This is a genomic window from Streptomyces sp. NPDC001594 (assembly GCF_042893675.1).
GTDB lineage: Bacteria > Actinomycetota > Actinomycetes > Streptomycetales > Streptomycetaceae > Streptomyces.
The window spans coordinates 170451-284472 of the sequence record NZ_JBIAVB010000011.1; the positions used below are offsets into that span (position 1 = coordinate 170451).

102 protein-coding genes, 1 pseudogene and 2 riboswitches (2 of these 105 only partly in view) are annotated in these 114022 nt (G+C 72.1%); of the genes and pseudogenes, 41 read left to right on the plus strand and 62 right to left on the minus strand.

Annotation, left to right across the window (positions count from 1 at the left end; translation table 11 throughout):
- The 8 genes from ACFY0O_RS22700 to ACFY0O_RS22735 form a co-directional block, all read left to right on the plus strand.
- Positions 1-10, plus strand: partial view of a nitrate- and nitrite sensing domain-containing protein gene (locus ACFY0O_RS22700; protein WP_388949194.1) — the final stretch only. It extends 3767 nt beyond the left edge of the window; only the last 10 of its 3777 coding nucleotides appear in the window; its start codon lies off the left edge, out of view; the stop codon is at positions 8-10.
- A 9-nt stretch (positions 11-19) separates the two neighbouring features.
- The gene (locus tag ACFY0O_RS22705; protein WP_042820501.1) at positions 20-433 is read left to right on the plus strand and encodes a roadblock/LC7 domain-containing protein; all 414 of its coding nucleotides are present in this window, start codon (positions 20-22) and stop codon (positions 431-433) included.
- 152 nt (positions 434-585) lie between these two features.
- On the plus strand, positions 586-978 hold the full coding sequence (locus tag ACFY0O_RS22710) for a DUF742 domain-containing protein (protein ID WP_344170373.1): 393 nt from the start codon (positions 586-588) through the stop codon (positions 976-978).
- Positions 959-1552 (plus strand): ATP/GTP-binding protein, encoded by a 594-nt coding sequence (locus ACFY0O_RS22715; RefSeq protein ID WP_358892740.1) that lies wholly within the window; start codon positions 959-961, stop codon positions 1550-1552. Before ACFY0O_RS22710 ends, ACFY0O_RS22715 begins: the two co-directional genes overlap by 20 nt.
- 315 nt (positions 1553-1867) lie before the next feature.
- Complete coding sequence (locus ACFY0O_RS22720; protein ID WP_388949197.1) at positions 1868-5071, plus strand: nitrate- and nitrite sensing domain-containing protein; 3204 nt, start codon at positions 1868-1870, stop codon at positions 5069-5071.
- Between the two features lie 10 nt (positions 5072-5081).
- A complete protein-coding gene (locus ACFY0O_RS22725; RefSeq protein ID WP_030037347.1) occupies positions 5082-5495 on the plus strand; it encodes a roadblock/LC7 domain-containing protein in 414 nt (137 codons plus the stop codon).
- Between the two features lie 93 nt (positions 5496-5588).
- On the plus strand, positions 5589-6143 hold the full coding sequence (locus ACFY0O_RS22730; RefSeq protein WP_358892742.1) for a DUF742 domain-containing protein: 555 nt from the start codon (positions 5589-5591) through the stop codon (positions 6141-6143).
- The gene (locus ACFY0O_RS22735; protein WP_079429940.1) at positions 6124-6705 is read left to right on the plus strand and encodes an ATP/GTP-binding protein; all 582 of its coding nucleotides are present in this window, start codon (positions 6124-6126) and stop codon (positions 6703-6705) included. The genes ACFY0O_RS22730 and ACFY0O_RS22735 overlap by 20 nt, the downstream gene beginning before the upstream one ends.
- A gap of 135 nt (positions 6706-6840) precedes the next feature.
- On the opposite strand, the gene ACFY0O_RS22740 is transcribed toward ACFY0O_RS22735, so the two are convergent.
- The gene (locus tag ACFY0O_RS22740; protein WP_358892743.1) at positions 6841-7029 is read right to left on the minus strand and encodes an acyl-CoA carboxylase subunit epsilon; all 189 of its coding nucleotides are present in this window, start codon (positions 7027-7029) and stop codon (positions 6841-6843) included.
- A gap of 24 nt (positions 7030-7053) precedes the next feature.
- On the minus strand, positions 7054-8637 hold the full coding sequence (locus ACFY0O_RS22745; RefSeq protein WP_358892744.1) for an acyl-CoA carboxylase subunit beta: 1584 nt from the start codon (positions 8635-8637) through the stop codon (positions 7054-7056).
- Between the two features lie 252 nt (positions 8638-8889).
- On the opposite strand from ACFY0O_RS22745, the gene ACFY0O_RS22750 reads away from it, so the two are divergent.
- Positions 8890-9528, plus strand: a complete 639-nt coding sequence (locus ACFY0O_RS22750) for a YceI family protein (protein WP_388949200.1) — start codon at positions 8890-8892, stop codon at positions 9526-9528.
- Between the two features lie 19 nt (positions 9529-9547).
- On the opposite strand, the gene ACFY0O_RS22755 is transcribed toward ACFY0O_RS22750, so the two are convergent.
- The 6 genes from ACFY0O_RS22755 to ureA all read right to left on the minus strand — a co-directional run bounded on the left by ACFY0O_RS22755 (position 9548) and on the right by ureA (position 17150).
- The gene (locus ACFY0O_RS22755) at positions 9548-10909 is read right to left on the minus strand and encodes a hypothetical protein (RefSeq protein ID WP_388949203.1); all 1362 of its coding nucleotides are present in this window, start codon (positions 10907-10909) and stop codon (positions 9548-9550) included.
- Between the two features lie 66 nt (positions 10910-10975).
- The gene (gene cimA / locus ACFY0O_RS22760) at positions 10976-12598 is read right to left on the minus strand and encodes a citramalate synthase (RefSeq protein WP_388949206.1); all 1623 of its coding nucleotides are present in this window, start codon (positions 12596-12598) and stop codon (positions 10976-10978) included.
- 347 nt (positions 12599-12945) lie between these two features.
- A complete protein-coding gene (locus ACFY0O_RS22765) occupies positions 12946-13560 on the minus strand; it encodes a TetR/AcrR family transcriptional regulator (RefSeq protein ID WP_358892748.1) in 615 nt (204 codons plus the stop codon).
- A gap of 39 nt (positions 13561-13599) precedes the next feature.
- Positions 13600-14655, minus strand: coding sequence for an agmatine/peptidylarginine deiminase (locus ACFY0O_RS22770; protein ID WP_388949208.1), 1056 nt, complete (start codon positions 14653-14655; stop codon positions 13600-13602).
- 36 nt (positions 14656-14691) lie between these two features.
- On the minus strand, positions 14692-16374 hold the full coding sequence (locus ACFY0O_RS22775; RefSeq protein ID WP_388949465.1) for an urease subunit alpha: 1683 nt from the start codon (positions 16372-16374) through the stop codon (positions 14692-14694).
- A 56-nt stretch (positions 16375-16430) separates the two neighbouring features.
- Positions 16431-17150, minus strand: a complete 720-nt coding sequence (gene ureA, locus ACFY0O_RS22780) for an urease subunit gamma (protein ID WP_358897109.1) — start codon at positions 17148-17150, stop codon at positions 16431-16433.
- A 157-nt stretch (positions 17151-17307) separates the two neighbouring features.
- Between ureA and ACFY0O_RS22785 the strand changes: the two genes are divergently transcribed.
- Positions 17308-18747, plus strand: a complete 1440-nt coding sequence (locus ACFY0O_RS22785) for a cytosine permease (RefSeq protein WP_388949211.1) — start codon at positions 17308-17310, stop codon at positions 18745-18747.
- A gap of 100 nt (positions 18748-18847) precedes the next feature.
- Here the strand turns inward: ACFY0O_RS22785 and ACFY0O_RS22790 are convergent, their stop codons facing one another.
- The 4 genes from ACFY0O_RS22790 to ACFY0O_RS22805 form a co-directional block, all read right to left on the minus strand.
- Positions 18848-19933 (minus strand): branched-chain amino acid aminotransferase, encoded by a 1086-nt coding sequence (locus ACFY0O_RS22790; RefSeq protein WP_388949214.1) that lies wholly within the window; start codon positions 19931-19933, stop codon positions 18848-18850.
- Positions 19934-20158: 225 nt separating this feature from the next.
- Positions 20159-21199 (minus strand): 3-isopropylmalate dehydrogenase, encoded by a 1041-nt coding sequence (locus ACFY0O_RS22795; protein WP_388949217.1) that lies wholly within the window; start codon positions 21197-21199, stop codon positions 20159-20161.
- 123 nt (positions 21200-21322) lie between these two features.
- A complete protein-coding gene (locus tag ACFY0O_RS22800; RefSeq protein WP_358897117.1) occupies positions 21323-21454 on the minus strand; it encodes a hypothetical protein in 132 nt (43 codons plus the stop codon).
- 261 nt (positions 21455-21715) lie between these two features.
- Positions 21716-22612, minus strand: coding sequence for a LysR family transcriptional regulator (locus tag ACFY0O_RS22805; RefSeq protein WP_388949220.1), 897 nt, complete (start codon positions 22610-22612; stop codon positions 21716-21718).
- 100 nt (positions 22613-22712) lie between these two features.
- On the opposite strand from ACFY0O_RS22805, the gene ACFY0O_RS22810 reads away from it, so the two are divergent.
- The 3 genes from ACFY0O_RS22810 (at position 22713) to ACFY0O_RS22820 (ending at position 26994) form a co-directional block, all read left to right on the plus strand.
- The gene (locus ACFY0O_RS22810; RefSeq protein WP_388949223.1) at positions 22713-23726 is read left to right on the plus strand and encodes an NADP-dependent oxidoreductase; all 1014 of its coding nucleotides are present in this window, start codon (positions 22713-22715) and stop codon (positions 23724-23726) included.
- Between the two features lie 117 nt (positions 23727-23843).
- On the plus strand, positions 23844-25874 hold the full coding sequence (locus ACFY0O_RS22815) for a phosphocholine-specific phospholipase C (RefSeq protein ID WP_388949226.1): 2031 nt from the start codon (positions 23844-23846) through the stop codon (positions 25872-25874).
- A gap of 418 nt (positions 25875-26292) precedes the next feature.
- A complete protein-coding gene (locus tag ACFY0O_RS22820; protein ID WP_388949228.1) occupies positions 26293-26994 on the plus strand; it encodes a nitroreductase family protein in 702 nt (233 codons plus the stop codon).
- Positions 26995-27207: 213 nt separating this feature from the next.
- On the opposite strand, the gene pruA is transcribed toward ACFY0O_RS22820, so the two are convergent.
- Both pruA and ACFY0O_RS22830 read right to left on the minus strand, forming a co-directional pair.
- A complete protein-coding gene (gene pruA / locus ACFY0O_RS22825) occupies positions 27208-28848 on the minus strand; it encodes an L-glutamate gamma-semialdehyde dehydrogenase (RefSeq protein ID WP_388949230.1) in 1641 nt (546 codons plus the stop codon).
- Between the two features lie 30 nt (positions 28849-28878).
- Complete coding sequence (locus ACFY0O_RS22830) at positions 28879-29805, minus strand: proline dehydrogenase family protein (protein WP_388949233.1); 927 nt, start codon at positions 29803-29805, stop codon at positions 28879-28881.
- Positions 29806-30004: 199 nt separating this feature from the next.
- On the opposite strand from ACFY0O_RS22830, the gene ACFY0O_RS22835 reads away from it, so the two are divergent.
- Positions 30005-31426 carry a helix-turn-helix domain-containing protein gene (locus ACFY0O_RS22835; RefSeq protein WP_388949236.1) on the plus strand — a complete coding sequence of 474 codons (1422 nt, stop codon included), beginning with the start codon at positions 30005-30007 and terminating at the stop codon, positions 31424-31426.
- A gap of 162 nt (positions 31427-31588) precedes the next feature.
- Here the strand turns inward: ACFY0O_RS22835 and ACFY0O_RS22840 are convergent, their stop codons facing one another.
- From ACFY0O_RS22840 to ACFY0O_RS22870, 7 genes are all read right to left on the minus strand, one after another.
- Complete coding sequence (locus tag ACFY0O_RS22840; RefSeq protein ID WP_388949239.1) at positions 31589-32176, minus strand: TetR/AcrR family transcriptional regulator; 588 nt, start codon at positions 32174-32176, stop codon at positions 31589-31591.
- A 111-nt stretch (positions 32177-32287) separates the two neighbouring features.
- Complete coding sequence (gene serA / locus ACFY0O_RS22845) at positions 32288-33877, minus strand: phosphoglycerate dehydrogenase (RefSeq protein ID WP_388949242.1); 1590 nt, start codon at positions 33875-33877, stop codon at positions 32288-32290.
- Positions 33878-34184: 307 nt separating this feature from the next.
- Entirely contained in the window at positions 34185-35186 is a 1002-nt protein-coding gene (gene ilvC, locus ACFY0O_RS22850; protein WP_358897136.1) for a ketol-acid reductoisomerase, read from the minus strand.
- A gap of 135 nt (positions 35187-35321) precedes the next feature.
- Positions 35322-35846 carry an acetolactate synthase small subunit gene (gene ilvN, locus ACFY0O_RS22855; RefSeq protein WP_358897137.1) on the minus strand — a complete coding sequence of 175 codons (525 nt, stop codon included), beginning with the start codon at positions 35844-35846 and terminating at the stop codon, positions 35322-35324.
- A gap of 32 nt (positions 35847-35878) precedes the next feature.
- Complete coding sequence (locus tag ACFY0O_RS22860; protein ID WP_388949245.1) at positions 35879-37765, minus strand: acetolactate synthase large subunit; 1887 nt, start codon at positions 37763-37765, stop codon at positions 35879-35881.
- Between the two features lie 227 nt (positions 37766-37992).
- Positions 37993-40872, minus strand: coding sequence for a putative bifunctional diguanylate cyclase/phosphodiesterase (locus ACFY0O_RS22865; protein ID WP_388949248.1), 2880 nt, complete (start codon positions 40870-40872; stop codon positions 37993-37995).
- A 282-nt stretch (positions 40873-41154) separates the two neighbouring features.
- Positions 41155-42102: a 2-hydroxyacid dehydrogenase gene (locus tag ACFY0O_RS22870; protein WP_388949251.1), complete on the minus strand. Its 948-nt coding sequence runs from the start codon at positions 42100-42102 to the stop codon at positions 41155-41157.
- An 85-nt stretch (positions 42103-42187) separates the two neighbouring features.
- Between ACFY0O_RS22870 and ACFY0O_RS22875 the strand changes: the two genes are divergently transcribed.
- The 3 genes from ACFY0O_RS22875 to ACFY0O_RS22885 all read left to right on the plus strand — a co-directional run bounded on the left by ACFY0O_RS22875 (position 42188) and on the right by ACFY0O_RS22885 (position 44807).
- Complete coding sequence (locus ACFY0O_RS22875) at positions 42188-43195, plus strand: aldo/keto reductase (protein ID WP_388949254.1); 1008 nt, start codon at positions 42188-42190, stop codon at positions 43193-43195.
- 133 nt (positions 43196-43328) lie between these two features.
- Positions 43329-44561, plus strand: coding sequence for a PQQ-dependent sugar dehydrogenase (locus tag ACFY0O_RS22880; RefSeq protein WP_388949256.1), 1233 nt, complete (start codon positions 43329-43331; stop codon positions 44559-44561).
- Between the two features lie 15 nt (positions 44562-44576).
- Positions 44577-44807, plus strand: coding sequence for a DUF6191 domain-containing protein (locus tag ACFY0O_RS22885; RefSeq protein WP_388949259.1), 231 nt, complete (start codon positions 44577-44579; stop codon positions 44805-44807).
- On the opposite strand, the gene ACFY0O_RS22890 is transcribed toward ACFY0O_RS22885, so the two are convergent.
- From ACFY0O_RS22890 to ACFY0O_RS22915, 6 genes are all read right to left on the minus strand, one after another.
- Positions 44804-47842, minus strand: a complete 3039-nt coding sequence (locus tag ACFY0O_RS22890; protein WP_388949262.1) for an AAA family ATPase — start codon at positions 47840-47842, stop codon at positions 44804-44806. The genes ACFY0O_RS22885 and ACFY0O_RS22890 overlap by 4 nt on opposite strands.
- A gap of 80 nt (positions 47843-47922) precedes the next feature.
- Positions 47923-48090, minus strand: a complete 168-nt coding sequence (locus ACFY0O_RS22895) for a hypothetical protein (RefSeq protein ID WP_388949264.1) — start codon at positions 48088-48090, stop codon at positions 47923-47925.
- 189 nt (positions 48091-48279) lie between these two features.
- A complete protein-coding gene (locus ACFY0O_RS22900) occupies positions 48280-48891 on the minus strand; it encodes a hypothetical protein (protein ID WP_388949267.1) in 612 nt (203 codons plus the stop codon).
- Between the two features lie 103 nt (positions 48892-48994).
- The gene (locus tag ACFY0O_RS22905; RefSeq protein WP_388949269.1) at positions 48995-49549 is read right to left on the minus strand and encodes a GNAT family N-acetyltransferase; all 555 of its coding nucleotides are present in this window, start codon (positions 49547-49549) and stop codon (positions 48995-48997) included.
- A 27-nt stretch (positions 49550-49576) separates the two neighbouring features.
- Positions 49577-51808 (minus strand): MMPL family transporter, encoded by a 2232-nt coding sequence (locus tag ACFY0O_RS22910; protein ID WP_388949270.1) that lies wholly within the window; start codon positions 51806-51808, stop codon positions 49577-49579.
- A gap of 139 nt (positions 51809-51947) precedes the next feature.
- Positions 51948-52400: a signal peptidase I gene (locus ACFY0O_RS22915; protein WP_388949273.1), complete on the minus strand. Its 453-nt coding sequence runs from the start codon at positions 52398-52400 to the stop codon at positions 51948-51950.
- Between the two features lie 60 nt (positions 52401-52460).
- On the opposite strand from ACFY0O_RS22915, the gene ACFY0O_RS22920 reads away from it, so the two are divergent.
- The 4 genes from ACFY0O_RS22920 to ACFY0O_RS22935 all read left to right on the plus strand — a co-directional run bounded on the left by ACFY0O_RS22920 (position 52461) and on the right by ACFY0O_RS22935 (position 56545).
- Entirely contained in the window at positions 52461-53246 is a 786-nt protein-coding gene (locus tag ACFY0O_RS22920) for a GNAT family N-acetyltransferase (protein WP_388949467.1), read from the plus strand.
- Between the two features lie 71 nt (positions 53247-53317).
- The gene (locus tag ACFY0O_RS22925) at positions 53318-53830 is read left to right on the plus strand and encodes a DinB family protein (protein WP_388949276.1); all 513 of its coding nucleotides are present in this window, start codon (positions 53318-53320) and stop codon (positions 53828-53830) included.
- A gap of 76 nt (positions 53831-53906) precedes the next feature.
- Positions 53907-55964 carry a penicillin acylase family protein gene (locus ACFY0O_RS22930; RefSeq protein ID WP_388949278.1) on the plus strand — a complete coding sequence of 686 codons (2058 nt, stop codon included), beginning with the start codon at positions 53907-53909 and terminating at the stop codon, positions 55962-55964.
- Positions 55961-56545, plus strand: a complete 585-nt coding sequence (locus tag ACFY0O_RS22935; RefSeq protein WP_388949281.1) for a GNAT family N-acetyltransferase — start codon at positions 55961-55963, stop codon at positions 56543-56545. The genes ACFY0O_RS22930 and ACFY0O_RS22935 overlap by 4 nt, the downstream gene beginning before the upstream one ends.
- Here ACFY0O_RS22935 and ACFY0O_RS22940 read toward each other — a convergent pair.
- The gene (locus tag ACFY0O_RS22940) at positions 56523-57317 is read right to left on the minus strand and encodes an alpha/beta fold hydrolase (protein WP_388949284.1); all 795 of its coding nucleotides are present in this window, start codon (positions 57315-57317) and stop codon (positions 56523-56525) included. The genes ACFY0O_RS22935 and ACFY0O_RS22940 overlap by 23 nt on opposite strands.
- 158 nt (positions 57318-57475) lie before the next feature.
- Here ACFY0O_RS22940 and ACFY0O_RS22945 point away from each other — a divergent pair.
- Positions 57476-58299, plus strand: a pseudogene (locus ACFY0O_RS22945) (helix-turn-helix domain-containing protein).
- Positions 58296-58535, plus strand: a complete 240-nt coding sequence (locus ACFY0O_RS22950; RefSeq protein WP_388949287.1) for a DUF397 domain-containing protein — start codon at positions 58296-58298, stop codon at positions 58533-58535. Before ACFY0O_RS22945 ends, ACFY0O_RS22950 begins: the two are co-directional and overlap by 4 nt.
- 13 nt (positions 58536-58548) lie before the next feature.
- On the opposite strand, the gene ACFY0O_RS22955 is transcribed toward ACFY0O_RS22950, so the two are convergent.
- The 11 genes from ACFY0O_RS22955 to ACFY0O_RS23005 all read right to left on the minus strand — a co-directional run bounded on the left by ACFY0O_RS22955 (position 58549) and on the right by ACFY0O_RS23005 (position 70943).
- A complete protein-coding gene (locus ACFY0O_RS22955; RefSeq protein ID WP_388949290.1) occupies positions 58549-59073 on the minus strand; it encodes a hypothetical protein in 525 nt (174 codons plus the stop codon).
- A gap of 86 nt (positions 59074-59159) precedes the next feature.
- A complete protein-coding gene (gene gatB, locus ACFY0O_RS22960) occupies positions 59160-60671 on the minus strand; it encodes an Asp-tRNA(Asn)/Glu-tRNA(Gln) amidotransferase subunit GatB (RefSeq protein WP_388949293.1) in 1512 nt (503 codons plus the stop codon).
- A gap of 16 nt (positions 60672-60687) precedes the next feature.
- The gene (locus tag ACFY0O_RS22965) at positions 60688-60867 is read right to left on the minus strand and encodes a hypothetical protein (RefSeq protein ID WP_237293363.1); all 180 of its coding nucleotides are present in this window, start codon (positions 60865-60867) and stop codon (positions 60688-60690) included.
- Between the two features lie 62 nt (positions 60868-60929).
- The gene (gene gatA / locus ACFY0O_RS22970) at positions 60930-62429 is read right to left on the minus strand and encodes an Asp-tRNA(Asn)/Glu-tRNA(Gln) amidotransferase subunit GatA (RefSeq protein ID WP_388949296.1); all 1500 of its coding nucleotides are present in this window, start codon (positions 62427-62429) and stop codon (positions 60930-60932) included.
- 5 nt (positions 62430-62434) lie between these two features.
- Positions 62435-62731, minus strand: a complete 297-nt coding sequence (gatC, locus tag ACFY0O_RS22975) for an Asp-tRNA(Asn)/Glu-tRNA(Gln) amidotransferase subunit GatC (RefSeq protein ID WP_007266718.1) — start codon at positions 62729-62731, stop codon at positions 62435-62437.
- A 232-nt stretch (positions 62732-62963) separates the two neighbouring features.
- On the minus strand, positions 62964-65144 hold the full coding sequence (locus ACFY0O_RS22980) for a putative bifunctional diguanylate cyclase/phosphodiesterase (RefSeq protein ID WP_388949298.1): 2181 nt from the start codon (positions 65142-65144) through the stop codon (positions 62964-62966).
- 358 nt (positions 65145-65502) lie between these two features.
- On the minus strand, positions 65503-67704 hold the full coding sequence (gene ligA / locus ACFY0O_RS22985) for an NAD-dependent DNA ligase LigA (protein WP_388949300.1): 2202 nt from the start codon (positions 67702-67704) through the stop codon (positions 65503-65505).
- A 31-nt stretch (positions 67705-67735) separates the two neighbouring features.
- On the minus strand, positions 67736-68719 hold the full coding sequence (locus ACFY0O_RS22990; RefSeq protein WP_388949301.1) for a methionine synthase: 984 nt from the start codon (positions 68717-68719) through the stop codon (positions 67736-67738).
- Complete coding sequence (locus ACFY0O_RS22995) at positions 68716-69405, minus strand: SDR family oxidoreductase (RefSeq protein WP_358897178.1); 690 nt, start codon at positions 69403-69405, stop codon at positions 68716-68718. The genes ACFY0O_RS22990 and ACFY0O_RS22995 overlap by 4 nt, the downstream gene beginning before the upstream one ends.
- Before the next feature lie 67 nt (positions 69406-69472).
- Positions 69473-69817, minus strand: coding sequence for a DUF1330 domain-containing protein (locus tag ACFY0O_RS23000; RefSeq protein WP_388949303.1), 345 nt, complete (start codon positions 69815-69817; stop codon positions 69473-69475).
- Positions 69818-69908: 91 nt separating this feature from the next.
- Entirely contained in the window at positions 69909-70943 is a 1035-nt protein-coding gene (locus tag ACFY0O_RS23005) for a GlxA family transcriptional regulator (protein ID WP_388949306.1), read from the minus strand.
- A gap of 127 nt (positions 70944-71070) precedes the next feature.
- On the opposite strand from ACFY0O_RS23005, the gene ACFY0O_RS23010 reads away from it, so the two are divergent.
- Positions 71071-71994 (plus strand): NADP-dependent oxidoreductase, encoded by a 924-nt coding sequence (locus ACFY0O_RS23010; protein ID WP_388949470.1) that lies wholly within the window; start codon positions 71071-71073, stop codon positions 71992-71994.
- A gap of 15 nt (positions 71995-72009) precedes the next feature.
- Here ACFY0O_RS23010 and mnmA read toward each other — a convergent pair whose 3' ends face one another.
- A complete protein-coding gene (mnmA, locus tag ACFY0O_RS23015) occupies positions 72010-73146 on the minus strand; it encodes a tRNA 2-thiouridine(34) synthase MnmA (RefSeq protein ID WP_388949308.1) in 1137 nt (378 codons plus the stop codon).
- A 68-nt stretch (positions 73147-73214) separates the two neighbouring features.
- Between mnmA and ACFY0O_RS23020 the strand changes: the two genes are divergently transcribed.
- Entirely contained in the window at positions 73215-73892 is a 678-nt protein-coding gene (locus ACFY0O_RS23020) for an N-acetylmuramoyl-L-alanine amidase (protein ID WP_388949311.1), read from the plus strand.
- Here ACFY0O_RS23020 and ACFY0O_RS23025 read toward each other — a convergent pair.
- The 11 genes from ACFY0O_RS23025 to ACFY0O_RS23075 all read right to left on the minus strand — a co-directional run bounded on the left by ACFY0O_RS23025 (position 73889) and on the right by ACFY0O_RS23075 (position 86079).
- The gene (locus ACFY0O_RS23025; protein ID WP_388949313.1) at positions 73889-75052 is read right to left on the minus strand and encodes a cysteine desulfurase family protein; all 1164 of its coding nucleotides are present in this window, start codon (positions 75050-75052) and stop codon (positions 73889-73891) included. The two genes, ACFY0O_RS23020 and ACFY0O_RS23025, sit on opposite strands and share 4 nt — an antisense overlap.
- Positions 75053-75180: 128 nt before the next feature.
- On the minus strand, positions 75181-76032 hold the full coding sequence (locus ACFY0O_RS23030) for a thioesterase family protein (RefSeq protein WP_388949316.1): 852 nt from the start codon (positions 76030-76032) through the stop codon (positions 75181-75183).
- 60 nt (positions 76033-76092) lie between these two features.
- Positions 76093-76749 (minus strand): trimeric intracellular cation channel family protein, encoded by a 657-nt coding sequence (locus ACFY0O_RS23035; RefSeq protein ID WP_388949318.1) that lies wholly within the window; start codon positions 76747-76749, stop codon positions 76093-76095.
- 169 nt (positions 76750-76918) lie between these two features.
- Complete coding sequence (locus ACFY0O_RS23040; protein ID WP_388949472.1) at positions 76919-77995, minus strand: ABC transporter ATP-binding protein; 1077 nt, start codon at positions 77993-77995, stop codon at positions 76919-76921.
- 5 nt (positions 77996-78000) lie between these two features.
- Positions 78001-79098 carry an ABC transporter ATP-binding protein gene (locus ACFY0O_RS23045; RefSeq protein WP_388949320.1) on the minus strand — a complete coding sequence of 366 codons (1098 nt, stop codon included), beginning with the start codon at positions 79096-79098 and terminating at the stop codon, positions 78001-78003.
- Positions 79095-80096, minus strand: coding sequence for an ABC transporter permease (locus ACFY0O_RS23050; RefSeq protein WP_358892283.1), 1002 nt, complete (start codon positions 80094-80096; stop codon positions 79095-79097). Before ACFY0O_RS23050 ends, ACFY0O_RS23045 begins: the two co-directional genes overlap by 4 nt.
- A 165-nt stretch (positions 80097-80261) precedes the next feature.
- On the minus strand, positions 80262-81971 hold the full coding sequence (locus ACFY0O_RS23055; protein ID WP_388949475.1) for an ABC transporter substrate-binding protein: 1710 nt from the start codon (positions 81969-81971) through the stop codon (positions 80262-80264).
- A gap of 94 nt (positions 81972-82065) precedes the next feature.
- Entirely contained in the window at positions 82066-83058 is a 993-nt protein-coding gene (locus tag ACFY0O_RS23060; protein WP_388949324.1) for an ABC transporter permease, read from the minus strand.
- A 608-nt stretch (positions 83059-83666) separates the two neighbouring features.
- A complete protein-coding gene (locus ACFY0O_RS23065; RefSeq protein ID WP_388949326.1) occupies positions 83667-84407 on the minus strand; it encodes an enhanced serine sensitivity protein SseB C-terminal domain-containing protein in 741 nt (246 codons plus the stop codon).
- A 63-nt stretch (positions 84408-84470) separates the two neighbouring features.
- On the minus strand, positions 84471-85205 hold the full coding sequence (locus ACFY0O_RS23070; RefSeq protein WP_388949327.1) for an enhanced serine sensitivity protein SseB: 735 nt from the start codon (positions 85203-85205) through the stop codon (positions 84471-84473).
- Between the two features lie 232 nt (positions 85206-85437).
- A complete protein-coding gene (locus tag ACFY0O_RS23075) occupies positions 85438-86079 on the minus strand; it encodes an AAA family ATPase (protein WP_388949329.1) in 642 nt (213 codons plus the stop codon).
- 243 nt (positions 86080-86322) lie between these two features.
- A riboswitch (glycine riboswitch) is annotated at positions 86323-86426 on the plus strand.
- 158 nt (positions 86427-86584) lie between these two features.
- Here ACFY0O_RS23075 and gcvT point away from each other — a divergent pair.
- The 6 genes from gcvT (at position 86585) to ACFY0O_RS23105 (ending at position 92289) form a co-directional block, all read left to right on the plus strand.
- Positions 86585-87700 carry a glycine cleavage system aminomethyltransferase GcvT gene (gcvT, locus tag ACFY0O_RS23080; protein WP_358892287.1) on the plus strand — a complete coding sequence of 372 codons (1116 nt, stop codon included), beginning with the start codon at positions 86585-86587 and terminating at the stop codon, positions 87698-87700.
- 95 nt (positions 87701-87795) lie between these two features.
- Complete coding sequence (gene gcvH, locus ACFY0O_RS23085; RefSeq protein WP_388949331.1) at positions 87796-88176, plus strand: glycine cleavage system protein GcvH; 381 nt, start codon at positions 87796-87798, stop codon at positions 88174-88176.
- A 17-nt stretch (positions 88177-88193) separates the two neighbouring features.
- A complete protein-coding gene (gene glyA, locus ACFY0O_RS23090; protein WP_388949333.1) occupies positions 88194-89450 on the plus strand; it encodes a serine hydroxymethyltransferase in 1257 nt (418 codons plus the stop codon).
- 256 nt (positions 89451-89706) lie between these two features.
- On the plus strand, positions 89707-91089 hold the full coding sequence (locus tag ACFY0O_RS23095) for an L-serine ammonia-lyase (protein WP_388949335.1): 1383 nt from the start codon (positions 89707-89709) through the stop codon (positions 91087-91089).
- A 186-nt stretch (positions 91090-91275) separates the two neighbouring features.
- Positions 91276-91683, plus strand: a complete 408-nt coding sequence (locus ACFY0O_RS23100) for an SsgA family sporulation/cell division regulator (protein WP_358892290.1) — start codon at positions 91276-91278, stop codon at positions 91681-91683.
- A 90-nt stretch (positions 91684-91773) separates the two neighbouring features.
- A complete protein-coding gene (locus ACFY0O_RS23105) occupies positions 91774-92289 on the plus strand; it encodes a hypothetical protein (protein WP_388949338.1) in 516 nt (171 codons plus the stop codon).
- 9 nt (positions 92290-92298) lie between these two features.
- On the opposite strand, the gene ACFY0O_RS23110 is transcribed toward ACFY0O_RS23105, so the two are convergent.
- Positions 92299-93009, minus strand: coding sequence for a flavodoxin family protein (locus ACFY0O_RS23110; RefSeq protein WP_388949340.1), 711 nt, complete (start codon positions 93007-93009; stop codon positions 92299-92301).
- Between the two features lie 123 nt (positions 93010-93132).
- Positions 93133-93328: riboswitch (cobalamin riboswitch) on the plus strand.
- A gap of 29 nt (positions 93329-93357) precedes the next feature.
- On the opposite strand from ACFY0O_RS23110, the gene ACFY0O_RS23115 reads away from it, so the two are divergent.
- The 5 genes from ACFY0O_RS23115 (at position 93358) to ACFY0O_RS23135 (ending at position 96699) form a co-directional block, all read left to right on the plus strand.
- The gene (locus tag ACFY0O_RS23115; RefSeq protein WP_388949342.1) at positions 93358-94056 is read left to right on the plus strand and encodes an energy-coupling factor ABC transporter permease; all 699 of its coding nucleotides are present in this window, start codon (positions 93358-93360) and stop codon (positions 94054-94056) included.
- Entirely contained in the window at positions 94053-94418 is a 366-nt protein-coding gene (locus ACFY0O_RS23120; RefSeq protein WP_388949345.1) for an energy-coupling factor ABC transporter substrate-binding protein, read from the plus strand. The genes ACFY0O_RS23115 and ACFY0O_RS23120 overlap by 4 nt, the downstream gene beginning before the upstream one ends.
- A 3-nt stretch (positions 94419-94421) precedes the next feature.
- Positions 94422-95171, plus strand: coding sequence for a cobalt ECF transporter T component CbiQ (gene cbiQ / locus ACFY0O_RS23125; protein WP_388949348.1), 750 nt, complete (start codon positions 94422-94424; stop codon positions 95169-95171).
- Positions 95168-95989, plus strand: a complete 822-nt coding sequence (locus ACFY0O_RS23130; RefSeq protein ID WP_388949350.1) for an ATP-binding cassette domain-containing protein — start codon at positions 95168-95170, stop codon at positions 95987-95989. Before cbiQ ends, ACFY0O_RS23130 begins: the two co-directional genes overlap by 4 nt.
- A 158-nt stretch (positions 95990-96147) precedes the next feature.
- Positions 96148-96699 carry a PadR family transcriptional regulator gene (locus ACFY0O_RS23135; protein ID WP_388949352.1) on the plus strand — a complete coding sequence of 184 codons (552 nt, stop codon included), beginning with the start codon at positions 96148-96150 and terminating at the stop codon, positions 96697-96699.
- Positions 96700-96757: 58 nt separating this feature from the next.
- Here the strand turns inward: ACFY0O_RS23135 and ACFY0O_RS23140 are convergent, their stop codons facing one another.
- From ACFY0O_RS23140 to ACFY0O_RS23175, 8 genes are all read right to left on the minus strand, one after another.
- Positions 96758-96970, minus strand: coding sequence for an EF-hand domain-containing protein (locus ACFY0O_RS23140; RefSeq protein ID WP_388949355.1), 213 nt, complete (start codon positions 96968-96970; stop codon positions 96758-96760).
- Positions 96971-97089: 119 nt separating this feature from the next.
- Entirely contained in the window at positions 97090-98277 is a 1188-nt protein-coding gene (locus ACFY0O_RS23145; protein WP_388949357.1) for a YncE family protein, read from the minus strand.
- The gene (locus tag ACFY0O_RS23150) at positions 98274-99080 is read right to left on the minus strand and encodes a polysaccharide deacetylase family protein (RefSeq protein WP_388949360.1); all 807 of its coding nucleotides are present in this window, start codon (positions 99078-99080) and stop codon (positions 98274-98276) included. Before ACFY0O_RS23150 ends, ACFY0O_RS23145 begins: the two co-directional genes overlap by 4 nt.
- Before the next feature lie 380 nt (positions 99081-99460).
- Positions 99461-99964, minus strand: coding sequence for an ATP-binding protein (locus tag ACFY0O_RS23155; protein WP_388949363.1), 504 nt, complete (start codon positions 99962-99964; stop codon positions 99461-99463).
- Positions 99965-100212: 248 nt separating this feature from the next.
- Positions 100213-100980 (minus strand): enoyl-CoA hydratase/isomerase family protein, encoded by a 768-nt coding sequence (locus tag ACFY0O_RS23160; RefSeq protein WP_388949365.1) that lies wholly within the window; start codon positions 100978-100980, stop codon positions 100213-100215.
- A 115-nt stretch (positions 100981-101095) separates the two neighbouring features.
- On the minus strand, positions 101096-102346 hold the full coding sequence (locus ACFY0O_RS23165) for an Ig-like domain-containing protein (protein ID WP_388949368.1): 1251 nt from the start codon (positions 102344-102346) through the stop codon (positions 101096-101098).
- Between the two features lie 175 nt (positions 102347-102521).
- On the minus strand, positions 102522-104783 hold the full coding sequence (locus ACFY0O_RS23170) for a choice-of-anchor A family protein (protein WP_388949370.1): 2262 nt from the start codon (positions 104781-104783) through the stop codon (positions 102522-102524).
- A gap of 134 nt (positions 104784-104917) precedes the next feature.
- Positions 104918-106153 carry an Ig-like domain-containing protein gene (locus tag ACFY0O_RS23175; protein WP_388949478.1) on the minus strand — a complete coding sequence of 412 codons (1236 nt, stop codon included), beginning with the start codon at positions 106151-106153 and terminating at the stop codon, positions 104918-104920.
- Between the two features lie 175 nt (positions 106154-106328).
- Here ACFY0O_RS23175 and glgX point away from each other — a divergent pair, with 175 nt between their 5' ends.
- Positions 106329-108614, plus strand: coding sequence for a glycogen debranching protein GlgX (glgX, locus tag ACFY0O_RS23180; RefSeq protein ID WP_388949373.1), 2286 nt, complete (start codon positions 106329-106331; stop codon positions 108612-108614).
- Here the strand turns inward: glgX and ACFY0O_RS23185 are convergent.
- A complete protein-coding gene (locus ACFY0O_RS23185) occupies positions 108611-109153 on the minus strand; it encodes a MarR family winged helix-turn-helix transcriptional regulator (protein WP_388949376.1) in 543 nt (180 codons plus the stop codon). The genes glgX and ACFY0O_RS23185 overlap by 4 nt on opposite strands.
- Positions 109154-109230: 77 nt before the next feature.
- Between ACFY0O_RS23185 and ACFY0O_RS23190 the strand changes: the two genes are divergently transcribed.
- Positions 109231-110433, plus strand: coding sequence for an MFS transporter (locus tag ACFY0O_RS23190; RefSeq protein ID WP_388949379.1), 1203 nt, complete (start codon positions 109231-109233; stop codon positions 110431-110433).
- 51 nt (positions 110434-110484) lie between these two features.
- Positions 110485-111207 carry a CDP-alcohol phosphatidyltransferase family protein gene (locus ACFY0O_RS23195; RefSeq protein ID WP_388949382.1) on the plus strand — a complete coding sequence of 241 codons (723 nt, stop codon included), beginning with the start codon at positions 110485-110487 and terminating at the stop codon, positions 111205-111207.
- Here the strand turns inward: ACFY0O_RS23195 and ACFY0O_RS23200 are convergent.
- Positions 111188-111709 carry an adenylyltransferase/cytidyltransferase family protein gene (locus ACFY0O_RS23200; RefSeq protein WP_388949384.1) on the minus strand — a complete coding sequence of 174 codons (522 nt, stop codon included), beginning with the start codon at positions 111707-111709 and terminating at the stop codon, positions 111188-111190. The genes ACFY0O_RS23195 and ACFY0O_RS23200 overlap by 20 nt on opposite strands.
- 157 nt (positions 111710-111866) lie before the next feature.
- On the opposite strand from ACFY0O_RS23200, the gene ACFY0O_RS23205 reads away from it, so the two are divergent.
- Both ACFY0O_RS23205 and ACFY0O_RS23210 read left to right on the plus strand, forming a co-directional pair.
- A complete protein-coding gene (locus tag ACFY0O_RS23205) occupies positions 111867-113072 on the plus strand; it encodes a glycosyltransferase family 4 protein (protein ID WP_388949481.1) in 1206 nt (401 codons plus the stop codon).
- On the plus strand, positions 113069-114022 hold the 5' portion of the coding sequence (locus ACFY0O_RS23210) for a lipopolysaccharide biosynthesis protein (RefSeq protein WP_388949386.1). The gene runs 798 nt beyond the window's last position; the window shows 954 of its 1752 coding nt (coding positions 1-954); it begins with the start codon at positions 113069-113071; its stop codon lies off the right edge, out of view. The genes ACFY0O_RS23205 and ACFY0O_RS23210 overlap by 4 nt, the downstream gene beginning before the upstream one ends.

Sequence of the window (114022 nt, forward strand, 5' to 3'; positions counted from 1 at the left end):
GGAGCGATAGTTGAGCTCGATGAGCCAGGCGGCACAGAACCTGAACTGGTTGATCACCAACTTCGTGGACAACACCCCCGGGGTGTCCCACACCGTGGTGGTCTCCGCCGACGGACTCCTTCTGGCCATGTCCGAAGGTTTCCCCCGTGACCGCGCCGACCAGCTGGCGGCCGTGGCCTCCGGTCTGACCTCGCTGACCGCCGGAGCCTCCCGGATCTTCGAGGGCGGGGCCGTCAACCAGACCGTGGTGGAGATGGACCGTGGGTTCCTCTTCCTCATGTCCGTCTCCGACGGGTCCTCCCTGGCCGTCCTGGCGCACCCCGAGTGCGACATCGGCCTCGTGGGCTACGAGATGGCCCTCCTCGTGGACCGCGCCGGCAACGTCCTCACCCCGGACCTGCGCGCGGAGCTCCAGGGAAGCCTGCTCACCTGACACCCCCTCCCCCGGCCGGACGGTACTTCCGGCCGGGAGGACCGGGACCGCGTCCCGGAACCCCAGTACCCCCGAAGGCCGTCATCAAGTCCCCCCCACCGGCCGCCCCGTCAGACGGCACGCTGACCACTGCTGTCCAGCCCGGAGGATCAATGACCCCGCCCCCCGCCTACTCCGATGCGTACGAAGACTCGTACTCGGAAGGCGACCAGCCGCTGGTGCGTCCGTACGCGATGACCGGTGGCCGGACCCGGCCGCGCTACCAGCTCGCCATCGAGGCGCTGGTCAGCACGACGGCCGACCCGATGCACCTGTCCGGCCTGCTGCCGGAGCACCAGCGCATCTGCACCCTGTGCCGCGAGGTGAAGTCGGTCGCCGAGGTCTCCGCGCTGCTGTCGATGCCGCTCGGTGTGGCCCGCATCCTCGTCGCCGACCTGGCGGAGGCCGGCATGGTGGCGATCCACCAGCCGGGCAATGGAGAGGCCGGCGGAACGCCGGACGTAACGCTGCTCGAAAGGGTGCTCAGTGGACTTCGCAAGCTCTAACGGCAGTTCCCACGCCGGGGCGACGCGCTCCACCACCTCCGCGAAGATCGTGGTGGCGGGCGGCTTCGGCGTGGGCAAGACCACGTTCGTCGGCGCGGTCTCCGAGATCAACCCGCTGCGCACCGAAGCCGTCATGACCAGCGCCTCGGCCGGCATCGACGACCTCACCCACACCGGTGACAAGACGACCACCACGGTCGCCATGGACTTCGGCCGCATCACCCTGGACCAGGACCTGATCCTGTACCTCTTCGGTACCCCCGGACAGGACCGCTTCTGGTTCATGTGGGACGACCTCGTCCGCGGCGCCATCGGCGCCGTCGTCCTCGTCGACACCCGACGCCTCGCCGACTGCTTCCCCGCCGTCGACTACTTCGAAAACAGCGGCCTCCCCTTCGTCATCGCCCTCAACGGCTTCGACGGACACCAGCCCTACACCCCCGAAGAAGTCCGCGAGGCCCTCCAGATCGGCCCCGACGCCCCCATCATCACCACCGACGCCCGCCACCGCGGCGACGCCAAGAGCGCACTCATCACCCTCGTCGAACACGCCCTCATGGCACGTCTGAAGTAGTCCGGAAGAAAATCAGGGCATTCGGTGAAGGCCGGAAGCACAACTGCGCGGCGGGCTGTGTCCTTTGACACGGCCCGCCGCGGCGTTCATAACGTTTCGACAGAGAATTGGCCCGAGTCGGCCACCCGGTGCAGCCGTTCGGTATCGCTGCGCGCACGACCGGGCCGCCTTTTGGTGAAACTCGCTCCTTATGTCCGACTTACACCGGACGGATCAGCCGAAGAACGGCCGGATTCAACTGTTTGGAACACGGCCGTTACCCATGCTGGAATTCAACGAACTAGCTAGTAGCACCGCCGAGAGGTTGTTGGTCGAGTGAGGCGAAGCAATGCGAGCCCCGCGGATGAATCCGCGCGGGGTAACTTCACCCCGCCGCAGCGCGCGGCCGCGTCGTCCGTCGACGTGCCCGTGGAACCACAGGCGGGCGGCGGCAGCACCAGCAAGCTCTCCCCACGCAACTGGCGCGTGCCGACGCGTCTGAACGCCATCCTGCTCGTCCCCGTCCTCGTCGGACTGGTCATGGGCGGCTTCCAGGTGAAGGGCTCGATCGACACCTGGAACGAGGCGAAGGACGCGGAGAAGACGGTCCGCATAGTCCAGGCGGCCGCCGAATACGGCCAGGCCCTCCTCAACGAGCGTGACCTCAGCGCCGAGCCGCTGCTGAAGAACGACCGCGGCAACGAGGCGGTGACGAAGGCCTACGCGGCCACCGACGCCGCCAAGGCCAAGTTCGCCGCGACCGTGAAGGACATGCCCAAGAAGCAGGGCCTCGAGCGCCGCCTCGAACTCTTCCGCCAGGAGGAGCCGAAGCTGGAGCAGGTCCGCAAGACGGCCTACGCCGTCCCGGAGACCGCCAAGAAGAACCTCCCCGCCGCGGCCGGCCCCGTGCCGACCGAAGAGGGCTACGTGCTGGTCCAGCACTACCTGATGCAGTTCTCCAACGAACTGGGCCTGGGCACCGGGAACGTCACCAGCTACGGCCGCATGGTCTACGCGGTCGAGCTGGCCAAGGCGGCCAACTCGCTCCAGCGCTCCATCGGCACGCACCTGCTGGTCCGCCCGAACGAGGACGAGAACGTCCGCAAGGCCCAGCTCGTCGCCTTCTCCTCCTACGCCTACCTCGAGGAGATCGCCGCCGGCGAGTACGTCGCCGCCGGTACCGAGGAGGACACCAAGCGCCTCCAGGAGGTCATGGGCAAGAAGTCCCAGGAGGGCGCCGCCAAGCTCGCCCAGGCCAAGCAGGCCGCCGAGCAGGCCGGTACGCCCTTCAAGGCCCCGCCCGTGGTCAACGGCTCCGCCCTCACCGGCATGACCGAGGCGATAGCCGGCGGCGAGAAGCCCTCCAAGCTCGCCCTGATCGGCGTCACCCCGCAGGCCTGGCAGGCCGCCGCCACCGCCAAGTTCGACGGCTACGCCCAGGTCGAGCAGGAGCTCCTCGAGAAGGCCGTCAAGGACACCGTCGCGGTCTCCGACAAGGCCCAGAAGGACGCCATCCTGACCGGCGCCGTCGTGGTCGTCGCCCTCCTCGCCGCCTTCATCCTGGCCGCGATGATGGCCCGCCAGATGAGCCGCTCGATGCTGCGCCTGCGCACCTCCGCCTTCGAGGTCGCCGAGCAGCGCCTGCCGATGCTCGTCGACCAGCTCTCGCGCACCGACCCGGGGAAGGTCGACACGCGTGTCCAGCCGATCCCGATCAACTCCCAGGACGAGATCGGCGAGGTCGCCCGCGCCTTCGACCAGGTCCACCGGGAAGCGGTCCGGCTCGCCGCCGAGCAGGCCCTCCTGCGGGGCAACGTCAACGCGATCTTCACGAACCTCTCCATGCGCAACCAGTCGCTGATCGAGGGCCAGCTGACCCTCATCACCGACCTGGAGAACAACGAGGCCGACCCGGACCAGCTGGAGAACCTCTTCCGCCTGGACCACCTGGCCACCCGTATGCGCCGCAACGGCGAGAACCTCCTCATCCTCGCGGGTGAGAACCCGGGCCGCCGCTGGGACCAGCCGGTGCCCCTCGTGGACGTCCTGCGCGCCGCCTCCTCCGAGGTGGAGCAGTACGAGCGCATCGAGCTCTCGGGCGTCTCCGAGGCCGAGATCCACGGCCAGGCCGTGACCGACCTCGTGCACCTGCTCGCCGAGCTCCTGGAGAACGCCACCACGTTCTCCTCCCCCCAGACCAAGGTCCGGGTCAACGCCACGCGTCTGCCCGACGGCCGCGTCATGATCGAGATCCACGACAAGGGCATCGGCCTCACCGCCGAGGACTTCGCGGACATCAACCACAAGCTGGCCAACCCGCCGACCGTGGACGCCGCGATCTCGCAGCGCATGGGTCTGTTCGTGGTCGGCCGGCTGGCGGACCGCCACAGCATCCGCGTCCAGCTGCGCCCCTCGGGCGAGCAGGCCGGCACCACCTCGCTGGTCATGCTCCCCGACGCCATCACCCACGGTGGCGGTGGCGAGGGCATCCCGGACGACGACTTCACCGTCTCCTCGATCATCCCCGAGCAGCAGGCCCAGCAGGCCGCCCCGCTGCGCACGGCCGCCGAGCTCGGCTTCGACGACTCCCGCTACGAGGCCCAGGGCGGCCCGGGCGGCGAGCAGAAGCCGGTCGACCCGGTCGTGCGGTCCCTGGGCCGCGAGGAGCGCCGGGCGGCGCTGGAGGCGCAGCTCAACTTCGGGCAGGACCAGGACCCGCAGCCGGAGCAGCAGTACTCCGCCGAGGGCTATCCGGAACCCCAGCCCGAGCACGCGTACCAGCCGTACCAGGAGTACGAGCAGCCGTCCGCGCAGGGCTACGAGGCCCCGTACGAGGAGCAGGCCCAGCAGCCGTCCTACGAGGCGTTCCCGGACCAGGGCTACGCCTATCCGGAAGTCGGCTACCAGGACGGCCAGCAGGCCGCCCAGGCGTACGACGGCGGCTACGCAGAGCAGTCCTCGCAGGCCGCATGGCCCGAGCAGAACACCTACGCGGAGCCCTACCAGCAGGACTACGGGACCGAATCGGAACCCCCGGCCGCTCCCGAACCGGCCGTGGACCGCGTAGGCTTCGACCGTCCGGGCGCCGCTGCCGACACCGGTCACGCGTTGACCGGAGCGGGCCTGCCGCGACGCGGCAGCCAGCAGCAGTGGGGTTCGGGCCAGAAGGAAGCGGAGCCCACCGGTTCCCTCTTCGAGCAGCGGCCGCAGCGACAGCAGCAGCCGGCGGCACCGAAGGAGGCCCCGGCGGACCAGCCGGCCGGCGGGGGCTGGCGTTCGACGAACGACGAACGCTGGCAGCAGGCCGGCAAGCTCCGTGAGCCGAAGGCGGGCGGGGTCACCTCGTCCGGTCTCCCTCGGCGGGTGCCCAAGGCCAACCTGGTCGAGGGCGCTGCGGAGACGACCCCGCAGGGCGGCCCCCAGGTCTCCCGCGCCCCGGAGGACGTGCGCGGCAGGTTGAGCAACCTGCGCCGTGGTGTCCAGCAGGGACGCAGCGCGGGTTCCGAGCAGTCAAGTAACAGCTATGACCAGGAGCGTTAGTGTGAGCGCGATGAGCCAGGCGGCGCAGAACCTGAACTGGTTGATCACCAACTTCGTGGACAACACCCCCGGGGTGTCCCACACGGTGGTGGTCTCCGCCGACGGCCTTCTGCTGGCGATGTCCGACGGATTCCCGCGCGACCGCGCCGATCAGCTGGCGGCCGTGGCCTCCGGTCTGACCTCGCTGACCGCCGGAGCCTCCCGCATCTTCGAGGGCGGGGCCGTCAACCAGACCGTGGTGGAGATGGACCGTGGGTTCCTCTTCCTCATGTCGGTCTCCGACGGGTCCTCGCTCGCGGTGCTGGCGCACCCCGAGTGCGACATCGGCCTCGTGGGCTACGAGATGGCCCTCCTCGTGGACCGCGCGGGCAGCGTCCTCACCCCGGACCTGCGCGCGGAGCTGCAGGGAAGCCTTCTCAACTAGTAATCAGGCAGTGCGTTTCGCGTCATCGCACCGTAGGGTGCGGTGGCGCGGTTCCACAGGGAGTACTGCGTTCTTGGAGTCGGAGGAGGAAACGTGACAACACCCGGAGGACATCCTTATGGCGGCCAGCAGCCGCAGGGTGGGCACGACCAGAACCGCTTCAACTTCCCCTCCGCTCCCAGCCGGCCCGTGCCGGAGCAGAACCCCTACGCGCAGCAGCCGTACGGCCAGCCCCAGCAGCCGCAGGCGCCCCACCGGCTTCCCCAGCAGCCCCCTCGGGCCGCGCAGCCGCAGGCTCCCAAGGCGCACAACCCCCTGGTGCGTCCGTACGCGATGACCGGCGGCCGGACCCGGCCGCGCTACCAGCTCGCCATCGAGGCGCTGGTCAGTACCACGGCGGATCCCGCCCGGCTGCAAGGGCAGTTGCCCGAGCACCAGCGCATCTGCCGCCTGTGCCAGGAGATCAAATCCGTCGCGGAGATCTCGGCACTTCTCTCCATTCCTCTTGGTGTCGCCCGCATCCTCGTAGCCGACCTGGCGGAGGCGGGCCTTGTCGCCATTCACCAGCCCGGCGGCGACGAGTCTGCCGGCGGCCAGCCAGATGTGACACTGCTCGAAAGGGTGCTCAGTGGACTTCGCAAGCTCTAACGGCGGAGCGGCTCGCTCCACCACCTCCGCGAAGATCGTGGTGGCGGGCGGCTTCGGCGTGGGCAAGACCACGTTCGTCGGCGCGGTCTCCGAGATCAACCCGCTGCGCACCGAAGCCGTCATGACCAGCGCCTCGGCCGGCATCGACGACCTCACCCACACCGGTGACAAGACGACCACCACGGTCGCCATGGACTTCGGCCGCATCACCCTGGACCAGGACCTGATCCTGTACCTCTTCGGTACCCCCGGACAGGACCGCTTCTGGTTCATGTGGGACGACCTCGTCCGCGGCGCCATCGGCGCCGTCGTCCTCGTCGACACCCGACGCCTCGCCGACTGCTTCCCCGCCGTCGACTACTTCGAAAACAGCGGCCTCCCCTTCGTCATCGCCCTCAACGGCTTCGACGGACACCAGCCCTACACCCCCGAAGAAGTCCGCGAGGCCCTCCAGATCGGCCCCGACGCCCCCATCATCACCACCGACGCCCGCCACCGCGGCGACGCCAAGAGCGCACTGATCACCCTCGTCGAACACGCCCTCATGGCACGCCTCCGGTAAGCGGAGCGCACCTGCGAAAGGCCCCCGTGCCCTGGGCACGGGGGCCTTTGCCGTACCCCCCGTAACCTACGGCGGGTACGGCGAAGGCCCCGCACCGTGGACGGTGCGGGGCCTTCGTACGCCGGGCGCTGCTGCTCAGCCCTGCCAGCTGTGCGGGGCCTGGAAGCCGCGGCTGCGCTCCAGCCGGCGCCAGCCGGCGGTGGAACGGCGGGTGGGGGCGGCCTCGTCAGGGGTGGCGGCGGCGCGGGCGAGCAGGATCGCGGTGATCGCGGCCAGCTCCTCGGGCGCGGCGTTGCCCTTCTCTACCTTCAGCAGGGTGCTCATCGGTGGCAGGTCTCCTCAGCTCGTTTACTGCGGCGGGTTGCCGTGCTTGCGAGACGGCAGATCGGCGTGCTTGGTGCGGAGCATCGCGAGGGCGCTGACGAGCACTGCGCGGGTCTCGGCGGGGTCGATGACGTCGTCCACGAGGCCGCGCTCGGCCGCGTAGTAGGGGTGCATCAGCTCGGCCTTGTACTCCTTGACCATCCGGGCCCGCATGGCCTCGGGGTCCTCGGCGTCCGCGATCTGCTTGCGGAAGATCACGTTGGCCGCGCCCTCCGCGCCCATGACGGCGATCTCGTTGGTGGGCCAGGCGTAGGTCAGGTCGGCGCCGATGGACTGGGAGTCCATGACGATGTACGCGCCGCCGTAGGCCTTGCGCAGGATCAGCGAGATCCGCGGGACCGTGGCGTTGCAGTACGCGTACAGCAGCTTGGCGCCGTGGCGGATGATGCCGCCGTGCTCCTGGTCGACGCCCGGCAGGAAGCCGGGGACGTCCAGCAGCGTGATGATCGGGATGTTGAAGGCGTCGCACATCTGGACGAAGCGCGCGGCCTTCTCGGACGCGTGGATGTCCAGGACGCCGGCGAGGTGGCCGGGCTGGTTGGCGATGATGCCGACGACCTGGCCGTCCATCCGCGCCATGGCGCAGATGATGTTGCGGGCCCAGCGCTCGTGGATCTCCAGGACGTCGCCGTCGTCGACGAGCTCCTCGATGACCTTGAGCATGTCGTACGGGCGGTTGCCGTCCGCGGGGACGAGGTCCAGCAGGACGTCCGAGCGCCGGTCGACCGGGTCGGTGTTCTCGTGGACCGGGGGGTTCTCGCGGTTGTTCGAGGGGAGCATCGTGATGAGGTAGCGGACCTCGGCGATGCAGGTTTCCTCGTCGTCGTACGCGAAGTGCGCGACGCCGGAGGTCTCGGCGTGCACGTCGGCGCCGCCGAGGCCGTTCTGGCTGATCTCCTCGCCGGTGACGGCGCGGACGACGTCGGGGCCGGTGATGAACATCTGCGAGGTGTCCCGGACCATGAACACGAAGTCCGTCAGGGCCGGGGAGTAGGCCGCGCCGCCGGCGCAGGGGCCCAGCATGACCGAGATCTGGGGGATGACGCCCGAGGCCTTGGTGTTGCGCTGGAAGATGCCGCCGTAGCCGGCGAGGGCGGAGACGCCCTCCTGGATCCGGGCGCCGGCGCCGTCGTTGAGGGAGACCAGCGGGGCACCGGCCGCGATGGCCATGTCCATGATCTTGTGGATCTTGGTGGCGTGGGCCTCACCCAGGGCGCCGCCGAAGATGCGGAAGTCGTGCGCGTAGACGAAGACCGTGCGGCCCTCGACCGTGCCCCAGCCGGTGATGACACCGTCGGTGTAAGGCTTCTTCGCCTCCAGCCCGAAACCGGTCGCCCGGTGCCGGCGGAGCTGCTCGACCTCCCGGAAGGAACCTTCGTCGAGCAGGAGCGCGATGCGCTCGCGGGCGGTCAGCTTGCCCTTGGCGTGCTGCGCCTCGGTCGCGCGGTCGCTGGGGCCGCGCCGGGCCTCCTCGCGGAGGGAGTGCAGCTCGGCCACGCGCCCGCGGGCGTCCGTCGGCTCGCTCGGAGTCTGGTCCACAAGGGTCATGTACCGACCTTACGAAGCCGGGCCCGTAAAACCCTCCGTTGGTTCCGCACAGTCTCGGGCCCTTTCGGCTGTGCGGGCCGGACAGAACCTCCGACGCATGCATGGACTCCCCCAGTGGGGACCTCCGTCCTTTGTGGGGGTTCTACAAATCCTCCCCGGAACGGGTGATGTAGTTGAAATTTGAACGGAATGGCTCTAGCGTGGCTCTTGTTGAACTTTGAACCAAACCGCAGGACTCCCCAGGAGGACGTCATGGCTCTCTTCTCCCGCCGCAACCGCACCGAAGCCCCCGCGGCCCCCGCCGCCGACGTCGCGCAGAGCGCGGTCGCCACGCTCGACGTCGACCCCGCGCTCGCCGCGCTCACCGGTGACTACGTCATCGACCCGAGCCACAGCAGCATCGGCTTCACCGTGCGCCACGCGATGGTGACCAACGTCCGCGGCAGCTTCGCGGAGCACGAGGGCACGCTGCACCTGGACGGCCGCGACCCCGCCCGCTCCACCGCCTCGATCGACGTCAAGATCGCCTCGGTGGGCACCGGCATCGCCGACCGCGACGCCCACCTGCGCAGCGGCGACTTCTTCGACGCCGAGGCCTTCCCGCTGATGACGTTCCGCTCCACCTCGGCGGCCCACGTCGGCGGTGACACCTACCGCATCAGCGGCGACCTGACCATCAAGGACGTCACCCGCCCGCTCTCCATCGACCTGGAGTTCGCCGGCTCGGCCACCGACGTGTACGGCAACGAGCGCGTCGGCTTCGAGGGGTCGGCGGAGATCCTGCGCTCCGACTGGGGCCTGACCTGGAACGCAGCGCTGGAGGCCGGCGGTGTGATGGTCAGCGACAAGGTGAAGCTGACCTTCGACATCTCGGCGATCAAGCAGGCCTGACCGGCGCCCCCGGGGGCGGCTACCAGCCGCCCCCGCCGTCGAATCCCCCGCCTCCCCCGTCGAAGCCGCCCCCGCCGCCGAAGTCACCGCCGCCGAAGTCGGACGGGTCGAAGTCGGCCCCGGAGACGTCTCCGCCCTCGAAACCTCCCCCGTCCATGCCGCCGCCGAAGTCGGAGGCGTAGGCCGGGGTGGACATCATCGACCCGAGCAGCGTGCCCACCAGCAGGCCGGGCAGCATGCCGCCGCCGAAGTAGCCGCCCGCCCAGGGGCCGTACGCCGGGCCGGCGTCGTAGTAGGGACGCGGCCCGTACTCGGTGTCCACGGTGCGCACCGCCGGGTCCAGGCCGTCCCGCAGCCGCACGGCGTCCGCAGCGCAGACCGGCACCGTACGCGCCGCCCCGCCGGGTGGGGCCCACTCGGCGTCCTCGGTGCTCGGACCGTGGCGCGGGTCGAAGAAGCAGGGCGCCCGCCGCTCCGGCACGGGCTCGCCGCGCCGCCGCGCGTCGAGGCACGCGAGGGCGTACCGGCCGTCCTCCAGCGCCCGGGTCACGCCCTGGACCTCCTCGGGCCGCTGGACCGAGGCCATGATCTGCTTGGCCCGTTCGTAGGAGTCGAGCCCCCGCTCGTAGTCCGCGCGCATGGCGTCGTCCGCGCCGGGCTCGCCGGGGTGGAAGTCGAGCCGTTCGAGCTCCTCGCCGAAGGCGGTGATGTCCTCGTCGACGACCACGCTCAGCCGTGCGACGGCCTCCCGCCTGGCCTCTTCCTTCCTCTTGCGGTTCCGCTTGACCAGCAGGTACCCGCCCCCGCCGCCGAGCACGGCCACCGCGCCGAGGGCGATCAGCGTCCCGGCGCCGCCGCTGCTGCCGCCGCCCCAGGAGGCCGGGGCATGGCCCTTCATCTGTGGGAGGGCCTGGTCGACGAAGGCGTTCAGTTCGGTCGCGGCGTCCACGGCCCCGCCCGCCTTCACCGCGTCGGTGAGGTTGCGGACGGCGTTGCGCGGCATGACGGCCGGGTCGGCCCCGGCGTTGAAGCCGTCGCCGAGCCGGATGGCGTAGAGCCCGGTGACACCCGTCTCGGTGCGGACCGTGCGCAGCACGCTGTCGGCGGGGAAGGCGGGGGTGGCGGGCAGCACGGCGACGAACAGCGGCTTCCCCGCGGCCTTGATCTTCGCGGCCAGGGCGTCCGCCTGCGTCTGCGACAGCTGCGCGGCGGCCCCGGGGTCCACGTAGACCGGGCCCTTCTTGAGCGCCTCCGCGACCGCGCCGGTCCCGCCGTCGGCCGCGACCGCCGCGGGGGCGCCGCCGAGCACCCCGACGGACAGGGCCAGCAGCAGACCGGACAGCACCGATCCCATACGTACGGATGTCAGCCTGGTCCTCATACCGACGACGCTACCCGAACCGCCCTTTTCCCGTGTGAGCCGGACATAAGCGCCCGCCTCCCGGGACTACTCCGCCGGTTCCACGCCCGCGTGCAGGAGGCCGTAGGTGTAGGCGTCCTCCAGGGCCTGCCAGGAGGCGGCGATGACGTTCGGGGCGACGCCCACCGTGTTCCACTCGCGGGTGCCGTCCGTCGTGGAGATCAGGACGCGGGTCGTGGACTCCGTGCCGTGCTTGCCCTCCAGGATGCGGACCTTGTAGTCGATCAGCTCGAACTTGGCCAGCTGGGGGTAGAACCGCTCCAGCGCGACCCGCAGGGCCCGGTCCAGGGCGTTGACCGGGCCGTTGCCCTCGGCCGTGGCGACGATGCGCTCGCCCTTGGCCCACAGCTTGACCGTGGCCTCGTTGGCGTGGGTGCCGTCCGGGCGGTCCTCGACGATCGCGCGCCAGGACTCCACGCGGAAGTACTTGCGGGCCCGGCCCTCGGCCTCGGCGCGCAGCAGCAGCTCGAAGGAGGCGTCGGCGGCCTCGTACGTGTAGCCCGCCAGCTCCCGCTCCTTGACGCGCTCGACCACGCGGGAGATCAGCGCGCGGTCCCCGCCGAGGTCGACGCCGAGCTCCTTGCCCTTGAGCTCGATGGAGGCGCGGCCGGCCATGTCGGAGACCAGCATCCGCATGGTGTTGCCGACCCGCTCGGGGTCGATGTGCTGGTACAGGTCCGGGTCGACCTTGATCGCCGAGGCGTGCAGGCCCGCCTTGTGCGCGAAGGCGGAGACCCCGACGTACGGCTGGTGGGTGGAGGGGGTGAGGTTGACGACCTCGGCGATGGCGTGCGAGGTGCGGGTCATCTCGGCGAGCGCGCCCTCGGGGAGGACCTTGCGGCCGTACTTGATCTCCAGGGCGGCGACCACCGGGAAGAGGTTGGCGTTGCCGACGCGCTCGCCGTAGCCGTTGGCGGTGCACTGGACGTGCGTGGCGCCGGCGTCGACGGCGGCGAGGGTGTTGGCGACGGCGCAGCCGGTGTCGTCCTGGGCGTGGATGCCCAGGCGGGCGCCGGTGTCGGCCAGGACGGTGGAGACGACCGCGGTGATCTGCGCGGGCAGCATGCCGCCGTTGGTGTCGCAGAGGACGACCACGTCGGCGCCGGCCTCGTGGGCGGTGCGCACGACGGACTTGGCGTACTCGGCGTTCGCGCGGTAGCCGTCGAAGAAGTGCTCGCAGTCGACGAAGACGCGGCGGCCCTGGGCGACCAGGTGGGAGACGGTGTCGCGGACCATCTCCAGGTTCTCGTCCAGGGTGGTGCGCAGGGCGAGCTCGACGTGCCGGTCGTGGGACTTGGCGACCAGGGTGATCACCGGTGCCCCGGACTCCAGGAGGGCGCGGACCTGCGGGTCCTCGGCCGCGGAGCCGCCGGCGCGGCGGGTGGCGCCGAAGGCGACCAGCTGGGCGTTCTTGAAGTCGATCTCGGCCCGCGCGCGGGCGAAGAACTCGGTGTCGCGGGGGTTGGCGCCGGGCCAGCCGCCCTCGATGAACCCGACGCCGAACTCGTCCAGGTGTCGGGCGATGGCCAGCTTGTCCGCGACCGTGAGGTTGATGCCCTCACGCTGGGCACCGTCGCGCAGGGTGGTGTCGAAGACGTGGAAGGCGTCGTCGAGTGCCTCTGCCGGCGCAGTCGCCTCTGTCGTCGTCATGCTGATCTGACTCCTGTCGGATGAGTGGTTCCGGAAGCCCGGGCTCCACTGCCCCCATCATCGCGCGCTGCCCGTTTCCGGCATGATTTCGGGCCTGGAAACGAAAAAACCTCTCGCGGGTGCGAGAGGTCTGCGCGCGGGTCTGGGGCACGGTGGCCGCTGCCGCGGAGGTCGTCCACGGTTCAGCGGTCACAGAGGACCGGCGCGCTGCTGTCCATAATCATGAGCCGAGCAGACACGCTCGCAGTCTGTCACACGCTCCAGCGTCCCTGGACGCCGGTCTCAGCATGCGGGCAACCACCGTCCGGCAGGCGGCCCGCGGCCCGGAACCCCTAGGGGGTGTCCCCCTAGGCCGCGAGGGTCTGGGCGAGGAATTCGCGGACGTGTTCCAGGATGTCCTCGCGCCCTATGCCGGGCAGGCCGACGGCCACCTGGATGCTGAACCCGTCGAGCAGGGCCCGCAGCCGGGCCGCGAAGCGGTCGGGGTCCACGGCGCGGAACTCCCCGCGCGAAATGCCCTCGGCGAGGAGGGCGACCAGGTCGCGGTGCCAGGCGCCCTCGATGGCGGCCTGCCGGTCGCGTTCGGCCGGGCCCGCGTTCTGGGAGCGGTTCCAGACCTCCAGCCACAGGGTCCAGTGCGGGTCCCGGGCGCCGTCCGGCACGTAGAGGTCCACGTACGCGCGCAGCCGCTCGGCCGCCGGCTCGCGGCGCGAGAGCAGGGAGCGGCGCCGGGCGCCCAGTTCCGCCTCGCTCCACTCCAGGGTCTGCAGCAGGAGCTCGTCCTTGCTGCGGAAGTAGTAGAGGAGGTGGCCGCTGCTCATGCCGACCTGCCGGCCGAGGCCCGCCATGGTCAGCCCGTCGAGGCCGCGCTCGGCGATCGTGGCCATGGCGGCGACGAGTACGTCCTCGCGCGGGGGCGCGTTCTTGCGCGCCGCCCGTACCGGTACTCCGCCCGCCGCCATGGTCACTCCTTCGTCAGGTCACGAGAGCCGCCGCGGGTGTCAGACCTTCGGCTGCTGCTGGGTGATGCAGTGGATACCGCCACCCCCGGCGAAAATCGTACGTGCGTCAACGAGGGTCACGGTCCGCTCGGGGAACAGTCCGCGGAAGATCTCGGCGGCCTCCTCGTCGCGCGGGTCGTCGAAGGCGCACAGCACCACGCCGCCGTTGCAGAGGTAGTGGTTGATGTACGAGTAGTCCACCCACTCGCCGTCCTCCTCCAGCACGGTCGGCGCCGGGATCTCCACGACCTCCAGCCGGCGGCCCTGCGCGTCGGTGGAGGCGCGCAGGATGGCGGCGATGGTCTTGCAGCGCTCGTGGTCCGGGTGGGCCGGGTCGGGCTGGGTGTGGACCATGACCACGCCGGGGCGGGCGAAGGCGGCGACGATGTCGACGTGGCCCTGGGTGCCGTAGGTGCCGTAGTCGCCGGCCAGGCCGTAGGGCAGCCAGATGGCCTTGGTGGTGCCGAGGTGGGCGTGGATCTCGCGCTCGACCTGCTCGCGGGTCCAGTCGGGGTTGCGGCCCTTGCCCAGCTGCACGGTGTCGGTGAGGAGCACGGTGCCCTCGCCGTCGACGTGGATGGCGCCGCCCTCGTTGACGAGCGGGGTGCTGAAGGTGCGGGTGCCGACGAGGTCGGAGATGTGCCGGGCGATCTTGGCGTCGTGGTCCCAGCGGGCCCATTCCTGGGCGCCCCAGCCGTTGAAGGTCCAGTCGACGGCGGCCAGCTCGCCGGCGTCGTTGGTGACGAAGGTGGGGCCGATGTCGCGCATCCAGGCGTCGTCGAGGTCGCGCTCGACCAGTTCGACGTCCTCGCCGACGACGGCACGGGCGCTGTCGGCGTCGCCCGGGGAGACGACGAGGGTCACCGGCTCGTACGCGCGCACCGCGCGGGCGACGGCGCCCCAGGCCTGGCGGGCCTCGGCGAGCTCCTGCTCGTTGGTGAAGGTGGGGTTGGGGCTGGGCCAGGCCATCCAGGTGCGCTCGTGGGGGGTCCACTCGGCGGGCATCCGGAAACCGTGGTCGGCGGGCGTGGCGGGGTTCGCGGGCTGTGCAGTCATGGCGGAGGTCCTAACGAGCTCTACAGGCGGTGCCGTTTACAAGAAGTACAGGCGGTTGAGGGAGACCGATTCGACCGCTTCGGAGCGCAGCGGTTCCCCGTCGAGGGAGACGAGTCCGCTGCGCGCGTCGACGTCGACCGCGCCCACCCGGGAGTTGAGGAGCATGTCCTTGGGGCCGATGCCGCGGGTGCCGCGTACGGCGACGCGGCGGCGGCGGGTCGGCATCTCGTCGGAGCCGAGGGCGGCGGCGGCCGCCGACACGAAGGCGACGGAGATGTCGGCGGCGGTGGCCCCGTAGGAGCCGAACTGCGGGCCGAGGACCAGCGGTTCGCAGGTGTCGGTGGCGGCGTTGGGGTCGCCGGTGACGCCGTAGGCCGGGAAGCCGGACTTCAGGACGAGCTGCGGCTTGGCGCCGAAGAACTGGGGGCGCCACAGGACGATGTCGGCGAGCTTGCCGATCTCGATGGAGCCGATCTCGTGGGCCAGGCCGTGGGCGATGGCCGGGTTGATGGTCAGCTTGGCCATGTAGCGCAGGACGCGGGCGTTGTCGTCGCCCTCGCCGTCGCCGTCCAGGGGGCCCAGCTCGCCCTTCATCTTGGCGGCCATGGCGAAGGTGCGGCGGATCGTCTCGCCCGCGCGGCCCATGCCCTGGGCGTCGGAGGAGGTGATGCCGATGGCGCCCAGGTCGTGCAGGACGTCCTCGGCCCCCATCGTGCCGGCGCGGATCCGGTCGCGGGCCATGGCGGCGTCGCCGGGCAGGTCCGGCTTGAGGTCGTGGACGGAGACGATCATGCCGTAGTGCTCGGCGACGGCGTCCCGGCCGAAGGGCAGGGTGGGGTTGGTGGAGGAGCCGATCACGTTCGGCACGCCCGCCATCTTCAGGACGTTGGGGACGTGTCCGCCGCCGCAGCCCTCGATGTGGAAGGCGTGGATGGTGCGGCCCTCCAGGACACGGAGGGTGTCCTCGACGGAGAGGCACTCGTTGAGGCCGTCGCTGTGCAGGGCCACCTGCACGTCGTGCTCCTCGGCCACGCGCAGGGCGGTGTCCAGGGCGCGGGTGTGGGCGCCCATGTCCTCGTGCACCTTGAAGCCGGAGGCGCCGCCCTCGGCGAGGGCCTCGACCAGGGGCGCGGCGTCCGAGGAGGAGCCGCGGGCGAGGAAGCCGATGTTCACGGGCCAGGCGTCGAAGGCGTTGAAGGCGTGCTTGAGCGCCCAGGGGGAGTTGACGCCGACGCCCCAGACGGGGCCGAACTCCTGGCCGATGACGGTGGTGACGCCCGCGGCGAGCGAGGCCTCCATGATCCGGGGGGAGAGCAGGTGGACGTGGGTGTCCACGGCTCCGGCGGTGGCGATCAGGCCCTCGCCGGAGACGATGCTGGTGCCGGTGCCGACGACGACGTCCACCCCGTCGAGGGTGTCCGGGTTGCCGGCCCGGCCGATCGCGTGGATCCGGCCCTCGCGGATGCCGATGGAGACCTTCTTGATGCCGAGGACGGCATCGATGACCAGGACGTTGCTGATCACCACGTCGCAGGTCTCGCGGACGGCCGCGCCCTTGAGGTGCAGGCCGTCGCGGGCCGTCTTGCCGAAACCGGCCAGGAACTCGTCGCCGGGCTTCTGGGCGTCGTACTCGACGCGGACGGTCAGCCCGGAGTCGCCGAGGCGGACCCGGTCCCCGGCGCGGGGGCCGAAGACGGAGGCGTATTCGTGCGGGTCGATGTGCCGGCTGCCGGGGGCGCAGTGCGCGCTGTGGTCGGTGTGGGGGGTCTGACGGCTCACGCCTGGTGTCCTTCCGGGGCGTCTGCGGTGGGGGCGGCCGCGCCCAGGTAGCCGCAGGCGGCGGCGCGGGCCAGGGCCTCCGCCTTGGCGCCGGGGGCGTCGAGGGGGCCGTCGACCAGTCCGGCGAAGCCGATCGCGATCCGCGCGCCGCCGATCGGGACCAGGCCGACCTCGCCCTCGCCGTGCGGGTCGAAGCGCACGGAGGAGCCGGCGGGGACGCACAGCCGCATGCCGTAGGCCGCGGCCCGGTCGAAGTCGAGGCGCGGGTTGGCCTCGAAGAAGTGGAAGTGCGAGGTGACGCTCACCGGCACGGAGGCGGTGTTGCGCACCCGCAGGTGGACGACCGGCTCCGGCTGGGGGGCGCCGGGGCCCGGTACGACCGCGCCCGGGGCGTCGTCGCCGAGCGAGTCCGCGCCCTGGATCGGGGAGGAGACCACCGCGAGACGGGAGCCGTCGTCGAAGACGGCCTCCACGTGCACCTCGGTGACCACGTCGGCCACGCCGGGCAGCACGTCGCCGGGGCCGAGGACGCTGCGGGCCTCCTCGATGGCCTCGGCCAGGCGCTTGCCGTCACGCGCCGCCTCGCAGACCGTGTCGGCGATCAGCGCCGTGGCCTCGGGGACGTTGAGCCGCAGGCCCCGGGCCCGCCGGGCCCTGGCCAGTTCCGCGGCGCTGCGCAGCAGCAGCCGGTCGCGCTCCGTAGGGGTCAGCCGCACGCCGATCCACCACCTTTTGAGTCGATGGGTTAGAGCATCACTCTAACTCTTCATTTCTTCGCCGGGAAGCATTGACCTGGGAGCAGGGCTTGGGTCACATTGAGTGTCGCTCAAACGAATAGGCCCCCACCCCCCGCCGTGCCAAGGGAGTCCCCCCATGCCCATCGAACAGCGCGGAGTCGACACCATCCCGGAGGAAGAGCGGACGAGCGGTCCCCGTGACCTGATGTCGATCCTGCTCGGCTCCAACCTCTGCCTCGGCGTGATCGTCTTCGGCTGGCTGCCCCCGTCCTTCGGACTGGGCCTGGTTCCCTCGGTCACCGCCATCGTGACCGGCACCCTGGCCGGCATCGCCTTCACCGCGCCGCTCGCGCTGGTCTCCCTGCGCACCGCGACGAACCTGTCCACCTCCAGCGGAGCCCAGTTCGGCGTACGGGGGCGGCTCGTGGGCTCGGTCGTGGGCCTGCTGCTGGCGCTCGGCTACACGGCGCTGGCCCTGTGGATCGGCGGCGACGTGATGGTCGGCACCCTGGCCCGGCTCACCGGCCTGCCGGACACCGGCCTCACCCACTCCCTGATGTACGGGGTGCTGGCGGCGTTCACCGTGGTCGGGGCCGTCTTCGGCTACCGGCTGCTGCTGCGCATGAGCAAGGCGCTCTCGATCGTCATGGTGCTCCTGCTCGCCGTCGGCATATACGCCTACGCCCCCGGCTTCACCACCGCGGCCCCGCCGGACACCGCGTACCTGCTGGGCTCCTTCTGGCCGACCTGGATCCTCGCCGTCGTCGCCGCCGGGCTCAGCGGCCCGGTCGCCTTCATCACCCTGCTCGGCGACTACACCCGCTACGTCTCCCCCCGCCGGCACAGCTCCCGCAAGGTCTACTGGGCCACCTGTACCGGCCTGTTCTTCGGCCTGCTGGTCCCGCAGCTGTTCGGCACCTACACCGCGCTGGCCGCCCGGGCCGGGGCCGACTACGCCGGGCCGCTCGTGGCCGCCGCGCCCTTCTGGTACCTGGTGCCGCTGCTGTTCGCCGCCGCGGCCGGCTCGGTGGGCAACGCCGGGCTGATGCTGTACTCCATGGGCCTGGACCTGGACGCCATCGTGCCCAAGGCCACCCGTACGAAGGCCACCGTGATCGCCGCGGCCGTCGCGACCGCCTTCGTCTTCTTCGGCTCCTTCGAGTGGAACGTCCAGTCGGCGATGACCTCGTTCGTCCTGCTGCTGACCGCGATCGGCACCCCGTGGGCCGTGATCACCCTGATCGGCTACGTGCGCTGCCGCGGCGAGTACGACGCCGACGCGCTCCAGGTGTTCAACCGGCGGGCCCGTGGCGGCGTCTACTGGTACCGCGGGGGCTGGAACCTGCCCGCCACCGCCTCCTGGGCGGCCGGCGCGGTGGTGGGACTGACCGCCGTGTCCACGCCGGTGTACGAGGGCCCGCTGCTGTCCCTCACCGGCGGGGTGGACTGCAGCTTCATCCTGTCGGGGCTGGTCGGCGGCGCGGTCTACCTGGCACTGACGCTCCGCCCGAGGGCGGCCGCCGCCGCAGAGCCGGCGGAGCAGGCGGAACAGGCCGCGGTGGCGGTCGAAGCGTAAGGGGAGCGGGAGCACCGACCCGCTCCTCCCCCGCCCGGGAACGGCCGAAGGCCCCCGCGCCCAGTGCGCGGGGGCCTTCGGCCGTTCGGGGGGACGCGCTCTAGCCGAGCGGGTGCATCCAGCCGTGGGTGTCGGCGCGGTGGCCGGTCTGGAGGTCGAGGAGCGCCTTGCGGAGCTTCATGGTGACCTCGCCGGGCTCACCGTCGCCCTGGGTCCAGCCGGCGCGCTCGGACTTGACCGAGCCGACCGGGGTGATGACGGCGGCCGTACCGCAGGCGAACACCTCGGTGAGGGTGCCGTTCTCGTTGTCGCGCTTCCAGTCCTCGGTGGAGATGCGCCCCTCCTCGGCGGTGTAGCCGAGGTCGCGGGCGATGGTGAGGAGGGAGTCGCGGGTGATGCCGGGGAGGAGCGAGCCGGTGAGCTCCGGGGTGACAATGCGGTCGCCGTACACGAAGTACAGGTTCATGCCGCCCATCTCCTCGATCCAGCGGTGCTCGACGGCGTCCAGCCAGACGACCTGGTCGCAGCCGTGCGAGGCGGCCTGGGCCTGGGCGACGAGGGAGGCCGCGTAGTTGCCGCCGGTCTTGGCGGCGCCGGTGCCGCCCTTGACGGCGCGGACGTACTCCTCCGACAGCCAGACGGAGACGGGCTTGACGCCACCGGGGAAGTAGGCGCCGGCGGGCGAGGCGATGACCATGAACAGGAACTCGTTGGCCGGGCGGACGCCCAGGCCGACCTCGGACGCGAACATGAACGGCCGCAGGTACAGGGAGGCCTCGCCGGAGTTCGGGACCCAGGCGCTGTCCTGCTTGATCAGCGCGTCGCAGGCCTCGATGAACAGCTCGGTCGGCAGCTCCGGCATGGCCATGCGGCGGGCGGAGGCCTGGAAGCGCTCGGCGTTGGCCTGGGGGCGGAAGGTGGCGACGGTGCCGTCGGGCTGGCGGTAGGCCTTGAGCCCCTCGAAGATCGTCTGCGCGTAGTGCAGGGTCATGTTGGCCGGGTCGATCGACAGCGGCGCGTACGGGACCAGCTCGGCGTCGTGCCAGCCGCGGCCCTCGGTCCACTTGATGGTCACCATGTGATCGGTGAAGTGGCGGCCGAAGCCGGGGCTGGCCAGGATCGCCTCTCGCTCCGCGTCGGACAGCGGGTTCGAGGAGGGCTTGAGCTCGATCGTGGGCGTCGTCATGAGTGCGTGTCCTTCACGGTGTGTGTATGGCGGACCGCGCTCATGCGTACTAGGACGTCCGAGCTTTCCCGTATACCGCGGCCTCGCGTTCGATTATCGCGCGCGGGGGGTCTTCGGTGAAACGGGGTGATGCGGCCCACGGGAGATGGTGGCACCCGGGGCCGTGCAGGAGAAGCCGCCGGGTGGTGGTGCGTACCCGGCGGCTTCCTCGGTGGAGCTGCCGGGTCAACCGGCTACTCGCGCGGCGAGGGCGTCGCCGATCGCGTCGGTGGAGCGGAAGGTGCCGTCGCGCTCGGCGAGGTCGGCCGAGACGGCTTCCTCGATGCGCACGGCCTGCTCCTCGTAGCCGAGGTGGCGCAGCAGGAGGGCGACGGAGAGGATCGTCGCGGTCGGGTCGGCCTTGCCGGTGCCCGCGATGTCCGGGGCCGAACCGTGGACGGGCTCGAACATCGAGGGGAAGGCGCCGGTCGGGTTGATGTTCCCGGAGGCGGCCAGGCCGATTCCGCCGGTGACGGCGGCGGCCAGGTCGGTGAGGATGTCACCGAAGAGGTTGTCCGTGACGATGACGTCGAAGCGCTCGGGCTGGGTGACGAAGAAGATCGTCGCGGCGTCGACGTGCAGGTAGTCGGTGGTGACCTCGGGGTACTCCTGGCCGACCTTGTCGAAGATGTTCTTCCACATGTGGCCCGCGTACACGAGGACGTTGTTCTTGTGGACCAGCGTCAGCTTCTTGCGCGGACGGGAGTCGGCCCGCTCGTACGCGTCCCGCACCACGCGCTCCACACCGTAGGCGGTGTTGACGCTGACCTCCGTGGCGACCTCGGCCGGGGTGCCGGTGCGCAGGCTGCCGCCGTTGCCGGTGTACGGGCCCTCGGTGCCCTCGCGGACGACGACGAAGTCGATGTCCGGGCGGCCGGCCAGCGGGGTGGCCGTGTTCGGGAAGAGCTTCGAGGGGCGCAGGTTGATGAAGTGGTCGAAGGCGAAGCGGAGCTTCAGCAGCAGACCGCGCTCCAGGACGCCCGAGGGGACCGACGGGTCGCCGATGGCGCCCAGGAGGATCGCGTCGTGGTGCTTGAGCGCTTCGAGCTCGGCGTCCGGGAGGGTCTCGCCGGTGCGGTGCCACCGCTGGGCGCCGAGGTCGTACTCCTTGGTCTCCAGCTTCACATCCTGGGGCAGGACCGCGGTAAGGACCTTGAGGCCCTGAGCCACGACTTCCTGGCCGATGCCATCACCGGGGATCACTGCGAGATTGATGCTGGTCGACATGTCGGAACCGTACTCCGTGTCCCAGCCCTCAGACATATCGCGTCCATCATGTGGACCAATCCGAACGCGACATGTCGCGGCCCGGCCGGGAGGTGCCGGGGGGCTGGGCCTCGGAGGCGCCGGTCAGTGGCCGGTGGAGCCGCCGTTGTCCCGGCGGTCGAGGGCGCGCTGCAGGGCGGCCGCGGCGTTCTTGCGGTCGTCCTCGGCCGGGGAGGAGTGGCGGACGCGGCGGGAGGCGGCGGTGGTGGGGGTCATGGTGATCGACTCCTTGAGATCACGGCGTGGCGGGGCCACGGATGAGGGGTTCCTTCAAGGCGCCGGAAGAGGCGGGGAGCCGTGCGCCGCAGGGGTTGCCTGCCAAGGGGCGCGCGCTCACGACCGCCATTCGCTGATGTGCGAGACGTTCGGCTCCTACAAAGCTAGGGCAGCCGCGGCTGTATGTCTCCGCAATTACTCGGACTTCCTAGTATCTGAGATGCGGAACCCCTCGGAAGGCCCCTCCAAAGGGCTCCGGTTTCAGGCCGATTCGGTCCGGAGTTCCCTGATCAGAGCCCTGACGGCGAGGGTGGCCGCGGATTCCGGTGTGGTGACGTATCCCACCTTCCTCACCGGCCCCTGGGGTCCCAGGGTGGCGATCTCGACCGCGTCCGTGGCCTCCCGCAGCGACAGCTCGGGCATGATCGCCATCCCCAGGCCCCGGCCGACCATCGTCAGCACCATCGCGTCGTCCTCGGCCTTGACCCTGGCCGACGGGATCCAGTCCTGGGCCGCCCACCACCGGCGGGTGTACGAGCCGCAGTTCTCGTCCCAGTCCAGCAGGGGCAGCGCCTTCGGGTCCGGGTGCCCGGCGGGGTGCACCAGCGCATAGGCCTCCCGGGTGAGCACCCCGGTCAGCAGCCCGGGCGGTACGTCGCCGGACCCGCCCAGCGTGGCGATGCCCAGGTCCGCCCGGCCGGCGGCCACCTCCCCCGCCGTCCCGGCGCCGAGTTCGCGCACCACCCGTACCTCGGGCCGGATCCCGGGGTGCAGGGCGGCGAGGCGCTCCAGGGCGGGCGGCAGCAGGTGCAGGGCCGCGCTGCGGAAGGCCGCGATGCGCAGGATGCCCTCCAGGGCCCCGTCCGCCGCGCCCCCGCCGGAGGCGGCCCGCCCGGCGGCGCGGGCCTCCGCGCCGAGGACCTCGTACAGCCGCAGGATGCGCCGGCCGAGCGCCACGGCCCGCTCCCCCGCCGGGGTGGGGCGGGCGCCGGAGCGGCCGCGCTCGAACAGCACGGCGCCGACCTTGCCCTCGCTGCCGCGCACCGAGTGGGAGACGGCGGACTGGCTGATGCCGAGCGCTCCGGCCGCGGCGGAGAAGCCGCCCGTCTCGGCGACGGCGACCAGCACCCGGAGTTCCTGCGGGGCGAGCTCGGTCACGGGGTTCCCACCTCGGCGTATGAGCCGCGTTCATGGATGCGCGGCTTCCATGAGGGCAACCCCCTGCCCGGCTCCGGGATTCCTTCCTACCGTCGTCACCATGACCACGAACACCGCTTACGCCGTCCACCAGATCGCCCGCCCGACCGGATTCCCCGTCGCGTCCGACTTCACCTACGTCTCCACCCCCGTCCCCGAACCCGCCCCCGGCACCGCGCTCGTGGAGAACCTGCTGCTGTCGGTGGACCCGTACCACCGGGGGCTGATGGACGGGGGCGAGGGCGGCTTCGAGCTGAACGCCCCGCTGGAGGGCCGGTCGGTGGGCCGGGTGCTCGCCTCGCGCGACCCGGGCCTGGCCGAGGGCGACCTGGTCTTCCACCGGTCCGGCTGGCGCACCCACGCCCTGGTCACCCTGGGCACGGACGGCACCCGCAAGCTCCGCGGCCACGAGGGGGTCCCGCTGGAGGCCTACCTGTCGATCCTGGGCGGCACGGGCCTGACCGCGTACGCCGCCCTCACGCGGACGGCCTCCCTGCGCGAGGGCGAGGACCTCTTCGTCTCCGCCGCGGCCGGCGGCGTCGGCACCGCCACCGGGCACATCGCCCGGCTGCTCGGCGCCCGCCGGATCATCGGCAGCGCGGGCTCGGCGGCCAAGGTCGCCCACCTCACGGAGGCCCTCGGCTTCGACGCCGCCTTCGACTACCACGACGGCCCGGTCGGCGAGCAGCTGGCGAAGGCCGCCCCGGAGGGGATCGACGTCTACGTGGACAACGTGGGCGGGGACCACCTGGAGGGGGCGATCGACTCCCTGCGCGAGTACGGGCGGATCGCCTGGGTCGGCGCGATCTCGATGTACAACGGCGACCGCTCGCCGGCCGCGCCCCGCAACCTCTTCGAGGTGGTGCACAAGTCCCTGCGCCTTGAAGGCGTATTGGTTCGAAACCACACCAATCTGCAGGACGAGCTGGAGGACTTCCTGGTCCCGCACCTGCGCAGCGGCCGGATCGGCACCGACACCACCGTTGTCCAGGGATTCGACCACACGGTGGAGGCCTTCCTGGGCATGCTGAACGGGAAGAACCTGGGCAAGATGCTGGTCCGCACGGTCGGTTGAGCCCGCCACCCGGAAGTTCACCGTTTTCTTACCGCACGGATGTAGACCTTTGCGGCGGCCGCCGCCACGCTTGCCGACGATGTGCCAGCGGGGCACCGAGTTGGAGGCGAGCAGCCAGTGACACCCATCAGCCGCAGGGGTTTCGTGGGGATCGGCGCCGGGCTCGTGGCGGGGGCGGCCCTGCCCGCCGCCCTGCCCACGACGGCGGCCGCGGCAGCCGCGACGGGCACGATCACCGACGTGAAGCACGTGGTGGTCCTGATGCAGGAGAACCGCAGCTTCGACCACTACTTCGGCAAGCTCAAGGGCGTCCGGGGCTTCGGCGACCGCGCCTCCGGCAACATCCCCGGCGGCTGGGGCACCTTCAACCAGCCGAACTGGGGCGGCCGGCAGTACCCGTGGCGGCTCTCGGCCACCCCCTCGGCGGGCGGCGCCGACAGCGAGACCCTCGCCCAGTGCACCGGCGACCTCCCGCACAGCTGGACCTCGCAGCACGCCGCCTGGAACGGCGGCCGGATGGACAACTGGGTCGCCGGCGTCGGCAAGACCCACACCCTCGGCCACCTGGAGCGCGCCGACATCCCCTTCCACTACGGCCTCGCCGACAACTACACCATCTGCGACGCCTACTTCTGCTCCACCCTCAGCGCCACCGGCCCCAACCGCACCTTCCTGTGGAGCGGCAAGGTGGACGCGGGCAGCAAGGACGGCGGCGAGGAGTCCGGCCTCACCTGGGAGACGTACGCGGAGGCCCTCCAGCGGGCCGGGATGACCTGGAAGGTCTACCAGAACGCCCAGGACAACTACGGGGACAACGGCCTCGCCTACTTCAAGAAGTTCACGGACGCCGCCCCCGGAAACCCCCTGTGGGACCGCGGCATGGCCTCCGTCCCCAAGGTCACCGGCTCCACCCCCGACGACATCGCCGCCGCGATCCGGGCGGACGTGGTCGCGGGCACCCTGCCCCAGGTGTCCTGGGTGGTCGCGAACGAGGCCTTCTCGGAGCACCCGTACGCCCCGCCCGGCGACGGCGCCCACTTCGTGGACCTGGTCTACCGGGCGCTCGCCGCGAACCCCGAGGTCTTCGACTCCACGGTCCTCTTCCTCAACTACGACGAGAACGACGGGTTCTTCGACCACGTCGCCCCGCCGGTCGCCCCGCCCGGCACCCCGGACGAGTACGTCGACGGCACCCCGATCGGCCTGGGCTTCCGCGTCCCCATGCTCGTCATGTCCCCGTGGACCCGCGGCGGCTGGGTCAGCTCCGAGGTCTTCGACCACACCTCGGTGCTCCGCTTCATGGAGACGTGGACCACGGCCCTGGGCACGCCCGCCCTCTGCCCCAACATCAGCGCCTGGCGCCGCAAGGTGACCGGCGACCTGACGGGCGTCTTCGACTTCGCGCACCCGGTGTACGGGCTCCCCTCCGGCCTCCCCTCGACGGCGAAGGTCATCGGCCAGTCCACCTGCGGCCCGCTGCCCAACCCCTCCCCCCAGGACAACGCCCTCCCGGTCCAGGAGGCCGGCACCCGCCCCGCCCGCGCCCTCCCCTACCAGGTCAACGGCAACCTGGACCGCTTCGAGTTCGGGCCGATGGGCAAGATCCTGGCCTGGTTCTCGATGACCAACCAGGGCCCGCAGGCCCGGCAGTCGGCGCACTTCTCGATCCACCCCCACCAGTACCGGGACACGGCCGCCTGGCAGTACACGGTCGACCCGGGCGCCACCTCCACCGACTGGTTCTCCATCGGCCTGGGCGCCGGCTCGGGCAAGTACGACATCTCGATGTACGGCCCGAACCGCTTCCTGCGCCGCTTCATCGGCGACGCCACGCGGCCCGGCAAGGACCTGGAGGTCGCCGCCCGCTACGCCGTGGAGGCAGGCACCGGCAAGATGGCGATCTGGTTCAAGATGACCAACGCCTCCGGCTCCCCGGTCACCTTCACCATCCGCTCGAATGCCTACCGCTCCGACGGCCCCTGGACGTACACGGTCCCGGCGAACTCCTCGCGCGAGGACTTCTTCAACGCCGTGGCCTACAACAAGGGCTGGTACGACTTCACCATCCTGGCCGACGCCGACGGCACCTGGTCCCGCCGCTACACCGGCCACATCGAAACGGGCGCGGCGAGCATCACCGGCAGCTGAGACCGCAACCGCTCCGTGAAAGGCCGGAAACACGCGGGAGCACCGCGTCGCGGGTTCCGTGGGCACCCCGCCCGGAAGTCCACTGCCACACGCCACCCACGGCGTCGCGGGCCCGCCGGGCACGGCGGGTGGTCCACCCCCGCTCCGCCGTCGCCGCGCAGGTCGACGCCGGTCCGCACCCCCGGGGCGGCCGGCGTGGTCCAGCCCCGTCGGCGGCCCGTCCGAGCCCGTCCCGCCCGGACGGCCGCCCCGCGCCCCACCACGGCCGGGCCGCCCAGGTCGCGGGGGTCGCGGCGGCCTTCCCGCACACGAATCGACCGACGTTCGACACCCCCATAACCCCCCTGTCGCCACACAACGGGCGTCGGCTGACGCCGTCGCCCTGGCCTCGGCAGTCCCCCCGCTGGAAGATCTGCGCATGTCGCCTGAGACCCAGCAGTGGACCCCCACCCATGGCCAGCCCTACCGGCCCGTCCCCTACCGTCCGACGCGCATGCCGAGTCAGGAATCCCTCGCGCGCGCGGCGGAACTGCGGGCCCGGATGGACGAACGGCGCACCGTGCGCCACTTCTCCCCCGACCCCGTCCCCGAGCAGGCCGTCCGCGACGCCATCGCCTGCGCCGCCACCGCCCCGTCGGGGGCGCACCAGCAGCCGTGGAGCTTCGTCCTGGTCAAGGACCCGGCGGTCCGCCGGCAGATCCGGGCCGCCGCCGAGCAGGAGGAGCAGATCTCCTACGACGGCCGCCTCGGCGACGAGTGGCTGGCCGCGCTGCGCCCCATCGGCACGGACGCCGTCAAGACCCACCTGACGGACGCCCCGGCCCTGATCGTGGTCTTCCAGCAGCGGTACTGGCTCGGCCCGGACGGCGACAAGCGCAAGCACTACTACGTGGACGAGTCGGTCGGCATCGCGGTCGGCATGCTCCTGACGGCCCTCCACCTCTCCGGCCTGGCCGCCCTGATCCACACCCCGAGCCCGATGCGCTTCCTGAGCCACGTCCTGGGCCGCCCGGAGAACGAGAAGGCCTTCGCGGTCATCCCGGTCGGCTACCCCGCAGACGACTGCGAGGTCCCGGACCTGCTCCGCAAATCCCTGGACCAGGTCCTCTTCGAGGTCTAGGCCCCCGCCTCCGGTTGAGCGGGCGGCCCGGCCTCCTCGGCCTGCCGCCCGCCCAGGACCCCCACGAGCCGCAACCCGACGCGCAGGGCCGGATGCCGGTGGGGCCGAGAATCGCGCCACCGCTGGGCCCGGTCGCCCGGAGGGGAAATGGAGACCGCCCCCGCTCCGGACTTGGGGGTACCGGAGCGGGGGCGGGATTCAGGGGAGGGCGGGTCAGCCCATGTGGGGGTAGCCGTACTCGGTCGGCGGGACCAGGGTCTCCTTGATGGAGCGGGTCGAGGTCCAGCGGAGCAGGTTGGACGCCGCGCCCGCCTTGTCGTTGGTACCCGAGGCCCGGCCGCCGCCGAAGGGCTGCTGGCCGACGACGGCGCCGGTCGACTTGTCGTTGATGTAGAAGTTGCCCGCCGCGAAGCGCAGCTTCTCCATCGTGTCGGCCGCCGCGTAGCGGTCCTGGGCGATGACGGAGCCGGTCAGCGCGTACGCCGAGACGTTCTCCATCTGGGCCAGCATCGCGTCGTATCCCTCGGCGGACTCGTCGTCGTACACGTACACCGCGAGGATCGGGCCGAAGTACTCGGTCGTGAAGACCTCGTTCTCCGGGTCCGTGCACTCGATGACGGTCGGGCGGACGAAGTAGCCCTCCGAGTCGTCGTACGTGCCGCCCGCGACGATCGTGCAGGTCGGGTCGGCCTTCGCACGGTCGATGGCGGCCTTGTTCTTCGCGAAGGAGCGCTCGTCGATGACCGCGCCGATGAAGTTCGACAGGTCGCGGACGTCACCCATGGTGATGCCGTCGACCTCGGCCGCGAACTGCTCCTTGAAGCCGTCGTTCCAGATCGAGGCCGGAACGTAGGCGCGGGAGGAGGCCGAGCACTTCTGGCCCTGGAACTCGAAGGAGCCGCGGGTCAGGGCGGTCTTCAGGATCGCGCGGTCCGCGGACGGGTGCGCGACGACGAAGTCCTTGCCGCCCGTCTCGCCGACCAGGCGCGGGTACGAGCGGTACTTCTCGATGTTGTTGCCGACCGTCTTCCACAGGTACTGGAAGGTCTTGGTCGAGCCGGTGAAGTGGATGCCGGCCAGCTCGGGGTGGTTCAGGGCCACCTCGGAGACGGCGATGCCGTCGCCGGTCACCAGGTTGATGACGCCCTTGGGCAGACCGGCCGCCTCCAGGAGCTCCATCAGGAGGACCGCGGAGTGGGTCTGCGTCGGGGACGGCTTCCACACGACCACGTTGCCCATCAGGGCCGGGGCGGTCGGCAGGTTGCCGGCGATGGCCGTGAAGTTGAACGGGGTGATCGCGTAGACGAAGCCCTCGAGCGGACGGTGGTCGCTGCGGTTCCACACGCCGGCGGAGTTCGCGGACGGCTGCTCGGCCAGGATCTGCCGGGCGAAGTGGACGTTGAAGCGCCAGAAGTCGACGAGCTCGCACGGGGTGTCGATCTCGGCCTGCTGCGCGGTCTTCGACTGGCCCAGCATGGTCGAGGCGGCCAGCTTCTCGCGCCACGGGCCGGCCAGCAGCTCGGCGGCGCGCAGGATGATCGCGGCACGGTCGTCGAAGGACATCGCGCGCCAGGCCGGGGCGGCGGCCAGGGCGGCGTCGACGGCCTCCTGGGCGTCGGCCTGGGTGGCGTTCGCGTACGTGCCGATGACCGACTTGTGGTCGTGCGGCTGGACGACGTCGAAGCGCTCGCCGCCGCCCATCCGCTTGACGCCGTTGATCGTCATCGGGAGGTCGATCGGGTTCTCGGACAGCTGCTTGAGCTGGATCTCGAGGCGCGCGCGCTCCGCGCTGCCCGGGGCGTACGAGTGGACCGGCTCGTTGACCGGCGCGGGGACCTGGGTCACAGCATCCATGGGGCGATAACTCCTTGACCTGGTTCTTGGCTAGTTCTTGGTGATCATCGAGCGGAGGAAGAACAGCAGGTTGGCCGGCTTCTCCGCGAGGCGGCGCATGAAGTAGCCGTACCAGTCCGTGCCATAGGCCGTGTAGACCCGCATTCGATGACCTTCGGAGGCGAGCCGGAGGTGCTCCTCGCTGCGGATGCCGTAGAGCATCTGGAACTCGTACTCGTCCAGCTTGCGCCCGGCCTGCCGGGCGAGTTCCTGCGCGATGGAGATCAGGCGCGGGTCGTGGGACCCGATCATCGGGTAGCCCTCGCCCTCCATGAGGATCCGCATGATCCGGACGTACGCCTTGTCGATCTCGGCCTTGTCCTGGTAGGCGACCTCGGCGGGCTCCTTGTAGGCGCCCTTCACGATCCGGACGCGGCTGCCGGCGGCGGCCAGGCGGCGGGCGTCGGCCTCGGTACGGAAGAGGTAGGCCTGGATGACGCAGCCGGTCTGCGGGAAGTCCCGGCGCAGCTCCTCGTGGATGGCGAACATCGAGTCGAGGGTGGTGTGGTCCTCGGCGTCCAGCGTCACGGTGGTGCCGATGGCGGCGGCGGCCTCGACGACCGGGCGGACGTTGGCCAGGGCGAGCTCGTGGCCGCCCTCCAGCGCCTGTCCGAACATCGACAGCTTGACCGACATCTCGACGGCCTCGCCCAGACCCAGCTCCTTGAGGCGCCCGATGAGCTCCAGGTAGGCGTCCCGGGCGGCGTACGACTGCTCCACGGCGGTGATGTCCTCGCCGACCACGTCGAGGGTGACCTCAAGGCCCTTGCGGGTGAGCTCCTCGACGATCGGGATGACCTGGTCGACCGTCTCACCGGGGATGAAGCGGTTGACCACCGGCTTGGTCACCGGGGCGGCAGAGACGATTCGGCGCATCTTGTCGCTGCGCGAAGCGGCGAGGATCGCGGGACCCAGCACGGGGCACCTCCAACGGGTGGCAGAAGCGGTCATACGGGCGCCGCGGGGGTGTGCTGCGGCCGTAGGGAATACGCAAGTAAAACCACCGTGAAATTTATGGATCTCCCCGATCCTCTGCCATCGACAGCTGTCACGCATCCGTGTCCGCGATCTCATACATCTGTCTGAAGAGACGGGCTGCGGGTGGGAGAATGTGCCCGTGAAGGGCGATTACCAGGACCTGGTGGACGAGATCTCGGCGCTGCTCGGCGCCCCGGCGACGCTGGAGAACCGGGACTTCCGTCTGATCGCCTTCGGTGCCCACGACAGCGAGGACGACCTCGCGATGGACCCCGTACGCACCCGTTCGATCCTGACCCGGCAGTCCACGGCGGCGGTGCGGTCCTGGTTCGAGGGGTTCGGCATCGCCCGGGCCACCGGCCCGGTCCGGATCCCGGCGGCGCCGGACGCGGGGGTCTTCCGGGGGCGGATCTGCCTGCCCGTGCGGTACCGGGGCATCGTCCAGGGCTATGTATGGCTCCTCGACCGGGATCCGGGTCCGGCTCCGGAGGCCCTGGAGGCGGCCATGGAGGTGGCCCAGCGGATCGGGGTGCTGCTGGCCGAGGAGGCCAAGGCGGGCGCCGACCTCTCCCGGGAGTTCCTCGCTGTGCTGACCGCCGGGCGGGGCTGGCAGCAGGACATGGCCGTGGCCTCGCTGCGGCTGGCCCTGGGTGCGGGGGCCGAGGGGCTGCACGCGGCGGTGTGCGTGGCCCCGTGGGCCGGGGAGGCGCCCTCGTCGGTGCCGGGGGCGGCGGCGGTGTGCGTCGTACCGGCGGACGCGGCGGGGGCGGGCGGGCCGGCGGGGCAGGACCGCCTGGCGGTGCTCCTGCGGCTGCGCTCCCCGGACGCCATGGGCCCGGCCCTCACGGCCCTGGGCCGCCTCCTGCCACGCCCGGTGGGGACGGTGACAGGACAACCCGGCACGCCCCGTCCGGCCGCACCCACCGGCACGAGGCCGGGGCCCGCACCCACCGGCGGAACGACGACGCCCGGCGGCGCGGCGCGGACCGGCGGCGCGAACCAGACCGGCGGGGCGGCAGGAGCTGGCGGCGCGGCGCGGACCGGCAGGACGGAGACCGGCGGCGGCGCGGGGCGGACCGGCGCGGCGCTGGCCGGCGGGGCCGCAGGGGGTGGGCGGGGTTCCGGGACGGGCGGCTCCGTCGGCGGGGTCAGCGCCGGGGTGTCCGAGCCCGCACAGGGGCTCGGGGAGCTGCCCGGCGCCTGGGGGCAGGCCGTCGCCGCCGCGCGGGCGGCCGCCGCCGAGCCGCGGCTCGGGCCGGTGGCCCAGTGGGCGGGGATCGGGCCGTACCGGATGCTGGGCGCGCTTCCCGCCGGACCCGTGGACGACCCGGCGACACGGGCCCTGCTGAGCCCGGCCCACCGGGAACTGGCCCGCACCGCCGAGGTGTTCCTCGACTGCGCCGGACAGGCCGGCCGGGCGGCGGCCGCGCTGGGCGTCCACCGCCAGACCCTGTACTACCGGCTGGGCCGGGTGGAGCAGCTGACCGGGCTCGACCTGGACTCCGGTGAGGACCGGCTGCTGCTCCACATGGCCCTCAAGTCCGCCCGGCTGAACGGCTGACCCGGCTCGGCCACCGCCCCGGCCGGCCCCCGGTCCCGACCGGAGCACCCACGCCCCCGGCCGACGCGCCCGAGCGGCCGGGCCGCCGCGGACCACCGCCCGGCCCGGCCGACGCGCTGAACGGCCGGCTCGGTGGTGGCCCCCGGTCGACGCGCCGCACGGCTACCGCGCCGCGCGCTCCGCGTCCGCGATCCCCTGGGCGAGCCTGCGCAGCCCCTCGGTGAACTCCTCGCCCGACGGGGCGCTGGCCGGGTCGAACAGCCACTGGACCATCAGGCCGTTGAGCAGCGCCTGGTAGACCGCCCCGAGGGTGCGCTCGTCGCGTTCGGTGAGCTGCTCCTCGGGGGTCCCGGTCATCATCGCGATCAGGCCCCGGCGCCCCTCGAGCTGCGAGGCGGCCAGCATGGACTTCAGCTCCGGCTTCTGGTCCCGGCTCAGGGCGACCTCCAGGCTGGCCGCCCAGACCGGCCCGGCCGCGTCGTGCTCGGCGACCACCCCGTCCCACAGGGCGCGCAGCCGCTCCAGGGAGCCCCCGGCCCCTTCGAGCCCGGCCTGCCGCCCCTGGCCCCATTCCTCGATCAGGGCGATGAACGCCTTGGTGAGCAGGGCGTCCTTGGAGCCGTAGTGGTAGCCGATGGACGCCAGGTTGGTTCCGGAGGCGCTGACGATGTCCCGCGCGGTGGTCCGCACGAACCCCTTCTCGGTGAGGCACTTCTTCGCGCCCTCGAGCAGATCTTCACGGTGTCCCATGCCGACACGGTATCAAGACATCCGTTTAATACATACGTCTATCCCGGGCTCGCGCAAAAGGACCCGGGATGCACACGCACCCCGGGCCCTTCCGCGACGAACGCGCTGCCGTCAGCCGAGGTTGACCGAACGCGCCGACGCCGCACCGATCTCCGCCGAGATGGCCGCGAGGACGTCCACCGGGACCTCCGCGTCGACGGTCAGGACGACGAGCGCCTCGCCACCCTCCTCCGCACGGGCCACCTGCATGCCCGCGATGTTCAGCCCGGCCTCGCCGAGCAGCTGGCCGACCTTGCCGACCACGCCCGGGCGGTCGGTGTAGCGGAGCACGATCATGTGGTCGGCCAGGGCCAGGTCCACGTCGTACTCGCCCACGCCCACGATCTTCTGAAGGTGCTTCGGGCCCGCGAGCGTGCCGGAGACCGACACCTCCTGGCCGTCCGCCAGGGTGCCGCGGACGGTCACCACGTTGCGGTGGTCCGGGGACTCCGAGCTCGTCGTCAGACGCACCTCGACGCCGCGCTCCTGCGCGAACAGCGGGGCGTTGACGTAGGAGACCGTCTCGTCGACGACGTCCTCGAACACACCCTTGAGGGCGGAGAGTTCGAGCACCTTGACGTCGTGCTGGGTGATCTCGCCGCAGACCTCGACGTCGAGGCGGACCGCGACCTCGCCCGCGAGGGCGGTGAAGATGCGGCCGAGCTTCTCGGCGAGCGGCAGGCCGGGGCGCACGTCCTCGGCGATGACACCGCCCTGGACGTTGACCGCGTCCGGAACGAGCTCACCGGCGAGGGCCAGGCGCACCGACTTGGCGACCGCGATGCCGGCCTTCTCCTGGGCCTCGTCCGTGGACGCGCCGAGGTGCGGGGTGCAGACGACCTGGTCGAGCTCGAACAGCGGGGAGTCCGTGCAGGGCTCCTTCGCGTACACGTCGAGGCCGGCGCCGGCGACGCGGCCCTCCTTGATGGCCGAGTACAGCGCGGCCTCGTCCACGATCCCGCCGCGGGCGGCGTTGACGATGCGGACGGACGGCTTGACCTTGTGCAGGGCCTCGTCCCCGATGAGACCGAGGGTCTCGGGGGTCTTGGGCAGGTGCACGGTGATGAAGTCGGCGACCTCGAGCAGCTCGTCCAGCGTCAGCATCTTGACGCCCATCTGGGCGGCGCGCGCCGGCTGCACGTAGGGGTCGTAGGCGACGACCTTCATGCCGAAGGCCGACATGCGCTGGGCGACCAGAACGCCGATGCGGCCGAGGCCGACGACGCCGAGGGTCTTCTCGCTGAGCTCGACGCCCGTGTACTTGTTCCGCTTCCACTCGCCGTTCTTCAGGGCGGTGTTGGCCTGCGGGATGTTGCGGGCGGTGGCGACGAGCAGGCCGCAGGCGAGCTCGGCGGCGGTGACGATGTTGGAGGTCGGGGCGTTCACGACCATCACGCCGGCCTTGGTGGCGGCGGAGACGTCCACGTTGTCGAGGCCCACACCGGCGCGGGCGACGACCTTCAGCTTCTTGGCGGCGGCGATGGCCTCGGCGTCCACCTTGGTGGCGGAGCGGACCAGGATGGCGTCGACGTCGACGATCGCGGGCAGCAGCTCCGCGCGATCCGCGCCGTTGACGTGCCGGATCTCGAAGTCCGGACCGAGCGCGTCCACCGTGGCGGGCGACAGCTCTTCGGCGATGAGTACGACAGGTTTCGAGCTCACGTGGGTCCTCACAAGTCCAGTGCGGACGGCCGTCCCGACGGCCGCAGGCGGTGGAGGGGGTAGCCGCGTGGAAGACGCACGACACTGTGGGCCTGACGCGTTGTGTTGAGCAGTGTAGTAGCGGTTCCGGCGCGGAATTCCGCCTGTACGGAAGGATCACCCGTCCGTGATTGGCCGGGGTGGACAAGCCGCACGGTCCGAGATCTCCATTCCGTCGATTTTCCGGCCGGTCCACGACGGAGGGACGGCCGGGGCGGAAGCGCGGTGGGGCCGGGACTCAAGCGTCCCGGCCCCACCGTGCGCGAGATCAGCTCTCGTCGCTGTCGACCCAGCTCATCAGCTTGCGCAGCTTCTTGCCGGTGGTCTCCAGCAGGTGCTCGGAGTCGGCCTTCTTGTACTCGTTGTACTTCGGCAGACCGGCCTTGTACTCGGCCATCCACTCCTCGGCGAACTTGCCGCTCTGGATCTCGGCGAGGACCTTCTTCATCTCGGCCTTGGTGGCCTCGGTGATGACGCGGGGGCCGGTGATGTAGTCGCCCCACTCGGCGGTCTCGGAGACCGACCAGCGCATCTTCTCCAGGCCGCCCTCGTACATGAGGTCCACGATGAGCTTCAGCTCGTGCAGGCACTCGAAGTACGCGATCTCCGGCTGGTAGCCGGCCTCGGTCAGGGTCTCGAAACCGGCCTTGACCAGGGCGGAGGCGCCACCGCAGAGGACGGCCTGCTCACCGAACAGGTCGGTCTCGGTCTCCTCGGTGAAGGTGGTCTTGATGACGCCGGCGCGGGTGCCGCCGATGCCGGCCGCGTACGACAGGGCCAGGGCGAAGGCGTTGCCCGAGAAGTCCTGCTCGACGGCGGCGATGCAGGGAACGCCGCGGCCCTCCTCGTACTGGCGGCGGACCAGGTGGCCCGGGCCCTTCGGGGCGACCAGGGCGACGTCCACGTTGGCCGGGGGCTTGATGAAGCCGTAGCGGACGTTGAAGCCGTGACCGAAGAAGAGCGCGTCGCCCTCCTGCAGGTGCTGCTTGATCGACTCCTCGTAGATCTCGGCCTGGAGCGGGTCCGGGGTCAGGATCATGATGACGTTCGCCCAGGCGGCGGCTTCCGCCACGGGGAGGACCTTCAGGCCCTGCTCCTCGGCCTTGGCCTTGGACTTCGAGCCCTCCTTGAGGCCGACGACGACGTCGACGCCGGAGTCACGGAGCGACAGCGCGTGGGCGTGGCCCTGGCTGCCGTAACCGATGACCGCGACCTTGCGGCCCTGGATGATGGACAGGTCGGCGTCGTTCTCGTAGAACAGCTCGGCCACTGGGATATCTCCTTGGTGCGCTGATGTTGCACCCACCGTACGGCGGGGAACGGAATAAGAGTTTGTCGGTCTCGCCATGCGAACCGGGCGTGTCCCGCCCGGTCCAGGCGTGGCGTCAGGCGCGTGCCGCGCCCGTCAGGCGCTGCGCTCGAGGGAGCGCAGGCTGCGGTCCGTGATGGACCGGCCGCCGCGCCCTATGGCGATGGTGCCGGACTGCACCAGTTCCTTGATGCCGAAGGGCTCCAGCATCTTGAGCATGGCGCTGAGCTTGTCGGTGCCGCCGGTGGCTTCGATGGTGACGGCCTCCGGGGAGACGTCGACGGTCTTGGCGCGGAACAGCTGGACGATCTCGACGATCTGCGAGCGCGTCTCGTTGTCGGCGCGGACCTTCACCAGAACGAGTTCGCGTTCGATGGCGTTCGACGGCTCCAGCTCGACGATCTTGAGCACGTTGACCAGCTTGTTGAGCTGCTTGGTCACCTGCTCCAGCGGGAGGTCCTCCACGTTCACGACGATGGTGATGCGGGAGATGTCGGGGTGCTCGGTGACGCCGACCGCGAGCGAGTCGATGTTGAACCCGCGGCGGGAGAACAGGGCGGCGATCCGGGCGAGGATGCCGGGGGTGTTCTCGACCAGGACCGAGAGCGTGTGCTTGGACATGTGAGTCGTTCTCTCTCTCAGGCTCTCTCGGCTCAGTCGTCTTCGTTGTCGCCGAAGTCGGGGCGGACGCCCCGGGCTGCCATGACCTCGTCGTTGGAGGTGCCGGCGGCGACCATCGGCCACACCATGGCGTCCTCGTGGACGATGAAGTCGACCACGACCGTGCGGTCGTTGATCGCGTTGGCCTCGGCGATGACCTTGTCCAGGTCGGCCGGGTCCTCGCAGCGCAGCGCGACGCAGCCCATGGCCTCGGACAGCTTGACGAAGTCCGGGACGCGGGTGCCCTGGCGGGGGGCGACGGACTCGCCGAGCTGGGAGCCCACCGTGTCGTGGCCGGTCTCGTCACCGTGCAGGACGGTGTTGGAGTACCGCTGGTTGTAGAACAGCGTCTGCCACTGGCGGACCATGCCGAGGGCGCCGTTGTTGATGATGGCGACCTTGATCGGGATGTTGTTCAGCGCGCAGGTGGCCAGTTCCTGATTGGTCATCTGGAAGCAGCCGTCGCCGTCGATCGCCCAGACCGCGCGGTCCGGCATGCCGACCTTGGCGCCCATCGCGGCGGGGACCGCGTAGCCCATGGTCCCGGCGCCGCCGGAGTTCAGCCAGGTGCGGGGCTCCTCGTACTTGACGAAGTGGGAGGCCCACATCTGGTGCTGGCCGACACCGGCCGTGAAGATCGTGCCCTGCGGGGCGAGCGCGCCGATCCGCTCGATGACCTGCTGCGGGGAGAGCGAGCCGTCCTCGGGCAGGTCGTAGCCCAGGGGGTAGGTCTCGCGCCAGCGGTTGAGGTCCTTCCACCAGGCGGTGTAGTCGCCGGTGTGGCCCTCGTTGTGCTCGGCCTGGACGGCCTGGACGAGGTCGGCGATGACCTCGCGGGCGTCGCCCACGATCGGGACGTCGACCTCGCGGTTCTTGCCGATCTCGGCCGGGTCGATGTCCGCGTGGATGACCTTGGCGAAGGGGGCGAAGCTGTCCAGCTTGCCGGTGACGCGGTCGTCGAAGCGGGTGCCGAGGGCGATCAGCAGGTCCGACTTCTGCAGCGCGGTGACGCCGGTGACGGAGCCGTGCATGCCCGGCATGCCCACGTGCAGCGGGTGGCTGTCGGGGAAGGAGCCCAGGGCCATCAGGGTGGTGCAGACCGGGACGCCGGTCAGCTCGGCGAGGACCTTCAGCTCGGCCGTGGCGCCGGACTTCATGACGCCGCCGCCGACGTACAGGACCGGGCGCTTGGCCTGGACGATGAGCTTGGCGGCCTCGCGGATCTGCTTGGCGTGCGGCTTGGTGACCGGCCGGTAGCCGGGCAGGTCCAGGGCCGGCGGCCAGGAGAAGGTGGTCTTCGCCTGGAGGGCGTCCTTGGCGATGTCGACCAGGACCGGGCCGGGACGGCCGCTGGAGGCGATGTGGAAGGCCTCGGCGATGGTCTTGGCGATGTCCTCGGCCTTGGTGACCAGGAAGTTGTGCTTGGTGATCGGCATCGTGATGCCGACGATGTCCGCCTCCTGGAAGGCGTCGGTGCCGATGGCCTTGGACGAGACCTGGCCGGTGATCGCGACGAGCGGGACGGAGTCCATGTGGGCGTCGGCGATCGGGGTGACCAGGTTGGTGGCGCCCGGGCCGGAGGTGGCCATGCAGACGCCGACCTTGCCGGTGGCCTGGGCGTAGCCGGTGGCGGCGTGGCCGGCCCCCTGCTCGTGGCGGACCAGGATGTGACGGACCTTCTTGCTGTCCATCATCGGGTCGTACGCCGGGAGGATGCAGCCGCCGGGGATGCCGAAGACGGTGTCGCACCCCACCTCTTCGAGAGAGCGGATGAGGGACTGCGCGCCCGTGACGTGCTCAACTGCGGTGGGCTGGTGCCCACCCGTGCGGGGCCGCGGCTGCGGATGGTGGGCCCCGGAGGCCTGCTCGGTCATCGGCATTCTCTTCTCGAAGCTGAGGGTTTTACGCGGAGCGGGGGTGCCCCGGTTCTCGTCCGGGTGCGTGTGCCAGTGCAACAAAAAACCCCTCGTGCCAGGTGGCAAGCGAGGGGAGCGCGTCGGCGGTGTGGAGCGGGGACATGCAGGTCCCGGCTTCAGCCGACGCGCTTTCCAAGTACGAGAATTCGGGTGCGCATGGCATTGACCCTCCCTCCGGCGGGAGGTCGATGTCAAGCGGGTGGGACGGGCGTCTCATTATTTGAGCCTCTATGGATGACCATCGAGCCACCGGACGAGCCTCCGGCCAAGGCGGGCTGGGCCGTACCGCCCGGTACTGGGAACGTACCTCTCACGAGCGCGCGGCGCAGCCTGTATTCGTCGAGGGGGCCGGAAAACGCCATTCCCTGCCCGTGGGTGCAGCCCATGGCGCGCAGGGCGGCCACCTGCTCGGGGAGGTCCACCCCGTCGGCCACGGACTGCATGCCCAGATCGTTTGCGATGCGCAACAATCCAGCGGTGATCTTGTGCAGGCGGGCGGACTCGACCACGCCCTCGACGAGGCCCCGGTCGAGCTTGAGCAGGTCCACGGGGAGCCTGCGGAGGGCGCTGATGGCCGCGTAGCCGCTGCCGAAGCCGTCGAGCGCGATCCGTACGCCCAGCCGGTGCAGGGCCGTCAGGCGGCGTTCCAGCTCGTCGAAGGGGACCCTGGGGTCGGAGGCGGCGAGTTCGAGGACGAGGCCGCCGGAGGGCAGCCCGTGCCGGCCGAGCAGCGCCTCCACGGAGCCGCCGGGGACCGAGCGGTCGAGGAGCCGCTGGGCGGTCATCCGTACGACCACTGGTACGTCGTGCCCCGCGAGATGGCGTTCGGCGGCCTCGGACACCGCCTCCTCGAGGAGCCATCGGCTCAGTTCGGCGGCGCGGGAGGGCTCGGCCGCGCCGGCCGGTCCGCCCTCGCTGTGTTCGGCCACCCGGAGGAACTCGGACGGGGTGAAGAGGATCCCCTGGGCGGAGCGCCAGCGGGCCTGCGCGGCCACTGCGGCGACCTCGCCGTCGGCCAGGCAGACCACGGGCTGGTGGAGCAGGGCGAACTCGCCCTCGTGGAGCGCGGTGCGGAGCTTTCCGGCCAGTTCCGCCTTGCGGACCACCTCGGCCTGCATCTGGGGCGCGTACAGCTCGACCCGGTCCTTGCCCCCGGCCTTGGCCCGGTACATCGCGAGGTCCGCGTTGCGCATCAGGTCCGAAGGGGTGATGCCGGGGTCGGCGAAGGCCACGCCGATGCTGGCGGCGACCCGGACCTCGCTGCCGGCGATGCGGTAGGGCTGGGAGAGGGTGGCGCGGAGCCGGTCGGCGATCTCGTGGACCTGGTACTCGCGGGCGCTGCGGTCCCGGCTGCCGTCGCCGAGGATGAGGGCGGCGAACTCGTCGCCGCCGAGCCGGGCGGCGGTGTCCCCGGCCCGGACGGCGTCCTGGAGGCGGTGGGCGGCCTCGACGAGCAGTTCGTCGCCCGCCTGGTGGCCGATGGTGTCGTTGACGGCCTTGAAGCCGTCGAGGTCGATGAAGAGCACGGCGGTGCTGTGGTCGCCCGCGCGGCGGCCGGTCAGCGCCTGGCGGACGCGGCGGGTGAACAGGGCCCGGTTGGGCAGGTCGGTGAGCGGGTCGTGCTCGGCGCTGTGCTGGAGCTGGGCCTGGAGACGGACCCGCTCGGTGACGTCCCGGCTGTTGAGGATGAGTCCGCCCTGGTGCCGGTTGACGGTGGACTCCACGTTGAGCCATTCCCCGCCGCCGGATTTGAACCGGCACTCGATGCGGGTGGTGGGCTCCTCGGCGGGCGGGGCGGCCAGGAAACGGCGTACTTCGTGGACCACGCGGCCGAGGTCGTCGGGGTGGATCAGGGCGGCCAGCTCGGTGCCGACCAGCTCTTCCGCCTCGCGGCCGTAGACGCCGGCGGCGGCGGGGCTGACGTAGCGCAGGGTCCCGGTGGGCGCGGCGATCATGATGACGTCGCTGGAACCCTGGACCAGGGAGCGGAAGTGGTTCTCCTTCTGGGCCAGTTCCTGCGTCAGGGCGATGTTGTCGAGGAGCATGATGCCCTGCCGGACCACGAGGGCGAGGACGACCGTGCAGCCGGTGAAGACCACCATCCGGTCGACCTTCCGTCCGTCCACCACGTTGTAGAGGATGCCGAGGGTGCAGACGGCGGCCGCGAGGTACGGGGTGAGCGCCGGGAGGGAGCCGGTGATGGGGCGGCTGTGCAGCCGGTCGGCGCGCGGGGGCGCGGGGCGCGGGAGCGGTTCCGGGCGGCGCCCCGCGGCCCAGGGGGCGTAGGCCAGCAGGAGGGAGCCGGCGAACCAGCCGGCGTCGAGGATCTCCCCGGAGCGGTAGGTGGTGTTGAGCAGCGGCGAGGTGAACAGGGCGTCGCTCAGGACGGTCAGGGCGAGGGCCGCGATGGCCGTGTTGATCGCGGAGCGGTTGTTGGCCGAGCGCCGGAAGTGGAGTACCAGCACCATCGAGACCAGTGCGATGTCGAGGAGCGGGTAGGCCAGGGAGAGCGCGGCGCGCGGGACGCTGCCGGGGGCCCCGGACTGGGCGGTGCGGGCGGCGTTGGCGAGGGCCAGGCTCCAGGAGAGGGTCAGCAGCGAGCCGCCGATGAGCCAGGAGTCGAGCGCGAGGCAGACCCATCCGGCGCGGGTGACCGGGCGTTTGGCGAGGACGAGCAGGCCCACGATGGCGGGCGGGGCGAAGCAGAGGAAGGCGAAGTCGGCGAGCGAGGGCTCGGGCACCTTCTGGTCGAGGACCACCTCGTACCAGCCCCAGACGCCGTTCCCCAGGGCCCCCATGAGCGAGGAGAACGCGAACATCAGCCAGGCGGGGCGCTCGCGCCGGCCGATCGCGCGGGCGTAGTGGTAGCAGGAGACGGCGGCCAGTAAACCGGCGGTGCTGAGCCCGAAGTCGCCCATGATCTTGGCGAGTTCTTCCGAGCCCCAGCCGAGGGCGGCCCCGACGGCGTAGCCGCCGCTGACCACCGCGAGGAGGAGCTGGCCCCCCAGCCCCCTGCCGCCGCCGCCCGCGACCGGCGGCCGGGTCAGGAGCGCAGCCCCCGGGGCGCTCACCGGTCCCCCTCGCCGGCTCGTTGCGGCGCAGTCCAGTCTCGGCACCGTCGCCTCCGGCGGCTCTGCCGCATCGGATCCTTCGTCCATTGGCCGTGCATCGCCCGTCGCCCCCCAAAGTGTCCGATCACTCCCCAGCGCCAGACGTACGTGGCGCAGCCCCTTGTTCCGGACGATACACCACTTTCGTCACTCAGCGACATAGCTTCTCTACTCTCCGTTACCACCGGGAGCCGTGCGGCAACTGCTCGCATGCGTATGGACGCGGAGAGTGTGCGGTCTGGTTCAGTCCGTGATCAGAACGGTGTTCTCGACCGGCTCCCCGGCGGCGAACCGGGTGAGCTGGCGGGCGACGAGCCGCTTCGCCCGGGGCTCGAACGCCGAGCTGCTGCCGCCCACGTGAGGCGTGATGAGGACGTTCGGGGCGTGCCACAGCGGATGGCCCGGAGGCAGCGGTTCCGGGTCGGTGACGTCGAGGGCGGCGCGCAGCCGGCCGGACTCCAGTTCGGCCAGCAGGGCCTTGGTGTCGGCCACGGGTCCGCGCGAGACGTTCACCAGCAGGGCTCCGTCCTTCATCCGGCCGAGGAAGGCGGCGCCGGCCAGGCCCCGGGTGTCCTCGGTCAGCGGGGTGGTGAGGATGACCACGTCCGCGTTCGGGAGGAGGTCCGGGAGGTCGGCGAGGGCGTGCACCGGCCCGTGCGGGGCGGTGCGGGCCGAGCGGGCGACGCGGGTGATCCGCCCGCACTCGAAGGGCCGGAGCCGGTCCTCGACGGCCGCGCCGATCGCCCCGTAGCCGACGATCAGGACGGACTTGTCGGCGAGGGCCTCGTAGAAGCCGCCGCGCCACTCCTCGCGGTCCTGGCCGCGCACCATGCCGGGGATGCCGCGCAGGGAGGCGAGGGTGAGCGTCAGGGCGAGCTCGGCGGTGCTGGCCTCGTGGACCCCGCGGGCGTTGCACAGCCGGACGCCGGGGCGCAGGAGGCCGAGGCCGGGCAGGACGTGGTCGATGCCGGCGGTGAGGGTCTGCACGACGCGCAGGGCGGGCATGGCCGGGAGCGGACGCAGGGTCACGGCCTGGGACTTCATGTACGGGGTGACGTAGAAGACGCAGCCGGCCGGGTCGGCCGGGAACTCCCGCTCACCGTCCCACTGCCGGTAGCGGAAGGAGTCGGGGAGGCCGTCGATCTCCCCGGGCGGGAACGGGAGCCAGACCTCGGCGGTCGTTGCAGTCATGATCCCGAGGCTATGCGAAGTGAACGTGATCAAGCCGTTAGTTTGAGGGCCGGACCGGGACCGGGCCGGGAGGGGGGACGCAGGGGTGGAGCGCAGGTCGATCGGGTCGGGCCCGCTGACGGTGGGGGCCATAGGGCTCGGCTGCATGCCGATGAGCTGGGCCTACGCGCCGTCGCGACGCCGGGGCGAGGAGTCGCTGCGGACCCTGCACACGGCGCTGGACCTGGGGGCGAACCTGCTGGACACGGCCGATCTGTACGGGCCGTTCACCAACGAGCTGGCGGTGGGGCGGGTGCTGCGGGAGCGGCGGGCCGAGGCCTTCGTCTCGGCCAAGGTGGGGCTGCGGGCGGGCGAGGGGCACGTGGTGGCCGACGGGCGGCCGGAGTACGTGCGCCGGGCCTGCGACGCCTCGCTGCGGCGGCTGCGGACGGAGGTCATCGACCTGTACCAGCTGCACCGGGTGGACCCGGAGGTCCCGGTGGAGGAGACCTGGGGGGCGATGGCGGAGCTGGTGCAGGCCGGGAAGGTGCGGGCGCTGGGGTTCTGCGCGCTGGGCGCGGGGGCGGGGCCTGGTGCGGGGCGGCGGGGGGACCGCGGGTACCGCTCGACGCTGCGGCACCTGGAGCGGGCGCAGCAGGTGTTCCCGGTGACGGCGGTGCAGGCGGAGCTGTCGGTGTGGTCGCCCGAGGCGGCGTGGCAGCTGCTGCCGTGGTGTGCGGCGCGAGGGGTGGGGGTGCTGGCGGCGATGCCGCTGGGCAGCGGGTTCCTGACGGGGACGCTGACGCCGGGGCAGGGGTTCGAGGAGGCGGACGTGCGGGCCCGCCACCCCCGGTTCACGGCGCACGCCATGGCGTCCAACCAGGTGCTGGTGGCGGAGCTGCGGCGGGTGGCCCGGCGGCACGGGCCGGAGGTCACCGCGGCGCAGGTGGCGCTGGCGTGGGTGCTGGCGCAGGGGCCGCACGTGGTGCCGGTGCCGGGGGCGGAGCGGGCGCGCTGGGCGGCGGAGAACGCGCGGGCGGCGGAGGTACGGCTGACGGCCGGGGAGCTGGCGGGGTTCGCGGCGCTGCCCGCGGCGGTGGGGGCCTGGGACTGAGCCCGGGCTCGGGGGGGGCCGACCGCGACAACCACTCGATCGGGTGTACGAGTGGTGGAACTTGGGCACCCGCCGGATCTGTTGGGTCTTGTGAAGGGCAGAGCTGGAGGGCCGACCTGAGGGGAGCGGGACGATGCGGTACGGAGTGCGGGACGGGCGTTTGGGTGCGGGGTGGTACGGAGCCGGGGCCGGGGGTGCGCGGCGCCGGGGGGTGTTGGCGGGGCTCGCGCTGGCGGGGTGCGGGGCGCTGCTGGCGTCGGGGTGTTCGGCGTCGGGCTCGGGCGGGGCGCCGCCGGGGGCGGGGGGTTCGCCGCCGGGGGCTTCGGCGGCGGCCTCCGCGGGGGCCCCGCCGGGGGCGTCGGCGCCGCCGGCCAAGGGGTCCGTGCAGGTCACGGGTGAGGTGGCCAAGGGGCTGGAGTCCCCTTGGGGCGTGGCCCCGCTGCCGGGCGGTGACCTGCTGGTGGCCTCGCGGGACAAGGGCACGATCAGCAGGGTCCGGACGGACACGGGCGCCGTGACGGAGATCGGGAAGGTGCCCGGGGTGGCGCCCGGCGGGGAGGGCGGGCTGCTGGGGCTGGCGCTGTCCCCGCACTTCGCCTCGGACCGGCTGGTGTACGCATACTTCACGACGGAGTCCGACAACCGGATCGCCCGGATGCGCTACGACGAGCAGAGACCGCCGGGGCAGCAGCTGGGTGCGCCGGACACGGTGCTGAGGGGCATCCCCAAGGGGGTGTTCCACAACGGCGGGCGGATCGCCTTCGGCCCGGACGGGATGCTCTACGCCGGGACGGGCGAGACGGGGAACACGGCCCTGGCGCAGGACAGGAAGTCGCTGGGCGGGAAGATCCTGCGGATGACCCCCGACGGAAAACCGGTGCACGGGAATCCCGAGCCGGACTCGGTCGTCTATTCGTGGGGGCACCGCAATGTGCAGGGCCTCGCCTGGGACGCGGACAAGCGGCTGTGGGCGTCCGAGTTCGGGCAGCACAGGTGGGACGAGCTGAACCTCATCGAGCCGGGCGGCAACTACGGCTGGCCCGAGGTGGAGGGGAAGGGGGGCGCGGCGGGTTTCCGGGATCCGGTGGCCGTCTGGAAGACGGACGAGGCCTCGCCGAGCGGGATCGCCTGGGCGGAGGGCTCGATCTGGATGGCCTCGCTCAAGGGCGAGCGGCTGTGGCGGATCCCGCTGAAGGGGGCCGTCCCGGCGGCGGAGCCGGAGGCGTTCCTGACGGGGAAGTACGGGCGCCTGCGGACGGTGGTGGCGCTCGGCGGCGACCGACTGCTGCTGGTCACGAGCGAGACGGACGGGCGCGGATCGCCCCAGGCGGGTGACGACAGGATCCTGAGTCTGACGGTGCGGTGACCGACGGAGCCCCGGTTGGGGGCGGAAGGCACGGTGGGCACGGTGTTCAACATGATCGAGGAGCTGTTCAACCCGGGACGGCGGCACACGGACGAGGAGAAGAAGCGGCTGGAGCTGTCCCGGACCGACGTCGGTGACGGCGATCCGGGACGGGGGCCGATAGACCTCGACTCCGGCACGGTGCTCATACGCCCGGCCGCCCGGGAGGGTGGGGACGGCGCCCCGGAGGGGGGCGACGCCGCCTAGGGCCGCGGTGCCAGGGGGGTGAAGAGGCGCAGCCGGTGGGCGAGGGCCGCGGCCTCCCCCCGGCTCGCGACGCCCAGCTTGGCCAGGATGTTCGAGACGTGCACGCTGGCCGTCTTCGGGGAGATGAACAGTTCCTCCGCGATCTGGCGGTTGGTGCTGCCGGTCGCGACCAGGCGCAGGACGTCCCGTTCGCGGCTGGTGAGTCCCAGGGCCTCGACCGGGTCCGTCTCCGGGGCCGGTGCGGCCGGGCGGGCCTCGTCCGGGGTCAGCGGGAGCCTGGCGCGCTGGGCCAGCAGGGCCAGGTCCTCGCGCAGCCGCCGGGAGCCCAGGCGGTCGGCGGTGGCGTGGGCGTCGCGCAGCAGGCCGGCGGCCGTCTCCCGGTCCCCGCCCGAGCCCAGCAGCGCCTCGGCGAGCCGGTGGCGGGCGCGGGCCAGCAGGTAGGGGCGGTCCAGGGGGCTGACGGCCGCCTCGACGGCGGTCCAGTCGGCGACGGTGTCGCGGCCCTCGGCGCGCAGCAGCTCGGCCCTGAGGTACTCGGCGTGGGCGGTCCACACGGGTGCCGGGGTGGCCAGGGAGCGGGCCGCGGTGCGCAGGGCTTCCAGGGCGGCGGTGCGGCCTTCGTCGGTGCCGGGCAGGCCCCTCGCGTCGGCTTCGGCGGTGGCGGAGGCGAGGAGGAGGGGCCAGGCGTAGCGGTGCTGGCCGGGCGGGAAGCCGTCGGCGATGGCCTGGGCCGTCTCGGCGCGGACGTCGGCGATGCGGCCCTCGCCCTGGGCGACGCCGATGGCCAGCCGGAAGAGCGGGATCCGGTGCTGGGGCTGGCTGTCGTGGGTGCCGAAGTGGACGTGGGCGGCGGCGAGCTGGGCGGCCGCCTCGGTGAGTTCGCCGCGGCCCAGGGCCAGGTAGGCCAGGCGGGCGGAGGCGGAGCCCCGGGGTGCGGCCCCGTGGCCCACGTGCAGGGTGCGCCGGGCCGCTTCGGCGGCCTCGTCCCAGCGGCCGAGGCTGTAGAGGCTCTCGGCCATGTTCCCGCGGACCCAGGCCTCGGTGTCCAGGAGCCGGGCCCTGCCGACGAGTTCGACCCCTTGTTCGGCCAGTTCCACGGCTTCGCGGGACCGGCCCAGTGATTCGAGTTGGGAGGTGATGTTGATATGGGCACGACCTGCCACGGCCGTGAATCCGAGGGCGGCGGCGCGGTCCTTGACCTCGTGGAGTTCGGCGAGGCCGGCGTCGGTGTCCCCGGATTCCATCAGGAGGTAGCCGCGGGTGATCCGGGCGTTGAGCTCGGTCTCCTCGGCGCCGACCATCCGGGCGTACTCCACGGCCCGTTCGGCGGCGGCGAGGTTGCCGGGGCCGGGGTGGTGGAGCATGCCCCAGCCCGCGGCCCGGACGAGGACGTCGGCGTGCACCTGGGACGGGGGCAGCCCCTTGACCAGTTCCTGGGCGGTGGCGATCTCGTGCCAGCCGTCGCCGCGGCCGAGGTTGGCTATGAGGCGGGAGCGTTCGGTCCAGAACCAGGCGGCGCGCAGCGGGTCGCCGCCGTCCTCGTCGAGGATGCGCAGGGCCAGTTTGGTGAGCTTCAGGGCCCGTTCGCGTTCGCCGCCGTAGCGGGCGGCGACGGTGGCCTCCGCGAAGAGGTCGACTCGCTGGAGGGGGGTGGTGGCCGGGTCGCAGCCGCAGGGCGGGTAGACCTCGGTGTAGTCGGCGGGGCGCAGGGCGTCCCGTACCTCGTCGGGGACGCTCTCCCACAGGTCCATGGCCCGTTCGAGGAAGCCGAGCTGCTCGGAGTAGGCGTGCCGGCGGCGGGCGGTGACGGACGCGGCGAGGACGGCGGGGAGGGCCTTGGCGGGGTCGTTGGCGGCGTACCAGTAGTTGGCCAGCCGGATGATCCGCTCCTCGGCGCGGATCAGGGTCTCGTCGTCCTCCAGGGCCTGGGCGTAGCGGCGGTTGACGCGGGCGCGCTCGCCGGGCAGCAGGTCGTCGCTGACGGCCTCGCGGACCAGGGAGTGGCGGAAGCGGTATCCGTCGCCGTCGGAGGTGGCGAGGAGGATGTTGGCGCCGACGGCCGCGCGCAGGGCCTCGATCAGCTCGTCCTCGCCGAGTCCGGCGACGGCGAGCAGGAGCGGGTGTTCGACGGTGGAGCCGCCTTCGGCGACGATGCGGACCACGCGCTGTGCGGCTTCCGGGAGGACCTCGACGCGGACGAGGAGGAGGTCGCGCAGGGATTCGGTGAGCCCGGTGCGGCAGCCGCTCTCGTGGGAGGCGACGAGTTCCTCGACGAAGAAGGCGTTGCCGTCGGAGCGGTCGAAGACGGAGTCGACGAAGGCCTCGTCGGGCCGGGAGGCGAGGATCCCGGCGAGCTGGCGGCGTACCTCGCCCCGGTTGAAGCGGGACAGTTCGATGCGCCGGACGGTGCGGAGCCGGTCGAGTTCGGCGAGCAGGGGGCGCAGCGGGTGGCGGCGGTGGATGTCGTCGGCCCGGTAGGTGGCGACGAGGACGAGCCGGCCCCGGGCGAGGGTGCGGAAGAGGTAGGCCAGCAGGTGCCGGGTGGAGGTGTCCGCCCAGTGCAGGTCCTCCAGGACGAGGACGACGGTGCGGTCGGCGGCGAGGCGCTCCAGCATCCTGGCCGTCAGTTCGAAGAGGCGGGCGGTGCTCTCCTCGTCATGGGGGCCGCGGGGGGTCTCGCCGAGTTCGGGGAGGATGCGGGCGAGTTCGTCCTCCTGCCCGGCGGCCGCGGCGGCGAGTTCGGCGGGCAGCAGGCGCAGCAGGGTGCGCAGGGCCGTCGAAAAAGGGGCGAAGGGAAGGCCCTCCGCCCCGATCTCCACACAGCCTCCGACGGCCACCACGGCGCCGCGGCGGGCGGCCTCGCCGAGGAACTCCTCGGTCAGCCGGGTCTTGCCGACTCCGGCCTCACCCCCGATGAGGAGGGCCTGGGGTTCCTGGTCCGCGGCGCGGCCCAGGGCGTCGACGAGTATGGCCAGTTCGTCGGCTCGGCCGACGAACACCGGGCTGACAGATCTGGTTTCCACGCCGCCGAGCATCGCACACGGGTGCGGTCGCGCGTCAGTCGTTGTCGGTGCGCTCGTCATGTCGCGTCATTCCACGGGTTGCGCGGTGCGGGTTACGCGGCGCGGGTGAAGAGGCTCCGGTGGCGACTCACCGACCTCTCGCGTTCCTGGCCTCGGGAGGAGGTGCGGGAGGCCTTCTTGGCCTCGCGGGCGATCCGGTACTCGTCGGCCTGGCGGATGAGGTCGGCGCGGCGGGCGATGGCGATCTCGGACTCGAACATCTCGTTCTCCCTGGTTGCTCTTCTCGGGCACCTCGTTCGGTGTGATCCAAGATTCGCGTCCCAGAGGGGTGCGGCACATGGGGCTGATGCCGCATCTGTGCGGGCCCGGGGTCCTTAGGCCGGGGCCCCGGGGTCCTGAGAAGGGCTTGAGCCGGGCGGGGGCGGCCTAAGGCAGGGGTAAGGCGGGGCCTATTCGGCGGCCGTCGGGAGGGGCACGAGGAGGTCGAAGTACATGAGTCCGAAGAGCAGGACACCGAGGACGCCGAGGGCGACCGCGGCCCAGGAGACGGAGCGGACCCAGGCGGGGTGGACCCGGCCGGGGGCGCCGAAGGCGGGGGCGGCGAGGACGACGGCGGCGAGGAGCAGGGCCAGGGCGGAGAGGAGGCCGTTGACGAGGGCCGTCATGTGCCAGGCGTCGCCGTACAGGGCGGCGATCTTCTCCTTGGCGGTGGTGGCGTTGGCCGACTCGATCTGGCCGATGAGGGTCTGGCGTTCGCCGATGACGCGGGCGACCCAGCTGCCGCTGAGGGCGACGAGCCCGAGGCCGGCGGCGGTGACGGCGGAGGCCGCGGAGCCGACGCCGGTGGGCCGCTCGGGGAAGGCGTCCGCCTCGTCGTCGGCCGGGTCCTCGCCCGGCTCCTGGTCGGCGTCGGCGTCGGCCTGGGGGGCTGCGGGCTCGGCGGGGGCTGCGGGCTCGGCGGGGGTGGGGGCTTCGGCCTCGGCCGGGGTGCCGGCGGCCGGCTTGTCTTCGGCGGCGTCCGCCTCGGGGGCGGTCGGGGCGGCGGTCTTGGTGGTGTCCATGGCGCGCACCGTAGGCGGCGTTTCTGAGAGGCTCCTGAGAGGGCTCGCCGCCCGTCGGGCCGGCCGGGCCGCAGGGCCCGGGCGGGGCCTGCGGCCGTGGCGGCTACGCAGTGCGGGCGGCGGCCCGTTCCGGGGCGAGGAGCGACCAGATCTCGGTGTCCTGGCGGACGCCGCGGTGCAGGTGGCTCTGCCGCAGGACGCCTTCACGGGTGAAGCCCAGGCGCCGGGCGACGGCGATGCTCTTCTCGTTGCCCACGGCCACGTGCCATTCGACGCGGTGCATGCCGCGTACGTCGAAGGCCCAGTCGATGAGCACCTGGCAGGCCCGGGTGACCAGGCCGCGGCCGGTGCCCGCGGGTTCCATCCAGCAGCCGACCTCGCAGTTGCCGGCCGCGGCGTCGAAGTTCGGGAAGAGGACCCCGCCGACGAGGGTGCCGGCGACCCGGATGCCGTAGAGGCGGGCGCCGTCGGCGGCGGACTTCTCGGCGTTGGCGCGCAGCAGCTGGCGGGCCGACTCCAGGTCGGTGGCGCGGTCGGGGAAGCCGATGAACTGCCCGATGAACTCGCGGCCGCGGTCGATGTGGGCGAGGAACTCCTCCGCGTGCCAGACCTCCAGCGGGAAGAGCTGGGCGTCGTCGGCCAGGTCTATCGCGAACATGCGTGCTTCCTTGGGATGGGTGAGGGGTCAGCGGGACAGTCCGGCCGGGGTCGCGTGGTCCGCGTCCGGCCGCTGCGCCGGAAGTGTCGCACGGGGGGCGCACTCCGGGGGTTCGATGCTGATCCTGGGCAGCCGGCGCTCCAGCCAGGCGGGGAGCCACCAGTTCGCCCCGCCGAGCAGGTGCATGAGCGCGGGGACGAGCAGGGTGCGCAGGACGAAGGCGTCGAGGGCGACGGCGGCGGCGAGCGCGATGCCGAACATCGCGATGATCCGGTCTCCGCTGAGCACGAAGGCCAGGAACACCGAGATCATGATGACGGCCGCCGAGTTGATCACGCGGCTGGTCTCGGCGAGGCCCACGCGCACGGCCCGCCGGTTGTCACCGGTCTCCAGCCACTCCTCGTACATCCGGCTGACGAGGAAGACCTGGTAGTCCATGGAGAGCCCGAAGAGCACCGACACCATGATCACCGGCAGGAAGGGCTCGATGGGGCCGGCGCTGCCCAGGCCCAGCAGCTCGCTGCCCCAGCCCCACTGGAAGATCATGACGACCACGCCGAAGGAGGCGGCCACGGCGGCGACGTTCATGGCGGCCGCCTTGAGGGGGATGCCGAGGGAGCGGAAGGCCAGCAGCAGGAGCAGGCAGCCGAGGGCGATGACCACGCCGACGAAGAGCGGCAGCTTGCCGACGATGACTTCGGCGAAGTCGTCGTAGCCGGCGGTGACCCCGCCGACGTGGGCCTTCACGGAGCTGCCGTGGGCGGCCCGGGGGATGACGTCCTCGCGGAGCCGGTCGACCAGTGCGCTCGTGGCCCGGGACTGCGGGGCGGAGTCGGGTACGACCGTGAGGACGGCGGTGTCCCCGCTGCGGTTGAAGACGGCCGGGCCCGTGGAGGCCACGCCGTGGGTGGTGCGCAGGGCGTCGGCGAGCCGCTGGACGGCGACGCGGTCACCGGCGCCGTCGAGCCGGGCGACGACCGCGAGGGGGCCGTTCACGCCGGGGCCGAAGCCGTCGGCGAGGAGGTCGTAGGCCTTGCGGGTGGTGGAGGCGGCCGGGTTGTTGCCCTGGTCGGAAGTGCCCAGGTGGAGCGAGAGGGTGGGCAGGGCGAGGACCGCCATGACGAGGGCGGCGACCAGGCCGAGGAGTTTGGGGTGGCGTTCGACGAGGGCCGACCAGCGGGCCGCGAAGCCGGTGGGGGCCTCGGGCCGGGGGCCTTCGGCGGCGAGCCTGCGGCGTTCGCGGCGGGACAGGGCCCGCACGCCGATGTAGGACAGGAGGGCGGGGAGGAGGGTGACGGAGGCCGCCACGGTGAGGACCACCGTGAGGGAGGCGGCCATGGCGACCCCGTTGAGGAAGCCCAGGCGCAGCACCAGCATGCCGAGCAGGGCGATGCAGACGGTGGCTCCGGCGAAGACGACGGCCCGGCCGGTGGTGGCGACGGCGTTCTCGGCGGCTTCCGCGACGTCGAGGCCGCGGGCCAGGCCCTTGCGGTGCCGGGTGACGATGAAGAGGGCGTAGTCGATGCCGACGCCGAGGCCGACGAGGGTGCCGAGCATGGGGGCGAAGTCGGCGACGGGCATGGCGTGCCCGAGGAGGGTGATGCCGAAATAGGCGCTGCCGACGCTGACCACGGCGGTGGCGATGGGCAGCAGGCTGGCGGCGAGGGAGCCGAAGGCGAGGAAGAGGACGACGGCGGCCACGGCCACGCCGATGACCTCGGCGAGGTGGGGGCTGGGGGCCTCGGTCAGGCCGATGGCGCGGCCGCCGAGTTCGACCTGGAGGCCGCCCGTTTCGGTGGCGGGGTTCTTCGCCGCGTCGACCACGGCCCTGGCCTGGGCCTTGGGGACGGAGTCGGCCTGCCGGTCGAAGGTGACGACGGCGTAGGCGGTGCGGCCGTCGGGGCTGATCTGGGCGGCGCCGGCGGGGCCCGTTCCGTAGGGGCCGGTGACGGAGGCGATGCCGGGGAGGGCGGCGACGGTGTCCAGGGCCCGGGTCATCCGCTGTTCGACCTCTGGGGTCCGGGCCGACTGATGCTCCGGGGTCCGCCAGACGATGGTGTCGGTGTCGCCGCCCTGGCCGTGGAAGCCGTCGCGCAGGAGGGCGTCGGCCTTGTCGGACTCGGTGCCGGGGACCGCGTAGTCGTTGGAGAACGCCGTTCCGGTGGCCGTTGCCGCGGCGGCGGTCCCGACGAGGGCGAGCAGCCAGATCAGGACGGTGACCAGCCGGTGCCGCATGCACCACCGCGCGATTGCTGCCAACGGACGTGCTCCCTGGTGGTTCGGATCTTCAGCGGGAGTCGGCCCGACGCAAAGAACGCTTGAACTCGTGAAGTCGTGGACTGGTGAGTCGTGAACTTGTGAAAGGTCCGGCCGCCGTGGGCGGCCAGGGTGCTGGGGTTTACACCTCGTTCGACACGATCGCAGCGTTTCGTGATCGTTGGTCGGTTTCGTGCGCATCGTCACAGGCCTGGCCGTCGGCGGGCGCGTCGGCGCGGTAGCCCGGGACGGAGGGCCAGCGGACGGTGAGGACGACGGTGTCCTCCTCCGCGTACCAGGAGTGGTCGACGCCGCGGCCCCAGACCACGTAGTCGCCCTGTTCGGCGAGGACGACGGTGCGGCCGGGGAACTCCAGCCGGAAGCGGCCGCTGATCAGCACCTGGAGGGCGGTGCGCCGTTCGCCGGTGACCCAGCGCTCGCGCGTCTCGCCCTTGGGGTGGACGCCCCACTTGATCTCGACGTCCTCGCTGTGGCGGGGATCGCCCGGCGCCTTGAAGTGGCCCAGCAGCCAGCCGCGGTCGGCGGCGGCGTCGGGGGCGGCCTTGCCGGTGTAGATGGTCTGGTCGTCGTTCACGAGGCGAGGTTATTGCACTTGCGGGGGCGGAGCGTCGGCTGATCAGCTGCGCGCATGACGATGGATCTTGATGAACTCCTGAAGGTGCGCGACCACTACGACGCCGAGGTGCGGCGCGGTGCGCAGGGCCCGTACGTGGAGCGGGCGGGCCGGGTCGTGCGCGTGAGCACGCCCGGCTGGAGCGGGGTGCTGTGGTCGGACCTCGACGAGGAGACGGCGGACGCGGAGATCGCGGCGCAGGTGGCGTACTTCGGTGCGCGCGGGCCGGAGCGGGGCGGGCCGGGGTTCGAGTGGAAGCTCTACGCGCACGACCGCCCGGCCGACCTGGGCGAGCGGCTGCGCGCGGCGGGCTTCGTCCCGGAGCCGCCCGAGACGCTGATGGTGGGTCGGACGGCCGACATGGCCCGCCTGCCGGTGGAGCCGCCGGAGGGGATCAGCCTGCTGCGGGTGACGGACGAGGCGGGCGCGGAGCTGATGATGAAGGCGCACGACCGGGCCTTCGGGGTCGCCCGGCCCCGGCTCAAGGAGGACGTGCTTGCCCAGCTGAGCGAGGACCCGGACTCCATCGAGGTCGTCGTGGCGATGGCCGGGGACGTCCCGGTCAGCTCGGCGCGGATGGAGTTCCGGCCCGGCAGCGCCTTCGCCGGCCTGTGGGGCGGCGGCACGGACCCCGCCTGGCGGGGCCGCGGCATCTACCGCCTCCTGGTGGCGCACCGCGCGCGGATCGCGGCCGAGCGGGGGATCCCGTACCTCCAGGTCGACGCCATGGACGACAGCCGGCCGATCCTGGAGCGGCTGGGCTTCGGGGTGCTGGGCGTCACCGTCCCCTACATCCGGCAGGGTTGACCCGCGGCGGGCCCCCGGGGCTGCCCCGAAATCGCTTTCCGGGCCGCCGAAGACCCGGCAGGATCGCGCGCATGGACACCACCGAACGCACCGGCCCGCCCCTGACCGGGGACGAACGCGAAACCCTCCGGGCCTTCCTCGACTTCCACCGGGCCACCCTCGCCTGGAAGTGCGACGGGCTCACCGACGAGCAGCTGCGCCAGCAGGCCTCGCCGCCCTCCACCCTCTCCCTGCTGGGCCTGGTCCGACACATGGCGGAGGTGGAGCGCCAGTGGTTCCGCCGCACGATCGGCGGGGACACGGAGGTCCCCCACCTGTGGTCGGACAGCCGCGACTTCCAGGCCGCCTACGACGCCTCCGGCGCGACCCGCGCCGAGGCCTTCGCCGCCTGGGAGGCGGAGGTGGCGCACGCCCGGGAGGTGGAGGCGGCCGCCGAGTCGCTGGACGTGACGGCGTACGTGCCGAAGTGGGAGGAGGAGGCCTCGCTGCGCCTGGTGATGCTGCACATGATCCACGAGTACGCCCGCCACAACGGTCACGCCGACCTCATCCGGGAGGCGATCGACGGCACCGTCGGCGCCTGACCGGACCTGACGGTCACCCGCCCCCAGAACCCCCTTATAGTTAGGCCAGCCTAACCTAAGACACTGAGGGAAGAGCGTGAGCGCTGTGACCACCGAGGCCTACGAGGTCTACCGCGACAGCTGGGGCATCCCGCACCTGCGCGCGTCCGACCCGCTCCGCCTCTCCTACGCCCAGGGCCGGACCACCGCCGTGGACCGGGCCTGGCAGCTGGAGGTCGAGCGGCACCGCGCGCAGGGCTCCAGCTCCTCCTTCCTCGGGACCGACTGCGTCCCCTGGGACCGCTTCGCCCGCCAGGCCCGCCTCGACGACACCGCCCGCCGGTGCTTCGAAGCCCTGGACCCGGACACCGCCGCCTGGGTCACCGCCTACGTCGACGGGGTCAACGCGGGCCTGGCCGAAGGCGCGGCCCGCGACGGCCGCTTCGCCGCCGCCGGCCACACCCCGGCCCCCTGGGAACCGTGGGTCCCGCTCTCGATCTGGATCGGCACCCACATCCTCTTCGCGGGCTTCGCCACCAAGCTCTGGCGCGACCGAGTCGCCCGCGCCCTCGGCGCCGAGGCGACCACCCTCTTCGCCACCGACGGCCCCGGCACCGCCGGCAGCAACGGCTGGCTGGTCCCCGGCGACCGCACCGCCACCGGCGCCGCGATCATCGCCGGCGACCCGCACCGGTTCATCGAGGACCCGGGCGTCTACCAGCAGATCCGCCTCGCCTGCCCGGAGTACGACGTCCTCGGCCTGGCCGTCCCCGGCGTCCCGGGCCTGGCCCACTTCGGCCACGCCGGACCGGTCGCCTGGGCCATCACCAACGCGATGGCCGACTACCAGGACCTCTACACCGAACGGCTGCGCCCGGCGGCCTACGGGGTCGAGGCCCTGGGCCCCGACGGCGACTGGGAGCCCGTCGCCCGCCACACCGAGACCGTCACGGTCGCGGGCGGCGAGGACGTCGAGGTCGAGATCCTCGAAACCGCCCGCGGCCCGGTGATCGTCAACGACGACTCCGCCACCCTCTCCCTGCGCTACCCGCCCCGCGTCCGCGCCGACCTCGGCTTCGCCGCCCTGCCCGCCCTGCTGCGCGCCCGCACCGTCGCCGACGTCGACCGCGCCCTGGACGGCTGGGCCGAGCCCGTCAACGTGGTGCACGCCGCCGACTCCGAGGGCGGCCTGCTGCACCGCGTCGCGGGCGCCGTCCCGCTGCGCGAGGCCGCCAACCGGCTGGGCCCCGTGCCCGCCTGGGACGCCCGGCACGCCTGGCGGGGCTGGGCCGAGACCCCCGCCGAGCCGGTGCGGGACTTCGCCGTGATGGCGAACGCGCGCGGCATCGCGGCCCCGCTCGGCGTGGAGTTCGCGCCGCCGCACCGCGCCGACCGGATCCGCGCCCTGCTCAGCGGCGCGGACGACTGGTCCCCGAAAGCCATGACCGAGGTCCACCGCGACACCCGCCTCGCCTCCGCCGAACCCCTCCTCGCCCTGCTTCCCGACCTCGACGCCCTCTCCCCCGCCGCGGCCGCCCTCCGCGACCGGCTGCTGGCCTGGGACCGGCACATGGAGGCCGACAGCACCGACGCCGCCGTCTTCGCCGCCTTCCGCACGGCCGTCGTACGCCGCCTCGCGGCCGACCCCGTCTTCGCGGACCTGGCCGGAGCCCCCGGCGGCCCGGAGGTCTTCCACCCCTGGCTGTACCTGGTCCCCCGCGTCGGCTACGCCCTGGAGGGCCTGCTCACCACACCCCTCCTCCCCGGCCTGGACCGCGCCGCGCACGTCCGCGCCGCCCTGGAGGACACGGCGGCGGCCGGCGCCCCCGAGGCCCCCTGGTCGGACGCGCACCGCCTGACCCCCTGGCAGGCCGTCCCCGACCCGGAGGCCGAGTGGCCCGGCCTGGGCGGCGACCACGACTGCGTCAACGCCACCTCCTCCGTCCCCGGCGTCACCGACACCGTCGCCCGCGCCTCGGCCGCCCGCTACGTCTGGGACCTGGCCGACCGGGAGAACAGCCTCTGGGCGGTCCCGCTCGGCGCGGACGGCGTCACCGGCGCCCCCCACCACCGCGACCAGCTCCCGCTCTGGGCGCGCTGCGAACTCGTCCCGGTCGTCACCGACTGGACCCGCCTCACCAAGGAACCCTCATGACCCGCACCCCCACCTACACCCACCCCGTAGCGGGCTTCGGCACCGTCTCCTTCACCCCCGTCGACCCCGCCGCCGACGCCGCCCTGATCCACAGCTGGGTCACCGAGGAGCGGGCCCGCTTCTGGGGCATGGGCGGGGCCAGCCGCGAGCTGGTGCAGGAGATCTACGAGGACGTGGACCGCCGCACCACCCACCACGCGTTCATGGTCAGCCTGGACGGCGAACAGGTCGCGCTCTTCCAGACGTACGACTGCGCCGAGGACCGGGTCAGCGAGTGCTACGAGGTCCGGCCCGGGGACGTGGGCGTGCACCTGCTGCTCGCCCCCAGCGGCGGCGCGGCCCGGCACGGATTCACGGGCGCCCTGATGGAGGCCTTCCTCACCTACCTCTTCACCGACGCCGGCGCCCAGCGCATCGTCGGCGAACCCGACGCCCGCAACGCCAAGGCCATCGCCCTGCTGGAGCGCACCGGCTTCGAGCTCGGCCCGGAGGTGGAACTCCCGGAGATCGACCTCCCCGAGGTCCACCTCCCGGCCAAGCCCGCCCGCCTGGCCTTCCTCAGTCGACCCGCAGCTCGCTGAGGAACCCGGTCACCAGCGCGGCCCATTCGGCCGGGCGCTCCACGAAGGGGAGGTGCCCGGTGGGCAGTTCCGCGTACCGGGCGCCCGGCACGGCCTCGGCCAGCTCCTTCTGGAGCTCGATGGGCACGAGCCGGTCCTCGGTGGTGGCGATCACGAGGGCCGGCACGGAGACCCCGGCGGCCTCCGCGCGCAGGTCGGCCCCCTTGATCAGGTCGACCTGCCCCACCGTGCCGGCCGACACGGACGCGGCGGTCCCCCGCACCACCTCCTCGGCCTCCTCCGCGCTCAGCCCCTCCAGCACCGCCGGGTTGAGCGCCAGCGGCACCATCAGCCGCGCCAGCAGCTCGTTCTCCCCGCGCGCGGCCAGCTCCGACCACAGGTCACCGACCAGCTTCAGCCGGTTCCCGGCGCGCACGAAGGTGGCGGTGAGCACGAGCGCGGTCACCCTCTCCGGATAGCGGGCGGCGATCCGCAGCGCGACGTTCCCCCCGAGGGAGTAGCCGAGCACGGCGAACGTCTCCAGCCCCTCGGCGTCGGCGGCGGCGACGAGCTGATCGGCGAGCTCGTCCAGCCGCAGCGGCCCCTCGGCCGCCGGGGTGCCCCCGGCCCCCGGGTAGTCGACGCCGACGACGCTGTGGGTGGCGGCGAGTTCGTCGAGGATCGCCCCGAAGTTGCTCTCGACGGCACCCCCGCCTCCGTGGGCCAGCAGCAGACCGGGACCGCCGCTCTCCTTGCGGACGGTGCGGGCGTAGGGGGTGGTGGTGACGGACATGGGAGTCCCCTCGGCATTTCTCTAGCGGTCGTTACGGAATGAACGATACACAGATTCAGTAGCGACCGCTACAGAAATCATCCGTACAAGGGTTTTGTACGGGTGGCGTACGGGCGGTTCACGAGTCAGCGGGGCCGCAAGGGGGGAAAGTGTCCGGCATGCCCCAACGCAACAGGCCCCAGCGCAACGGCTCTTGGAAGGTCGTCGGCGTCCTGCTGGCCCATCAGCGCAAGCTCTCCGGACTCACCCAGGCCAAGCTGGCCGAACTGGCCCACTGCGACGTCGAGTCCATCGCCTCCGTGGAACAGGGCCGCCGACCGCTGTCGGTGAAGATGGCCCAGGTCCTGGAGCCCCACCTCGACGCGAAGGGGGCCGTACTCAACGCGGCGGCCGCGATCCCGCGCCGCGAGCGGTACCCGGCGTTCGCTCGGGAGTACATGGACCACGAGGAGGAGGCGCTGAGCCTGCTCTGGTACGAGAACGCGGCCATCCCCGGCCTGCTTCAGACGCCGGAGTACGCGGAGGCGGTCTTCTCGAACTTCTACCCGCCCATGCCCGCCGACCAGATCACCCAACAGGCCGAGGACCGCTTGCCCGCCAGAAGCTCTTCCAGCGCAATCCGCAGCCGCCGGTGATGCACTTCATCATCGAACAATCCCTGGTGCAGCGTCCCGTCGGCGGTCGAGACGTACTACGAGGGCAGCTACGCCACCTGCGCACGATGGCCGAACTTCCCTTCGTCGGACTCCAGATCATCCGAACCGATCGCGAGACTCACGCGGGCCTCAACGGGCCCATGATCCTCCTGGAAACCCCTGACCACGACCAACTCGGCTACCTGGAAGGCCAACATGTCGGCTTCCTCCAGGACGACCCGGATGAGGTCCATCTCCTCCATCTCAAGTATGGGATGCTGCGTTCGCAGGCGCTCTCCCTCGAGCACAGCAAGAGCCTGCTGGACGAGCTGCTAGGAGAGTCATGACGCACCAACTGGTCTGGTTCAAATCGAGTTACAGCGGTGACGCGGGCGGAGCGTGCCTCGAAGTCGCCTACCACTGGCAGAAGTCGAGCTACAGCGGTGACGCCGGTGGCGACTGCGTCGAGGTCGCCGCCCACCCCGCCACCGTCCACGTCCGGGACTCCAAGGTCACCGGTGGCCCCGTCCTCACCGTCTCCCCCACCACCTGGGCCGCCTTCGTCGGCAGCACCACCCGCTGAGCCCGCCCCGCGTTCAGTCGGACGACGACACCCCGAGGTCCGCCCGCATGGCCGCCCGCATCTCCCGCAGCAGATCCCAGATCTCCTGCTGGGCACGGGAGACCGTCGCCATCGTCTCACCGTCCTCGGGGGCGTCCCGCTCCAGACGCTTCACCTGCCCGTAGACCAGGGTCAGGGCACGGTTGACGGCGGCCGCCTGGCCGAGCACGGCGTCGGGGGCGATCATCTGCGCCTCCGAGTACGTGTCCCGGTGCGCGGCCTTCGCCGCGTCGAGCGCCTCCCGGTCCGCGTCCCCGACCCCGCCCTCCCGCATGACGTGCAGGTGACGGTTGAGGGCGGTCGTGTACTGCCGGGAGTCCCGGTTGAGGGCCGCGTAGCAGCCGCGCCGCAGGGCGAGGTGCTCCCGCTCGTCCTCGTGCGCGCGTACGAGCTCTATCTCCCGCCGTTTGGCCCGCTCCGCGCCCCGCTGGGTGAGCAGCGACGCGCCCAGGGTCCCCGCCACGCCCACGACGGCGATGACCATCGCCCCGATCTCCACGCCTGATCCCCCTCCGTATACAGAAGAGGCGGCCCGTACCGATCGGGTCGATCGGTACGGGCCGCCGTGCTCAGAGCCGTGCCGGACTACTCGGAGACGCCGAGCTTCTCCAGGATGAGCTCCTTGACGCGGGCCGCGTCGGCCTGGCCGCGGGTGGTCTTCATGACCGCGCCGACCAGGGCGCCGACGGCGGCGATCTTGCCGCCGCGGATCTTGTCGGCGATGGCCGCGTTGCCCGCGATGGCCTCGTCCACGGCCGCGCCGAGCGCGCCCTCGTCCGAGACGACCTTCAGGCCGCGCTTCTCGACGACCTCGTCCGGGGTGCCCTCGCCGGCGAGGACGCCCTCGATGACCTGGCGGGCCAGCTTGTCGTTCAGGTCGCCGGCCGCGACGAGCGCCGCGACACGGGCCACCTGGGCCGGGGTGATCGGCAGCTCGTCGACCGAGACGCCCTGCTCGTTGGCGTTGCGGGCGAGCTCGCCCATCCACCACTTGCGGGCGGCCGCCGAGTCGGCGCCCTCCTCGATCGTGGCGACGATGGAGTCGACCGCGCCCGCGTTGAGGATGGACTGCATGTCGTGCTCGGTGACGCCCCACTCCTCGCGGAGGCGGTTGCGGCGCACGCGCGGCATCTCCGGGAGGCCGGCACGCAGCTCCTCGACCCAGGCGCGGGCCGGGGCGACGGGGACCAGGTCGGGCTCCGGGAAGTACCGGTAGTCCTCGGCGTTGTCCTTGATGCGGCCGGCCGTGGTGGAGCCGTCCTCCTCGTGGAAGTGCCGGGTCTCCTGCACGATGGAGCCGCCCGACGAGAGCACCGCCGCGTGGCGCTGGATCTCGAAGCGGGCCGCGCGCTCGACGGAGCGCAGCGAGTTGACGTTCTTCGTCTCCGAACGGGTGCCGAATTCCTTCGTGCCGTTCGGGCGCAGCGACAGGTTGACGTCGCAGCGCATCTGGCCCTTGTCCATGCGGGCCTCGGAGACGCCGAGCGCCTTGATGACCTCGCGCAGCTCGGCCACGTACGCCTTGGCGACCTCGGGGGCCCGCTCGCCGGCGCCCTCGATCGGCTTGGTGACGATCTCGATGAGGGGGATGCCGGCGCGGTTGTAGTCCAGCAGGGAGTGGGACGCGCCGTGGATACGGCCGGTGGCGCCGCCGACGTGCAGCGACTTGCCGGTGTCCTCCTCCATGTGGGCGCGCTCGATCTCGACGCGGAAGACCTCGCCGTCCTCCAGCTGGACGTCCAGGTAGCCGTTGAAGGCGATGGGCTCGTCGTACTGGGAGGTCTGGAAGTTCTTCGGCATGTCCGGATAGAAGTAGTTCTTCCGGGCGAAGCGGCACCACTCGGCGATCTCGCAGTTCAGCGCGAGACCGATCTTGACGGCCGACTCGACGCCGATCGCGTTGACGACCGGCAGCGAGCCGGGGAGACCGAGGCAGGTGGGGCAGGTCTGCGAGTTGGGCTCGGCGCCCAGCTCGGTGGAGCAGCCGCAGAACATCTTGGTCTTGGTGCCGAGCTCGACATGGACCTCAAGGCCCATGACGGGGTCGTACGACGCGAGGGCGTCCTCGTACGACAGCAGTTCGGTGAAGGTGGTCACGGTGAAACTTTCCCTCTCAGCCCAGCAGGACGTCGTCGTCGCCCAGGCGCTTCAGCTCGCGGTACAGGATCGCGAGGCCGGTGACGATGGCGGCGGCGGACACGACGGCGTCGACGAGCTGCAGCGTGTCGTGCTCGGTGCGGGCCTTGCGGGCCTGCTTGATCACGCTGAAGGCACCGAAGGCGGTGGTGCCCATCGACAGGTAGGTCCCGGTCCTGGACTTCTTGAAGCCCTTGGCCTTGGACAGTGCACTGGAACTCACAGCGACGGAGCCTCCTCAAGCAGCGGGTGGCCCCAGCGCTCGACGAAGGCGGCCTCGACGGCCGCACCGACCTTGTACAGACGGTCGTCCTTCATCGCCGGGGCGATGATCTGCAGACCCACCGGCAGGCCGTCCTCCGGGGCCAGGCCGCAGGGCAGCGACATGGCGGAGTTGCCGGCCAGGTTGGTCGGGATGGTGCACAGGTCCGCGAGGTACATCGCCAGCGGGTCGTCGGTGCGCTCACCGATGGCGAAGGCGGTGGTCGGGGTCGTCGGGGAGACGATGACGTCGACCTGCTCGAAGGACTTGTCGAAGTCCTGCGAGATGAGCGTGCGGACCTTCTGGGCGGAGCCGTAGTACGCGTCGTAGTAGCCGGAGCTGAGCGCGTACGTGCCGAGGATGATGCGGCGCTTGACCTCGTCGCCGAAGCCGGCCTCACGGGTCAGGGCGGTGACGTCCTCGGCGGACTTCGTGCCGTCGTCGCCGACGCGCAGGCCGTAGCGCATGGCGTCGAAGCGGGCCAGGTTCGAGGAGCACTCGGACGGCGCGATCAGGTAGTACGCGGCCATCGCGAGGTCGAAGGACGGGCAGTCCAGCTCGACGATCTCGGCGCCGAGCTCCTTGAGGAGCTCGACCGACTCGTCGAAGCGCTGGAGGACGCCGGCCTGGTAGCCCTCGCCGCGGAACTGCTTGACCACACCGACGCGCATGCCGGCGACGGAGCCGTTGCGGGCGGCCTCGACGACCGGCGGGACCGGGGCGTCGATGGAGGTGGAGTCGAGCGGGTCGTGGCCGGCGATGACCTCGTGGAGGAGGGCCGCGTCCAGGACCGTGCGGGCGCAGGGGCCGCCCTGGTCGAGGGAGGAGGAGAAGGCCACCATGCCGTAGCGGGAGACGCCGCCGTAGGTGGGCTTGACGCCGACGGTGCCGGTGACGGCGGCGGGCTGGCGGATGGAGCCGCCGGTGTCCGTGCCGATGGCGAGCGGGGCCTGGAAGGCGGCCAGGGCGGCCGCGGAGCCGCCGCCGGAGCCGCCGGGGATCTTGGTGAGGTCCCACGGGTTGCCGGTCGGGCCGTAGGCGCTGTTCTCGGTGGAGGACCCCATGGCGAACTCGTCCATGTTGGTCTTGCCGAGGATGACGACGTCGGCTTCCTTGAGCTTGCGCGTCAGGGTGGCGTCGTAGGGCGGGATCCAGCCTTCGAGGATCTTCGAACCGACGGTGGTCGGGACGCCGACCGTGGTGAAGATGTCCTTGAGGGCGAGCGGGACGCCGGCCAGCGGGCCGAGCTTCTCGCCCGCGGCGCGCTTGGCGTCGACGGCGCGGGCCTGCGCGAGGGCGCCCTCGCGGTCGACGTGGAGGAAGGCGTGGACCTTCTCGTCGGTCGCGTCGATGCGGGCCAGGTGGGCCTCGGTGACCTCGACGGCCGTGAGCTCGCCGGAGGCGATCTTCTCGGCGGTCTGGGCGGCCGTCAGCTTGATGATGTTGGTGTCAGCCATGGTGATTAGTCCTCCCCCAGGATCTGCGGCACCTTGAAACGCTGCTGCTCCTGGGCGGGAGCGCCGGAAAGCGCCTGCTCGGGGGTGAGCGAGGGACGGACCTCGTCCGCGCGCATGACGTTCGTCAGCGGGAGCGGGTGGGAGGTCGGCGGGACGTCTTGGTCGGCGACCTCGGAAACGCGGGCGACCGCGCCGATGATGTCGTCGAGCTGTCCGGCGAAGTGGTCGAGCTCTTCGCTCTTCAGTTCCAGACGTGCCAGCCGAGCGAGGTGGGCGACCTCCTCGCGCGTGATGCCAGGCATGCAGCGATCCTCTGGGGGTGGTGAGTGTGTAGTTTCGGGGCCAATCCTATGGGGCCCGGCCCCGGACCCGGTAAACGGTTTGCCGCCGACCTGCGGTGCGGGGTGTGCCGCTGCGCGGAGCGGTCCCCTACCCGCCCTTCGCCCGTTCCCAGGGGGCTCCGCCCCCGGACCCCCGCGCCTCAAACGCCGGCGGGGCTGATTTCAGCCCGCGCGGCGGCACCGCCGGGTTGCGCTACGGGGCCGGGGTGTCGGCGGTGGCGGCCAGTTCTGCTGTGATGTCGGCCGGGCGGCGCCAGCCGCGTTCGCCTCGGGCCAGGAGCCAGGCCGTGGCCTCCTGCGGGGGCATCGCGGCCGCGACCAGCCAGCCCTGGACGGCGTCGCAGCCGAGGTCGCGGAGGCGTTCCCACGTCTCGTCGTCCTCGACGCCCTCCGCGACGACCAGCAGGCCCAGGGAGTGGGCCAGGTCGACCGTGCAGCGGACGATCTCCGCGTCCTGGGCGTCGACCGCCAGGCGGGCCACGAACGAGCGGTCGATCTTGAGCTCGCTCACCGGCAGGCGGCGCAGGTGGACCAGGGAGGAGTAGCCCGTGCCGAAGTCGTCGAGGGACATCTTCACGCCGTGGCCCGTCAGGCCCGCCATGGTGTCGGCGGCGCGCTGCGGGTCCTCCAGGAGGACGTGTTCCGTTATCTCCAGCTGGAGGCCGCTCGCGGGGACGCCGTGACGGGCCAGGCGGGCCGCGACGGCGCCGGCGAAGCCGGGGGTGTGGACGTCGCGCGGGGAGACGTTGACGGCGACCGGGACCTTGAGGCCCTGGGCGCGCCAGCGGGCGACCTGGGCGAGGGCGGTCTCCAGGACGTATTCGGTGAGGTGCGGCATCAGGCCGGAGGTCTCGGCGATGGCGATGAACTCGTCGGGAGGGACCCGGCCGCGTTCCGGGTGGACCCAGCGGACCAGGGCTTCGAGGCCGGCCACCTGGCCGTCGAAGCGGACCTTGGGCTGGTAGTGGAGTTCCACCTCGCCCGCGTCCAGGGCGCGGCGCAGGTCGCCCAGGAGGCCGAGGCGGTCGGGCGTGTTGCTGTCGCGCTTGGACTCGTAGACCTCCACGCCCGTGCGGTCCCGCTTGGCCTGGTACATGGCCACGTCCGCCCGGCGCAGCAGGCCCTCCGCGTCGAGGGCGTGGTCGGGGAAGACGGCGAGGCCCGCGCTGGCCTCCAGGACGAGGGTCAGGCCGTCCAGGTCCAGGGGGGAGCTCAGCTCGGCGACCAGGTGGCGGGCGACGCGCTGGGCGCTGGTGGTGGAGTCGGTGGTGGGCAGGAGGACCGCGAACTCGTCGCCCCCGAGCCGGGCCGCCTCCGCCTCCTCCGGGAGGGCCTGGCGCAGCCGGGCGGCGATCTGGAGGAGGAGCCGGTCGCCGGCGAGGTGGCCGAGGGTGTCGTTGACGGCGCGGAAGCGGTCCAGGTCGATCAGCACAAGAGCTGACCGGGTGCCCAAACGTTCAGCCTCGTCCAGCGCGGACCAGGTCCGCTCCAGCAGCCACTGCCGGTTCGGCAGCCCGGTCAGCGGGTCGCGCAGCTGCTCCTCGGCGCGGGCCCGGGCGATCCACAGGGTGGAGTCGAGGGCGATGAGCGGTACGGCGAACAGCGGCAGCAGCACCGGCTGGGTGCTGGCGACCACGCAGATCAGCGGGGCGATGCCGAGCAGCGCGGCCGCCACCAGGGCCTGGCGCAGCAGGGCGGTGCGGGCCACCGTGGGCAGGCCGCCGCCGGGCGGCGTGAGCGCGAACCACAGCAGGGCCCGGGTGACGAGGAGGTAGGCGACGGCCACCAGGGCCACCTCGGGCGCGGCGGCCAGGTCCCAGGTGGTGGGCAGCCACGGGGTCTCCACGCTGGGCGCGTCCCCGAAGGCGGCCAGGACGAGGGCGCCCGCGCCGATGCCGAGGATGTCGACGGAGCCGTGCAGCAGCCCTTGCCGCCAGCGGTGCCGGCGGGCGGCTCCGACCAGGGAGACCACCGCGAGCGAGACCAGTCCGGCGGGGACCCAGCCGTAGAGGATGAGCACGCCGAGGGTGAGGGCGGCGCCCGACCCCGTGCCGCCCCACCAGCGGTCCCGGCCGAGGGCGACGAGGTGGCCGACGATGATGCCGGTGAGCAGGGCCAGTGCCCAGCCGACCGGGCCGCTGGGGAACAGTGCCTGACGGGCGGTCAAGGCGGCGGCGACCCCGCCCGCGAGCACCACGGCGGCGAGGCCCACGACGACGGCGGGCAGGACGGTGCGCCGCTGCTGTCCCGCTCCGGTGTCCAGGGGACGGGTCTGCGGTGTCCTGGCACCCAGGACACCGAGCCGGCCCGCCCGCAAGGACGGGAGTTCCCCGCCGAATTCAGGTGACGGGTCGGCGCTTTCGGTGGGTTTCATGCCCGTCCCTCTCACAGCCGGCGATGCCGATGTCGCGCGATGGCCCCGATGTCATGCCATCACGGCTGGAAGGCACCTCAGGCAGCCGCGCACGACAGGCGCACCCCACAACAGTAGGACGGGAGAGGCTCCCAGGGGCAGCAGTCGGCGGTGGTTGCCCGAATGCGACCCAGCCATCCTCATCAGTACGGTATCCGCCGAACGGGTGAGTTTGGACCAGGACCCCCCCCGTCACCCCTCCGATGATCCGACAGCTCACCGGCCCTCGACCAGCCATGTACCGGCCGTTTGCCACCCGGCCCCGCGCCCGGCGTGCGCCCGCCCGTACGGCCGCACGCCGCGCATCCGTTCGCGGTATCTACTCCCCTTCGGCCGCGCCGTCCAGCGGCAGCGCCGCCTCGCGGGCCGCGTCGGGCCCCTGTTCGAGCAGGACGGCGAACCCGGCGTCGTCGAGGATGGAGAGCTTCAGCTGGACGGCCTTGTCGTACTTCGAACCGGGGTTGTCACCGACCACGACGAAGGAGGTCTTCTTCGACACCGAGCCGGTCACCTTGGCACCCCGGCTCTGCAGGGCCTCCTTGGCACCGTCACGGGTGTGGCTCTGGAGGGTGCCCGTGACGACGACGGTCAGGCCCTCCAGCGGGCGCGGCCCCTCCTCCTCGCCGGAACCTTCCTCCTCCATGCGCACGCCGGCCGCCCGCCACTTGCGGAGGATCTCCTGGTGCCAGTCGACGGCGAACCATTCCTTGAGCGAGGCGGCGATGATCGCGCCGACGCCCTCGGTCGCCGTCAGCTCCTCCTCGGTGGCCTGTTCGATGCGGTCGATCGACCGGAACTCGCGGGCCAGGGCCTCCGCGGCGACCGGGCCCACGTGCCGGATGGAGAGGCCGTTGATGATCCGGGCCAGCGGGCGCTGCTTGGCGGCGGCGATGTTCTCCAGCATGGCCAGGGCGTTCTTCTTCGGCTCGCCCTTCTGGTTGGCGAAGACCGTGACGATCTTCTCCTCGCCCGTCTTCGGGTCCCGCTTGGGCAGACCGCTGTCGGGGTCCCGGACGTACGCCTTGATGGGGAGGATGTCCTCGATCGTGAGGTCGAAGAGGTCGCCCTCGTCCAGCAGCGGCGGCTGGGCCGGCTCCAGGGGGCCGGTCAGGGCGGCGGCGGCCACCATGCCGAAGTTCTCGATGTCGAGGGACTGCCGGCCGGCCAGGTAGAACAGCCGTTCACGCAACTGGGCGGGGCAGGTCTGCCCGTTGGGGCAGCGGACGTCGATGTCGCCCTCCTTCATGGGGCGCAGCGCCGTCCCGCACTCGGGGCATTGCGACGGCATCACGAACTCCCGCTCGCTGCCGTCGCGCAGGTCCACCACCGGGCCCAGGATCTCCGGGATGACGTCGCCCGCCTTGCGCAGCACCACCGTGTCCCCGATGAGGACGCCCTTGGCCTTGACGACCTCCTGGTTGTGCAGGGTCGCGAACTCCACCTCCGAGCCCGCCACCGTCACCGGCTCCACCTGGGCGTACGGGGTGACGCGCCCGGTGCGGCCGACACCCACCTTGATGTCGATCAGCTTGGTGTTGACCTCTTCGGGGGCGTACTTCCAGGCGATCGCCCAGCGCGGGGCGCGGGCGGTGGAGCCGAGCCGGCCCTGGAGGGCGATCTCGTCGAGCTTGACGACGACCCCGTCGATCTCGTGCTCCACGGAGTGCCGGTTCTCGCCGAAGCGGGTGATGAACGCCCGCACCTCCTCCAGGGAGGACACCACCGCGTTGTGCCGCGCGGTGGGCAGGCCCCACTCGCGCAGCAGCTCGTACGCCTGGGACTGGCGCTCGATGTCGAAGCCCTCGCGGGCGCCGATGCCGTGCACCACCATGTGGAGCGGGCGGGTCGCGGTGACCTTGGGGTCCTTCTGGCGCAGCGAGCCGGCCGCGGCGTTGCGCGGGTTGGCGAAGGGCTTGCCCTCGGCCTCCACCAGGCGGGCGTTGAGCTCCTCGAACTTCTCCATCGGGAAGTACACCTCGCCGCGGATCTCGACGAGGGCCGGGATCCGGTCCCCCTTGAGGCGGTCCGGGATCTCGGCGATGGTGCGGACGTTGGGCGTGATGTCCTCGCCCGTGCGGCCGTCGCCGCGGGTGGCGGCGCGGGTGAGGCGGCCGTTCTCGTAGGTGAGGTTGACGGCGAGGCCGTCCACCTTGAGCTCGCACAGGTAGTGGTAGTCCGGGGTGTTCACGTCCCGGGCGACCCGCTCGGCCCAGGCGGACAGCTCCTCGTCGTCGAAGGCGTTGTCGAGGGAGAGCATCCGCTCGCGGTGCTCGACGGAGGCGAAGTCCGTCTCGTACGCCCCGGCCACCTTCTGGGTGGGCGAGTCGGGGGTGCGCAGCTCGGGGTACTGCTCCTCCAGGGCTTCCAGTGAGCGCAGCAGCTGGTCGAACTCGGCGTCGCTGACGACCGGCTGGTCGTTCACGTAGTACCGGAAGCGGTGCTCCTCGACCTGCTCGGCGAGCAGCTGGTGCTGCTCGCGCGCCGCCGTCGGTACTGCCGTGTCCTGCTGTTCGGCTGCCATGCCGTGTCCTCCCGTGGCCCGTCCTCGACCGTCACTCAGGGTTGTCGGCGAGGGACCTCGCCGCTCTGGCGCAATGGGCCTGCGCCGCGCGGGCGTACGCGGGCGAGGCACCCGCCAGACCGCACGACGGGGTGACCACGACGGACTCGGCCAGAGTCCCCGGGGCCAGCCCCAGCCTGCGCCAAAGCTTCCTGACACCCATGACGCTACCGCCCGGGTCCGACAACGGGCCGTCGGTGCCCGGCACCACTCCGGCGAAGAGTTTCATGCCGCCTTCGACGGCCTCGCCGATGGCGTCGTCCTCGCGCTCGGTGAGCAGGGAGAAATCGAACGAGACGGCCGCGGCGCCGGCCCGGCGCAGCAGCGCGAAGGGGACGTCGGGGGCGCAGGAGTGGACGACGACCTCCCCGTCGTGGACGGAGAAGAGCTCGCGCAGGGCGCTTTCGACGACCTGCCGGTCGACGGCCCGGTAGGTGCGGTAGCCGCTGGCGGAGCGCACCCGGCCGCGCAGGACGGCGGTGAGCGAGGGCTCGTCGTACTGGAGCACGATCTCGGCGCCGGGGACGCGCTTGCGTACGTCCGCGAGGTGGCCGCGCAGGCCCTCGGCGAGGGAGGCGGCCAGGTCCCGGCAGGCTCCGGCGTCCTGGAGGACGGCCTCGCCGCCGTGCAGTTCGAGGGCGGCGGCCAGGGTCCAGGGGCCGACGGCCTGGACCTTGAGCTTGCCGGTGTAGCCCTGGGTGAACTCCTCCAGGGCGTCGAGGTCCTCGCCGAGCCAGGAGCGGGCCCGGCGGGTGTCGCGGCCGGGGCGGTCGCTGATCCGCCAGCCGCTGGGCTCGACGTGGGCGTAGAGGTCGACGAGCAGCCCGAGGGAGCGGCCGATCATGTCGGCGCCGGGTCCGCGGGCGGGGAGTTCGGGAAGGTACGGGAAGTCCTCGAAGGAGCCCGTGGCGGTCTTGGCGGCCTCGCGGGCGTCGCCGCCCGGCAGGGATCCGACGCCGGTGGCGCCCGCGGTCATCGGCCGGGCCTCACGCTCAGGTCGTTCACCTCGGCGTCGCGCGGCAGGTCGACGGCCATGACGATGGTGGTGGCCACGGACTCGGGGTCGATCCAGGCGGCGGGGTCGTACTCCTTGCCCTCCTGCGAGTGGACCTTGGCCTGCATGGGGCTGGCGGTGCGGCCGGGGTAGACGGAGGTGACGCGGATGCCGTTGGCCTTCTCCTCCCCGCGCAGGGAGTCGGCGAGGGCCTTGAGGCCGTGCTTGGAGGCCGCATAGGCGCTCCACTCGGCGTGGGCGGTGAGGCCGGCGCCGGAGTTGACGAAGACGACGGTCGCCTTGGAGGCCCGCAGGGTGGGCAGCAGCAGGCGGGTGACCTCGGCGGGGGCGATCAGGTTGACGTTGAGCTGCTGGTGCCAGGTCTTGGGGCGCAGCTCGCCGACGGGGCCGAGGTCGACGATCCCGGCGATGTGCAGGAGGGAGTCGATCCGCTCGGGCATCGGCTGCTTGGAGAAGGCCCACGAGAGCCGGTCGGGGTCCGCGAGGTCGCCGACGAGGGTCCGCGCGCCGGGGTAGCGCTCGACGAGCTGCCGGGCGCGGCCGGCGTCGCGGGCGAGCAGGACGAGGTCGTCGCCGCGGGCGTGCAGGCGGGCGGCGACGGCGGCGCCGATGCCGGAGCCGGCGCCGGTGATCAGGTGAGTAGGCATACGGCCATGCTCGCACCCCGCGCCCGCCGTCGGCCCCGCCACCCGGGGCCGGCCGGCGCGGGAGGGGTCAGAGCCCGGCGGACTCGCGGATGGCGGCGGCCGTCTTCGTGGCGTCGTAGCCGGCCGGGACGCCCTCGACCAGGAGGATGTCGGCGCTGATGTGGCGGGTGCGCAGCGGGAGGATCTCCTGGTAGGCCGGGGACGCGTACCAGGCGCGGGCGCGCTCGATGTCGGGGAAGGCGATGATCACCAGGTCGCCGGGGAAGGATCCCTCCAGGACCTCGACCGGGTTGCCGTGGACGAGGAAGCGGCCCTCGAAGGGGTCCATCGTGGCCTGGATCGTCTCGATGTAGCGGAGGATCTCCTCGTTCATCGTCTCGGGACGTATGTGGCCGATGGCGTAGGCAGTCATGTCTGGCTCCCGATTCCCTTGTCCGGAGGGCTTGTTGATCTCATCGTGGCAGGGCGCGGGGGGGCCGGTCGATTACCTCCGGGGTCATGTGTCACATGGGCTGGTGGGCCTCGGCGGCGGGCCGGAAGGTGCGGCGGTAGGCGATCGGGGAGACGCCGAGGGACGCGCGCATGTGCTGGCGCAGGGAGTTCGCGGTGCCGAAGCCCGCGCGGTGGGCGACCAGGTCGACGGGCAGGTCGCTGGACTCCAGCAGGTCGCGGGCGACTTCGAGCCGCTGGGCGGTGAGCCACTGCACGGGGGTCATGCCGACCTCGTCGCGGAAGCGGCGGGTGAAGGTGCGCAGGCTCATGCGGGCGTGGGCGGCGAGCTCGGCGAGGGTCACCGGTTCGGCCAGGCGTTCCAGGGCCCAGGCGCGGGTGGCGGTGGTGCTGGCGACCGTGGGTTCGGGGACGGGGCGGTCGATGTACTGGGCCTGTCCGCCGTCGCGCCAGGGTGGTACGACGCACATGCGGGCGGCCCGGTTGGTGACGGCGGCGCCGTGGTCGCGGCGGATCAGGTGCAGGCACAGGTCGACGCCGGCGGACACCCCGGCCGAGGTCAGGACGTCCCCGTCGTCGACGAAGAGCACGTCCTCGTCGACGCGGACGCTCGGGTAGGCCCGGCGGAACTCCCGGGCCAGGTTCCAGTGGGTGGTGGCGGGCCGGCCGTCGAGGAGTCCGGCGGCGGCGAGCACGTAGGAGCCCGTGCAGATGGACACCAGCCGGGTGCCGGGGCGGATGCCCGCGATGGCCGCGGCGACGGCGGGCGGCAGCGGGCCGCCGAGGCCCAGCTCCGGCATGGCGTGGGTGGGCGGGACGATCACCGTGTCGGCGGCGGCGAGCGCTTCGGGTCCGGCGGCGGGCTGGAGGGTGAAGCCGGAGTCGCTGGGCACGGGGAGGCCGTCGGCGGTGCAGACGACGACCTCGTAGAGGGCTTCGCCCTCGTCGTCCACGGCGCTGCCGAAGACCCGGGAGGGGATGCCCAGCTCGAACGGGGGGAAGCCCGGCAGGGCCAGCACGGCGACGAGGTGCCTGCCGTCGGCACCGCTCCCGGTGCGGGTCGCGTCCCGCATCTCGATCTCGCTCATGGCCAGATCCTGTCAGATAGTGGCCAAACGGCCAACACCACGGAGGTGCCAGGTGCCCCAATCTGAGACACGTCACCGGGGAACGGCCCGGTATCAGACGTAAACGAACGGAATGAGGCAGACGGAAATGCGCGCGATCGTCGTGAACGAGTGGGGCGGCCCGGAGAACCTGGTCGAGCGGGAGATCGACCGGCCCGAGCCCGGCCTGGGCGAGGTCCTCGTCCGGGTCCACGCGGCCGGCGTGAACCCGGTCGACTGGAAGACCCGGGCCAGCGGGGCCCTCATCACCTGGGGCGAGACCCCGATCGTCGGCTGGGACGTGTCCGGCACCGTCGAGGCGGTCGGCCCCGGTGTCACCCTCTTCGCCCCCGGCGACGAGGTGTACGGGATGCCGCACTTCCCGCGCCAGGCGGGCGGCTACGCCGAGTACGCGGTCGCCCCGGCCCGGCAGCTGGCGGCGAAGCCCGCCTCGCTGAGCCACGTCGAGGCCGCGGCCCTGCCGCTGGCCGCGCTGACCGCCTGGCAGGCGCTGGTGGACACCGCGGACGTGCGGCCCGGAGAGCGGGTCCTGGTGCACGCGGCCGCCGGCGGCGTCGGACACCTGGCGGTGCAGATCGCCAAGGCGCGCGGGGCGTACGTGATCGGCACCGCCAGCGCGGGCAAGCACGAGCTGCTGCGTTCGCTGGGCGCGGACGAGGTCGTGGACTACCGCGCGGTGGCCTTCGAGGACGTCGTCTCGGACGTGGACGTGGTCCTGGACGGCCTCGGCGGCGAGATCGCCGAGCGCTCCCTCTCGGTGCTGCGCGAGGGCGGCCGGCTGGTCACCCTGCCCGGCCCGGACGACGTCCCGGCCGACACCCGCGGCTTCCGCGCGGAGTGGGTGCTGGTCGAGCCCGACCGGCTCGGGCTGCGCGAGATCGCGGCACTGGCCGACGGCGGCGCGCTGAAGCCGCTCGTGGACGCGGTGCTGCCGCTGGAGCGGGCCGGCGAGGCCCACGAGCTCGGCGAGCGGGGCCGGACCACCGGCAAGATCGTCCTGACGGTGGTCTGAGCCGCAGAACCGGGATCAGACAGCGGCGGCGGTGGCCCGGGTGGTCGTGGCGATGGTGGCGGAGCCGACCACGCGGGTGCCGTCGTAGAGCACGATCGCCTGGCCGGGGGCCACGCCGCGGACCGGCTCGGTGAAGCGGACGCGCAGCTCGCCGTCCACGACCTCGGCGAAGACCTCCGTCTCGCCGCCGTGGGCGCGCAGCTGCGCGGTGTAGGTGCCCGCGGCGGCCGCGGTGGAGCCGCACCAGCGGGGGCGGATCGCGGTGAGGGCGGTGACGTCGAGGGCCTCGGCGGGGCCGACGGTGACCGTGTTGTCCACCGGCGAGATGTCGAGGACGTAGCGGGGCTTGCCGTCCGGGGCGGGGTGGCCGATGCGCAGGCCCTTGCGCTGGCCGATGGTGAAGCCGAAGGCCCCGTCGTGGGTGCCGACCTTCTCGCCGGTCGCCTCGTCGACGATGTCGCCCTCGGCCTTGCCCAGGCGCTTGGCGAGGAAGCCCTGGGTGTCGCCGTCGGCGATGAAGCAGATGTCGTGGCTGTCGGGCTTCTTCGCCACGGCCAGGCCGCGGCGCTCGGCCTCGGCGCGGATCTCGTCCTTGGTGGTGACGGTGTCGCCGAGCGGGAAGAGTGCGTGGGCCAGCTGCTTCTCGTCGAGGACGCCGAGGACGTAGGACTGGTCCTTGGCGATGTCGGAGGCACGGTGCATCTCGCGCGTACCGTCCTCCTTCTCCACGATGGTCGCGTAATGGCCCGTGCAGACGGCGTCGAAGCCGAGGGCGAGGGCCTTGTCGAGGAGCGCCGCGAACTTGATCTTCTCGTTGCAGCGCAGGCAGGGGTTCGGGGTGCGTCCGGCCTCGTACTCGGCGACGAAGTCCTCGACGACGTCCTCGCGGAAGCGCTCGGCGAGGTCCCAGCAGTAGAAGGGGATGCCGATGACGTCGGCGGCCCGGCGGGCGTCGCGGGAGTCCTCGATGGTGCAGCAGCCGCGGGCGCCGGTCCGGAAGGACTGCGGGTTCGCGGAGAGCGCCAGGTGGACGCCCGTGACGTCGTGCCCCGCCTCGACCGCGCGCGCGGCGGCGACGGCGGAGTCCACGCCGCCGGACATGGCGGCGAGGACGCGGAGGGGGCGGGCGGTGCGCGGCAGGTTCTCAGTCATAGCGCCTTCCAGGGTACGGGGAACCGCGCGGGGTCACAGCGCGTTATCGGCAGTGGGGGGTGGATCACATGACCGAGAAGGCCGTGAAGGCGAAGGGCGGGGGCCGGACCCGGCGGGCGGTGCTGTTCGGCGGGCTCGGGGCGCTGGCGGTGGGGGCGCTGTCGGCGCAGGACGAGATCCGGCGGGCCTGGTGGCTGCTGCCGGGGGTCAGCAAGCCGCGCAAGGAGGGGGAGGTCGACTTTCCCGGGGTGAGCTGGACGGCGGCCTCGCCGGCGAACTGGCGGCTGGCGGACCGGCCCGACGACTACCGGGTGGACCGGATCGTCGTGCATGTCACGCAGGGGGACTTCGCATCGTCGGTGGGCGCGTTCCAGAACCCGTTCCACAAGGCGTCGGCGCACTACATAGTCCGCCAGGACGGGCATGTGGAGCAGATGGTCCGCGAGCTGGACGTCGCCTTCCACGCCGGGAACCGGTCCATGAACGAGCGCAGCGTCGGCATCGAGCACGAGGGCTTCATCGACCGGCCGCAGGACTTCACGGACGCGATGTACGCGGCGTCGGCGCGGCTGGCGGCGGACGTCTGCCGGAGGTACGGCATACCGGTGGACCGCAAGCACCTCCTGGGGCACTCGGAGGTCCCGGGCGCCGACCACACCGACCCGGGACCGCACTGGGACTGGGACCGCTACCTCCGGCTGGTCCGGGAGGAACTCGCCCGGACCGCTCCGGCGAAGGCGGGCTAGCTCAGGCCGGCCGTGCGGGCGCGGGCCACCGCCGGGCCGATGGCCGCCGCGACGGCCGCCACGTCCTCCTTGGTGGAGGTGTGCCCCAGGGAGAAGCGCAGGGTGCCGCGGGCCAGATGGGGGTCGGTGCCGGTGGCGAGCAGGACGTGGCTGGGCTGGGCGACGCCCGCGGTGCAGGCGGAGCCGGTCGAGCACTCGATGCCCTGCGCGTCCAGGAGCAGCAGCAGGGAGTCCCCCTCGCAGCCGGGGAAGCTGAAGTGGGCGTTGGCCGGGAGCCGGTCCTGCGGGTCGCCGCCGAGGACGGCGTCGGGGACGGCCGCCAGGACGGCACGGACCAGCTCGTCGCGCAGCGCGCCCACCTCGGCGGCGAACCGCTCGCGCCGCTCGGCGGCGAGTACGGCGGCCACCGAGAAGGCGGCGACGGCCGGCACGTCGAGGGTCCCGGAGCGGACGTGGCGCTCCTGGCCGCCGCCGTGCAGGACGGGGACGGGGGTCTGGTCGCGTCCGAGCAGCAGGGCGCCGATGCCGTAGGGGCCGCCGACCTTGTGGCCGCTCACGGTCATCGCGGCGAGGCCGCTGTCACCGAAGCGGACGTCGAGCTGCCCGACGGCCTGGACGGCGTCCGAGTGCAGGGGGATGCCGTGCTCCCGGGCGATGGCGGCCAGCTCGCGGACCGGCATGACGGTGCCGATCTCGTTGTTGGCCCACATGACGGTGGCCAGGGCGATGTCGTCGGGGTTGCGCTCGACGGCCTCCCGGAAGGCCTCCGGGCTCACCCGGCCGTAGTGGTCGACGGGCAGGTACTCGACGTCGGCCCCTTCGTGCTCGGCGAGCCAGTGGACGGCGTCGAGCACGGCGTGGTGCTCCACGGGGCTGGCGAGGACACGGGTGCGGGCCGGGTCGGCGTCACGGCGGGCCCAGTAGAGCCCCTTGACGGCGAGGTTGTCGGCCTCGGTGCCGCCCGCGGTGAAGACCACCTCGCTGGGGCGGCCCCCGAGCGCTTCGGCGAGGGCCTCGCGGGCCTCCTCGACGGTGCGGCGGGCACGGCGGCCGGCGGCGTGCAGTGAGGAGGCGTTACCGGTGGCGGCGAACTGCGCGGTCATCGCCGCGGCGGCTTCCGGGAGCATCGGCGTGGTCGCGGCGTGGTCGAGGTAGGCCATGATTTTTTGATTCTACGAGCCCCTCCGCCCGCGGGTCCCCGCCCGGGGGCGGTTGGTCGGACCAGCGGGGGCGCGGCGCGGGCCCGTCATCGCCCCTGCCAGGCGCTTCGGCGGGCCGGGCGTGGGAGCTACCGCGGTGCTCGGGCCAGTTGGCGGGACTGGGCTACCAGGCGGTTCTCCGAGTCCCAGACCTCCGCGTCCTCCTCCAGGAAGCCGCCTGCGAGGTTGCGGGTGACGATGCCGATGCGGAGGGGGCCCGGGGCCGGGCGGTGGCGGATGTGGGTGGTGAGTTCGACCGTCGGGGCCCAGCCCAGGAGGCCGAGGTCGAAGGCGGTCGGGGGAAGGGCGTCCACCGCGAGGAGCAGGGACAGGGGGTCCGCGTCGCGGCCGTCGGCCAGCTCGAACCAGGCCCGCATCTCGCCCTTGCCCGAGGGGGCCCCGACGGCCCAGCCCGCCGTCGCCGGGTCCAGCCTCAGCCGGAGCCGGTCCACGATGGCGCTGCTGCCCGGGATCGGGGCCGGGCCGGCCTCGGGGCCGAGGCAGTCCTCGTAGGCGGGCATCACGGGCGGCCGGGCGACGGTGTGGACGCTGTCGGGGAGCGCCGCGAGGTCTCCGTACGAGGCGAGGACGCGGATGCGCTCGACCTCGGCGCCGTTCTCGTCGAACTGGAAGAGGGAGGCCTGGCCGGTGGAGAGGGTGCGGCCGACCCTGACGACCTCGGTGCGGATCACGGCGGGGCCGGGCACGGAGGAGGTCAGGTAGTGGGCCGAGACCGTGAAGGGGTCCGGGTGCGGCAGGGCCGCCGACAGGGCCCGGCCGACCAGGGCCAGCAGGTAGCCGCCGTTGACGGCGGTGATGATCGTCCAGCCGGCGGAGAGCTCCGCGTCGTACACCCCGGGCTCGCCCGCGCGGGGCGTGATGGTGGTGTCGCGGTCGAATTCGCTGTCGCCGATGGATGCCTTGGCCGCTGCATGTGACATGGAAACGAGGTTACCCGCGGAAGCTACTAAGCGGTAGCTTTTGTTTTGGGGGCGGGGGACCTAGGGTTCTTCGGCCACCGACGAGCGGCGGTTCCAGGCCAGCGGGGCCCGCCAGTGGTACTGCATCGCGAGGATGCGCAGCACGAAGGTGGTGACGATCGCGAGGGCGGTCGTCAGGGGGTTGAGCACCTCGAAGCTGATGAAAAGGGCGATCATCGAGGCGCCGACGACGGCGGGGACGGCGTACATCTCGCGGTCGCGGAGCAGGGAGGGGACCTCGTTGGCGAGGACGTCGCGCAGGACGCCGCCGCCGACGGCGGTGGCCACGCCCAGGGCGGCGGAGGAGGTCAGGCCGAGGCCGTACTCGTAGGCCTTGGTCGTGCCCGACACGCAGAACAGGCCTAGGCCGGCGGCGTCACAGACGTTGATGGCCCGGTTGATGCGCTGGACCTCGGGGTGGAGGAAGAAGACCAGCGCGGCGGCCAGCAGCGGCGTCACGAAGAAGCTGAGCTCGCTGAAGGCGGCGGGCGGGACGGCGCCGATGCACAGGTCGCGGAAGAGGCCGCCGCCGAGGGCGGTGACGAGGGCGAGTACGGCGATGCCGAACACGTCGAAGTTCTTGCGGACGGCCAGCAGGGCGCCGGCCAGGGCGAAGACGAAGATGCCCGCGAGGTCCAGCGCGTGCTGGACGCCGGGCGGGAAGAGATCGTGGAACACGTCGTCATTGTCGCCCGGCGGGCGGGGCGCGTCTGCCAGGGGCTCCGCCGGTGGGTGGGGCGGGGTGGGGTTCCGCTGCGCGGTGCCTCTCCCCGCCCCGCCCTTTCACCGTTCTCCCCCGGCTACCGCCGGGAGGTGCCCCCAGGGGCTCCGCCCCAGACCCCGCGCCTCACACGCCGGCGGGGCTGGATTCCGCTGCGGCCGGGGTGGCGTCCGTGTTCTCCGGGTGGTGGCAGGCCACCTGGTGGCCCGTCTTGAGGGCGACCAGCGGCGGGTCCTGGGTCTTGCAGATCTCCGTGGCCTTCCAGCAGCGGGTGTGGAAGCGGCAGCCGGGCGGCGGGGAGATCGGGGAGGGGACGTCGCCCTTGAGGAGGATGCGGCCGCTCTTGACCCCGCGGCGCCTCGGGTCCGGGACGGGGACCGCGGAGAGCAGGGCGTTGGTGTACGGGTGCATCGGGGACTCGTACAGGGACTTGCGGTCCGCCAGCTCCACGATCTTGCCGAGGTACATCACCGCGATGCGGTCGGAGACGTGCCGGATGACCGAGAGGTCGTGCGCGATGATGACGTACGTCAGCCCGAGCTCCTGCTGGAGGTCGTCCAGCAGGTTGACCACCTGGGCCTGGATCGACACGTCCAGCGCCGAGACCGGCTCGTCCGCGACGACGAGCTTCGGCTTGAGGGCCAGCGCGCGGGCGATGCCGATGCGCTGGCGCTGGCCGCCGGAGAACTCGTGCGGGTAGCGGTTGTAGTGCTCCGGGTTCAGGCCGACCAGGGACAGCAGGCGCTGGACCTCCGCCTTGACCCCGCCCTCCGGGGTGACCCCCTGGAGGTTGAAGGGGGCCGAGACGATCGCGCCGACGGTGTGGCGCGGGTTCAGGGAGCCGTAGGGGTCCTGGAAGATCATCTGCACGTCGCGGCGCAGCGGGCGCATCTGGGAGACGCCGAGGTGGGTGATGTCCCGGCCCTCGAACTCGATGCGTCCGGCGCTGGGCTCCAGGAGGCGGGTGATGAGGCGGCCCATCGTCGACTTGCCGCAGCCCGACTCGCCGACGACGCCGAGCGTCTCGCCGCGCCGGACCTCGAAGTCGATCCCGTCGACGGCCTTGACCGCCCCGGCCTGGCGGCGCAGCAGCCCCTTGTTGATGGGGAAGTGCTTGACCAGGCCGGACACCTTGAGGAGGGCTTCCGCTTCGGGGGCCTTCGGGGAGTCCTCGGCGGAGTCCTTCGTGGAGTCCTTGTTCATGTCGGTCACAGCTTCGGCGCAATCTCTTCGGTCCAGATCCGGGTCCGCTCCTCCTGCGACATGTGGCAGGCGGACCAGTGCCGGCTGCCGTCCTCGGTCAGCTCGGGGCGCTGGGTGCGGGTGATGCCGCCCTTGGGCACGTCGGCGTAGGGGCACCGGGGGTTGAAGGCGCAGCCGCTCGGGATGTTGATGAGGCTGGGCGGCGAGCCCTTGACCGGGATGAGCCGGTCGGTCTGGTCGCGGTCGATGCGCGGCATGGAGCCGAGGAGGCCCCAGGTGTAGGGGTGCCGGGGCTCGTAGAAGACCTTCTCGGCCGAGCCCCGCTCGACGCAGCGGCCGCCGTACATCACGAGGAGGTCGTCGGCCATCTCGGCGACCACGCCGAGGTCGTGCGTGATCATGATGACCGCGGAGCCGAACTCCTTCTGCAGGTCGCGGATCAGGTCGAGGATCTGCGCCTGGACGGTGACGTCGAGGGCGGTGGTCGGCTCGTCCGCGATGAGCAGCTCGGGGTTGTTGACCAGGGCCATGGCGATCATCGCGCGCTGGCGCATGCCGCCGGAGAACTCGTGCGGGTAGGCGTCCACGCGCCGGTGGGGCTCGGGGATGCCGACGCGGTCGAGCATCTCGACGGCGCGGGTGCGGGCCGTCTTCTTGTCGACGTCGTGGTGGGTGCGGTAGGCCTCGACGATCTGCTTGCCGACCGTGTAGTAGGGGTGCATGGCCGAGAGCGGGTCCTGGAAGACCATCGCCATCTTGCGGCCGCGCAGCCGGCGGACGTGGTCGGCGGAGGCGCCGACGAGCTCCTCGCCGTCGAGGAGGACCTCGCCGGAGATGTGCGGGCGGCTGCGGGCGTTTCCGGTGCGGTGCAGGCCCATGATGGCGAGCGAGGTGACGGACTTGCCGGAGCCGGACTCGCCCACGATGCCGAGGGTCTTGCCGCGTTCGAGGTCGAAGGAGAGGCCGTCGACGGACTTCACGAGGCCGTCGTCGGTCGGGAAGTGCACCTTCAGGTCGCGCACGGACAGGAAGGGGTTCCCGTCGGCCGGCCCTCCCTGCTCGGGCACGAAGGCGGGCGCGCCGTTGTTCTGGTTCTCGGTCACGTCAGCCTCACGCGCGGGTCGATGACGGCGTACAGCAGGTCCACGATCAGGTTGGCCAGGACCACGAAGAGGGCGGCGAGGAGGGTGACGCCCATGATCACGGGCAGGTCGCCGGCGCTGATGGCGGCGACGGCCGCCGTCCCCAGGCCCTGGAAGTTGAAGGTGGTCTCGGTGAGCACCGCACCGCCGAGGAGGCCGCCGAGGTCCAGGCCGAACATGGTGACGATCGGGGTGAGCGTGGAGCGCAGGGCGTGCTTGCGGATGACCACGCCCTCCTTGAGGCCCTTGGCCCGGGCGGTGCGGATGTAGTCCTCGCCGAGGACTTCGAGCATGGTGGCCCGCGTGATGCGGGCGTAGGTCGCGGCGAAGAGGAAGGCGAGGGTGACCCAGGGCAGGATCAGGCTGTTGAGCCAGGCCAGCGGATCCTCGGTCAGGGGTTTGTAGTTGGAGACCTTCAGCCAGCCGAGGCTGTAGACGAAGATCGCGGGGGCGACCATGCCGGTGAAGAAGATCGGCAGGGAGACGCCGGCGAGCGCGCCGACCATCACCGTGCGGTCGATGGCGGTCCTGCGTTTGAGGGCCGAGATGACGCCGGTGGCCACGCCCGCGATCACCCAGATGACCGCCGCGCCGAGGGCGAGCGAGAGGGTGACGGGGATGCGGTCCATCATGGTGTCCCAGACGGGCGCCTCGGTCTTGAAGGAGTAGCCGAAGCACGGGGCGGCGCAGTGGGTGACGCCCGTGCCGCCGTCGTAGTCGCGGCCGGCGAAGATTCCCTTGACGAAGAGCAGGTACTGCTCGGAGATCGGCTTGTCGAAGCCCATCTTCACGCGGATGCCCGCCAGGGCGGTCTCGTTGGTCTCGCGTCCGGCGTACATGAGCGCGGGATCGCTGCCGGTCAGCTTCGGGACCGCGAAGAAGATGCCGAAGGTGACCACGGAGACCACCAGCAGCGTGGCGGCGACGTTGAACAGCCGCCGTATGAGGTAGACGAGCACTGCAGTCGGCCGCCCGGCGCGGGTGGCCGCCGCCCCCTCGTGGGGGGTCGGCGGCCACCGCCTGCGGCCTTCACCTGCCCTTCGGACTAGCGCATGTGCGGTGAAGGCACTTGCCTTGGTGTTACGTGGTACGTGACGGTTCGGGCCGGGGCCCGGCCGGCGCTGTTACTGCTTGATGCCCACGGTGGCGAGGTCGATCTTGCCGAAGGACTCGTTGAAGTAGACGTTCGTCAGGCGCGGGTTGTGGTAGACGAGCGCCTTGTCGAAGTTGATCGGGAGGTAGAGCGCCTTCTCCATGACCTTCTGGTTGATCTGGGTGTAGAAGGGCGCGGCCTCTTCCGGAGTCTTGGTGGCGGCCGTCTTGAAGAGGCCGTTGATCTCCGGGTCGTTGATCATCGTGTAGTTGTTGTTGCCGTTCGGCAGGATGAACGAGCCGTCGACCAGCGGCTGGAGGAAGCCCGAGCCGGAGTTGTAGTCGGCGCCCCAGCCCATGACGATGATGCCGTAGTTCTTCTTCTTCACGTTCTCGGGCGAGCCGATCACGGAGGAGCTGAGCTTGCCGTCGAACTGGTCGATCGTGGCCTTGATGCCGACCTTGGCGAGCGAGGCCTGGAGCGACTCGGCGCTCTTCACCTCGGGCGCCTTGTTGTTGCGCACCGCGATGGTGGTCTCGAAGCCGTCCGGCTTGCCACAGGCCTTGAGGGCCTCCTTGGCCTTGGCCTCCTGCGGCTTGCCCTTCGTCAGACCGAACGGGTCGTAGGCCTTGTCCGAGCCGGGGACGCCGGGCGGCAGCATGTTCGCGCCGAGGTCACCGCTGGTCGGGCCGCCACGGGCGTTCTGGAGGGACTTCGGGTCGGCCGCGTAGATGACGGCCTTGCGGCACTCGATGTTGTCGAACGGCGCGACCGTGGTCGGGAAGGCGAAGTAGCGGATGTAGCCCGTGAACGGGTTGTCCGCGTTCTTCTTGAGGTTCGCGTCCTTGAGGATCTTGTTCTTGGCGGCCTGCTGGACACCGGTGCCGTCGATGGCGAGGTCGATGTCACCGGAGAGCAGGCGCTGGTCCATGTCGTCCGGGTTGGTGGTCACCGTGAAGGAGACCTTGTCCGGCAGACCCTTGCGGATCGTGTCCGTCTTCGGGTCCCAGTTCTCGTTGCGGACGAAGGTCGCGCCCTTGCCGGCGGTGAAGCTCTCCACCTTGTAAGGACCGGTGGAGATCGGCTTGTTGGTGTAGGTGGCGCCCGTGTCCTTGCCCACCGGGACCGGCGAGGAGGTCGGCATGGCCAGCAGGTAGCTGAAGTCGGCGTTGGCGCTCGCCAGGTTGAAGACGATCGTCTTGTCGTCCGGCGTCTGGACGGACTTCAGACCCATCTTGTCCGGGTCGGTGTCCTTGTACGGGCCGGGGTACTTCTGGCCCTGGTCGAGGATGTCGATCAGGTAGGTCGGGCCGCCGGACAGCACGTCCTGCGCGAAGACGCGCTCGATGCCGTACTTGACGTCCTTCGAGGTGATCGGCGTGCCGTCCTCGAACTTCACCCCGTCCTTGAGCTTCAGGGTGTACGTCTTGCCGTCGTTGGTCACGACCGGCAGGGCCTCGGCGAGGTCCGGGACCGCCTTGGTGCCGTCCTTGCCCGGCTTCGAGTCGTAGGCGAGCAGGCTGCGGACGTACAGGCGCTGGATGTCCCAGACGAAGCCGTAGTAGGCGCGGGCCGGGTCGAGGTAGTCGACGTCCTGCGGGGACCAGAGCTTGAGCTCGCCGCCCTTGGCGTCGGAGGCGTTGATGACGCCCTCGGCGGCACCGCTGTAGCCCTTGCCGCTCTCGGCGGCGTCCGCCTTGTCGTCCTTCTTGTCCCCGCCGCCACCGCACGCGGCGGTCATCGACAGGGCGGCGATCACGGCGGCGATCGCGAGAGCCTGCTTTCTGCGGATCACGGTTGTCCAACCTCCATAGGTGGTGAATCGAAGAAGCGGTTCAGCTGCCCTTGGGGTCGAGTGCGTCACGCAGCCCGTCCCCGAAGAGGTTGAACGCCAGGACGGTGATGAAGATCGTCATACCGGGGACCACCATGTACATGGGGTCGTCCTGGTAGATGGGGACGGCGTCGGAGAGCATCTTTCCCCAGGACGAGGTGGGGGGCTTGACGCCGGCGCCCAGGAAGCTGAGGGCCGCTTCCGTCAGGATGTTGGTCGGGATGATCAGCGTGGTGTAGACGAGGATCGGCGCGACCAGGTTCGGCATCAGCTCCTTGACGAGGATGTAGCCGCGGCCGGCGCCGAGGCTGCGCGCCGCCTCGACGTACTCGCGCTCCCGCAGGGAGATCGTCTGGCCGCGGACGATGCGTCCGATGTACGGCCAGCCGAAGAAGCCGATGACGAGGATGAGCACGCCCATCCGCACACCCGAACCCTCGAAGCCCCAGACGGAGTTGGGGACGACGGAGACCAGGGCGATGGTGAACAGCAGCTGCGGGAAGGCCAGCAGCAGGTCCATGAGGCGGCTGATGACGCCGTCGACCCAGCCGCCGATGAAGCCGGCGAGGGCGCCCAGGAAGCTGCCGAGGACCACCGAGACGAAGGCGGCCAGGAAGGCGACGATCAGGGAGATGCGCGCGCCGTAGACGATCCGGCTGAAGACGTCGCGGCCGTTGGTCGGCTCGACGCCCAGCAGGAAGTCGGAGCTGACGCCGCCGAAGGAGCCGAGCGGTGTGCCCAGATCGGGGTCGATCAGGTCCTCGTGGAACTCGTTGGGGTCGTGGCCCAGCAGGTTCGCGATCAGCGGCGCGAAGATCGCCACCAGGATCAGCAGGATCACGACCACACCGCCGGTGAGCGCGACCTTGTCGCGCTTGAGCCGCATCCAGGCGATGCGTCCGGGCGAGCGGCCTTCGATGGCCTTGGCAGGGACGTCGGCTACGGACACGGGTGCGGGCGTTTCCGCGCTCGTGTCGTGCAGTGGTGCCGTCATCGTGGTGGGGACCCCTCTCGGCCGACGGTGGTCGGCCCATGCCCGCCGCTGTGGCGGCGTTGGTGCGGAGTGGCGCTCGGAGTGCTCGGGACACGGTGGGACGCGGGCGTGCCGGGTCGGGAGGTGCGTGAGTACTGCGAGAACTGCGGGAAGTGCAGGGCGGTGCGCGAGGAAATGCGGGTACTGCGGACGTGCGGAGTGCGGGAAGTGCTGTGCGGAGCGACAAGCGGATGGCACGTGCCGAACCGGGTTCTGGAGGACTGACCGGCTCTTGGGTGGGGAGTCTTCATCGGGCGCTCGACCAGCCGCCAGACCCGCAGATGAAAGGATGCGCAACCGTGATCTGAGGCTTGAGTTCCCGTTATCCGGACTCGGCTCGCGGCTCAGCGGAGCAACACCGTCCGTTCGGTACGCAAACGGACATGGCACCCAACTCGGTGGAGGGGTGCGCCAATTGGGCGCCCATCAAGGGCGAAACCCGGACAAGGCGAAGGCCGCCGGGAGCAGTGCTTCCCGACGGCCCGATGTCCTTTCGGACGGCCCGTCTCACGGTGCGGGCATACCCTGAAATGTCCCTGTAACAAGCTCGGTGTTCGGCCCGGGGCGGCTCAGTAGGCGGCCGCCTGGCCCTCCCGGTCGTAGAACGGGCGGGTCTGCGCGCGCAGCCACATGGCCACCGGATCGTGCTCGTCCGCCAGCGCGACCGTGCAGACCGGAACGCCCTCGGGCACCGCGCCGACCGACTGGCGCATCATCTCCCGTACGGACTCCAGCGCGGGCGCGGAGGCGTCGTACAGGTCGAGGCCGACGGCGAGGTACGCCGACCCCAACGCGGGCTGCACCCAGGCGCGGCGCAGCGAGCGCACGGCGGGGGTGCGGTGGGCGTGCCGGGTGAGCAGCCCGTAGAACTGCGGGAGCTCCAGGGTGGGCTCGGAGAGCCGCAGGGGCCCGGCCGGCATCCGGTCCAGGCCGGTCGCGACCCGGCGCAGGTCGGCCCAGGGGATGCCGAGGCCGCCGCCCTGGGCGTGCGGGTTGACCCACAGGCCCCAGCGGTCGGGGTAGAGGGCGCGGGCGATGTCCCGGCCGGTGACCACCTCGTAGCCGCGGTTCCAGCCGCTGGCGGCCAGCTCCTGCGGGGAGGTCACGCAGGGCGCGTATCCCAGGCCCTCGACCTCCATGCCGCCGTACTGGGCGTCCGGTGAGCCCGGCTGCCCCTGCCAGAGCAGCATCCACAGCCGGCCCTCGGCGAGGGCGTGCAGGAATGACTCGTAGCCCTCATAGCGCCCGGGAGCCACCTGGCGCAGCATGTGCTCGACCTGCCCGGCCGCGGCCGTGCCTGACGCACTCACCCGGGTACCCCTCTTCGTCTTCGTCCGCCCGTCGTCTCCACGTCCCGAACAGCTTAAGCGGCGCTACGGGAGGTAGAAGGGGCGCACGCGCTCACGAATCCAGTCCGTGACCGGGTCCTCGGCGGCCTCCAGCAGGATCAACTGCACGGGCCACGGCGCCGGTACGCGGGCCAGGGCGCGGCCGAGCGCCTCCAGCGGGGCGGTCCGGGTGCCGGAGTCCCATCCCACCAGCTGGACACCGATGTAGAGCTCGGGGTCCCTGCCCTCGACGCTGGCGAGGCAGCGGTGCGCGGCGGTGACGACGCCGGTGGCCCGGAACTCCTCGGCGGCGGCGGAGAGGAAGTCGACGGGGTCGTCCTGCCAGTCGGGCTCGAAGAGCCGGACGCGGGCGCCGCTGGCGGGGCCGTCGAGCTCGGTGCGGCCGGCCCGGCAGAGCTGGGCGACGGCGGCGGGGGGCAGGGGGACGCCGACGGCGCCCTCGGGGTTCACGGCGATGCCGAGCTGCGGGGGCAGGCCGCGGGCGAACTCGACGGCGGGGGCTATGGCGAAGTCCATGGCGGGGCCGGCGGCGAAGCGGAACTGGGCCTCGGAGCTGTAGACGGGGACGTACGCCTCGCCGGCGATCAGCATGGTGGGGAGGTCGAGGGAGGTGCTGTCGGGGCCGCCGCCCTGGGGGAGCGGGATCCAGACCTGGCTGCGGCCGAGGGCCTCCAGGATCCGGGGGCCCGCGTCCGGCTGGCCGAGGGCCGTTCCGAGCACCTGCTCCAACTCGTTCGCCGGCCAGCCGTTCCCGTGCATGTGCCCCTGCTCTCCGTTTGGGTTTCCGTGGCGAATACGCCCCGAGGCTACCGGTGCCGTTGGTGCCGCTGCGCGGAGCCGTCTCCCCGCCCCGCCCTTCCACCGTTCTCCCCCGGCTACCGCCGGGAGGTGCCCCCAGGGGCTCCGCCCCAGACCCCGCGCCTAAAACGCCGGCGGGGCTGGAATTTCGCTGCGCGAAATGCAGCCCGCGCAGCGGCGCACCCGGGCCGGGTCAGGGGGTGAAGGTGATCTCCGTCAGGGTGGCGGCGGCCGGACGGTCCAGGAGGGTGGTGGAGGCGCAGCCTCGTGGGGAGTGGCCCGACTCGGCCGCCGACAGGAGGCGGGTCACCGCCGCGCGGTGGCGGGCGAAGGCGTACGCCGAGACCCCCCGGCCGCGGGCGGTCTGGCCCGCGAGGGCCTCCTCGGGGGTGGCGTCCAGCAGGAGCAGGTGCAGGCGACGGCCCCGGCGGCGCGCGGTCGCCGCCAGGAGGGCCCGGACCCAGGCCTGGCTGCCGCAGTCGTGGACGACCACAGACGCACCGGAGCGCAGCTCGCGCCAGAGCGTCCAGTAATGGGACACGCGGACCAGCGGACGGTACGCCCCGTACGGCAGCGCCTTCGGCATCCGGCCCTCCCAGCGCTCGCGGACGTCCTGGGAGTCGATGCCCCCGCCCGGCGCGGCCCGCTTGATCAGGGTGCTCTTCCCGCCGCCCGGCAGACCGGACACCACCACGATGTCCCCGGCGCGGAAGCCCAGCCGCCGGGGGCCGCGGGCCACCCGTCCGCGCAGGTCGCGGACCGTGCCGGCGGCGGGGGCGGTCCGGGACGCGAGGGGCCGCGCCCGGACCTCGTCCACCGTTCCCGTACTGGTCACCACTCCGAATCTCCGCACCGTGATCGTCTCCCCCCGAGTCGGACCGCGAGGGCCCTCTGCCCGTTGAATGTAAAGAGACGGTAATCCGGGTGGGTCGGTTCCGGGCCCGGCGTCCGAGACCTGGGACTCCGGGAGCGCGGTGGGCACGGGCGCCGCGTGCGTTGTGCCGGGCCCCACTGCCCGCTTCCGCCCGACCCGTGCAATGATGTGCGCCATCTGGACACCAACTGCATACCGGCCGCTTGAATCCGCGCGGGAGAGTCCCGGCTGGCCGCGAGGCCGTGCCCGGGCGCCGAAGGAGCAAGTACCTCCCTTGAATCTCTCAGGCCCCGTACCGCGTGGATGAGGCAGATCTGAAAAGCGAGCTGTCCGACCGCGACGGCTCCACCCAAGGTGCAAGTCGGCGTTCCCCGGTGGGAACTCCCGGCGAACCTCTCAGGTTCCGATGACAGATGGGGAGGATCGTCCTCGTCATGTCATGCCCTGGGACCCGGGAGCCACACCCATGAGCACTGCCCCCCGCCTGACCGCGCTCGACGCGCTGCACCGTTCGCTCGGTGCGACCATGACCGACTTCGCGGGCTGGGACATGCCGCTGCGCTACGCCAGTGAGCGCGACGAGCACAACGCCGTGCGCACCAAGGCCGGCCTCTTCGACCTCTCCCACATGGGCGAGATCACCCTGACCGGCCCGGAGGCCGTCAAGGCGCTGGACTACGCCCTCGTCGGCAACATCTCCACCGTCGGCGTCGGCCGCGCCCGCTACACGCACATCTGCCAGGAGGACGGCGGGATCCTCGACGACCTGATCGTCTACCGCCTCGGCGAGACCGAGTACATGGTCGTCGCCAACGCCTCCAACGCCCAGGTGGTGCTGGACGCGCTGACCGAGCGCGCCGCCGGCTTCGACACCGAGGTCCGCGACGACCGTGACGCGTACGCGCTGATCGCCGTCCAGGGCCCCGAGTCCCCCGGCATCCTCGCCTCGCTGACCGACGCCGACCTGGACGGTCTGAAGTACTACGCGGGCCTGCCGGGCACCGTCGCGGGCGTGCCCGCGCTGATCGCCCGCACCGGCTACACCGGCGAGGACGGCTTCGAGCTGTTCGTCTCCCCCGAGCACGCCGTGGAGCTGTGGCAGGCGCTGACCAAGGCGGGCGAGGGCGTCGGCCTGGTCCCGGCCGGCCTGTCCTGCCGCGACACCCTGCGCCTGGAGGCGGGCATGCCGCTGTACGGGCACGAGCTCACCACCTCCCTCACGCCCTTCGACGCCGGGCTGGGCCGGGTCGTGAAGTTCGAGAAGGAGGGCGACTTCGTCGGCCGCGCCGCCCTGGAGGCCGCCGCCGAGCGCGCCGCCACGCAGGCCCCGCGCAAGCTGGTCGGCCTGGTCGCCGAGGGCCGCCGCGTCCCGCGCGCCGGGTTCCCCGTGGTCGCCGGCGGCAAGGTGATCGGCGAGGTCACCTCCGGCGCCCCGTCCCCGACGCTGGGCAAGCCGATCGCGATGGCGTACGTCGACGCGGAGCACGCCGCGCCCGGCACCTCCGGGGTCGGCGTGGACATTCGCGGTACGCATGAGCCGTACGAGGTCGTCGCCCTGCCGTTCTACAAGCGGCAGAAGTGACCCCCGGGGTCCCCGGGACCCCGCGCCGGCGGCCCGCCGCAGGCATGCAAGACCACCGTTCGTATCCACCTCCCCGCATCCAGGAGAATCAGGTCATGAGCAACCCCCAGCAGCTGCGTTACACCAAGGAGCACGAGTGGCTGTCGGACGCCGTCGAGGGCGTCGCGACCGTCGGTATCACGGCCTTCGCCGCCGACGCACTCGGTGACGTCGTCTACGCCCAGCTCCCCGAGGTCGGCGACACCGTCACCGAGGGCGAGACCTGTGGCGAGCTGGAGTCGACCAAGTCGGTCAGCGACCTGTACTCCCCCGTCTCCGGTGAGATCGTCGAGGCCAACCAGGACGTCGTCGACGACCCGTCTCTGGTGAACTCCGCCCCGTTCGAGGGTGGCTGGCTGTTCAAGGTGAAGCTCTCGGAGGAGCCCAAGGACGCGCTCTCCTTCGACGAGTACACCGCCCTCACCGCCGGTAACTGACACCCCAGGGGATCCTGATGTCCGTTCTGAACACCCCGCTCCACGAGCTCGACCCCGACGTCGCCGCCGCCGTCGACGCCGAGCTCGTACGCCAGCAGTCGACCCTGGAAATGATCGCGTCGGAGAACTTCGCTCCGGTCGCCGTCATGGAGGCCCAGGGCTCGGTCCTGACCAACAAGTACGCCGAGGGCTACCCGGGCCGCCGCTACTACGGCGGCTGCGAGCACGTCGACGTGGTCGAGCAGATCGCGATCGACCGCATCAAGGCGCTGTTCGGCGCCGAGGCCGCGAACGTCCAGCCGCACTCCGGTGCGCAGGCCAACGCCGCCGCGATGTTCGCGCTGCTGAAGCCGGGCGACACGATCATGGGCCTGAACCTGGCCCACGGCGGTCACCTGACCCACGGCATGAAGATCAACTTCTCCGGCAAGCTCTACAACGTGGTCCCGTACCACGTCGACGAGTCCGGCCAGGTCGACATGGCCGAGGTCGAGCGCCTCGCCAAGGAGTCCAAGCCGCAGCTGATCGTCGCCGGCTGGTCCGCCTACCCGCGCCAGCTGGACTTCGCCGCCTTCCGCCGGATCGCGGACGAGGTCGGCGCGTACCTGATGGTCGACATGGCCCACTTCGCGGGCCTGGTCGCCGCGGGCCTGCACCCGAACCCGGTGCCGCACGCCCACGTCGTCACCACCACCACGCACAAGACCCTCGGCGGTCCGCGCGGCGGTGTCATCCTGTCGACGCAGGAGCTGGCCAAGAAGATCAACTCCGCGGTCTTCCCGGGCCAGCAGGGCGGTCCGCTGGAGCACGTGATCGCGGCCAAGGCCGTCTCCTTCAAGGTCGCGGCCTCGCCCGAGTTCAAGGAGCGCCAGGAGCGCACCCTGGAGGGCGCGAAGATCATCGCCGAGCGCCTGGTCCAGCCGGACGTCACCGAGGTGGGCGTGTCCGTCCTCTCCGGCGGCACCGACGTGCACCTGGTCCTGGTCGACCTGCGCAACTCCGACCTGGACGGCCAGCAGGCCGAGGACCGGCTCCACGAGATCGGCATCACGGTCAACCGGAACGCGATCCCGAACGACCCGCGCCCGCCGATGGTCACCTCGGGCCTGCGCATCGGCACGCCGGCGCTGGCCACCCGCGGCTTCGGCGCCGAGGACTTCCGCGAGGTAGCCGAGATCATCGCGCAGGCCCTGAAGCCGGCGTTCGACGCGGACGACCTCAAGGCGCGCGTCTCCGCGCTCGCCGCGAAGTTCCCGCTCTACCCGTCGCTGTAGTCACGGGCCAGGAGGGGCCCGGCCTTGTTCCGCACAGGGCCGGGCCCCTTCCTGTCTTCTTCCCCGGCCCCCTCCCCCGCCGGACACCGGAACGCGAGCCGGCTCACGTCCGCCGGACCCCTCCGCGAGCAGAAACGTTCATCTCCACGCGTTACGCTCGTCTGCCGGACAAAATCCGCAGATCCCCCGCGCACCACCCCGCTCCACCACACCCCTGCCCTCTCTCCACCCCACGAGCCGACAAGGGAGTCCGCCAGTGGCCATCTCCGTCTTCGATCTCTTCTCCATCGGTATCGGCCCCTCCTCCTCCCACACGGTCGGCCCGATGCGCGCGGCGCGCATGTTCGTGTCCCGCCTGAAGAAGGACGGTGTCCTCGCCCAGACCGCGTCCGTCCGCGCGGAGCTCTTCGGCTCCCTCGGCGCCACCGGCCACGGCCACGGCACCCCCAAGGCGGTCCTGCTGGGCCTGGAGGGCCACTCCCCGCGCACGGTGGACGTGGAGACCGCCGACGACGAGGTGGAGCGCATCCGCCGGACCGGGAAGCTGCGGCTGCTCGGGACCGAGATAGGGAACGTCCACGAGATCGACTTCGACGAGCCCAGCCAGCTGATCCTGCACCGCCGCCGCTCGCTGCCCTACCACGCGAACGGCATGACCCTCTTCGCCTACGACGCCTCCGGCGCCCCGCTGCTGGAGAAGACCTACTACTCGGTCGGCGGCGGCTTCGTCGTCGACGAGGACGCGGTCGGCCAGGACCGGATCAAGCTCGACGACACCGTGCTGAAGTACCCCTTCCGCTCCGGTGACGAGATGCTGCGCCTGGCGAACGAGACCGGCCTGTCGATCTCCTCCCTGATGATGGAGAACGAGAAGGCCTGGCGCACCGAGGACGAGATCCGCGAGGGCCTCCTGGAGATCTGGCGGGTCATGCAGTCCTGCGTCTCGCGCGGCATGTCCCGCGAGGGCATCCTGCCGGGCGGGCTGCGCGTCAAGCGCCGGGCCGCCTCCACGGCGCGCCAGCTGCGCACCGAGGGCGACCCGCTGCTGCACCGCAGCGAGTGGACGACGATCTACGCGATGGCCGTGAACGAGGAGAACGCGGCGGGCGGCCGGGTCGTCACCGCGCCCACCAACGGCGCCGCGGGCGTCCTGCCGGCCGTCCTGCACTACTACGTGAACTTCGTCCCGGGCGCGGACGAGGACGGCGTGGTGCGCTTCCTGCTGGCCGCGGGCGCGATCGGCATGCTGTTCAAGGAGAACGCCTCGATCTCGGGCGCCGAGGTCGGCTGCCAGGGCGAGGTCGGCTCGGCCTGCTCGATGGCGGCGGGCGCCCTGGCCGAGGTGCTGGGCGGCTCCCCGGAGCAGGTGGAGAACGCCGCCGAGATCGGCATGGAGCACAACCTGGGCCTGACCTGCGACCCGGTCGGCGGTCTGGTGCAGATCCCGTGCATCGAGCGCAACGGCATGGCGGCGGTCAAGGCCGTCACGGCGGCCCGGATGGCGATGCGCGGCGACGGCAGCCACAAGGTCTCCCTGGACAAGGTCATCAAGACCATGAAGGAGACGGGCGCCGACATGAAGGTCAAGTACAAGGAGACCGCCCGCGGCGGTCTCGCGGTCAACGTCATCGAGTGCTGACCCGTCGACGCGGCGTGACGAGGTGAGGAGGGGCCCGGCGCGGGTGCGCCGGGCCCCTCCGCGCGTCCGGGGAAGAGGGGTCCCCCGGCCCGCCCGGGTCGGGACCTTCGGCCCCCCGGCGGAAGGCGCCCGGTGCACTAGCGTGCTGCGGGGGGCGCTGTTACCCCGCGAAGAGAGGCAGCCGCCATGGCCATCACCGAACACCGTGTCCTGCCGCTGCGGCTGGAGGCCGCACCGCTGCCGGTCCCCCTGGAGGGCGTCTTCGTCTACCGCACGGACCGGCCGTACGAGGTCGCCGTGGAGTTCCGGGGCGCCGGGGTCCGGATCGCCCGCTGGGTGTTCTCGCGGGAGCTGCTGATCGACGGGCAGACCTGCGCCACGGGGGAGGGCGACATACAGGTGTGGCCGCGCTGGACGGGCACCGAGCCCCGCGTGCTGCTGGCCCTGAGCAACGGCGAGCGGGGCTGCGTGGTCTCCGCGCGGGCCAAGGACCTGCGCGGGCTGTGCCGGCGGATGACCGAGCTGGTCCCGCGCGGGCAGGAGCACCGCCACTACGACCTGGACGCCGAGCTGAGCGCCCTGCTGACCTTCTGAGGCGGGCGGGCGTCCGGTGCAACCACGGGGCCCCGGGGAATGTCATACCGGATGACAGTCACTCCCCGTCTCAGAGGATCGGGGGACGCCATGCGTCACCTCCCGCACCGCCGCCGGATCGTGGCCCTGGCCACGGGTGCCCTGCTGACCGCAGGGCTCGCGCTCGCCGCACCGGCCTCGGCGGCCGCCCCGGCCGCCGTCCGCTCCACGACCCCGCTCGTCGTCAACGCCCGCTGGGGCGGTCACTGCACGTACGACCGGATCGTGATCGACCTCCAGGGCTCCGTGCCCCCGTTCACCGTCACTCCCGTCTCCCAGCTGGTCTACGACGGGTCCGGCAAGCCGGTCCCGCTGCCCGGGAAGTACTTCCTGGAGATCCGCCTGCACCCGGCCGCCGGCCACGACGAGGCGGGCAACAACGTCTACCAGGGCCCCAAGCTCCAGCAGATCAACCTGAGCAAGCTCAAGGGCATCGCCCTGACCGGCGACTTCGAGGGGTACGTGACCTTCGGCGCCGCCTTCGACACCCAGCCCGTCTACAGCACCTCCGTCCTGCACGCGCCCGAGCGGCTCGTGGTGGACGTCGCGCACCCGAACACCTGCTGAGGACCCCGCCTAGCGGTGTTCCGGGTTCGGGAAGTCGAAACGGCAGCCGGCGTCCCACTCGGAGCGCTGGTTGCCGTGGGCGGGGACGCCCCCGGCGCGCTTGAGGAGCGCCGCGAGGTGCATCAGGTTCCAGGACATGAACGTGGTGTTGCGGTTGGTGAAGTCGTTCTCGGGACCGCCGGAGCCCGGGTCCAGGTACGAGGGACCGGGCCCGGCCTCCCCGATCCAGCCCGCGTCCGCCTGGGGCGGGATCGCGTAGCCCAGGTGCTGGAGGCTGTAGAGGACGTTCATGGCGCAGTGTTTGACGCCGTCCTCGTTGCCGGTGATCAGCGCACCGCCGACGCGCCCGTAGTAGGCGTACTGGCCGTGCTCGTTCAGCAGCGAGGAGCAGGCGTAGAGCCGCTCGATGACCTTCTTCATCACCGAGCTGTTGTCGCCGAGCCAGATGGGGCCGCAGAGGACCAGGATGTCGGCGTCCATGATCTGGCTGTAGAGCACCGGCCACTGGTCGCTCTCCCAGCCGTGGTCGGTCATGTCCGGCCAGACGCCGGTGGCGATGTCGTGGTCGACGGCGCGGATCAGCGAGGTCCGGGCGCCGGCCGATTCCATGACGGCCCGGCTCCGCGAGATCAGCCCCTCGGTGTTGCTGGTCTCGGGCGAGCGTTTGAGGGTGCAGTTGACGTAGACGGCGGACAGGTCGAAGTAGTCGTAGGCGGCCACGCCCCCACCCTGCGGGCCGGCCGCCGGCCCCGCCAGCGCTCGGGGCCCGTCCGGGGGGCGAATCGGAATCCGGTCATCCGATCGGCCGGATCGGTCCGGGTTGATACCGGTCCGTGCGGGCGACTAGGGTCAGCTGGCCTTGGTGTTCGGGAAACCGGTGGAAAACCGGTGCGGCCCTCGCCACTGTGATCGGGAAGTCCAGCTCCACCCCTCGCGGGAGCCACTGGGACCGTGCGGGAGACCGTGCGGACCCGGGAAGGCGGAGCCGGGGCGGCAGTACCCGTCAGCCAGGAGACCGGCCGGGGCGCGTACGTCCATCCACGAGGTGCTGGAGAGGTCTCCCAACTCATGCACATAGCCGAGGGGTTCCTGCCCCCGCTGCACGCGGCCGCCTGGGGCGCCGCGTCCGCCCCGTTCGTCGTCCACGGGGTCCGCGCCCTGACCCGCGAGGTGAAGTCCCACCCCGAGAGCACGCTGCTCCTCGGCGCGTCCGGTGCGTTCACGTTCGTCCTGTCCGCCCTGAAGATCCCCTCGGTGACGGGCAGTTGCTCGCACCCCACCGGGACCGGGCTCGGCGCCATCCTCTTCCGGCCGCCCATCATGGCGGTGCTCGGCACGATCACCCTGCTGTTCCAGGCCCTGCTGCTGGCGCACGGCGGGCTCACCACCCTGGGCGCCAACGTCTTCTCGATGGCCATCGCCGGCCCCTGGGCCGGCTACGCGGTCTACAAGCTGCTGCGCGGGTCCGGCGCCCCGCTGATGGTCACCGTCTTCTTCGGCGCCTTCTTCGCCGACCTGGTCACCTACTGCGTGACCTCGGTCCAGCTGGCCCTCGCCTTCCCGGACCCGGCCAGCGGCTTCCCGGGCTCCCTGGAGAAGTTCGCCGGCATCTTCGCCGTCACGCAGATCCCGCTCGCCGTCAGCGAGGGGCTGCTGACCGTGCTGGTGATGCGGCTGCTGATGCAGTCCAGCAAGTCCGACCTGGTCCGGCTCGGGGTCGCCAAGCTGACCGGTGCGCGGCGGACCGAGGGGGCGTCGGCCCGATGAGCAGGAACGGCAAGATCAACACCCTGCTGCTGCTCCTGGTGGCGGCGCTGGCCGTGCTCCCGCTCGCGCTGGGGCTCGGCGAGGGCAAGGAGGAGCCCTTCGCGGGCGCCGACGCCCAGGCGGAGTCGGCCATCACCGAGCTGAAGCCGGACTACAAGCCCTGGTTCTCCCCGCTGTACGAGCCCCCCTCGGGCGAGGTGGAGTCGGCGCTGTTCGCCCTCCAGGCGGCGCTGGGCGCGGGCGTGCTCGCGTACTACTTCGGGGTCCGCCGGGGCCGCCGGCAGGGCGCGGCGCAGGCCCTCGCCGAGGCGGCGGCCGGAGCCGGGGGGCAGGCCCCCGCCGAGCCCGCGCGGGAGCCGTAGCCGGTGCTGCCCATCGACGTGGCGGCGCACTCCAGCCGCTGGCGGGGCCGCCATCCGCTGGAGAAGGCCCTGCTCGGGTTCGGGCTGACCGTCACCGCCGTGTCCCTGCCCCCGTGGCCCGGCGGTCCGCTGGTGGCCGCCGCGACCCTGGCGGTGCTGCTGGGGCCCGCCGGGGTGTCCGGGCGGCAGCTGTGGCGGGCCTTCCGGGTCCCGCTCGGGTTCTGCGTCACGGGCGCGCTGCCGCTGCTGGTGTCGGTGGGCGGCCCGGACGGGTTCCTCGCGCCGGCCCCGGACGGACCCCGGCACGCCCTGGACCTGCTGCTGCGCACCTCGGCCGCCTCGCTGGGGGTGCTGCTGTTCGCCTTCACCACGCCCGTCTCGGACGTGCTGCCCCGGCTGGTCCGGGCCGGGGTGCCGGCGCCGGTGGTGGACGTGGCCCTGGTCATGTACCGGATCGGCTTCCTGCTGCTGGACTCCCTCGCGCAGGTCCGGCGGGCCCAGGCGGCCCGGCTCGGGCAGGCCGGGCGGGCCGCCGCGTGGCGTTCGGTGGCCGGGCTCGCGGCGACCTCGTTCGTCCGGGCCTTCGACCGCGCCGCCCGGCTCCAGGAGGGGCTCGCGGGGCGCGGCTACGACGGCGCGCTGCGGGTGCTGGTCCCGCCGGCGCGGCTGTCGCGGCGGTTCCTGGCGGCCGCCGCCGCCCTCCTGGCCGCCCTGGTCGCGGGGACCCTCGTACTGAAGGAGCTGGGATTGTGACCCCGTTGGTGGAACTGGTCGGCGCGGGGTACGCGTACGAGGACGGGCCGGCCGTGCTGTCGGGCGTGGACTTCGCGATCGCCGAGGGGCGGGCGCTGGTGCTGCTGGGCCGCAACGGGAGCGGCAAGACCACGCTGATGCGGCTGCTGAGCGGGGGCCTGCGGCCCGCGTCGGGGGCGCTGCGGCTGGCGGGTACGGAGGTGGCGTACGACCGGCGGGGGCTGACGCGGCTGCGCACCACCGTCCAGCTGGTGGTGCAGGACCCCGACGACCAGTTGTTCGCGGCCTCCGTGGAGCAGGACGTGTCCTTCGGCCCGATGAACCTGGGGCTGGCGGAGGCGGAGGTCCGCGAACGGGTGGACTCCGCGCTGGCCGCGCTGGACATCACCGCGCTGCGCGACCGGCCGACGCACCTGCTGTCGTACGGGCAGCGCAAGCGGGCCGCCATCGCGGGCGCGGTGGCGATGGCTCCGCGGGTGCTGATCCTGGACGAGCCGACGGCCGGGCTCGACCCGGACGGGCAGGAGCGGCTGCTGGATGTCCTGGCGGGGCTTCGGGCGGCGGGGACCACGGTGGTGATGGCCACCCACGATGTGGACCTGGCGGTCCGGTGGGCGGACGATGCGGCGGTGCTCACGCCGTCGGGGATACGGGTGGGGGCCGCGGGGGTTCTGCTGTCGGATCCGGAGTTGTTGGCCTCGGCCGGGTTGCGTCAGGCGTGGTCGCCTGCGGTGACGGCGTTCCTGCGGGCCCACGGGTTCCTGGGCGCGGACGCCCCGGGGCCGCGCGTGCCGGAGGCGCTGGGCGCGCTGGGCTGAGCGGGGTCGGGGGCCGGGCGGGGTCGGCCCTGCGGGGCGGTGTCCGGTGTGCCCACCCTCCCCCAAGCTCTCGGCTCCGCTCGAGCAGGGGGGTCCCCCATCGCCCTGCGGGACGATTGCCCACACCTTGGCGGGCGGCCCACACCTAAGATGCGTGCATGTCGTTGCCGCATGCCATTCTCACCGCCTTGTTGGAGAAGCCTTCTTCCGGGCTGGAGCTGACGCGGCGGTTCGACAAGTCGATCGGGTACTTCTGGTCCGCGACGCACCAGCAGATCTACCGGGAGCTGGGGCGGCTGGAGGAGGCCGGGCTGATTCGGGCGCTGCCCAGCGAGGCGCCCGTGCGGGGGCAGAAGAAAGAGTACGAGGTGCTGCCCGACGGCAGCGCGGAGCTGGCCCGGTGGGTGGACGAGCGGCAGGACCCCAAGCCGATGCGGGACGCGCTGCTGCTGCGGATCCGGGCGGCGGCCGTGGTGGGGCCGCAGGGGCTCGCGGCGGAGCTGCGGCGGCACCTGGAGCTGCACCGGGCCCAGCTGGCGGAGTACGAGGCCATCGAGGCGAAGGACTTCCCGGCGGGGCGCAACGCCGACCCGGACCGGCTGCGCCGGCTCGTGCTGCACGGGGGGATCGCCCTGGAGGGCTTCTGGCTCGGCTGGCTGGAGGAGGCGCTGGCCGAGGTCGAGGACATGACGGGTCCGAGCGGGGCCTGACGCGCCCCCGTCCCGGCGTGCGGGACGGAGGCGGGCGCGGCGCCCGTTCGGCCGGGCCTTACTTGTTCAGGTCGGCCCAGAACTCGTCGAAGCTCAGCAGCTTGTCGCCGTTGAGGTCCTTCGCCGCGATGATCGCGTCGGCGACCGCCGGGCTGACGAACGCGTCCCCCATCGCCCGCATGGCCGCGCTGTACTCGTCGGCCGTGATGACGCCGTCGCCGTTCGCGTCGAACCGGTCGAACGTCTCGCGTGCCTTGTCGATGTCCGCCACTGGGCCACCCCTTCCTGGTGCTTGTTGACCGGCTCAGGGTAGCCGCACCGGGAGCGGTCCCCGCCCACGGGTCCCGGGAGCCGTGGACGGGCTCCCGGGACGCGCCCGCGCGGCCGGGCCTAGCGGAAGATGCCGGTGTGGCCGAGGGAGTAGCGGCCGGGCTGCGGGTAGACGGCCAGGCCGTGGGGGCCGCTGCCGACGGGGATCTTCGCGAGCTCCGCGCCGGTGGTGGTGTCGATGGCGTAGACCTCGGAGTTGTAGCGCCCGGACAGCCAGAGCACCTTGCCGTCAGCCGAGACCCCGCCCATGTCGGGGCTGCCGCCGTCGGGCAGCTCCCACTTCTTGGTGAGCGCGTTCTTCTTGAAGTCGAAGACCGAGATGCTGCCCTCGCCCCGGTTGGAGACGTACATCTCGCGGGAGTCGCGGCTGACGTAGAGGCCGTGGCAGCCCTTGCCGGTGGGCAGCAGCTTGGGGACGTCGAACTTGTCGCCGCTGAGCACCCACATGCCGTGCGCCATCATGTCGGCGACGTAGAAGGTCTTCCCGTCCGGCGAGACCTTCACGTCCTGCGGCATCGCGCCCTCGAAGGGGAGCTTCTGCTGCCCGATGACCTCCATCTTCTCGGTGTCGACCTTGAGCAGCTCGCCGGAGAACTCGCAGCTGACGATGAAGTAGCGGCCGTCGAGGGAGAAGTCGGCGTGGTTGACGCCGAAGCAGGTCACGGGGACGGTCTTGACCCGGTTCATGGTGTGCGGGTCGCGGAAGACCAGCTCGCGGTCCATGGAGGCCATCACGATGGCGTACCTGCCGTTGGGGGTGAAGTAGAGGTTGTACGGGTCGTGGACCTCGACCGGGTCGCCCGCCTCGCCGGTGGCCGGGTTGATGGGGGTGAGGGTGTGGCCGCGGTTGTTGTTGACCCACAGGGTCTTCATGTCCCACGAGGGCACCACGTGCTGCGGCTGGACGCCGACCGGGATGGTGTCGATGACCTTGTAGGTGGCCGGGTCGATGACGGACACCGTGTTGGAGTTGGTGTTCGGCACGTAGACGCGCGACGGGAAGTCCTTGACCACCGGGGAGAGCTTGTTGGGCCGGTCCGCCGCGTACACGTCGGCCGGGTCGAGCACCGGGGGCATCCCGGCCAGCCCCGGCGGCACGGCGGGCACGGCTTTGACGGGCTCGGCCGGCCCCTTGGAGCCGAGCGCCTCGGCGGGCGACTTGTCGGCCGAGGCGCAGCCGGCCAGGGCGGCGAGGACCAGACCGGCCAGCAGCGCGGTGGCCTTCCGGGGAAGGCGGGTGGTCGTCATGGGGTCAGCAGCTCCGTGGTGGTCACCGCGCGCAGCTTGCGGCGCGCGAGTTCTTCGAGGAGGGGCGGCATCGCGTCGACCGTGTCCGCGTAGCCGAAGTGCAGGCTCACCACCGATCCGCCGTGGATGGTCCCGGTGACGTTGCTGATGACGGTCGCGGCGCCGGGCGAGGTGAAGTCGAGGGAGTCCACGTCGTACGAGAGGACGTGCGGGTAGCCGGCCCGCTGGGCCAGCTTCTGGACGAGGGGGCCGGCGTTCTGGGTCTGGGAGGGGCGGAACCAGGTGCCGATGGAGCCGGTGAGGCGCTTGAGCCGCTGGGCGCAGCCGGTGATCTCGGCGTAGGCCTCCGCCTCGGGCAGGGAGTTGATCGCGAGGTGGTGGTGGGTGTGGTTGCCGAGCTCGTGGCCGCCGTCGAGGATGCGGCGGGCCATGTCGGGGTGGTCGTCGAGCCAGGTGCCGATGGCCAGGACGGTGACGTGCGCGCCGGCCTTCTCGGCTTCGGCGAGCACGGCGCGGGCGATGGCGGGGTCGCCGTTGCCGTGGAAGGTGAGCGCGACCTTCGGCCGGTCGCGCGGGCCGTGGGCGATCTCGACGGGCTGCCCGGGGAACCGGCGGGGGGCGGGGGCGGCCGCCGGGGCGGGTGTGGCGGCGCCGGGCCGGGCCGCGTCGGGCCGGGCGGGGGCGGCCTGGACGGGCCGGGGGGCCGAGGGGGCGCCGCCCGTGCCGCAGGCCGCGGTGAGGGCACCGGCGGCGACCGCCGCCGTGGCGCGCAGGGCGGTTCGGCGGTCTGGATAACAGAGCACCTGCCCATTTAAGTGGCGAACGCCCTCGAAGGGATTGATTGACCCAGTTTGGGACCTTCGGAAGTGGCGGCCGGGGGCTCGGCCGTTCGCTATGCGATCAATGAATTACGCGGAGCGGTGGATACTCATTCATAGAATGTGAGGCGAGTGGCCCACCTCACCTAAGATTTAGATGAAAACTCTTAGGATATGCACACTTATGTCCGAGTAGGGAGTTTTGGCGTTTGGACCCTCGTCTGCCATAGTCGGAATCACGGCTTCCCATTGACCCGAGCGAAGCCCACCCGCCGAGGACCACACACCCCACCGGTCCTCGGCACCCACGAAACCCCCGTAGCGCCCCACCTCGGCGACAGGGGGTTTCTGGCGTTCCGGGCGGTTCAGCGGTCCGCCACCCGCATCTCGAACCAGGTGATCTTGCCGCGCGGCAGCAGGTCGGCGCCCCAGCGGTCGGACAGCTTGTCGACGAGGAAGAGCCCCCGGCCGGTGGTGTCCAGCTCGTGCACCGGCATCAGGCAGGGCAGCCCCCGCGAGGGATCGCGCACCTCCACGCGGATCCAGCCGCGGCGGCGCAGCATCCGTAAGCCGAAGGAACGGGCCCCGGTATGGCGCACGGCGTTGCCGACGAGCTCGGAGACCAGCAGGACGGCGTGCTCGGCGATCTGCGGCGACAGGCCCCAGTAGCGCACCACCACGCCCTGGGTGAGCCGGCGGGCCGTGCTCGCGGACTCCGGCATGGAGGGCAGGGTCACCTCCGCCTCCGCCGGGTTGCCGTACGACTCCAGCACGGTGAGGCCCTGCTCGTCCTCGACCGCCACCGTGAGCCGTACGGCCATAGCGCTCCCGCGCTGCCGCGGCTGTTCCACACCCTCCAGGCCCGCCATGCACCCATCATGGACGGCCGCCGCGTCCGCCCGGGCCGTTCCACGCGAATACACCCCCCGGAATCAAGGATTCCGGTAGGGCGTCCGGGCATATGCGAGGGGCAACCGGACGCCCACCGGGCCGCGTTGACCTGCGGTGACGGTGCGCGGGGAAGCGATCACCCTGCGTTGATCAACCGTTTCGCCTTAAGGCTGCCTTAAGGCCCCGCTAAACCACCCGCAGGGGTTCACCCGCTCCACGACCGCGCCTATACGAACTTGGCCTTGCCCGGGCCCTCCTCGACGAAGCTGCGCATGCCGATCTCACGGTCCTCGGTGGCGAACAGCCCCGCGAACCAGTTGCGTTCGATGGCCAGACCGGTGTCGATGTCGGCCTCCAGGCCGGCGTCCACGCACTCCTTCGCCGCGCGCAGGGCGATCGCCGGGCCCTGGGCGAGCTTCGAGGCCCAGGCGAGCGCCTGCTCGTACACCTCCGCGGCGGGCACGATCCGGTCCACGAGGCCCAGGGTGAGCGCCTCTTCGGCCTTGACCATCCGGCCCGTGAAGATGAGGTCCTTGGCCCGGGACGGGCCGATCAGCCGGGACAGCCGCTGGGTGCCGCCCGCGCCGGGGATCAGGCCGAGCAGGATCTCGGGCTGGCCGAGCTTGGCGTTGTCGGCGGCGATCCGGTAGTCGGCGCAGAGCGCGAGCTCGCAGCCGCCGCCGAGCGCGTAGCCGGTGACGGCGGCGACGACCGGCTTGGGGATCCGGGCCACGGCCGTGAAGGCGTCCTGCAGCCCGCGGGACCGGGCGATCATCGCCGCGTGGTCCATGGTCTGCATCTCCTTGATGTCCGCGCCGGCCGCGAACACCTTCTCCCCGCCGTAGATGACGACGGCGCGCACGTCGGCGCGGTCGGTCGCCTCCACCGCGAGCTCGCGCAGCCGGTCCTGGGTGGCGATGTCCAGGGCGTTCATGGGCGGGCGGTCCAGGCGGATGGTGCCGACGCCTTCGGAGACTTCGAGAGAGATCGTCATACGGGGGAGGTTAGCGGCCGGGGGTCCGGGGGTCTCCCCCGGAAGGGCGCCGCACGGGAAGTGGCCCGGTGCTGTGGGTCACAGCACCGGGCCACGGGTCAGGGAGCCGACCCGGCTACTTCTTCCACTCCGCCCAGTCCATGTTCCAGCCGTTGAGGCCGTTGTCCGGGGCGATCTGCTTGTCCTTGGAGTTCTTCACGATGACCACGTCGCCGATCAGGGACTCGTTGAAGAACCAGGCGGCGGGGGTGTTGGGGTCCCCGGCGCCACGCTCGTCCTCCAGGCCGACGCAGCCGTGGCTGACGTTCTCGCTGCCGAAGGTGCTGGAGGAGGCCCAGTAGTTGCCGTGGACGAAGGTGCCGGAGTTCGACAGGCGCATCGCGTGCGGGACGTCCGAGATGTCGTACTCGCCGCCGAAGCCGACGGTGGCGCCGTTCATCCGGGTCACCTTGTACTTCTCGCTGATGACCATCTGACCGTTGTAGGTGGTCGTGGCGGGGGCGCCGGCCGTGATGGGCAGGTTCTTGATGACCTGGTTGTCGCGGACGACCTCCATCGTCTTGGCCGTCGCGTCGACCGTGGAGACCTGGGAGCGGCCGATGGTGAAGGTGACCGTGCGGGTCTGCTTGCCGTAGACCCCGGGGCGGCCCTCGACGCCGTCGAGCGCGAGCTTCACGGTGACCTTGGTGCCGGCGGCCCAGTACTTCTCCGGACGGAAGTCGAGGCGGTCGTTGCCGAACCAGTGGCCCTCGATCGGGACGGAGGGCTCGGCCGTGACGGTGATGGCCTTCTCCACGGCCTCGGTGTTGGTGATGCCGCGGGTGAAGTTGATCGACACCGGCATGCCCACGCCGACGGTCGAGCCGTCCTCGGGCGTGTAGTGGCCGACGAAGGTGTTCTGCGGGGTGAGGGTGGTGAAGGTGGTGTCCTTGGCGGACTCCCGGCCGGCCTCGTCCTTGGCGACCGCGTGCACCTTGTACTCGGTGGCGGCGGCCAGGTTGCGGGCGGGCTCCCAACCGGCGCCGTCGGGGGTCAGCTTGCCCTCGACCGCGTTGCCCTTGGTGTCGGCGACCGTGACCGTGGTCAGCTTGCCGCCGGTGCTGGAGATCTTCAGGACGCCGCTGGTGGCGACCTCCTTGGCCCCGTCGTCCGGCTTGACGCTGACCACGGCCTTCGAGGCCTCGGTGTTGGCCTTGGCCGCGTTGCCGCCGCCGGGCTTGCCGTTGTCGCCGCCGGCGCCGCCCGCGGCGTCGCCGCCGTTGCTGCACGCCGTGGTGAGCAGAAGGGCCGCGCCCAGCAGCAGGGCCGGCAGGCCGGTGCGGACGCGGCCGCGTATCGGCTGCACGTTCACTCGTGTTCTCCCCATGTCCCCCGCGCACGGACAGTCGCGCGCTTGCCGACAGGAAATCACATGGGGGGATTACGAATAGGCACGGTCATGTCACCGTTCCGTCCCAACCGCCGTCACAGGGGGAGGGCGGCCGACCTGCGGAGCCGTCGACGGCCGGTGCGCGGTGCGGGGCGCACCGGCCGTCGGTGCGTCAGCTCCGGCCGCGGGGGGCGGTCCAGTCGCCGCCGAGGCCCGGGAGGGCCTGCCCGTTGGGCCCGTGGGGCCCGTCGTGCTCGCCGTGCTCGCCGTGCTCGCCCTGTTCCTCGTGGCCCGGCTTGCCGTGGTCCTCGTGGCCCGGCTTGTCGTGGTCCGGCTTGCCGTGCTTGTCCCGCTTGTTGAAGACCAGGGCCACGATCTCCCGTCCGGCGGCGCCGTCCACCTCCAGCGGGCCCGTGACCCGGTCGGCGGGCAGGGCGTAGCCGTCGGGGGCCGCGGTCTCCAGGACGTAGTACGAGCCCGGCTCGAGCCGGTCGAAGGCGCAGGCCCCGTCGCCGCCGGTGGTGCAGGGCTCACCGACGCGCTCGTCGGGGTACTGGCCCCCGGTCTGCAGGCCCTCGGTGTTGTTGGTCTCCTTCCACAGCTGGAACACGCCGCCGGCCAGGGGCTTGCGGGTCTTGGCGTCCTTCTTGACGACCTTGATGGAGCCGGGGTGCTCCATGTCCCTGCGCTGGTTGCGGATGGTGACCACGAGCCCCTCGGCGACGTCGCCGGGCTCCAGGTCGAAGGCGGTGACCGGGTCGGCGGGGCGGTCGTAGCCGTCGGGGACGCCGACCTCACGCCAGTAGTAGCGCTCGCCGACGGGCAGTTCCACCGTGCAGCTGCCCTGGGTGTCGGTCACGCAGGTACCGTCGAGCCGGGTGTCGGGGTCCTGACCGCCCGTCTGGAGGTCCGGGACTCCGTTGGTCTCGCGCCACAGTTCGAAGCGGCCGCCGGGGACGGGGTCTCCGCTGTGCAGGTCCACCTTGCGCAGCACCACCCTGGCGCTGGGCTCGGGGGGCGTCGTGCGGCGGTTGCGGGCGGTGGCGTGCACCCCCTGCTCGGCGTTGGCCGCCGTCAGGACCAGCTGGTGGACCGGGTCGGCCGGCAGCTCGTACCCGTCGGGGGCGGCCGTCTCGCGCCAGTAGTAGGTGCCGGGCTCCTCCTCGCGGGTGCAGGTGCCGTCGGCGGGAGTGGTGCAGTCGCTCACCCGGGTGTCGGGGGTCGCGCCCGTGGTCTGGAGGCCCGGCACGCCGTTGCTCTCGCGCCACAGTTCGAAGCGGGCGCCGGGCAGCGGCCGGCCCTCGTCGTCGGTCTTGAGCACGGAGACCCGGCCGGTGACCGGCGGGTTGGGGGCGCATGCGGGCAGGTCGCCGTTGAAGGGGTAGGCGTGGAACTCGGCGCCGAGGCCGGTGGTCTCGGTGGGGCTGGTGTGGGTGACGTTGCCGGCGGTGAAGAAGCGGCCGTTGACACCGATGACGGAGACGGTCGCGTCGGAGGTGTCCGGGCCGATCAGGACGCTGCCGCCGAGCTGGGCCGAGCCGGCGATGCCGACCGACCGGACGTCGGGGAAGTTCCACAGCAGCCGCTCGCGCAGTCCGGGCGGCAGCATGACGTTGTTCACGCGCACCTGGCGGTTCTCGCCGGTGACGTTGACCAGGACGGTGGCGCCGGCCGGGATGCCCGCGAAGCGGATGGACTGCTGGGCCGCCGCCGGGCCCGCCAGGTCGAAGTCCACGTTGAAGACCTGGAGCATGGAGGCGCCGTCGCCGGTGAAGACGGTCTCCTGCGCGCTCCACACCGCCCGGCCGGTGGCCGTGCGCGGGGCGCCCTGGGGGTAGGCGTAGCAGGTGCTCGCGGCGCCGAGCTGGCCGCGCAGCGCGGCGTAGGGGGCGGCGGCGTTCGCGTCGTGGACGAGGGTGCCGGTCACCGTGCCGGTGAGGGTGCCCGCGTAGCGGACGACGCCGCCGTCGGCGAGGAGCCGCTGGCCGGCGGCGACCGTGATGTCGTCGCCGGTGGTCAGGAAGTCCGAGCCGTCCGCCGGGGGGACGCGGGAGCCGACGCCGGCGATGCCCACGTTGTAGACCCTGCCGCCGGCCGACTTGTTCATGTCGAAGTCGCCGAGCACCACGACCTTGCCCTCGGCTTCGGCGGCCCCGCGGCGGACGAGCATGTCGCCGCCGACGAAGAGGTTGATGCCGTTGTCCCGGCCGGTGAAGGGCAGGTTGTTGGGGTCGGGCCAGACGGGCGGGCAGCCCTGGTTCGGGCCGGTGCCCCCGGGGATGCACGGACCGAGGCCGCCGGGCAGCGGGGCCCTCAGGGCGCGGGCCGCCGGCGGGGCGGGCGCGGGGCCGGCCGCCAGGGCCGAGGGGGCCCCGGCGGTGGCCGCGAGTACGGCTCCCACGGCCAGCCCGAGGGTCCAGTTCCTTGCTGACATGACGCTCCGTCCAGGAAATCGGGCCATCGCCTGCGCTGATGGCCCTGCCAGGCTGCGGGCGGGGCCCGGCGTGGCGGACGGAAGACACTCCCCGGCTACGTCATTCCGGTCTGACGATCACTCGAATGCGCGGGTCAGCCGACGGCGGAGCCGGCGACCCAGTCGGCCCAGGACATGTTCCAACCGCCCAGTCCGTTGTTCGCGGCGACGGTCTTGTCCTGGGAGTTCACGACCTCCACCACGTCCCCGATCAGGGTCCGGTCGAAGAACCAGCCCGCCGGGGTGTCGGAGCCGCCGCCCTTGTCGTCGCGCAGGCCCACGCAGCCGTGGCTGGTGTTGGTGGTGCCGAAGGTGTCGGGGGTGGCCCAGTAGTTCCCGTGCAGGAAGGTGCCGGAAGCGGTGAGCCGGATGGCGTGGGGGACGTCGGGGATGTCGTACTCGCCCTTGCCGTCCTCGCTGGTGAAGCCGACGGTGGCGCCGTTCATGCGGGTGACGTCGAACATCTCCATCACCACCATCTTCCCGTTGTAGGTGGTGTTCTTCGGGGCGCCGGCACTGATGGGGATGGTGGACAGCAGCTCGCCGCCGCGGCGGACCTCCATGGTGTGGGCGGCGGCGTCGACGGTGGAGACCTGGGAGCGCCCGATGGTGAACTTGATGGTCTTGTCCTGGATGCCGTAGGCGCCCGGGGCGCCCTGGACGTCGCGGAGCTTCATGTTCACGGTGACCTGGGTGCCGGGCTTCCAGTACTCCTTGGGCCGGAAGTCCAGGCGCTCGGAGCCGAACCAGTGGCCGACGACGGGCACGGCCGGGTCGGCGGTGACGGTGATGGCCCGTTCGACGTCGGCGCGGTTCTTGACGGCCCGGCTGAAGTTGAAGGAGACGATCATGCCGGTGCCGACGGTGGAGCGGTTCTCGGGCTTGAAGTAGCCGATGAACCGCTCCTCGGGGACGTAGGTGGTGAAGGTGGTGTGGCGGGCCTGGCGGCGGTTGTGCCCGTCGACGGCGACGGCGTCGACGGTGTACTTGGCCGCGAGCGCGAGCCGCCCCGCCTCCGGGTCGGGGCTCCAGCTGAGCCCGTCGGCGGCGATGGAGCCGGGGACCTGCTCCTGCTGCGCGTCCTCGACCTTGGTGACCGTGACCCGCTCCAGCCGCCCCTCGGGGACGTGGATCCGCAGCGGGCCGTCGGCCGGGACCCCCTTGGCGTTGTCGTCGGGGGTGATGCGGATGGCCTCGTCGGGCGAGCGCGGTTTGCCGGGCAGCTGCACCTCGACCGGGGAGCCGCCGTCCCCGGTGCAGCCGGTGAGGCCGCCCAGCAGGACCGCCCACACCGCCACGGCGGCCCATCCCGCCCCTGCCCGCCTCGTCAGAAGTGTCACGCCCCGTCCAACGACGGGGGCCCTCCGGGGGAAACGTGGGGGCCGGACACGTTCCGGGTACGGCAGTGGGGGCAGAACAGTGTGAAGGACCAGACGGGGGCGGGCCCTGGCCGGGACGCCGGGTCGCACTCCCCCCGCCGGTACCCAGGAGCCGTGGAGGCGGGCAGTGTCGAGCGCAGCCGAGCAAGAGGCGGTGGTTACCGCCGCCAGCGATCCCACCGAGGCCGCCCCGCGGGGCGGCCCCGACATGGACGCCGTGCGGGAGCGGGTCCAGGCGCGGGTGTTACGGGCCGCCGCGCACCCTGGGCCGCCGGTGTGGCCGGGGTCCTCGCACCCGCTGGGCGCCCGCTTCCACGTGGGCCCCGACGGGGTGGCGGGCACCAACTTCGCGCTGTGGGCGCCGGGTGCGGAGGCGGTGGAGCTGTGCCTGTTCGACGCCCTGGGCACCGAGACCCGCTGCACCCTGGGCGAGCTGACGCACGAGATCTGGCACGGGTTCGTGCCCGGCGTGCGCCCCGGGCAGCGGTACGGGTTCCGGGTGCACGGGCGCTGGGACCCCTGGACGGGGGCCCGGTACAACCCGGCGAAACTGCTGCTGGACCCGTACGCGCGCGCCGTGGACGGTGATTTCTCGCTGCCGCCGGAGGTGTACGGGCACGTCCGGGACTGGCCCCAGCAGTACATCGCCGACACCGTGCGCGACGACCGGGACTCGGCGCCGTTCGTCCCGAAGGGGGTCGTCGTCCACGATGACGACGACTGGGCCGACGACGTCCGGCCGAAGACGCCCTGGGCCGATTCGGTGATCTACGAGCTGCACGTGCGCGGGTTCACCATGCGCCATCCGGGTGTTCCGCCCGAGCTGCGCGGCACCTACGCGGGGCTGGCGCACCCCGCGGCGGTGGAGCACCTGGTGCGGCTGGGGGTGACGGCGGTGGAGCTGCTGCCGGTGCACCAGTTCGCGCACGAGGACCACCTGCTGCGGCGGGGGCTGCGCAACTACTGGGGCTACAACTCGGTCGGCTACTTCGCCCCGCACGCCGGGTACTCGGCCAGCGGGACGGCCGGGGAGCAGGTCGGCGAGTTCAAGCGGATGGTGAAGGCCCTGCACGCGGCCGGGATCGAGGTCATCCTCGACGTGGTCTACAACCACACGGCGGAGGCCGGCGAGCTGGGCCCGACCCTGTCGCTGCGCGGGGTGGACAACCGGGGCTACTACCGGCTCCAGTCCGACCAGCGCCGCTACGCCGACTACACGGGGTGCGGGAACACCCTGCACGCGGGGCGGCCGCACGTGCTGCGGCTGATCACCGACTCGCTGCGCTACTGGGTGACGGAGATGGGGGTGGACGGCTTCCGCTTCGACCTGGCGGCGGCCCTGGCCCGCTCCATGCACGACGTGGACATGCTGTCGCCGTTCCTCGCGGTGATCGCCCAGGACCCGGTGCTGCGGCGGGTCAAGCTGATCGCGGAGCCGTGGGACGTGGGCTCGGGCGGCTACCAGGTGGGGGCGTTCCCGCCGCTGTGGACGGAGTGGAACGACCGCTACCGCGACGCCGTGCGGGACTTCTGGCGGGGCGCGCTGCCCGACGTGCGGGACCTGGGGTACCGGCTGTCGGGGTCGAGCGACCTGTACGCCTGGGGCGGGCGGCGGCCGTACGCCTCGGTGAACTTCGTGACGGCGCACGACGGCTTCACCCTGCGCGACCTGGTGTCGTACGAGCGCAAGCACAACGAGGCGAACGGGGAGGACGGCCGGGACGGCACCAACGACAACCGGTCCTGGAACTGCGGGGCCGAGGGCGAGACGGACGACCCGAGGATCGCCGCGCTGCGGCGGCGGCAGCTGCGCAACCTGCTGACCACGCTGCTGCTGTCGACGGGCGTGCCGATGCTGGTGGCGGGGGACGAGTTCGGGCGGACCCAGGGCGGCAACAACAACGCGTACTGCCAGGACAACGAGACCGGCTGGGTGGACTGGTCGCTGCTGGAGGATCCGGCGTGGAGCGGGCTGTTCGCGCTGGTCCGGCGGCTGGTGGCGCTGCGCCGGTCCCATCCGGTGCTGCGCCGCCGCGCCTTCTTCTCGGGGCGGGCGCAGGGCTCGGACGGGCTGCGGGACCTGGCCTGGTTCACCCCGGCGGGGGCGGAGATGACGGAGCGGGACTGGTACGCGCCGTCGGCGGCGGTGGGGCTGTACCTGTCGGGGCGGGACATCCCGGGGCGGGACGAGCGGGGCCGGCAGGTGACGGACGACAGCTTCCTCGCGCTGCTGCACTCCGGGGACCGGCCGGTGGAGTGGGTGCTGCCGGGGCCGCCGTGGGCCGGGGAGTACGAGCTCGTCCTGGACACCTCGCGGGAGGAGCAGGAGGCCGCGCCGGGGACCCGGCACCGGGGCGGCCTGCCGCTGACGGTCCCGGCGCGGTCGGTACTGCTGCTGCGGGTGGCGGGCTAGGTTGCGTCGCGGGTCTCGACCTGGAGGAGCATCCGCTTGAGGAGGGCGGCCAGGGCCTGGCGGTCGGTGTCGTCGAGGGGGTGGATCATCTCGGCCTCGGCGATCCCGCGCCAGCGCATGGCCTCGCTCCAGCGGCGGTGGCCCTCCTCGGTGAGCTCGACGTCGACCCGGCGCCGGTCCCCCGCGGCACGGGTGCGCCGGACGAGGCCGGAGCGCTCCAGGGTGTCGAGGCGGCCGGTCATCCCGGCCGGGGAGAGCAGCAGTTCGGCGGCGAGCTGGGAGGACGGGGCGCGCCACGGCGCGCCGCGGGAGGCGAGGCGGTGCATGGTCTCGAACTCGAAGGCCTGTAGGCCCGTCTCGGCGAGGGCGCGCTCCTTGCCGTGCGAGACGTGCTTGGCGAGGAGCTGGATGCGGGTGATGACGGCCTCGGTGGCGACGTCGAAGGGCACCTTGCCGGTCCACCGGGCGATGTGCCGGTCGACGGAGTCCTCGGCCGGTGCCGGCGTCGTCGCAGGTGGGGTGACCGCTTCTGTGCCCATGAACGCATTATCCCGTCCACCGCCGCGGCAGAGTATTTCGTTGACGAATGATTCGCTGGCGAAATACTGTCGCGATCATGACTCCCACGCTCTGGCGGCTGCTCGCCGGCCGCACCTGCGCCGCCTTCGCCACCGCCCTGATCCCCACCACCCTCACCCTCGCCGTGGTCCGCACCGGCTCCGCCGGGGACCTCGGGCTGGTGCTCGCCGCCGAGCTGCTGCCGATGCTGCTCCTCCTGCCCGTCGCGGGCGTGGCCGCCGACCGCTTCCCGGCGCGCCGCGTGGTGCTCGCCGCGGACCTGGTGCGGGCCGCCGCCCAGCTGGGCATCGCGGCGCTGCTGCTGTCCGGCCCGACGGGGATCCCCGCGCTCGCGGCCCTGTCGGCCGTCACCGGCGCGGCCGTCGCCTTCGGCGGCCCCTCGGCCCGGACCCTGGTCGCCGCCGTGACCGACGGGGCCGAGCGGCTGCGGGTGAACTCCCGGCTGATGGTGGCCCAGGGGCTGGCGAGCGTCGCGGGTCCGGCCGCCGCGGGCGCCTTGATGCTGGCCGTCGGGGCGGGCTGGTCCTCGCTGCTGACCGGGGCCCTGTTCACCGCCTCCGCCCTCACGCTGGGCGGGCTGCGCACCACGGGTCCGGCCGGCGCGGCCGGGGGCCGGCCGGGGTTCGCGGCGGAGCTGCGCGCCGGGTGGGCGCAGACCCGTGCGCACCCGTGGTTCCTCGCGAACGTCATGGCGCACGGCGTCTGGCACCTGACCGCCGGACTGCTCCTCACCCTCGGACCGCTGATCGCGGTGGAGTCCCTGGGCGGCGAGGACGCCTGGGTGGTGGTCGCCCAGGCGGGCACGGCCGGGATGCTGGCCGGGGCGTGGGCGGCGGGGCGGCTGCCGGTGCGCCGGCCCCTGGTGTGGGTCGCGGTGTCCTCGGCGGCGTTCGCCCTCCCGCTGGCGGCGTTCGCGCTGCGGCTGCCCGCGGCGGTGTCGGCGGGCGCGTACCTGATCGGCATGGGCGGGGTGGGCCTGCTGAGCCCGCTGTGGGAGACGGAGATCCAGCGCCGGGTGCCGGCCGAGGCCCTGGGGCGGGTCGGCTCCTTCGACTCCCTGATCTCCTTCGCGGCCCGTCCCCTGGGGCTCGCGGCGGCGGCCCCGCTCGCGGCGGTCACCGGGACCACGGCCCCGCTGCTGGTGGCCGCGGTGCTCGTGGCGGCGGCGAACCTGTCCGTCCTGCTGGTCGCGGACGTGCGCGTGCATCCGGAGCGGAAGCCTTCACCCGCCCTGCGATGATGTGCCCTTCCGTGCACACACGAACACACGGGCACACGAACGGGAGTACGCATGTCGAGGGTGGGGACGGCGCTGCGGGAGCTGCGCGGGGCGCAGAAGTCGGCGAAGGGCGTGTCGCTCTACTCCCGGTTCGTCAACCGGCCCGCCGGACGGTACCTGGCCGCGCTCTCGTACGGGATCGGGCTGACCCCCAACCAGGTGACGCTGGTCAGCGCCGCGTTCAGTTTCGCCGCCGGGGCCGCGGTCGCCCTGGCCGCGCCCTCGTGGGGGCTGGGGGTCGCCGTGTGGGCCGCGCTCGCGGTCGGGTTCGCCTTCGACTCCGCCGACGGCCAGCTGGCCCGGCTGCGCGGGGGCGGGAGCGCGGCGGGCGAATGGCTGGACCACGTCGTGGACGCCGCCAAGCTGACCGCGCTGCACGCCTGCGTGCTCATCGCCTTCTTCCGCTTCCCCGACGCCTACGGCACGGGGGCGCGGGGCTGGCTGCTGGTGCCGCTGGGCTTCCAGTTCGCCGCGGTGGTGACCTTCTTCGGCGGGCTGCTCACCGAGAAGCTCAAGCCCAAGGCCGCCCCGGGGAGCCCCGCGGCGGCGCCGTCGGCCCTGCGCGCGGTGGCGCTGCTCCCCGTGGACTACGGGGTGTTCTGCCTGGTGTTCCTGCTGCTGGGCGGCGGGGCGCTGTTCCGCTGGGCGTACGCGGGGCTGGGCGCGGTGGCCGCGCTGTTCCTGCTCGCCTTCCTGGCGAAGTGGTTCCGGGAGCTCAGCGCCGTTCGGCGGTGAGGGGCTCGGTCAGCGGCTGGTGCAGGGGGACGGGCTGCGGCTGGGCGAGGGCGTCCAGGGCGCGGCGCAGCTGGGTGCTGGAGGTGTGCACCGTGTAGGGGAAGTAGACGACGTCGACGCCGTGGGCGGCGAAGTCCCGTTCCAGCTTCTGCCCCTTGGGTGTGCCGCGCCAGTCGTCGCCCTTGAAGATGACGTCGAAGCGGACCTGCTTCCACGTCTCCACCTTGTCCGGGACGGTCTCGACGAAGGCGGCGTCCACGTACTTGACGCTGCGGACGATCTCCAGCCGCTCGACCAGCGGGATCATCGGGCGGCGCCCCTTGGCCAGTTCGGCCATCTCGTCCGAGACCACGCCCGCCACCAGGTAGTCGCACTGGCTGCGGGCGTGGCGCAGGATGTTGAGGTGGCCTATGTGGAACAGGTCGTAGGCACCGGGCGCGTAGCCCACCCGGTACGGCCGGCGCGCGGACGGCGCGGCATCGGACATGTGGTGCTCCGTCATCAGTTACCCCCCACAGGCCACGCCCCCCGGCGTGGCGGATTAGCAGACAATAGCGCGCACGTTCCACAGCCTGTCGGTGAACGCATAGGGTGACGTGCGCATCATCCAGGGGAGAAGGGGACGTCCAGTGTCCACATCCGGCCACCGGCGGCTGTTGCTGGTTTCGACCAACTACGCCCCGGAGCACGCGGGTATCGGCCCGTACGCCACCCAGATCGCGGAGCACTGGGCGAGTTCCGGCCATGACACGCATGTTCTGGCGGGTATGCCCCACTATCCGGCCTGGTCCCTGGAGCCCGAGTACAAGGGGGCGTGGCGGCGCACCGAACAGCGCGCGGGGGTCACCGTGCACCGGCGTGCGCACACGGTGCCGGAGCGCCAGACCGCCGTGAAGCGGGCCCTGTTCGAAGGATCGATTCTGCTGCACGGGGCGGTGGCCCCGCCGCGCATGCCGAAGCCGCACGCGGTGATGGCGCAGATGCCCAGCCTGGCGGGCGGGGTGCTGGCCGCCCGGCTCGCCGCCCGCTGGAAGGTCCCGTTCGTCCCCGTGGTCCAGGACCTGATGGGGGCCGCGGCCGCGCAGAGCGGGATCAGCGGCGGGGACAAGGCGGCCGCGCTGGCCGGACGGGCCGAGGCGTACGCCCTCAAGCGGGCCGCCCTGGTCGGCGTCATCCACGAGACCTTCGTGGACCGGGTCGTCGGCATGGGCGTGGATCCGAAGCGGATCCGCGTGGTGCCCAACTGGTCGCACGTGCAGGGGCCCACCAAGCCGCGCGGCGAGACCCGCCACCACCTGGGCTGGGCCCCGGACCAGACCGTGGTCCTGCACTCCGGCAACATGGGCCTCAAGCAGGGCCTCGAAGTCCTCGTCGGCGCCGCCCGGCTCGATCCCCGCGTCCGCTTCGTCCTGATGGGCGACGGCAGCCAGCGGGCGGCCCTCGCCGATCTCGCCGCCGACGTGCCCAACCTCGACATCATCCCCCCTGCCGCCGACGGGGAGTTCCCCGATATCCTCGCCGCTGCGGACGTGCTCGCGGTCACGCAGCACGCGGCGGTGCTGGACATGAGCGTTCCGTCCAAGCTCACCTCCTACTTCCAGGCCGGCCGGCCCGTCGTCGCCTCCGTCGCGGCACAGGGCGGGACCGCCCAGGAGGTGGAACGTTCGGGCGCCGGGGTGCTCGTACCGCCGGAGGACCCCGAGGCCCTGCTGGGGGCCGTCCGGGCCCTGGCGGCGGACCCCGAGGGCGCGGACGCGCTGGGCGCGGCCGGACCCGTCCACGTGGCGGCCCACCTGAGCCGTGAGGCGGGCCTGGCCCGCATCGACGCACTGATCGACGAAGCACTTGGGGGTCCCCAGTCGTGACCGAGACGAACCGCCCGGCGGCGGCCCCGCCCGAGGACGAACCCGACCTCCTCAGGGACCAGTTCAGGCAGCTGCTGCGCTACCGCCGGCTGCTCGGCGCCGGCCTGGCCGTGGGCCTGCTGGGCGGCGTCTACCTCGGCGTCTCCACGGCCGACACCTACGTGTCCGTCGCGGACGTGGTGCTGCGCGCCCCCACCGACGACCCGTTCAACCCGAGCCTGGCGCCCGACAAGGCCATCAACATCGGCTCCGAGCGGCAGGTCGCCCTCTCCGGCTCCATAGCCGAGCAGGCGGCGAAGACCCTCGGCATCCCGGACAAGGGCGTCGCCGGGCTGCGCGCCGGGCTCCAGGTGACCAACCCGCCGCAGACGATGGTGCTCCGCTTCACCTACACCGCCTCCTCCCCCAAGGAGGCCGCCAAGCGGGCGAACGGCATGGCCCAGGCCTACCTGCACAAGCGGCAGGAATCCCTCGACGTCACCCGCACCACCATGGTCAAGGGCTACGCGGACCAGCGCGACCCGGTCGCCAAGCAGCTCGACGACCTCGCCAGGCAGATCAACAACATGCCGGCGGGCGCGGCCCGCGACGCGGCCCTCGGGTCGAAGACCGACCTGCAGAGCAAGGTCAACACCCTCAACAACAACATCAGCAAGCTCCAGGCCCTCGACATGACCCCGGGCCGGATCACCAGCCCGGCCACCCCGCCCGGCGCACCCGACGGGCCGGGCCTGCCCATGTCCCTCGCGCTCGGCGCCGCCACCGGCCTGGCCCTCGGCCTGCTCGCCGCCTGGGTGCGGCTGGTCTTCGACCCCGCGCCCCGCTCCGAGGGCGACGTGGCCCGGTCCCTGCGCGCGCCCGTACTCGGCTACCTGCCCCGGGACAAGACGGGCGGCGGCCCGCTGCTCGCGGCCGGCGAGGCCGACCCCCGGCTCGCCGAGGAGTACCGC

Coding starts and splice junctions, on each gene's coding strand:
- ACFY0O_RS22705 (WP_042820501.1), top strand. CDS start 20: ATGAGCCAGGCGGCACAGAACCTGAACTGGTTGATCACCAACTTCGTG.
- ACFY0O_RS22710 (WP_344170373.1), top strand. CDS start 586: ATGACCCCGCCCCCCGCCTACTCCGATGCGTACGAAGACTCGTACTCG.
- ACFY0O_RS22725 (WP_030037347.1), top strand. CDS start 5,082: ATGAGCCAGGCGGCGCAGAACCTGAACTGGTTGATCACCAACTTCGTG.
- ACFY0O_RS22740 (WP_358892743.1), bottom strand. CDS start 7,029: ATGAGCACCCTGCTGAAGGTAGAGAAGGGCAACGCCGCGCCCGAGGAG.
- ACFY0O_RS22745 (WP_358892744.1), bottom strand. CDS start 8,637: ATGACCCTTGTGGACCAGACTCCGAGCGAGCCGACGGACGCCCGCGGG.
- ACFY0O_RS22750 (WP_388949200.1), top strand. CDS start 8,890: ATGGCTCTCTTCTCCCGCCGCAACCGCACCGAAGCCCCCGCGGCCCCC.
- ACFY0O_RS22755 (WP_388949203.1), bottom strand. CDS start 10,909: ATGAGGACCAGGCTGACATCCGTACGTATGGGATCGGTGCTGTCCGGT.
- cimA (WP_388949206.1), bottom strand. CDS start 12,598: ATGACGACGACAGAGGCGACTGCGCCGGCAGAGGCACTCGACGACGCC.
- ACFY0O_RS22765 (WP_358892748.1), bottom strand. CDS start 13,560: ATGGCGGCGGGCGGAGTACCGGTACGGGCGGCGCGCAAGAACGCGCCC.
- ACFY0O_RS22770 (WP_388949208.1), bottom strand. CDS start 14,655: ATGACTGCACAGCCCGCGAACCCCGCCACGCCCGCCGACCACGGTTTC.
- ACFY0O_RS22785 (WP_388949211.1), top strand. CDS start 17,308: ATGCCCATCGAACAGCGCGGAGTCGACACCATCCCGGAGGAAGAGCGG.
- ACFY0O_RS22790 (WP_388949214.1), bottom strand. CDS start 19,933: ATGACGACGCCCACGATCGAGCTCAAGCCCTCCTCGAACCCGCTGTCC.
- ACFY0O_RS22795 (WP_388949217.1), bottom strand. CDS start 21,199: ATGTCGACCAGCATCAATCTCGCAGTGATCCCCGGTGATGGCATCGGC.
- ACFY0O_RS22800 (WP_358897117.1), bottom strand. CDS start 21,454: ATGACCCCCACCACCGCCGCCTCCCGCCGCGTCCGCCACTCCTCCCCG.
- ACFY0O_RS22810 (WP_388949223.1), top strand. CDS start 22,713: ATGACCACGAACACCGCTTACGCCGTCCACCAGATCGCCCGCCCGACC.
- ACFY0O_RS22820 (WP_388949228.1), top strand. CDS start 26,293: ATGTCGCCTGAGACCCAGCAGTGGACCCCCACCCATGGCCAGCCCTAC.
- pruA (WP_388949230.1), bottom strand. CDS start 28,848: ATGGATGCTGTGACCCAGGTCCCCGCGCCGGTCAACGAGCCGGTCCAC.
- ACFY0O_RS22840 (WP_388949239.1), bottom strand. CDS start 32,176: ATGGGACACCGTGAAGATCTGCTCGAGGGCGCGAAGAAGTGCCTCACC.
- ilvN (WP_358897137.1), bottom strand. CDS start 35,846: ATGTCCAAGCACACGCTCTCGGTCCTGGTCGAGAACACCCCCGGCATC.
- ACFY0O_RS22860 (WP_388949245.1), bottom strand. CDS start 37,765: ATGCCGATGACCGAGCAGGCCTCCGGGGCCCACCATCCGCAGCCGCGG.
- ACFY0O_RS22870 (WP_388949251.1), bottom strand. CDS start 42,102: ATGACTGCAACGACCGCCGAGGTCTGGCTCCCGTTCCCGCCCGGGGAG.
- ACFY0O_RS22880 (WP_388949256.1), top strand. CDS start 43,329: ATGCGGTACGGAGTGCGGGACGGGCGTTTGGGTGCGGGGTGGTACGGA.
- ACFY0O_RS22890 (WP_388949262.1), bottom strand. CDS start 47,842: ATGCTCGGCGGCGTGGAAACCAGATCTGTCAGCCCGGTGTTCGTCGGC.
- ACFY0O_RS22895 (WP_388949264.1), bottom strand. CDS start 48,090: ATGTTCGAGTCCGAGATCGCCATCGCCCGCCGCGCCGACCTCATCCGC.
- ACFY0O_RS22900 (WP_388949267.1), bottom strand. CDS start 48,891: ATGGACACCACCAAGACCGCCGCCCCGACCGCCCCCGAGGCGGACGCC.
- ACFY0O_RS22905 (WP_388949269.1), bottom strand. CDS start 49,549: ATGTTCGCGATAGACCTGGCCGACGACGCCCAGCTCTTCCCGCTGGAG.
- ACFY0O_RS22920 (WP_388949467.1), top strand. CDS start 52,461: ATGGATCTTGATGAACTCCTGAAGGTGCGCGACCACTACGACGCCGAG.
- ACFY0O_RS22925 (WP_388949276.1), top strand. CDS start 53,318: ATGGACACCACCGAACGCACCGGCCCGCCCCTGACCGGGGACGAACGC.
- ACFY0O_RS22935 (WP_388949281.1), top strand. CDS start 55,961: ATGACCCGCACCCCCACCTACACCCACCCCGTAGCGGGCTTCGGCACC.
- ACFY0O_RS22940 (WP_388949284.1), bottom strand. CDS start 57,317: ATGTCCGTCACCACCACCCCCTACGCCCGCACCGTCCGCAAGGAGAGC.
- ACFY0O_RS22950 (WP_388949287.1), top strand. CDS start 58,296: ATGACGCACCAACTGGTCTGGTTCAAATCGAGTTACAGCGGTGACGCG.
- ACFY0O_RS22965 (WP_237293363.1), bottom strand. CDS start 60,867: ATGGGCACCACCGCCTTCGGTGCCTTCAGCGTGATCAAGCAGGCCCGC.
- gatA (WP_388949296.1), bottom strand. CDS start 62,429: ATGGCTGACACCAACATCATCAAGCTGACGGCCGCCCAGACCGCCGAG.
- gatC (WP_007266718.1), bottom strand. CDS start 62,731: ATGCCTGGCATCACGCGCGAGGAGGTCGCCCACCTCGCTCGGCTGGCA.
- ACFY0O_RS22980 (WP_388949298.1), bottom strand. CDS start 65,144: ATGAAACCCACCGAAAGCGCCGACCCGTCACCTGAATTCGGCGGGGAA.
- ligA (WP_388949300.1), bottom strand. CDS start 67,704: ATGGCAGCCGAACAGCAGGACACGGCAGTACCGACGGCGGCGCGCGAG.
- ACFY0O_RS22990 (WP_388949301.1), bottom strand. CDS start 68,719: ATGACCGCGGGCGCCACCGGCGTCGGATCCCTGCCGGGCGGCGACGCC.
- ACFY0O_RS22995 (WP_358897178.1), bottom strand. CDS start 69,405: ATGCCTACTCACCTGATCACCGGCGCCGGCTCCGGCATCGGCGCCGCC.
- ACFY0O_RS23000 (WP_388949303.1), bottom strand. CDS start 69,817: ATGACTGCCTACGCCATCGGCCACATACGTCCCGAGACGATGAACGAG.
- ACFY0O_RS23005 (WP_388949306.1), bottom strand. CDS start 70,943: ATGAGCGAGATCGAGATGCGGGACGCGACCCGCACCGGGAGCGGTGCC.
- ACFY0O_RS23010 (WP_388949470.1), top strand. CDS start 71,071: ATGCGCGCGATCGTCGTGAACGAGTGGGGCGGCCCGGAGAACCTGGTC.
- mnmA (WP_388949308.1), bottom strand. CDS start 73,146: ATGACTGAGAACCTGCCGCGCACCGCCCGCCCCCTCCGCGTCCTCGCC.
- ACFY0O_RS23020 (WP_388949311.1), top strand. CDS start 73,215: ATGACCGAGAAGGCCGTGAAGGCGAAGGGCGGGGGCCGGACCCGGCGG.
- ACFY0O_RS23025 (WP_388949313.1), bottom strand. CDS start 75,052: ATGGCCTACCTCGACCACGCCGCGACCACGCCGATGCTCCCGGAAGCC.
- ACFY0O_RS23030 (WP_388949316.1), bottom strand. CDS start 76,032: ATGTCACATGCAGCGGCCAAGGCATCCATCGGCGACAGCGAATTCGAC.
- ACFY0O_RS23040 (WP_388949472.1), bottom strand. CDS start 77,995: ATGAACAAGGACTCCACGAAGGACTCCGCCGAGGACTCCCCGAAGGCC.
- ACFY0O_RS23055 (WP_388949475.1), bottom strand. CDS start 81,971: ATGACCGCCGCGTGCGGTGGCGGCGGGGACAAGAAGGACGACAAGGCG.
- ACFY0O_RS23060 (WP_388949324.1), bottom strand. CDS start 83,058: ATGACGGCACCACTGCACGACACGAGCGCGGAAACGCCCGCACCCGTG.
- ACFY0O_RS23070 (WP_388949327.1), bottom strand. CDS start 85,205: ATGCACGGGAACGGCTGGCCGGCGAACGAGTTGGAGCAGGTGCTCGGA.
- gcvT (WP_358892287.1), top strand. CDS start 86,585: ATGAGCACTGCCCCCCGCCTGACCGCGCTCGACGCGCTGCACCGTTCG.
- gcvH (WP_388949331.1), top strand. CDS start 87,796: ATGAGCAACCCCCAGCAGCTGCGTTACACCAAGGAGCACGAGTGGCTG.
- glyA (WP_388949333.1), top strand. CDS start 88,194: ATGTCCGTTCTGAACACCCCGCTCCACGAGCTCGACCCCGACGTCGCC.
- ACFY0O_RS23100 (WP_358892290.1), top strand. CDS start 91,276: ATGGCCATCACCGAACACCGTGTCCTGCCGCTGCGGCTGGAGGCCGCA.
- ACFY0O_RS23105 (WP_388949338.1), top strand. CDS start 91,774: ATGCGTCACCTCCCGCACCGCCGCCGGATCGTGGCCCTGGCCACGGGT.
- ACFY0O_RS23115 (WP_388949342.1), top strand. CDS start 93,358: ATGCACATAGCCGAGGGGTTCCTGCCCCCGCTGCACGCGGCCGCCTGG.
- ACFY0O_RS23120 (WP_388949345.1), top strand. CDS start 94,053: ATGAGCAGGAACGGCAAGATCAACACCCTGCTGCTGCTCCTGGTGGCG.
- ACFY0O_RS23135 (WP_388949352.1), top strand. CDS start 96,148: ATGTCGTTGCCGCATGCCATTCTCACCGCCTTGTTGGAGAAGCCTTCT.
- ACFY0O_RS23145 (WP_388949357.1), bottom strand. CDS start 98,277: ATGACGACCACCCGCCTTCCCCGGAAGGCCACCGCGCTGCTGGCCGGT.
- ACFY0O_RS23155 (WP_388949363.1), bottom strand. CDS start 99,964: ATGGCGGGCCTGGAGGGTGTGGAACAGCCGCGGCAGCGCGGGAGCGCT.
- ACFY0O_RS23160 (WP_388949365.1), bottom strand. CDS start 100,980: ATGACGATCTCTCTCGAAGTCTCCGAAGGCGTCGGCACCATCCGCCTG.
- ACFY0O_RS23165 (WP_388949368.1), bottom strand. CDS start 102,346: ATGGGGAGAACACGAGTGAACGTGCAGCCGATACGCGGCCGCGTCCGC.
- ACFY0O_RS23170 (WP_388949370.1), bottom strand. CDS start 104,783: ATGTCAGCAAGGAACTGGACCCTCGGGCTGGCCGTGGGAGCCGTACTC.
- ACFY0O_RS23185 (WP_388949376.1), bottom strand. CDS start 109,153: ATGGGCACAGAAGCGGTCACCCCACCTGCGACGACGCCGGCACCGGCC.
- ACFY0O_RS23190 (WP_388949379.1), top strand. CDS start 109,231: ATGACTCCCACGCTCTGGCGGCTGCTCGCCGGCCGCACCTGCGCCGCC.
- ACFY0O_RS23195 (WP_388949382.1), top strand. CDS start 110,485: ATGTCGAGGGTGGGGACGGCGCTGCGGGAGCTGCGCGGGGCGCAGAAG.
- ACFY0O_RS23200 (WP_388949384.1), bottom strand. CDS start 111,709: ATGACGGAGCACCACATGTCCGATGCCGCGCCGTCCGCGCGCCGGCCG.